General features: G+C 69.2%; 105 protein-coding genes, 1 tRNA gene and 1 pseudogene (1 of these 107 running past the window's edge). 53 read left to right on the top strand and 54 right to left on the bottom strand.

Annotated features, from left to right (window positions below; translation table 11 throughout):
• The 4 genes in view from EPO51_RS15415 to EPO51_RS15400 are tightly spaced (at most 58 nt apart) and all read right to left on the bottom strand, a layout consistent with a single transcriptional unit that may run on beyond the window.
• A protein-coding gene (locus EPO51_RS15415) for an SRPBCC family protein (RefSeq protein ID WP_293352055.1) crosses the window boundary here: on the bottom strand, positions 1–186 show its 5' end (the start). Its footprint begins 318 nt before the window's first position; the window shows 186 of its 504 coding nt (coding positions 1–186); it begins with the start codon at positions 184–186; the stop codon falls past the left edge of the window.
• Positions 183–485, bottom strand: coding sequence for an ArsR/SmtB family transcription factor (locus EPO51_RS15410; protein ID WP_293352054.1), 303 nt, complete (start codon positions 483–485; stop codon positions 183–185). The genes EPO51_RS15415 and EPO51_RS15410 overlap by 4 nt, the downstream gene beginning before the upstream one ends.
• 58 nt (positions 486–543) lie before the next feature.
• Entirely contained in the window at positions 544–777 is a 234-nt protein-coding gene (locus EPO51_RS15405) for a zinc ribbon domain-containing protein (RefSeq protein WP_293352053.1), read from the bottom strand.
• A complete protein-coding gene (locus EPO51_RS15400) occupies positions 774–1,217 on the bottom strand; it encodes a MarR family winged helix-turn-helix transcriptional regulator (protein WP_293352052.1) in 444 nt (147 codons plus the stop codon). Before EPO51_RS15400 ends, EPO51_RS15405 begins: the two co-directional genes overlap by 4 nt.
• Positions 1,218–1,293: 76 nt before the next feature.
• On the opposite strand from EPO51_RS15400, the gene thiD reads away from it, so the two are divergent.
• On the top strand, positions 1,294–2,094 hold the full coding sequence (gene thiD, locus EPO51_RS15395) for a bifunctional hydroxymethylpyrimidine kinase/phosphomethylpyrimidine kinase (protein ID WP_293352050.1): 801 nt from the start codon (positions 1,294–1,296) through the stop codon (positions 2,092–2,094).
• Positions 2,091–2,660 (top strand): nucleotidyltransferase family protein, encoded by a 570-nt coding sequence (locus tag EPO51_RS15390; RefSeq protein ID WP_465246608.1) that lies wholly within the window; start codon positions 2,091–2,093, stop codon positions 2,658–2,660. The genes thiD and EPO51_RS15390 overlap by 4 nt, the downstream gene beginning before the upstream one ends.
• Here EPO51_RS15390 and EPO51_RS15385 read toward each other — a convergent pair.
• On the bottom strand, positions 2,657–3,082 hold the full coding sequence (locus EPO51_RS15385) for a GNAT family N-acetyltransferase (RefSeq protein WP_293352048.1): 426 nt from the start codon (positions 3,080–3,082) through the stop codon (positions 2,657–2,659). The two genes, EPO51_RS15390 and EPO51_RS15385, sit on opposite strands and share 4 nt — an antisense overlap.
• Before the next feature lie 93 nt (positions 3,083–3,175).
• On the opposite strand from EPO51_RS15385, the gene EPO51_RS15380 reads away from it, so the two are divergent.
• Entirely contained in the window at positions 3,176–3,991 is an 816-nt protein-coding gene (locus EPO51_RS15380) for a PhzF family phenazine biosynthesis protein (protein ID WP_293352046.1), read from the top strand.
• An 85-nt stretch (positions 3,992–4,076) separates the two neighbouring features.
• Here EPO51_RS15380 and EPO51_RS15375 read toward each other — a convergent pair whose 3' ends face one another.
• Positions 4,077–4,451: a hypothetical protein gene (locus EPO51_RS15375; protein ID WP_293352044.1), complete on the bottom strand. Its 375-nt coding sequence runs from the start codon at positions 4,449–4,451 to the stop codon at positions 4,077–4,079.
• Positions 4,452–4,590: 139 nt separating this feature from the next.
• Positions 4,591–6,504, bottom strand: coding sequence for an ATP-binding protein (locus EPO51_RS15370; RefSeq protein ID WP_293352042.1), 1,914 nt, complete (start codon positions 6,502–6,504; stop codon positions 4,591–4,593).
• Between the two features lie 205 nt (positions 6,505–6,709).
• On the opposite strand from EPO51_RS15370, the gene EPO51_RS15365 reads away from it, so the two are divergent.
• The 6 genes from EPO51_RS15365 (at position 6,710) to EPO51_RS15340 (ending at position 12,012) form a co-directional block, all read left to right on the top strand.
• Entirely contained in the window at positions 6,710–7,045 is a 336-nt protein-coding gene (locus EPO51_RS15365; protein WP_293352040.1) for a hypothetical protein, read from the top strand.
• Between the two features lie 85 nt (positions 7,046–7,130).
• Positions 7,131–7,604, top strand: a complete 474-nt coding sequence (locus tag EPO51_RS15360) for a hypothetical protein (protein WP_293352038.1) — start codon at positions 7,131–7,133, stop codon at positions 7,602–7,604.
• A 253-nt stretch (positions 7,605–7,857) separates the two neighbouring features.
• Positions 7,858–9,027: a phosphoserine transaminase gene (locus EPO51_RS15355; protein ID WP_293352036.1), complete on the top strand. Its 1,170-nt coding sequence runs from the start codon at positions 7,858–7,860 to the stop codon at positions 9,025–9,027.
• 75 nt (positions 9,028–9,102) lie between these two features.
• Complete coding sequence (gene serA / locus EPO51_RS15350; protein WP_293352034.1) at positions 9,103–10,677, top strand: phosphoglycerate dehydrogenase; 1,575 nt, start codon at positions 9,103–9,105, stop codon at positions 10,675–10,677.
• A gap of 157 nt (positions 10,678–10,834) precedes the next feature.
• Positions 10,835–11,209, top strand: coding sequence for a response regulator (locus EPO51_RS15345; RefSeq protein WP_293352032.1), 375 nt, complete (start codon positions 10,835–10,837; stop codon positions 11,207–11,209).
• A 65-nt stretch (positions 11,210–11,274) separates the two neighbouring features.
• Positions 11,275–12,012 carry a glutathione S-transferase family protein gene (locus tag EPO51_RS15340; RefSeq protein ID WP_293352030.1) on the top strand — a complete coding sequence of 246 codons (738 nt, stop codon included), beginning with the start codon at positions 11,275–11,277 and terminating at the stop codon, positions 12,010–12,012.
• Here the strand turns inward: EPO51_RS15340 and EPO51_RS15335 are convergent.
• On the bottom strand, positions 12,009–12,272 hold the full coding sequence (locus EPO51_RS15335) for a MoaD/ThiS family protein (protein ID WP_293352028.1): 264 nt from the start codon (positions 12,270–12,272) through the stop codon (positions 12,009–12,011). The two genes, EPO51_RS15340 and EPO51_RS15335, sit on opposite strands and share 4 nt — an antisense overlap.
• Positions 12,269–13,390, bottom strand: coding sequence for a WD40/YVTN/BNR-like repeat-containing protein (locus EPO51_RS15330; protein WP_293352026.1), 1,122 nt, complete (start codon positions 13,388–13,390; stop codon positions 12,269–12,271). The genes EPO51_RS15335 and EPO51_RS15330 overlap by 4 nt, the downstream gene beginning before the upstream one ends.
• A 271-nt stretch (positions 13,391–13,661) precedes the next feature.
• Here EPO51_RS15330 and EPO51_RS15325 point away from each other — a divergent pair, with 271 nt between their 5' ends.
• A complete protein-coding gene (locus tag EPO51_RS15325) occupies positions 13,662–14,237 on the top strand; it encodes a response regulator (protein ID WP_293352024.1) in 576 nt (191 codons plus the stop codon).
• Positions 14,238–14,274: 37 nt separating this feature from the next.
• On the opposite strand, the gene EPO51_RS15320 is transcribed toward EPO51_RS15325, so the two are convergent.
• From EPO51_RS15320 to EPO51_RS15305, 4 genes are all read right to left on the bottom strand, one after another.
• Entirely contained in the window at positions 14,275–17,487 is a 3,213-nt protein-coding gene (locus EPO51_RS15320; protein WP_293352022.1) for an error-prone DNA polymerase, read from the bottom strand.
• Positions 17,484–19,079 carry a Y-family DNA polymerase gene (locus tag EPO51_RS15315; RefSeq protein WP_293352020.1) on the bottom strand — a complete coding sequence of 532 codons (1,596 nt, stop codon included), beginning with the start codon at positions 19,077–19,079 and terminating at the stop codon, positions 17,484–17,486. Before EPO51_RS15315 ends, EPO51_RS15320 begins: the two co-directional genes overlap by 4 nt.
• A complete protein-coding gene (locus EPO51_RS15310) occupies positions 18,994–19,785 on the bottom strand; it encodes an ImuA family protein (RefSeq protein WP_293352018.1) in 792 nt (263 codons plus the stop codon). The genes EPO51_RS15315 and EPO51_RS15310 overlap by 86 nt, the downstream gene beginning before the upstream one ends.
• Positions 19,786–19,872: 87 nt before the next feature.
• On the bottom strand, positions 19,873–22,029 hold the full coding sequence (locus EPO51_RS15305; RefSeq protein ID WP_293352016.1) for a TonB-dependent receptor domain-containing protein: 2,157 nt from the start codon (positions 22,027–22,029) through the stop codon (positions 19,873–19,875).
• Positions 22,030–22,273: 244 nt separating this feature from the next.
• Between EPO51_RS15305 and EPO51_RS15300 the strand changes: the two genes are divergently transcribed.
• Genes EPO51_RS15300 through ku form a run of 3 tightly spaced genes read left to right on the top strand, consistent with a single transcriptional unit; the run spans position 22,274 to position 25,243 of the window.
• Positions 22,274–23,791 (top strand): carboxylesterase/lipase family protein, encoded by a 1,518-nt coding sequence (locus EPO51_RS15300; protein ID WP_293352014.1) that lies wholly within the window; start codon positions 22,274–22,276, stop codon positions 23,789–23,791.
• Entirely contained in the window at positions 23,788–24,336 is a 549-nt protein-coding gene (locus EPO51_RS15295; RefSeq protein ID WP_293352013.1) for a hypothetical protein, read from the top strand. The genes EPO51_RS15300 and EPO51_RS15295 overlap by 4 nt, the downstream gene beginning before the upstream one ends.
• Positions 24,337–24,379: 43 nt before the next feature.
• Positions 24,380–25,243: a non-homologous end joining protein Ku gene (gene ku, locus EPO51_RS15290; protein WP_293352011.1), complete on the top strand. Its 864-nt coding sequence runs from the start codon at positions 24,380–24,382 to the stop codon at positions 25,241–25,243.
• 4 nt (positions 25,244–25,247) lie between these two features.
• On the opposite strand, the gene EPO51_RS15285 is transcribed toward ku, so the two are convergent.
• Positions 25,248–26,750 (bottom strand): carboxylesterase/lipase family protein, encoded by a 1,503-nt coding sequence (locus EPO51_RS15285; RefSeq protein ID WP_293352009.1) that lies wholly within the window; start codon positions 26,748–26,750, stop codon positions 25,248–25,250.
• A 111-nt stretch (positions 26,751–26,861) separates the two neighbouring features.
• Here EPO51_RS15285 and EPO51_RS15280 point away from each other — a divergent pair, with 111 nt between their 5' ends.
• Together EPO51_RS15280 and EPO51_RS15275 are read left to right on the top strand one after the other, a co-directional pair.
• Positions 26,862–27,155: a DUF1330 domain-containing protein gene (locus EPO51_RS15280; RefSeq protein WP_293352007.1), complete on the top strand. Its 294-nt coding sequence runs from the start codon at positions 26,862–26,864 to the stop codon at positions 27,153–27,155.
• 60 nt (positions 27,156–27,215) lie between these two features.
• Complete coding sequence (locus tag EPO51_RS15275) at positions 27,216–27,557, top strand: hypothetical protein (RefSeq protein ID WP_293352005.1); 342 nt, start codon at positions 27,216–27,218, stop codon at positions 27,555–27,557.
• 13 nt (positions 27,558–27,570) lie between these two features.
• Here the strand turns inward: EPO51_RS15275 and ligD are convergent, their stop codons facing one another.
• From ligD to otsB, 3 genes are read right to left on the bottom strand one after another with little or no spacing between them, the layout of a single operon-like run.
• The gene (gene ligD / locus EPO51_RS15270; protein WP_293352003.1) at positions 27,571–30,180 is read right to left on the bottom strand and encodes a DNA ligase D; all 2,610 of its coding nucleotides are present in this window, start codon (positions 30,178–30,180) and stop codon (positions 27,571–27,573) included.
• Positions 30,180–31,583: an alpha,alpha-trehalose-phosphate synthase (UDP-forming) gene (locus EPO51_RS15265; protein ID WP_293352001.1), complete on the bottom strand. Its 1,404-nt coding sequence runs from the start codon at positions 31,581–31,583 to the stop codon at positions 30,180–30,182. Before EPO51_RS15265 ends, ligD begins: the two co-directional genes overlap by 1 nt.
• Entirely contained in the window at positions 31,580–32,311 is a 732-nt protein-coding gene (gene otsB, locus EPO51_RS15260) for a trehalose-phosphatase (RefSeq protein ID WP_293351999.1), read from the bottom strand. Before otsB ends, EPO51_RS15265 begins: the two co-directional genes overlap by 4 nt.
• Positions 32,312–32,444: 133 nt before the next feature.
• Between otsB and zwf the strand changes: the two genes are divergently transcribed.
• The gene (zwf, locus tag EPO51_RS15255; RefSeq protein ID WP_293351997.1) at positions 32,445–33,908 is read left to right on the top strand and encodes a glucose-6-phosphate dehydrogenase; all 1,464 of its coding nucleotides are present in this window, start codon (positions 32,445–32,447) and stop codon (positions 33,906–33,908) included.
• Here zwf and EPO51_RS15250 read toward each other — a convergent pair.
• From EPO51_RS15250 to EPO51_RS15240, 3 genes are all read right to left on the bottom strand, one after another.
• Positions 33,905–35,794 carry a glycoside hydrolase family 15 protein gene (locus tag EPO51_RS15250; protein ID WP_293351995.1) on the bottom strand — a complete coding sequence of 630 codons (1,890 nt, stop codon included), beginning with the start codon at positions 35,792–35,794 and terminating at the stop codon, positions 33,905–33,907. The two genes, zwf and EPO51_RS15250, sit on opposite strands and share 4 nt — an antisense overlap.
• A gap of 97 nt (positions 35,795–35,891) precedes the next feature.
• The gene (locus EPO51_RS15245) at positions 35,892–38,045 is read right to left on the bottom strand and encodes an amylo-alpha-1,6-glucosidase (protein WP_293351993.1); all 2,154 of its coding nucleotides are present in this window, start codon (positions 38,043–38,045) and stop codon (positions 35,892–35,894) included.
• A gap of 13 nt (positions 38,046–38,058) precedes the next feature.
• Entirely contained in the window at positions 38,059–39,108 is a 1,050-nt protein-coding gene (locus EPO51_RS15240; protein ID WP_293351991.1) for a glycosyltransferase family 4 protein, read from the bottom strand.
• 149 nt (positions 39,109–39,257) lie between these two features.
• Between EPO51_RS15240 and pgl the strand changes: the two genes are divergently transcribed.
• The 3 genes from pgl to glk are packed head-to-tail and all read left to right on the top strand — an operon-like array spanning position 39,258 to position 42,708.
• Positions 39,258–39,920, top strand: a complete 663-nt coding sequence (pgl, locus tag EPO51_RS15235) for a 6-phosphogluconolactonase (RefSeq protein ID WP_293351989.1) — start codon at positions 39,258–39,260, stop codon at positions 39,918–39,920.
• 5 nt (positions 39,921–39,925) lie between these two features.
• The gene (gene edd, locus EPO51_RS15230) at positions 39,926–41,737 is read left to right on the top strand and encodes a phosphogluconate dehydratase (RefSeq protein WP_293351987.1); all 1,812 of its coding nucleotides are present in this window, start codon (positions 39,926–39,928) and stop codon (positions 41,735–41,737) included.
• A complete protein-coding gene (glk, locus tag EPO51_RS15225; RefSeq protein ID WP_293351985.1) occupies positions 41,737–42,708 on the top strand; it encodes a glucokinase in 972 nt (323 codons plus the stop codon). The genes edd and glk overlap by 1 nt, the downstream gene beginning before the upstream one ends.
• On the opposite strand, the gene EPO51_RS15220 is transcribed toward glk, so the two are convergent.
• From EPO51_RS15220 to EPO51_RS15210, 3 genes are read right to left on the bottom strand one after another with little or no spacing between them, the layout of a single operon-like run.
• Entirely contained in the window at positions 42,705–43,541 is an 837-nt protein-coding gene (locus tag EPO51_RS15220; protein WP_293351983.1) for a hypothetical protein, read from the bottom strand. The genes glk and EPO51_RS15220 overlap by 4 nt on opposite strands.
• Positions 43,538–44,320: an enoyl-CoA hydratase/isomerase family protein gene (locus EPO51_RS15215; RefSeq protein WP_293351981.1), complete on the bottom strand. Its 783-nt coding sequence runs from the start codon at positions 44,318–44,320 to the stop codon at positions 43,538–43,540. Before EPO51_RS15215 ends, EPO51_RS15220 begins: the two co-directional genes overlap by 4 nt.
• Complete coding sequence (locus EPO51_RS15210) at positions 44,317–45,483, bottom strand: acyl-CoA dehydrogenase family protein (protein ID WP_293351979.1); 1,167 nt, start codon at positions 45,481–45,483, stop codon at positions 44,317–44,319. The genes EPO51_RS15215 and EPO51_RS15210 overlap by 4 nt, the downstream gene beginning before the upstream one ends.
• A gap of 153 nt (positions 45,484–45,636) precedes the next feature.
• Between EPO51_RS15210 and EPO51_RS15205 the strand changes: the two genes are divergently transcribed.
• A complete protein-coding gene (locus tag EPO51_RS15205) occupies positions 45,637–46,377 on the top strand; it encodes an IclR family transcriptional regulator (RefSeq protein ID WP_293351977.1) in 741 nt (246 codons plus the stop codon).
• 9 nt (positions 46,378–46,386) lie between these two features.
• The gene (locus EPO51_RS15200) at positions 46,387–47,598 is read left to right on the top strand and encodes a CaiB/BaiF CoA transferase family protein (protein ID WP_293351975.1); all 1,212 of its coding nucleotides are present in this window, start codon (positions 46,387–46,389) and stop codon (positions 47,596–47,598) included.
• 128 nt (positions 47,599–47,726) lie between these two features.
• Here EPO51_RS15200 and EPO51_RS15195 read toward each other — a convergent pair whose 3' ends face one another.
• Positions 47,727–48,326, bottom strand: a complete 600-nt coding sequence (locus EPO51_RS15195; RefSeq protein ID WP_293351973.1) for a hypothetical protein — start codon at positions 48,324–48,326, stop codon at positions 47,727–47,729.
• A gap of 390 nt (positions 48,327–48,716) precedes the next feature.
• Here EPO51_RS15195 and EPO51_RS15190 point away from each other — a divergent pair, with 390 nt between their 5' ends.
• Positions 48,717–50,645, top strand: a complete 1,929-nt coding sequence (locus EPO51_RS15190) for a DUF3857 domain-containing protein (RefSeq protein ID WP_293351971.1) — start codon at positions 48,717–48,719, stop codon at positions 50,643–50,645.
• A 337-nt stretch (positions 50,646–50,982) separates the two neighbouring features.
• Here EPO51_RS15190 and EPO51_RS15185 read toward each other — a convergent pair whose 3' ends face one another.
• The 4 genes from EPO51_RS15185 to EPO51_RS15170 form a co-directional block, all read right to left on the bottom strand.
• Positions 50,983–51,366: an endonuclease domain-containing protein gene (locus EPO51_RS15185; protein ID WP_293351969.1), complete on the bottom strand. Its 384-nt coding sequence runs from the start codon at positions 51,364–51,366 to the stop codon at positions 50,983–50,985.
• Between the two features lie 201 nt (positions 51,367–51,567).
• Positions 51,568–53,196, bottom strand: a complete 1,629-nt coding sequence (locus EPO51_RS15180) for an ABC-F family ATP-binding cassette domain-containing protein (RefSeq protein ID WP_293351967.1) — start codon at positions 53,194–53,196, stop codon at positions 51,568–51,570.
• Between the two features lie 195 nt (positions 53,197–53,391).
• The gene (locus tag EPO51_RS15175; RefSeq protein ID WP_293351965.1) at positions 53,392–53,790 is read right to left on the bottom strand and encodes a Zn-ribbon domain-containing OB-fold protein; all 399 of its coding nucleotides are present in this window, start codon (positions 53,788–53,790) and stop codon (positions 53,392–53,394) included.
• 2 nt (positions 53,791–53,792) lie between these two features.
• Positions 53,793–54,983 carry a thiolase domain-containing protein gene (locus EPO51_RS15170; protein WP_293351963.1) on the bottom strand — a complete coding sequence of 397 codons (1,191 nt, stop codon included), beginning with the start codon at positions 54,981–54,983 and terminating at the stop codon, positions 53,793–53,795.
• Positions 54,984–55,172: 189 nt separating this feature from the next.
• On the opposite strand from EPO51_RS15170, the gene EPO51_RS15165 reads away from it, so the two are divergent.
• The 4 genes and pseudogenes from EPO51_RS15165 to EPO51_RS15150 all read left to right on the top strand — a co-directional run bounded on the left by EPO51_RS15165 (position 55,173) and on the right by EPO51_RS15150 (position 57,250).
• Positions 55,173–55,595: a PaaI family thioesterase gene (locus tag EPO51_RS15165; protein ID WP_293351961.1), complete on the top strand. Its 423-nt coding sequence runs from the start codon at positions 55,173–55,175 to the stop codon at positions 55,593–55,595.
• Positions 55,596–55,692: 97 nt separating this feature from the next.
• A tRNA-Ser gene (locus EPO51_RS15160) sits at positions 55,693–55,782 on the top strand.
• Between the two features lie 618 nt (positions 55,783–56,400).
• Positions 56,401–56,499: pseudogene (locus EPO51_RS28140) on the top strand (PEPxxWA-CTERM sorting domain-containing protein); the annotation flags it as partial.
• Positions 56,500–56,545: 46 nt separating this feature from the next.
• Positions 56,546–57,250 carry a glutathione S-transferase N-terminal domain-containing protein gene (locus tag EPO51_RS15150; protein ID WP_293351957.1) on the top strand — a complete coding sequence of 235 codons (705 nt, stop codon included), beginning with the start codon at positions 56,546–56,548 and terminating at the stop codon, positions 57,248–57,250.
• Here the strand turns inward: EPO51_RS15150 and EPO51_RS15145 are convergent.
• From EPO51_RS15145 to EPO51_RS15135, 3 genes are all read right to left on the bottom strand, one after another.
• Complete coding sequence (locus EPO51_RS15145) at positions 57,247–58,326, bottom strand: PepSY-associated TM helix domain-containing protein (RefSeq protein WP_293351955.1); 1,080 nt, start codon at positions 58,324–58,326, stop codon at positions 57,247–57,249. The genes EPO51_RS15150 and EPO51_RS15145 overlap by 4 nt on opposite strands.
• Entirely contained in the window at positions 58,326–60,452 is a 2,127-nt protein-coding gene (locus tag EPO51_RS15140) for a TonB-dependent receptor (protein WP_293351953.1), read from the bottom strand. The genes EPO51_RS15145 and EPO51_RS15140 overlap by 1 nt, the downstream gene beginning before the upstream one ends.
• A 63-nt stretch (positions 60,453–60,515) precedes the next feature.
• On the bottom strand, positions 60,516–61,712 hold the full coding sequence (locus EPO51_RS15135; protein ID WP_293351951.1) for an MFS transporter: 1,197 nt from the start codon (positions 61,710–61,712) through the stop codon (positions 60,516–60,518).
• Positions 61,713–61,852: 140 nt separating this feature from the next.
• Between EPO51_RS15135 and EPO51_RS15130 the strand changes: the two genes are divergently transcribed.
• Positions 61,853–62,146: a glycine zipper 2TM domain-containing protein gene (locus tag EPO51_RS15130; RefSeq protein WP_293351949.1), complete on the top strand. Its 294-nt coding sequence runs from the start codon at positions 61,853–61,855 to the stop codon at positions 62,144–62,146.
• A gap of 5 nt (positions 62,147–62,151) precedes the next feature.
• Here EPO51_RS15130 and EPO51_RS15125 read toward each other — a convergent pair whose 3' ends face one another.
• The 3 genes from EPO51_RS15125 to EPO51_RS15115 all read right to left on the bottom strand — a co-directional run bounded on the left by EPO51_RS15125 (position 62,152) and on the right by EPO51_RS15115 (position 64,785).
• Complete coding sequence (locus tag EPO51_RS15125) at positions 62,152–63,792, bottom strand: peptide ABC transporter substrate-binding protein (protein ID WP_293351948.1); 1,641 nt, start codon at positions 63,790–63,792, stop codon at positions 62,152–62,154.
• 42 nt (positions 63,793–63,834) lie between these two features.
• The gene (locus tag EPO51_RS15120; RefSeq protein ID WP_293351946.1) at positions 63,835–64,107 is read right to left on the bottom strand and encodes an usg protein; all 273 of its coding nucleotides are present in this window, start codon (positions 64,105–64,107) and stop codon (positions 63,835–63,837) included.
• A gap of 108 nt (positions 64,108–64,215) precedes the next feature.
• Positions 64,216–64,785, bottom strand: a complete 570-nt coding sequence (locus tag EPO51_RS15115) for an NUDIX domain-containing protein (RefSeq protein ID WP_293351944.1) — start codon at positions 64,783–64,785, stop codon at positions 64,216–64,218.
• Positions 64,786–64,866: 81 nt separating this feature from the next.
• On the opposite strand from EPO51_RS15115, the gene EPO51_RS15110 reads away from it, so the two are divergent.
• The gene (locus EPO51_RS15110; RefSeq protein WP_293351942.1) at positions 64,867–66,210 is read left to right on the top strand and encodes an erythromycin esterase family protein; all 1,344 of its coding nucleotides are present in this window, start codon (positions 64,867–64,869) and stop codon (positions 66,208–66,210) included.
• Here EPO51_RS15110 and EPO51_RS15105 read toward each other — a convergent pair.
• Both EPO51_RS15105 and EPO51_RS15100 read right to left on the bottom strand, forming a co-directional pair.
• A complete protein-coding gene (locus EPO51_RS15105) occupies positions 66,207–66,644 on the bottom strand; it encodes a Dps family protein (RefSeq protein WP_293351940.1) in 438 nt (145 codons plus the stop codon). The two genes, EPO51_RS15110 and EPO51_RS15105, sit on opposite strands and share 4 nt — an antisense overlap.
• A gap of 16 nt (positions 66,645–66,660) precedes the next feature.
• Positions 66,661–66,867: a DUF2061 domain-containing protein gene (locus EPO51_RS15100; protein ID WP_293351938.1), complete on the bottom strand. Its 207-nt coding sequence runs from the start codon at positions 66,865–66,867 to the stop codon at positions 66,661–66,663.
• Between the two features lie 187 nt (positions 66,868–67,054).
• Between EPO51_RS15100 and EPO51_RS15095 the strand changes: the two genes are divergently transcribed.
• The 5 genes from EPO51_RS15095 to EPO51_RS15075 all read left to right on the top strand — a co-directional run bounded on the left by EPO51_RS15095 (position 67,055) and on the right by EPO51_RS15075 (position 70,856).
• Positions 67,055–68,332 carry an LLM class flavin-dependent oxidoreductase gene (locus tag EPO51_RS15095; RefSeq protein ID WP_293351936.1) on the top strand — a complete coding sequence of 426 codons (1,278 nt, stop codon included), beginning with the start codon at positions 67,055–67,057 and terminating at the stop codon, positions 68,330–68,332.
• A gap of 1 nt (position 68,333) precedes the next feature.
• Complete coding sequence (locus tag EPO51_RS15090; protein ID WP_293351934.1) at positions 68,334–69,110, top strand: alpha/beta fold hydrolase; 777 nt, start codon at positions 68,334–68,336, stop codon at positions 69,108–69,110.
• 79 nt (positions 69,111–69,189) lie between these two features.
• Positions 69,190–69,768: a hypothetical protein gene (locus tag EPO51_RS15085; RefSeq protein WP_293351932.1), complete on the top strand. Its 579-nt coding sequence runs from the start codon at positions 69,190–69,192 to the stop codon at positions 69,766–69,768.
• A gap of 91 nt (positions 69,769–69,859) precedes the next feature.
• Entirely contained in the window at positions 69,860–70,216 is a 357-nt protein-coding gene (locus EPO51_RS15080; RefSeq protein WP_293351930.1) for a hypothetical protein, read from the top strand.
• A 19-nt stretch (positions 70,217–70,235) separates the two neighbouring features.
• Positions 70,236–70,856: an alpha-ketoglutarate-dependent dioxygenase AlkB gene (locus EPO51_RS15075; protein WP_293351928.1), complete on the top strand. Its 621-nt coding sequence runs from the start codon at positions 70,236–70,238 to the stop codon at positions 70,854–70,856.
• Here the strand turns inward: EPO51_RS15075 and EPO51_RS15070 are convergent.
• Entirely contained in the window at positions 70,853–71,044 is a 192-nt protein-coding gene (locus EPO51_RS15070) for a hypothetical protein (RefSeq protein WP_293351926.1), read from the bottom strand. The genes EPO51_RS15075 and EPO51_RS15070 overlap by 4 nt on opposite strands.
• 170 nt (positions 71,045–71,214) lie before the next feature.
• Here EPO51_RS15070 and EPO51_RS15065 point away from each other — a divergent pair, with 170 nt between their 5' ends.
• Genes EPO51_RS15065 through EPO51_RS15055 form a run of 3 tightly spaced genes read left to right on the top strand, consistent with a single transcriptional unit; the run spans position 71,215 to position 73,643 of the window.
• Positions 71,215–71,631: a rubrerythrin family protein gene (locus EPO51_RS15065; RefSeq protein ID WP_293351924.1), complete on the top strand. Its 417-nt coding sequence runs from the start codon at positions 71,215–71,217 to the stop codon at positions 71,629–71,631.
• A 36-nt stretch (positions 71,632–71,667) separates the two neighbouring features.
• A complete protein-coding gene (locus EPO51_RS15060) occupies positions 71,668–73,050 on the top strand; it encodes a heterodisulfide reductase-related iron-sulfur binding cluster (RefSeq protein WP_293351922.1) in 1,383 nt (460 codons plus the stop codon).
• Positions 73,050–73,643, top strand: coding sequence for a DUF3501 family protein (locus EPO51_RS15055; protein WP_293351920.1), 594 nt, complete (start codon positions 73,050–73,052; stop codon positions 73,641–73,643). The genes EPO51_RS15060 and EPO51_RS15055 overlap by 1 nt, the downstream gene beginning before the upstream one ends.
• A 3-nt stretch (positions 73,644–73,646) precedes the next feature.
• On the opposite strand, the gene EPO51_RS15050 is transcribed toward EPO51_RS15055, so the two are convergent.
• Positions 73,647–75,725 (bottom strand): PQQ-dependent dehydrogenase, methanol/ethanol family, encoded by a 2,079-nt coding sequence (locus EPO51_RS15050; RefSeq protein ID WP_293351918.1) that lies wholly within the window; start codon positions 75,723–75,725, stop codon positions 73,647–73,649.
• A 191-nt stretch (positions 75,726–75,916) separates the two neighbouring features.
• Between EPO51_RS15050 and EPO51_RS15045 the strand changes: the two genes are divergently transcribed.
• Complete coding sequence (locus EPO51_RS15045; protein WP_293351916.1) at positions 75,917–76,531, top strand: YceI family protein; 615 nt, start codon at positions 75,917–75,919, stop codon at positions 76,529–76,531.
• 38 nt (positions 76,532–76,569) lie between these two features.
• Here the strand turns inward: EPO51_RS15045 and EPO51_RS15040 are convergent, their stop codons facing one another.
• On the bottom strand, positions 76,570–77,775 hold the full coding sequence (locus tag EPO51_RS15040; protein WP_293351914.1) for an acetyl-CoA C-acyltransferase: 1,206 nt from the start codon (positions 77,773–77,775) through the stop codon (positions 76,570–76,572).
• 88 nt (positions 77,776–77,863) lie between these two features.
• Positions 77,864–79,951, bottom strand: coding sequence for a 3-hydroxyacyl-CoA dehydrogenase NAD-binding domain-containing protein (locus EPO51_RS15035; RefSeq protein WP_293351912.1), 2,088 nt, complete (start codon positions 79,949–79,951; stop codon positions 77,864–77,866).
• Between the two features lie 162 nt (positions 79,952–80,113).
• Here EPO51_RS15035 and EPO51_RS15030 point away from each other — a divergent pair, with 162 nt between their 5' ends.
• The 4 genes from EPO51_RS15030 (at position 80,114) to EPO51_RS15015 (ending at position 84,696) form a co-directional block, all read left to right on the top strand.
• Positions 80,114–80,890: an SDR family oxidoreductase gene (locus EPO51_RS15030; RefSeq protein ID WP_293351910.1), complete on the top strand. Its 777-nt coding sequence runs from the start codon at positions 80,114–80,116 to the stop codon at positions 80,888–80,890.
• 189 nt (positions 80,891–81,079) lie between these two features.
• The gene (locus EPO51_RS15025; protein ID WP_293351908.1) at positions 81,080–84,097 is read left to right on the top strand and encodes an intermembrane phospholipid transport protein YdbH family protein; all 3,018 of its coding nucleotides are present in this window, start codon (positions 81,080–81,082) and stop codon (positions 84,095–84,097) included.
• Positions 84,098–84,132: 35 nt separating this feature from the next.
• Positions 84,133–84,321, top strand: a complete 189-nt coding sequence (locus tag EPO51_RS15020) for a YnbE family lipoprotein (protein WP_293351906.1) — start codon at positions 84,133–84,135, stop codon at positions 84,319–84,321.
• 15 nt (positions 84,322–84,336) lie between these two features.
• A complete protein-coding gene (locus tag EPO51_RS15015) occupies positions 84,337–84,696 on the top strand; it encodes a DUF1318 domain-containing protein (RefSeq protein WP_293351904.1) in 360 nt (119 codons plus the stop codon).
• A gap of 4 nt (positions 84,697–84,700) precedes the next feature.
• Here EPO51_RS15015 and EPO51_RS15010 read toward each other — a convergent pair whose 3' ends face one another.
• Together EPO51_RS15010 and EPO51_RS15005 are read right to left on the bottom strand one after the other, a co-directional pair.
• Positions 84,701–86,863 carry a malate synthase G gene (locus tag EPO51_RS15010; protein WP_293351902.1) on the bottom strand — a complete coding sequence of 721 codons (2,163 nt, stop codon included), beginning with the start codon at positions 86,861–86,863 and terminating at the stop codon, positions 84,701–84,703.
• Between the two features lie 130 nt (positions 86,864–86,993).
• Positions 86,994–88,586 carry an isocitrate lyase gene (locus EPO51_RS15005; protein WP_293351900.1) on the bottom strand — a complete coding sequence of 531 codons (1,593 nt, stop codon included), beginning with the start codon at positions 88,584–88,586 and terminating at the stop codon, positions 86,994–86,996.
• A 147-nt stretch (positions 88,587–88,733) separates the two neighbouring features.
• On the opposite strand from EPO51_RS15005, the gene EPO51_RS15000 reads away from it, so the two are divergent.
• Together EPO51_RS15000 and EPO51_RS14995 are read left to right on the top strand one after the other, a co-directional pair.
• Positions 88,734–90,146, top strand: a complete 1,413-nt coding sequence (locus EPO51_RS15000) for a helix-turn-helix domain-containing protein (RefSeq protein ID WP_293351898.1) — start codon at positions 88,734–88,736, stop codon at positions 90,144–90,146.
• Positions 90,147–90,245: 99 nt separating this feature from the next.
• The gene (locus EPO51_RS14995; RefSeq protein WP_293351896.1) at positions 90,246–91,478 is read left to right on the top strand and encodes a TetR/AcrR family transcriptional regulator; all 1,233 of its coding nucleotides are present in this window, start codon (positions 90,246–90,248) and stop codon (positions 91,476–91,478) included.
• Here the strand turns inward: EPO51_RS14995 and EPO51_RS14990 are convergent, their stop codons facing one another.
• Both EPO51_RS14990 and EPO51_RS14985 read right to left on the bottom strand, forming a co-directional pair.
• Positions 91,479–91,802, bottom strand: a complete 324-nt coding sequence (locus EPO51_RS14990; RefSeq protein ID WP_293351894.1) for a low affinity iron permease family protein — start codon at positions 91,800–91,802, stop codon at positions 91,479–91,481.
• 35 nt (positions 91,803–91,837) lie between these two features.
• Complete coding sequence (locus tag EPO51_RS14985; RefSeq protein WP_293351892.1) at positions 91,838–92,830, bottom strand: NAD(P)H-quinone oxidoreductase; 993 nt, start codon at positions 92,828–92,830, stop codon at positions 91,838–91,840.
• A gap of 79 nt (positions 92,831–92,909) precedes the next feature.
• Between EPO51_RS14985 and EPO51_RS14980 the strand changes: the two genes are divergently transcribed.
• From EPO51_RS14980 to EPO51_RS14960, 5 genes are all read left to right on the top strand, one after another.
• Positions 92,910–93,116: a DUF1192 domain-containing protein gene (locus EPO51_RS14980; RefSeq protein ID WP_293351890.1), complete on the top strand. Its 207-nt coding sequence runs from the start codon at positions 92,910–92,912 to the stop codon at positions 93,114–93,116.
• A gap of 89 nt (positions 93,117–93,205) precedes the next feature.
• Positions 93,206–93,712, top strand: a complete 507-nt coding sequence (gene rcdA / locus EPO51_RS14975; RefSeq protein WP_293351888.1) for a protease adaptor protein RcdA — start codon at positions 93,206–93,208, stop codon at positions 93,710–93,712.
• A 276-nt stretch (positions 93,713–93,988) separates the two neighbouring features.
• The gene (locus EPO51_RS14970; RefSeq protein WP_293351886.1) at positions 93,989–94,357 is read left to right on the top strand and encodes an endonuclease domain-containing protein; all 369 of its coding nucleotides are present in this window, start codon (positions 93,989–93,991) and stop codon (positions 94,355–94,357) included.
• Positions 94,358–94,605: 248 nt separating this feature from the next.
• Positions 94,606–94,848 (top strand): hypothetical protein, encoded by a 243-nt coding sequence (locus EPO51_RS14965; RefSeq protein ID WP_293351885.1) that lies wholly within the window; start codon positions 94,606–94,608, stop codon positions 94,846–94,848.
• 189 nt (positions 94,849–95,037) lie between these two features.
• Positions 95,038–95,724 carry a hypothetical protein gene (locus EPO51_RS14960; RefSeq protein ID WP_293351883.1) on the top strand — a complete coding sequence of 229 codons (687 nt, stop codon included), beginning with the start codon at positions 95,038–95,040 and terminating at the stop codon, positions 95,722–95,724.
• A 198-nt stretch (positions 95,725–95,922) separates the two neighbouring features.
• Here EPO51_RS14960 and rpmE read toward each other — a convergent pair whose 3' ends face one another.
• Complete coding sequence (gene rpmE / locus EPO51_RS14955; RefSeq protein ID WP_293351881.1) at positions 95,923–96,147, bottom strand: 50S ribosomal protein L31; 225 nt, start codon at positions 96,145–96,147, stop codon at positions 95,923–95,925.
• A 116-nt stretch (positions 96,148–96,263) separates the two neighbouring features.
• Between rpmE and EPO51_RS14950 the strand changes: the two genes are divergently transcribed.
• Positions 96,264–98,123: an ABC transporter transmembrane domain-containing protein gene (locus tag EPO51_RS14950; RefSeq protein WP_293351879.1), complete on the top strand. Its 1,860-nt coding sequence runs from the start codon at positions 96,264–96,266 to the stop codon at positions 98,121–98,123.
• Between the two features lie 155 nt (positions 98,124–98,278).
• Here EPO51_RS14950 and EPO51_RS14945 read toward each other — a convergent pair whose 3' ends face one another.
• On the bottom strand, positions 98,279–99,340 hold the full coding sequence (locus EPO51_RS14945) for a glycerophosphodiester phosphodiesterase (protein ID WP_465246607.1): 1,062 nt from the start codon (positions 99,338–99,340) through the stop codon (positions 98,279–98,281).
• A 23-nt stretch (positions 99,341–99,363) separates the two neighbouring features.
• Positions 99,364–100,161, bottom strand: a complete 798-nt coding sequence (locus EPO51_RS14940) for an inositol monophosphatase family protein (RefSeq protein WP_293351875.1) — start codon at positions 100,159–100,161, stop codon at positions 99,364–99,366.
• A gap of 77 nt (positions 100,162–100,238) precedes the next feature.
• On the opposite strand from EPO51_RS14940, the gene EPO51_RS14935 reads away from it, so the two are divergent.
• Complete coding sequence (locus EPO51_RS14935; RefSeq protein ID WP_293351873.1) at positions 100,239–100,640, top strand: GFA family protein; 402 nt, start codon at positions 100,239–100,241, stop codon at positions 100,638–100,640.
• Positions 100,641–100,682: 42 nt separating this feature from the next.
• Here EPO51_RS14935 and thiE read toward each other — a convergent pair whose 3' ends face one another.
• From thiE to EPO51_RS14915, 4 genes are read right to left on the bottom strand one after another with little or no spacing between them, the layout of a single operon-like run.
• The gene (gene thiE, locus EPO51_RS14930) at positions 100,683–101,333 is read right to left on the bottom strand and encodes a thiamine phosphate synthase (protein ID WP_293351871.1); all 651 of its coding nucleotides are present in this window, start codon (positions 101,331–101,333) and stop codon (positions 100,683–100,685) included.
• Between the two features lie 24 nt (positions 101,334–101,357).
• A complete protein-coding gene (locus EPO51_RS14925) occupies positions 101,358–101,504 on the bottom strand; it encodes a hypothetical protein (RefSeq protein WP_293351869.1) in 147 nt (48 codons plus the stop codon).
• The gene (gene cydB, locus EPO51_RS14920) at positions 101,488–102,513 is read right to left on the bottom strand and encodes a cytochrome d ubiquinol oxidase subunit II (protein ID WP_293351868.1); all 1,026 of its coding nucleotides are present in this window, start codon (positions 102,511–102,513) and stop codon (positions 101,488–101,490) included. Before cydB ends, EPO51_RS14925 begins: the two co-directional genes overlap by 17 nt.
• A complete protein-coding gene (locus EPO51_RS14915) occupies positions 102,510–103,892 on the bottom strand; it encodes a cytochrome ubiquinol oxidase subunit I (RefSeq protein ID WP_293351866.1) in 1,383 nt (460 codons plus the stop codon). The genes cydB and EPO51_RS14915 overlap by 4 nt, the downstream gene beginning before the upstream one ends.
• A 202-nt stretch (positions 103,893–104,094) precedes the next feature.
• On the opposite strand from EPO51_RS14915, the gene EPO51_RS14910 reads away from it, so the two are divergent.
• The 3 genes from EPO51_RS14910 to EPO51_RS14900 all read left to right on the top strand — a co-directional run bounded on the left by EPO51_RS14910 (position 104,095) and on the right by EPO51_RS14900 (position 106,640).
• Positions 104,095–104,280, top strand: a complete 186-nt coding sequence (locus tag EPO51_RS14910; protein WP_293352100.1) for a (2Fe-2S)-binding protein — start codon at positions 104,095–104,097, stop codon at positions 104,278–104,280.
• A 143-nt stretch (positions 104,281–104,423) separates the two neighbouring features.
• Positions 104,424–104,906 (top strand): bacterioferritin, encoded by a 483-nt coding sequence (gene bfr / locus EPO51_RS14905; protein ID WP_293351864.1) that lies wholly within the window; start codon positions 104,424–104,426, stop codon positions 104,904–104,906.
• A 75-nt stretch (positions 104,907–104,981) separates the two neighbouring features.
• Entirely contained in the window at positions 104,982–106,640 is a 1,659-nt protein-coding gene (locus EPO51_RS14900; protein WP_293351862.1) for an MFS transporter, read from the top strand.
• A 16-nt stretch (positions 106,641–106,656) separates the two neighbouring features.
• Here EPO51_RS14900 and EPO51_RS14895 read toward each other — a convergent pair whose 3' ends face one another.
• From EPO51_RS14895 to fba, 3 genes are all read right to left on the bottom strand, one after another.
• Positions 106,657–108,114, bottom strand: coding sequence for a catalase (locus EPO51_RS14895; RefSeq protein WP_293351860.1), 1,458 nt, complete (start codon positions 108,112–108,114; stop codon positions 106,657–106,659).
• Positions 108,115–108,211: 97 nt separating this feature from the next.
• Entirely contained in the window at positions 108,212–108,748 is a 537-nt protein-coding gene (locus EPO51_RS14890; RefSeq protein ID WP_293351858.1) for a 2'-5' RNA ligase family protein, read from the bottom strand.
• Between the two features lie 22 nt (positions 108,749–108,770).
• Positions 108,771–109,742, bottom strand: a 972-nt coding sequence (gene fba / locus EPO51_RS14885) for a class II fructose-bisphosphate aldolase (protein WP_293351856.1), incomplete at its 5' end; no start/stop codon positions are given.

Here is a 109,742-nt window from a genome sequence, read left to right as displayed (position 1 = left end):
GTCGAGTTGCATCACGCCGCCGGCTTCCAGGCGATCGATGATGGTGTTGGCGAACCAGTCCGAGATGCGCTCGGGCACGGTCAGCGCGGCCCACACCTTTTCGACCGGCCGGGCGTAGCGGCGGTGGAAGACCACTTCGATGGTCTCGCCGGTTCGGCGGATTTCCCCCAGGTCACGATGGGTCATTGGTCACGCTCCAGATGATCGCCGAGGGCGGCGAGCCGGTCCGCCCAGAAGTGGCGATAGGGCGCCAGCCACGCCTCCAATTCCTTCAGCCCCTGCGGCTGCAGGCGATAGAGCCGGCGCTGGCCGTCGGCGCGGACGCTGACGAGGCCGGCCTCGCGCAGCAGCTTCAGGTGCTTGGAGACGCCGGGCTGGCTCAGGGCCAGGGCCGCCACGAGGTCGCCGGCCGGCCGCTCGCCAGCGCGCAGGATATCCAGGATCGCCCGGCGGCTGGGCTCGGCCACGGCTTCGAACGGCGTCATGCGCAGACATATACGCAAACAGAAATATAACTAAAAGAGAATATTTATGTGGAAGGGGTCAGACCGCTCCCTTGACCCGCGGGTGGTCCTTCCAGGCCGGGAGGGTGGCCATGTAGGCCAGGGTGTCGCGCTCGGCGGCGGCGCGGTCACCGCCCCGCTCGCGCAGCTGCCAGTCGACCATGCGGCCAAAGCGGGTGTCGAAGTCCTGCAGGGCGCCCGTCTCGTCGACGCAATACTGGCAGTAACGGCCGTTCTCGATGGGCATGCCGCAGCTCTCGCACTTGTGGGTCATAGGTCGGGTTTCTCCGTCTTGAGGGCTTGGACGAGCTCGGCCAGCGCTTCGGCGAGCAGGGCGCGGCGTTTGGGATCGAGCCTTGCGGCGGCGCGGGCCAAGCGCTCGCGGTCGAGCACCCGCAAAGTATCAGCCAGGATGTCGCGGCCGTTGGCCGTGAGCCAGATCAAGGCGCGGCGCGCATCCGCGGGATCGGGCTCGCGGCGCACGAGGTCCTTGCCGGCCAGTTGGTCGACCATCTCGCTGAGAGTCGAGGGCGCGCGGTCCAGGTGACGGGTGAGCTCGGTGAGGGTCATCGGGCCGGCCTCGGCCAGGTGCAGCAGGAAGGCGGTGGTTTCCCGGGTGAGCTGGTCGCGCTTGTCCCGCACGCGGCGCACCCCGTGCAGATAGACGCCCTGGTAGGCGTCAGCGAAGCGTTCGGCGAAGGCGTCGGCGTCCATGGCGGGCAGGCTGGCTGCTTGGGGATAGTTCGTAAATCCCGATGCACTTTGGCCCGTGCCGGGCGTATCTGGGCCGATGCAGTCCCTGGGCCGAGTCCTGATCATCGCCGGATCCGACAGCGGCGGCGGCGCCGGCGTCCAGGCGGACATCAAGACCGTCACCGCGCTCGGCGGCTATGCCGCGACCGCAATCACGGCGGTGACGGTGCAGAACACGCTGGGCGTCACCGGCGTCCATCCGATTCCGCTGGCGGTGATCGAGGCCCAAGCCCGAGCCGTGCTGTCCGACATCGGCGCCGACGCCATCAAGACCGGCATGCTGGGCGACGCGGCCACCGTCGAACTGGTGGCGCGGCTGCTGGACCAGGCCCTGGTCCCCGCGGTGATCGATCCCGTGATGGCCGCCAAGGGCGGCGCCTCGCTGCTGGCCGCGGACGCAGTGGCGGCGTTGCGCGAGCGGCTGATCCCGCGGGCCGCCCTGCTGACCCCCAATGCGCCGGAGGCCGGGGCTCTGACCGGGCTGGCCGTCGAGACGACGGACGACCTGCGCCGGGCGGGCGATGCGCTGCTGGCGGCCGGGGCGCGGGCCGTGCTGATGAAGGGCGGCCACGTGGCGGGCGATCGCGTGGTCGACATCCTGATGACCGCCGACGGCGAGACCGCCTTCGAAGGCGAGCGGATCGACAGCCGCCACACCCACGGCACCGGCTGCACCCTGGCCTCGGCATGCGCGACCGGCCTGGCGCAGGGGCTGCCGCTGACGGTCGCCGTGGCGCGGGCCTGGGACTATGTACATGAGGCGATGCTGCGCGCGCCGGGCTTCGGCGCCGGCCACGGACCGCTGGACCACGGCTGGACGCTGCGAGGCCGCGTTTGAGCCCGGAAGCCCGCCTGGAGGCGATCCTTCGCCGTTCCGATCCGCTGATGCATGTGCTGCGGACCCTGCGCGAGCTGGACCTGCCGGATTGGCTGGTGTTCTCGGGCGCGGTCTACCAGCGGGTGTTCAACGATCTCACCGGCCGCCCGCTGGACTACGGCATCAGGGACTACGACGTCGGCTACTTCGACGCCTCTGACATCTCGTACGAGGCCGAGGACGTGGTGATCAAAAGGGTGGCCGCCGCCTTCGAGCCGCCGCTGCGCGAGATGGTCGAGGTGCGCAACCAGGCCCGGGTCCACGTCTGGTTCGAAGGCCATTTCGGCGAGCCCTATGCGCCGCTGGGAAGCTGCGCCGAGGCCCTGACCCGCTTCGTGAGCCCGGTGTTCGCCGTGGCGGTGCGGTTGGGCGCCGACGACGCCATGACGATCCAGGCGCCTTTCGGCCTGGACGACCTGTTCGCGATGCGGATGCGCTACAATCCGGGCCGCCGCAGCCCGAACTTCGACAGGGTCGCGGAACGCGCGAAGGCCCGCTGGCCCGAGCTCCAGGTGATCCCCGACTAGCGCCGGTAGACGTCGGGGTCGCGGATCTCCATCCAGTTCGCCACGCCCGTCAGCTCGGTGAATCCGAACTGGCGATAGAGTCCATGGGCGTCGCGGGTGGCCAGGTGCAGCCGCCGCAGGTTCTGGAGGTCCGGATGGGCCTTCAGGTAGGCCATGATCCGCTTGCCCAGCCCCGCGCCGCGATGGTCCTCGTCCACGAAGACGTCGCAGATCCAGCCGAACGTCGCGCGGTCGGTGACGACGCGCGCCATGGCGGCCATGGCGCCGTCGGCGGTGTAGGCGCCGACGGTCATGCTGTTGGCGCAGGCTTTCGCGAAGGTCTGGAACGGGATGCCCTCGGCCCAATAGCTCTGGGTGGCGATCCAGCGATGGGCGCGGAGCAGGTCGAACCGCTCTGCGTCGTCGCTTACCTCGTAGCTCATCACGGCCTCCGGCGGTCCATTTCGCGGGAACTGGCCCTTGCCGCCGAGGCCGCCGCGACGCAAGTCCTGGCCTCGATTTCGAGGAGGCCAGTCTTGCGCCAGTGGACCGTTGACGCGTTCGCCCCCCAGCCCTTCCGGGGTAACCCCGCGTGCGTCGCCGAGCCCTTCGACGCCTGGCCGGACGCCACCTGGATGCAGGCGCTGGCGGCGGAGAACAACCAGGCCGAGACGGCCTTCCTGCTGAAGACCGCCGATCCCGCGCGCTTCGGCCTCCGCTGGTTCACGCCGCTCCTGGAGGTTCCGCTGTGCGGCCACGCGACTCTGGCCTCCGGCCACACCCTGTTCAGCGAGATCGGCGTCGCGGCGGACAAGATCACCTTCGACACCCAGTCGGGACCGCTGACGGTGGCGCGGGTGGGCGGCGGCTACGAAATGGACTTTCCGGCCCAGCCGCCCGTGCGGACGACGACGCCCGCGGGGCTGGCCGAGGCCCTGGGCGCCGAGCCTTCCGAAGTCTGGGCTTCGACCTACCTCGTCGCGCTCTTCGACGACGAGGCCACGGTGAGGAACCTCAAGCCCGACATCCCGGCGCTGAACCGCATTTCCGGCGAGGCGACGGGCGGGCGCGGCAACATCGGCGTCGCGGCGCGGGCGAACGACGGCCCCTACGACGTCGTCGACCGGTTCTTCGCTCCGGGCTCGGGCATCCCGGAGGATCCGGCCACCGGTTCGCTGCACTGCATTCTGTCGCCGCTCTATGCGCAGAAGCTGGGTCGCCCGGTGGTGCGCTTCCACCAGGCCTATCCAGGTCGGGGCGGCGACCTCGAATGCGAGCATCGCGGCGACCGCGTCCTGCTGCGCGGCCAGGCCGTGACGATGATGGAAAGCCGGCTGCGCACGGCGCCATAGACGTAGAGACGCCCCCGAAGCGCGAGGCTCCGAGGGCGTCCCTCTCTCCGCCGGGGATCAGCCCGGCGGGATGTCGAAGCCGCGGTTAGCGGCGGTGGCCGTAGCCCTGGCCGTAGTCGCGGTCGTGGGCTTCGCGGACGATCCGCATCTCCAGGCGGTCGAAACGACGGTCGAGGTCGGCGCGTTCGCGGGGGTTCAGGCCGTTGACGCGATAATGGGCTTCAAGCCGGGCGATCTCGTAGGACTGGTTGCGCAGGTCGGCGGCTTCCCGGCGCGAGATGTCGCCGCGGCGGACGCCGATCTCGATCCGGCTGTTCAGCTGCGCCTGGCGCTGGTTCAGGTTGTAGGCGCCTTGCTCCCAGCGGCCCTCGTCGTGGCGGCCGTAGGGCTGCGCGGCGGCAGGGGCGGCGAAGGCCGTCACGGTCGTGACGGCGGCCAGAGCGGCGATCAGGATCTTCATGGTCTGGTCTCCAAGTCCGTGTCGGCCGGGTATCGGCCTTCAGTGACGACAAGAGACCACGCCGGGCATGACCGACGTCTGAGCCTCACCGTTGGGCGAGGTTCACCTACATTGCATGGCGTTCAGGAAGGCTGGCGCCTCAAGCCGCGGCGCCGGCCTGGGCGTTGCTGGCGCTGCCGCCTTGGGCGGCGGCGTTCAGGACAGAGGAGATTGCGTCGTAGAGCTTGGCGATCTCGATCGGCTTGGCCACGTGGGCGTCCATGCCGACCGCCAGATACTCCTCGACCTGGTGGGTCAGGGCGTTGGCGGTCAGGGCCACGATCGGCGTGCGGCGCCGGCCGCTGGCCTTCTCCGCCTCGCGGATCGTGGAGGCGGCCGTGATGCCGTCCATGACCGGCATCTGGATGTCCATCAGGATCAGGTCGTAGGAGCCGGTACGCCAGGCCTCCACGGCTTCCTTGCCGTCGGGCACGATATGCACCTCGATGCCCAGGGAACCCAGCACGGCGGCCAGCACCTGCTGGTTGGTCGGGTTGTCCTCGGCGGCCAGCAGGCGCAGGTCGCCGTCGTCCGAGGCCTGCGACGGCTCGGCCGCCGGCAGCGAGGCCGGGCGGCCGCGCTCGAGCGGCAGCTCGACGGTGAAGGTGGACCCGTGGCCCTCGCGGCTCTCTACGTCGATGGAGCCGCCCATCATCTGGGTCAGCTCGCGGCAGATGGCGAGACCCAGGCCCGTGCCGCCGAAACGGCGGGTGGCCGAGTTGTCGGCCTGGGTGAACTTCTCGAACAGGCTGGGCAGCTTCTCGGGCGAGATGCCGACGCCCGAGTCGCGGACCACGATGCGCAGGCCGCCAGCTGCGCCGACGTCGACCTCGGCGCTCACCGCGCCCTGGGGCGTGAACTTGACGGCGTTGGACAGCAGGTTGCCGACGATCTGGCGCAGGCGGTCCGCGTCGCCGCGCCACCAGCCGCGGGCCTCTTCGGCCACCGTGATCTGGAAGCCCAGGCCCTTGGCCTTGGCCATGACCTCGAAATTCTCGCGCGCCTGGTCGACTGCGGCTTCGACGTCGAAGTCGTCCTCGAACAGGGTCAGCTTGCCAGCCTCGATCTTCGAAAGGTCCAGCACGTCGTTCAGCACGGCCAGCAGCAGGCCGCCCGACCGACGGATCACATCGAGGCGGTCGCGCTGCACGGCGTCGAGCTGGCCCAGGGCCATCACCTCGGCCATGGCCAGGACGCCGTTCAGCGGCGTACGGATCTCGTGGCTCATGTTGGCCAGGAACTGGGTCTTCAGCACGTTGGCGGCGTTGGCGGCGTCGCGCGCCAGCTCCAGCTCGCGCATCGCGGCCTTCAGGTCGTCTTCGCGCTCGGCCAGCTTGGCGAGCAGGTGATTGAAGCTTTCGGTCAGGCTCTGGAACAGCTCGTCGGAGGCGTCGATCTCCACCGGGCTGAAGCTGCCGCCGGCGGCCACCTCGCGCATGGCCTGCGACAGCACCTGGACGGGCTGGATCACCCGGTGCGCCAGGCTGCGGGCCAGGAACAGCGCCACGCCCACGCCGCCGAATAGCAGCACGAAGGTGAGCGCGATGAATTGCGGCAGCATGGGCGTGAGCGACGGCTGCCTGACCGTCATGGTGAACTGGCCGGCGGGCTTCCCGTCCAGCAGGATCGGCTTGCTGATGGTTTCGGTGGCGGTGTCGGGCGCCTCCGGGCTTCGGAAGCTGACGACCTCGCGGCCGGCGATGTCGGTTACGCGCGCGGCGACCACGTCCTTGCTGGCCTGCACCGCGCCCATCGCCTGCCTGAGGCGGACGCGGTCGCCCGGGCCCATGGACGGGCTCGCGACCTGAGCGGCGATCTCCGCCAGGCCGTCATGGAACCGATGCGACTGCGTGCGCGCGACCGCCCACTGCTGGAGCATGAAGGTCAGGCAGGCGGCAAGCAGCACCACGACGGTCGTGATGAGGCCGACCCCAGCCACGCGGGCATGGAACGTCGCCGTAGGCGCAGAGCCTTTCGGCGCCTCTTCGACTGGCGTGTCCGCGTGCGAACTCATCTTTTGAGTGATAGCGAACGAGTCCTAACGCTTCGCTTCCGTCAGAACCTGAGTCCTACCTGAGAATCACTCAAACTGTGCCTTTGGCGCCACGCTACAACTAGCCGCAGAGGAAAACATGGTTAACAACCAATGAGTCCATTGCGTGCAAGGTAACCTTTGCTTTACCTTAACGAGCGTCGGGTAACTTTTGGGGTGTATCGACATGGATAAGATTTTCGTGGCCAAGCGTGTGGCCCAGAAGCTGTTCGAAACCGAAGCGGCCGTTGACGGCGCGCTGGTGGAGGCGGCCGAGCTGATGAGCGAAATGCTCAAGGCCCGCACTGACGTGAGCACCTCGCTGGTGTTCGCTGACGACGTGCAGGTGAAGATGATGGAAGCCATGAAGGCTCTCAGCGAAGCCCGTACCGCTATGGTCGGCGTGCACAACGAGCTGAACGAAGCGAAGCTTCGCCTCGGCATCCGCACGAAGATGAGCGGCCAGGACAAGCCTCAAGAAGGCGCGTCCCGCGAGCAAACGATCATGCGGGAAGCGATCTAACGCTTCTCTCGGTCGGTTCGCCGACGGATCATTGCGATAGATTAACTGGTTGGGCGCCTCTAATTTGCATTAGGGGCGCTTAATCATGCCAGACATATCCGTCCGACTGGTGATCAACATCTTCTCCGTCCTGGGGGCGGCCTTCGCCCTGTGGAGAGGCGGCGTCGCCGAGCGAACGGCCGCGATCATCGTTATCGCCAACGCCTTGGTCGGGGAAGCGAGCCACTGGACGGCGCCTGATAGCGAGGCGCTGGTCCGCCTGGTCAACGACGGGCTCACGGCTCTGGCGCTGCTGGCGGTCACGGTGCGCCACGGGGCGCCCTGGATGGGCGGCGTGATGCTGTTCTATGCCGCGCAGTTCTCCCTGCACTCCTACTACCTTGTGATGGCGCGACCCAGCACCGACTACCTGCATGCCTTGATCAACAACGTAAATTTCAGCGGCATCATCTGGTGCCTGATCATCGGCACGGCCGTCGCGTGGCGACGGCGGGTCCGGACTGCTTCTGCCCGCACAGCGTCGGCGCCACCCCCGCCTGGATCCGCGCGGGCGCCGTAGAAGCGGACCATTCCGGACGTCACCCGCCACAATGCCGACCGCGTGACCCTGAGGTGGAACGCGGCGGGCAAGCCTATCGCCAAGCTTGGATCACATCGCCGCAGGCCGGTCGCGCTCCGCCTGCGCGGGAGCCCGCCTTCACGCATCGTTAGAAAATTTTCGCTTGCGCCGCGCGCCAAACAAATGCCTTTGGCCGGCGGGCCACGCCCTCCCAACGGGGCGCTGCTCATCTGTAAGGATGGGAGACATCGCTATGAATACCCTGCCGAAGCCGGCCATGCGCCCGGCTCGTCCCGAGTTCTCTTCCGGCCCGTGCGCCAAGCGCCCCGGATGGAATCCCGAAAACCTCAGCAACGCCGTCCTGGGCCGTTCGCACCGGTCGAAGATCGGCAAGGCGCGCCTCAAGGAGGCGATCGACCGCACCCGGGAGGTGCTGGGCGTGCCCGACGACTATCTCGTCGGCATCGTTCCCGGCTCCGACACCGGCGCCGTCGAGATGGCCTTGTGGTCGATGCTGGGCCCCAGGCCGGTCCAGCTCCTGGCCTTCGAGAGCTTCGGCAAGGACTGGGTGACCGACGTCACCAAGCAGCTCAAGCTGGACGCGGAAGTCCTGGACGCCCCTTACGGCAAGCTCCCCGACCTGACCAAGGTCCGGAAGGACGCCGACTTGGTGTTCACCTGGAACGGCACCACCTCCGGCGTGCGGGTTCCGAACGCCGACTTCATCGCCGCCGACCGCGAAGGCGTGACGATCTGCGACGCCACCTCGGCCGCCTTCGCGCAGGACCTGGATTGGGCCAAGCTCGATGTGGTCACCTTCTCCTGGCAGAAGGCGCTGGGCGGCGAGGCCGCACACGGCGTGCTGGTCCTGTCGCCGCGCGCCGTCGCCCGCCTCGAGAGCTACACCCCCGCCTGGCCCATGCCGAAGCTGTTCCGCATGACCAAGGGTGGCAAGGTCACCCTCGACCTCTTCGAGGGCGCGACCATCAACACGCCCTCGATGCTCGCCGTCGAGGACGCGGTCGATGCGCTCAAGTGGGCCGCCTCGATCGGCGGCTTCACGGAGATGAAGCGTCGGGCCGACGCCAACCTGGCCGTGCTCGAGGCCTGGGTGGCCAAGACGCCCTGGGTCGCCTTCCTGGCCGAGGACGCCGCCACGCGCTCCAACACCTCGGTGTGCCTGAAGGTGGTCGATCCGCGGATCGCCGGCCTCTCCGCCGACGCCCAGGCCGACTTCGCCAAGAAGCTGGCCTCCGTGCTGGAGAAGGAAGGCGTGGCCCTCGATGTCGGCGGCTATCGGGACGCGCCTCCGGGCTTAAGGATCTGGTGCGGCGCCACGGTTGAGACCTCCGACCTCGACGCCCTGACGCCGTGGCTCGACTGGGCCTTCGCCTCGACACTCGACGCGCTTCAAGCCGCCTAGTCGCGGCTCACCCAACACCCTGACACATGACCCCTCCCGGCCCGGCCGGGAGGGCGCTCCCTGAGGAGATTCACCATGCCCCGCGTTCTCATCGCCGATAGCCTGAGCCCCGCCGCCGTCGACATCTTCCGTCAGCGCGGCATCGACGTCGACATCAAGACCGGCCTCACCAAGGACGAACTGATCGCCGTCATCGGCGACTACGACGGTCTCGTCGTCCGTTCGGACACCAAGCCCAACAAGGACGTCATCGCCGCGGCCAAGAAGCTGAAGGTCATCGGCCGCGCCGGGATCGGCGTCGACAACATCGACATCCCCGCGGCGACCGCCGCCGGCGTCGTCGTGATGAACACCCCCTTCGGCAACTCGATCACCACCGCCGAGCACGCCATCGCCCTGATGTTCGCGCTCGCCCGCCAGCTCCCGGCCGCCGACGCCTCCACCCAGGCCGGCAAGTGGGAGAAGAACCGCTTCATGGGCGTGGAGCTCTACGCCAAGACCCTGGGCCTGATCGGCGCCGGCAACATCGGCGGCATCGTCGCCGACCGCGCCCTGGGCCTGAAGATGAAGGTCGTGGCCTACGACCCGTTCCTGTCGCCGGAGCGCGCCGTCGAGATCGGCGTGGAGAAGGTCGAGCTGGAAGACCTGCTGGCCCGCGCCGACATCATCACCCTGCACACCCCGCTCACGGACAAGACTCGCAACATCCTGTCGGCCGAGAACCTGGCCAAGACCAAGAAGGGCGTGCTGATCATCAACTGCGCCCGCGGCGGCCTGGTCGACGAGGCGGCGCTGCGCGCGGGCCTGGAGAGCGGCCACATCGGCGGCGCGGGCTTCGACGTGTTCACGGCTGAGCCGGCCAAGGAAAACGTGCTGTTCGGCGCGCCGAACCTGGTGGCCACGCCCCACCTCGGCGCGTCCACCAACGAGGCGCAGGAGAACGTCGCGCTGCAGGTGGCCGAACAGATCAGCGACTACCTGCTCACCGGCGCCGTCACCAATGCGCTGAACAGCCCCTCGGTCACCGCCGAGGAAGCCCCGCGCCTGAAGCCCTTCGTCGCCCTGGCCGAGAAGCTGGGCGCGCTGGCCGGCCAGATGCTGGACTTCGGCGTCCTGGCCGTGGACATCGCCTTCGAGGGCGAGGTCTCCAAGCTCAACACCAAGCCGCTGAGCGCGGCGGCCCTGGCCGGTGTCCTGCGGCCGATGCTGGCGGAGATCAACATGGTCTCGGCGCCGGCGGTGGCGAAGGAGCGCGGCATCACCTTCTCGGAGAGCCGCCAGGAAGCCTCGCCGATCTACGAGAGCCTGGTTCGGATCACGGTCACCACCGAAAAGGGCAAGCGCTCGTTCGCGGGCACGGTGCAGGCCGGCGCCCCGCGCGTCGTCGAGGTGAAGGGCATGGACCTGGACGCGCCGTTCGCCGCGCGGATGCTGTACGTCAACAACCTGGACAAGCCGGGCTTCATCGGCGCCCTGGGCGGCCTCCTGGGCGAGGCGGGCGTGAACATCGCCACCTTCAACCTGGGCCGCATCGATGCTGGGGACGACGCCATCGCCCTGGTGGGGGTGGACCAGGAGCCGTCCGAGGCGCTGCTGGCCAAGATCCAGGCCCTGCCGCACGTGAAGGAAGCGCGCGCGCTGCGCTTCTGAGGCCGAGCCGCCGTCCTTGGTTTCGGGGGCGGCGGCTTCCTAGTTCGTTGCGAGGGTTGAGTAGTCCCGCGGCTTTGAGGCAAATCAAGAATAATCCCAGTTGCCAGGGATACAATTACAACCTTGAGAGTTGTTTGGTCCCAAGGGACAAGCTGGCATGCAAGGGCTTCGTGTTCTTCTCGTCGAAGACGATTTCGTCCTCAACCTGACATTGCGAGAATATCTGCAGGAGAATGGCTTCGCCGTGGAGTCCGTTTACTGCGCCGCCGCCGCGTTCGAGGTGATTGATCGCCGCCGCCCCTTGTCCGCCCTCGTGAGCGACGTCGATCTCGGACCGGGCGCCGACGGGCTTGCCGTCGCTCGCCGGGCCCGCGGCGCCTACCCGCAGCTGCCTGTCGTCTTCGTGTCCGCGACGCGGGCGCTGAGCTGCGCATCGGAGGGCGTCGCCGGGTCCCAGTTCATCGCCAAACCGTTCCATCCGCGGCAGGTCGTGCAGGCGCTGGATCGCCAGATCCGGCCGCAGGCCGCCTAGCTGTTACTGGCGCTTGCGCTCGCGGCTCGGCGCGGCAACCCTGCCCGGCGTTCCAGGAGGCAGGCGTGAAGATCATCGGCAGCTACGTATCGCCCTATGTCCGCAAGGTTCTCGCGTGCCTGGCGCTGAAGGGGCTGGACTACGAGATCGATCCGATCACCCCCTTCTTCGGCGACGACGAGTTCGAGCGGCTGAGCCCGCTGCGGCGCATCCCTGTGCTGGTCGACGGCGATCTGTCGCTCTGCGACTCCTCGGTGATCTGCGCCTATCTGGACGAAGCCTATCCGGGCCATCCGCTGCTGCCCGCCGATCCGAAGGACCGCGCGCGGGCGCGCTGGCTGGAGGAGTTCGCCGACAGCCGGATGGGGGACGTCTTCATCTGGGGCCTGTTCTATCCCCTCGTCGTGCATCCGGCGGTCTGGGGGGAGAAGGGCGACATGGCCCGCGCCGAGAACACCTTGGCCGAGGACGCGCCGGCGGTGCTCGACTACTTGGAAGGCCAAGTCCCGGCCGACGGCTTCCTGTTCGGCGACATCGGCCTGGCCGACATCTCCATCGCCACCTTCTTCCGCAACGCCGCCTTGGCTCGGTTCACGATCGACGCGGCTCGCTGGCCGAAGACGGCGGCCTATGTCGCCCGTGCGCTGGCCCATCCTGCCTTCGCCGGCCTGCTGCCGTTCGAGGAGGCCCAGATCCGAACCACGCCTGCCGGCCGCCGCGAGGCGCTGATCGCCGCCGGCGCCCCGCTGAGCGCCGCCACCTGCGGCACGGCGACCCCGAAGAAGGGCGTCATGGCTCTCTAGCCACCCGACAAGGCTCCGAAGATCAGCAGTTCGCCGCCGTCGCGCACGGCGGCGTCCGTTCGCCGGGCCTCGTCCTGGCCCAGGAAGATCCGCACGTGCCGGCGGATGCGGTCCTGTTCGTCGATCACCCGGAACTTCAGTCCCGGATAGCGCCGATCCAGGTCGTCCAGCACCCCGCCCACGGTCGCGCCCTCAGCCTCCACCCGCGTCGCGCCGTCGGTGTAGGCGATGAGCTGCGAGGGGATCGAGACGCGGATCATGCGGCTTCGACCGCCGCCACCGAATAGATTTCGGGCAGGTGGGCGGCGATCTGGCGCCAGCTCGCGCCCTCGTCGCCGCTCATCCAGATCTCGCCGCCGGTCGTGCCGATGTAGAGGCCCAGCGGATCGGCGCGGTCGGCGCAGAACGCCTGGCGCTTGACCGTGAACCAGCCCTGTTCGGCCGGGAAGCCGCGATCCTGTCGCTCCCACGAAGCGCCGGCGTCGCGCGTGCGGTAGGCGGCGGGCCTGCCGCCCGGACTGGTGCGGGGCCAGACCTCGGTCCCGTCCATGGGCCAGACCCAGGCCGTGTCGCGGTCGCGGGCGTGCGGCACGATGGTGAAGCCGATGTCGCCTACGTCCTTGGGCATGGCCTCACCGATCCGCTCCCAGCGCTCGCCGGGGCGGTCGAGGCGGTAGATCCCGCAGTGGTTCTGCTGCCAGAGCCGGTCGGGGTCGCTCGGCGCAAGCGCGACGTAGTGGCTGTCCTGGCCGAACTCCGGATAGGGGTCGGGCAGGAAGTCGCAGCGGACGTTCTGGTTCAGCGGCCGCCAGGTCGCGCCCTGGTCCCTCGTCTCCAGCACGCCGGCCGAGCAGGTGGCCAGATACATGTGCCGGGCGTCGCGCGGGTCGATCAGGATCTGGTTCAGGATCGCCCCGTCCGGCGTGCCCCCCTCGGGCGGAAACCACGCCATCACCTGGGGATGCTGGTTGAGGCCCTCGACCCCGTCCCAGGTCTCGCCCCCGTCGGCGCTGCGGAACAGTCCCGGCGGCGATGAGCCAGCCCACCAGACGCCGGGCTCGTCGGCGTGGCCAGGCTCCAGCCAGAAGGAATGGTCCACCGAGCGGCCATGGGGGTCGCCCTTCGGGAACGCGGGCGGCCGCTTGGCCTCGGCCCAGGTCGCGCCGCCGTCGACCGAGCGCAGGATCGTGGGGCCCAGGTGGCCGGTGGAGGCCGCCATCAGCATGGTCCGCCCGTCGCGCGGGTCGCGAACGAAGTGGTTGACGATCTGGCCCAGGAACATCGGGCCTTCGACCGACCAGGCCTGCCGGTGCTGGTCGCTGCGGTAGATCCAGGCGCCCTTGCGGGTGCCGACGAGCAGTTGGATCGCTTGCGCCATCTGTCACCTCCCACCCCTAGGACGCGCGAGGACAGCCTACTCCGACAACGCGTTCGGCGAAATTGGCGTACCTGGTGAGATCTGCAGCCGGGCCGCAAAGGCCGAGACCACCACCCATGGATCGTGCAATTCGGCTCGCGATCTTAAAGAAGTATTCGATTCTGAGAGTGAGTAAAAATCAGGAACACATTGCGGACATGAATGTTAATTGCATTTAAATTGGATACAACTTTGAGGTGGCGCGTTGTGATGTTGCAGAGGTAGGTCAAAGATGCAACATCTTCGCATTCTACTTGTCGACGACAGTTTCACAATAAATCTCGATATCCGTGAAACACTTGAAGAAAACGGGTTCGAAGTAGAGTCCGTCTATTGTGCGGGCGCTGCATACGAGGCGCTGGATCGGGGACGTCCGCCACTGGCCCTGGTCAGCGACATCGATCTTGGACCGGGCCCAAATGGGTTTGACGTCGCCCGCCGTGCGCGCGCCAACTACCCCGCTCTTCCGGTGGTGTTCATCTCCGGGACGAGGTCGTCCTGCCATCCCAAGCAAGGCGTGGCGGGGTCGGAGTTCCTGGATAAGCCCGTCCGTTCACTGGAGATCATCGAGGCGCTGCGTCGCGTCATATGTCTCGAGGCCGAGCAGCTTGTCGATCAGGGCGACAGTTCAGATCCCGCGCCGAGCAGGGTCTGGCGCAGCCTCGGTGATCCTGCTTTTGGCCGCCGAGGGGCGACCGCCCCGAAGAGCCGGTCCGCCAGGCCGGTGGTCGGCGGATTGGCCTTCCGGAAGCCATGGCTGCCGGTTCGGCCGTTGCGGGCGCCGTTCATCACCCGCCGCCTGGCGTAGACGCAGGGCGATCCCGACGGGCTTGAATGGCGCGGCCTCAATGGAAGTCGCGGCTGCGCACCAGGCGGCCGGTGACCCTGGAATGGACGGCGATCTCGCCCTGGTCCTCGCGCAGCTCCGAAAGACGGCCCGAGAGGTCGGTGAAGCGCTCGGCGACGACGTGGACCACCTCGCCCTCCCTCTGCACCTGGCCGTGGACGATCAGGAAGGCCGAGGTCATCACCAGCCGGCGGTGCGCCTCGAAGGCGTCGCGCCAGACCACGATGTTGGCGATGCCGGTCTCGTCCTCCAGGGTCATGAACACCACGCCCTTGGCGGTGCCGGGCCGCTGGCGCACCAGCACCAACCCGCCGACCGAGAGGCGCCGGCGGTCGCGGATGGTCTTCAGGGCCACGCACGGCACGACCTTCTGGCGGGCCAGCTCCTCGCGGAAGAAGCGGACGGGATGGTCCTTCAGCGAGAGGCTGGTGGTGCGGTAGTCCTCGGCCACGTGCTGCGGCAGGCTCATGAACGGCAGCTCGACCTGGGCCTCCTTCAGGCTCTGGCGCAGGAGCAGGGGCGCATGCTTCTCCGCGCCCCATTCGCCGGAGAGGCCCTTCACCGCCCACAGGGCTTCGCGGCGCGGGAAGCCCAGGCTGCGGAAGGCGTCGGCCTCGGCCAGCAACTCCAGGGCGCGCCTTGAGAGCCGGGCCTGGCGGGCGAAGGCCTCGATGCTCTCGGCTCCGGCCGCCCGCGCCTCGACCAGCGCCCCGGCGTCGTCCTTCTTGAACCCCTTGATCTGCCGCAGGCCCAGGCGGACCGGACGCAGCCGCTCGCGCGGGTCGTCCTTCGCCTCGATGGTGCAGTCCCAGTCGCTGGACATCACGTCCGGCGGCCGCACCTCCACACCATGCTCCTGGGCGTCCCGGACCAATTGCGCCGGCTGGTAGAATCCCATCGGCTGGCTGTTCAGCAGCGAGACCAGGAAGGCGTCGGGGTGGTGGCATTTCACCCAGGCCGACACATAGACCAGGATCGCGAAGCTGATCGCATGGCTCTCCGGGAAACCGTATGAGCCGAAGCCCTCGATCTGCTTGAAGCACCGCTCGGCGAACTCGGGATCGTAGCCGCGATCGACCATGCCTTTCACGAACTTCAGCCCGTGCTCGCCGATCGTGCCGACATTGCGGAACGTCGCCATGGAGCGCCGCAGCCTGTCGGCTTCGTCATCGGTGAACTTCGCGGCCACGATGGCCACCCGCATGGCCTGTTCCTGGAAAAGGGGGACGCCCTTGGTCTTCTCCAGGATGTCCTTGAGCTCGTTGGCGGGGCCGTGGTCGGGGTGCGGAGACGGATAGTCCACCGGCTCGATTCCGTCGCGCCGCTTTAGGTACGGATGCACCATGTCGCCCTGGATCGGGCCGGGCCGAACGATCGCCACCTCGATGACCAGGTCGTAGAACTTCTGCGGTTTCAGCCGGGGCAGCATCGACATCTGCGCCCGGCTCTCCACCTGGAAGACCCCGACGGAGTCGGCGCGGCACAGCATGTCGTAGACCGCCTTGTCCCCCTGGGGGATGTGGGCGACGTCCGTGATGCGCGTGCCGTCGGCCTTTGGCGGCAGAAGGTCGAAGCTCTTCTTCAGCGCCGTCAGCATGCCCAGGGCCAGGACATCGACCTTCATCAGCTTCAGGGCGTCGATGTCGTCCTTGTCCCATTCGATGAAGGTGCGGTCCTCCATGGCCGCGTTGCCGATGGGGACCGTCTCGTCCAGTCGACGCTTGGTCAGGACGTAGCCGCCCACGTGCTGTGACAGGTGGCGGGGGAAGCCCAGCAGCTGCTGGGCCAAGGCGGTGGCGCGGCGGATCTCGGGGGCGTCGGGGTCGAGGCCGGTCTGCCGGATGTGCTCATCCGGGACGTCGTCGCCGTAGCTGCCCCAGACGGTGTTCGCCAGCGCCGCGGTGATGTCCTCGGTCAGGCCCAGGGCCTTGCCGACTTGGCGGATGGCCATGCGGGGCCGATAGTGGATGACGGTGGCGACGATGGCGGCTCGATGGCGGCCATAGCGCTGGTAGACGTACTGCATCACCTCCTCGCGCCGCTCGTGTTCGAAGTCGACGTCGATGTCCGGCGGCTCCCCGCGGTTGCGGGAGATGAAGCGCGAGAAGAGGAGGTCCTGGTCCTCCTTGGTCGGGTCGACCGCGGTTACGCCCAGGCAGAAACAGACGCAGGAATTGGCCGCCGAGCCGCGGCCCTGGCAGAGGATCTTCAGATCCTCCCGCGCATGGCGCACGATGTCGTGCACCGTCAGGAAGTAGTTCGGGTAATCGAGCTCCTCGATCAGGTCGAGCTCGACGTCGACGGTCTTCCGCACCTTCTCCGGTATGCCCTGGGGATAGCGCCAGTTGGCTCCCGCCCAGGTCAGGTCGCGCAGGTGCTGGATCGCGGTCTTGCCGGGAGGCACCGGCTCGTCGGGATATTCGTAGCGCAGATCGCCGAGGTCGAAGCCGACCCGTTCGGCGATTTCGACGCTACGTTCGACGGCGCCCGGGAACTTCGCGAACAGACGCCGCATCTCTCCCGCCGGCTTGAGATGCCGCTCGGCGTTGGCCTGGAGGCGCAGCCCGGCTTCGTGGATCGTGCAGGTCTCGCGGATGCAGGTCAGCACGTCCTGCAGCGGTCGCCGCTCGGGGCCATGGTAGAGGACGTCGTTCGTCGCCACGATCGGGATCGCCGAGCTTTCGGCCAGTGCGCCCAGGTGGGTCAGGCGATGCAGGTCGCGTGCGCCATAGCGCCGGGCGGCGGCCAGCCAGACGTCGGGCAGTTCGCCGCGGATCCGCCGCAGGTCGCCCTCGAATACCTGGTCGAGGCGATCGGGCGGAACCACCAGGACCAGTTGGCCTTTGGCATGGGCGAGGAAGTCCTCCCAGTGCAATTCGCACTCGCCCTTCTCCGACCGGCGCTGGCCCACGGTCAGCAGCCGGGTCAGGCGGCCATAGGCCTCCCGGTCGGATGGATACGCCAGCAGGCTGGGCGTTCCGTCCGCGAAGTCCAGGCGGCAGCCGGTCAGGGCGCGGACCCTGGCGCCCTTTGCCTTCAGGTCCTGCATCTGCCGCCACGCGCGCACCACCCCGGCCAGGCTGTTGCGGTCGCAAACCCCCACGGCCTCCAGGCCCAGGGCGTCGGCGCCCACCACCAGCTCCCACGGATGCGACGCGCCGCGCAGGAAGGAGAAGTTGCTCGTGGCCTGGAGCTCGGCGTAGCGGGTCATGCGAACAGCCCGTGCAGCCACCACTTCGGCCCGGCCTCGCCGCTGTAGAGGCCGGCGCGGAACAGCCAGAAGCGGCCGCCCTCGGCGTCTTCCACCCGATAGTAGTCGCGGACGTGGTCCACGGAGACGTCGCCGATATCGGCCTTCCACCACTCCTCGCCGATCCGCTCGGGCCCTTCGGCGCGCTGCACCCGGTGCAGGCGGCCGCGCCAGCGGAACTGGACGGGCGGGTCGTCGGGCAGCAGCGCCACCACCTGTTCCAGCGGCTCGGGCCGGCGGAACAGGCGGACAGGGCGTGGCGCCTCGCGGTCCCAGGGGCGGGCCTTGGTTTCAGGCGCGCCCCACGCCCCCTCCACCGCGTTCCGCGGTCCCCCTCCCCCGCGCTCTGCGGCGCGATGGAGGATTGCGGGCTCCCGCTCGACGGCCAGCTCGGGCACGTGGCTCTCGGCGGGGACGGCGCGCCAGACCGCGCAGGGACCCAGGCGGTTGGCCAGCCTATCGACCAGCGGGGCCAGGCCATCCTCCACCGCCGCGTCCAACCCGGCGTCGATGCGGGTCTGGCGACCACCGACGGGCTCGACCGCATAGGCGGCGAGGGTCACCGACTCGATGCCGAAGCCGGGGTCCACGGTCTCCAGCTTGGGCTGGAACAGGCGGGCGATGCGCCGCGCGTCGCGGCCGGCCAGGGACAGGCCCACGGCCAGGGTCAGGGCCTTGCCGTCCACCCGGTGGAAGGCGATCTCGAAGCGCCGGCCGCCGTGGCTCTCCGCCTCCAGGCGGGCGCAGAGCTTGGCTGCGACGTCCTGGGTGACCCGCTCCATGTCCTCCGGCGCGCTGATCGGTTCGAAGAAGGCCAGGCGTGCGACCCAGGGGGTCGGCGGGCGGCGGAAGGCCAGCGCCTCGGGGCTGCGGCCCAGGGCCTGGTCCAGCCGTTCCAGGGTGCGGGCCCCGAACCGGCGGCCCAGCGGCGCGCGCGGGATCTCCATGAGCTGGCCCAGGCGGCGCAGGCCCAGGCGCTCGATCTGGGCGGCGGCCTCGGGATCGAGGCGCAGGGCTGCGGGCGGCAGCGACTGGATCAGCTCGGCCTGGCCGTTCGGACGCGCGATGGTCCCGTCGCGGCCGAAGTGGGCCAGCGCCCAGGCCGCGCCCGGCGTGTCGGCGATGGCCAGGCGGAAGGGCAGGCCGGCGCCCGCCAGGCGATCCCGGAAGTCGGCCATCAGCTCGGCCTCGCCGCCCCACAGGTGGGCGACGCCGGAGATGTCGAGGAACAGGCCGTCCGGCCGGTCGGCCGCCACCGCCGGCGAGAAGCGCACGCACCAGTCCACCAGGGCGGTGAGGGCCAGGGCGTCCGCGTCCGGCTCGGCCTCGGCGGTGGTCAGTTCGGGGACCAGGGCCATGGCGTCGGTGGCCTTCTGGCCGACGTAGAGGCCGAGCTTCGCGGCCTCAGGGCTGACCGCGGACAGGCGCCGGACCTGGCGCACGGTCTCGATGAGGGCGAGGGGCCCGTCAGGCGGCGCGTCGGACTGCGGGTTGCGCCGGCGCCAGTTCGCGATCGCCCAGGTCGGCGACCAGGCGCAGAGGATGCGCGACATCGCCTGCCTCCCAGGAATAGGCCCGATCGGCCTCGAGGATCCATTCGCCGGAGCGTCCGCCCCGGCAGCGTTCCAGCGCTACGCGGAAGCGCGGCGCCCCCAGGCCGAACTCGCCGGCCGGCGGCTCGGAGGGGGCGGAGGCGATGCGCCAGCGGGTGGCGGACACCGACCCGGCCGCCTCGGTCTTCGCCGTCCCCCCGAACGGCCGGCGCTTGATGACGAAGCCCGTGGCGCCGCGCTTCTCGCAGGCCAGCTGCAGCCGCCGCCCGGCGGTCAGGCCCACGGCCTCCACCTCGCCGAAGACGGCGGTGACGCCGACGGTGGCCAGGGCGTCCTCCATCACCGAGAGGGTCTCGGCCTCGTCCCGGGCGCAGACCTGGATCAGCCGCTCGGACGGGAAGCCCAGGCCGGCCAGGCCGGGCGCCCAGAGGTCGTCGCGGCGCATCACCCAGACCGCCTCGCCTTTCCGGGCCAGGGGCGCCGCCGCCAGGGCGGCGAAGGCGGCCGGGGCAGCCGAGGTCTCGGCCTCCAGCCCTGCGCCGGTGATCTCATGCCAGCGCCCCAGCGGCAGCCCGCCCCCGGGCAACCGGCCATCCATGCCAAGGTCGCCGAACGGCAGCACGCCCACGTCGGTCCGCCCGCCGCTTTCGATCGCGGCGATCTTCGCCCGCATGGCGGCGAGCCGCATGCCGCGAAAATCGGACATCTCTTCGGGACTCCTTTTGTTCCATCTTTGTTCTGAGACTGTGGAGCGAAGGAGTCAAGGTCGGGCGCGTCCGATTCCGGCGCTCGATCAGCCGCCGGGCGGCCCGCCGCCGAAGTCGAAGCCGGGATCCTTCGGCCGCTTGCCCTCGCCGCCGAACGTCCAGGTCAGGCCGATGAAGACGGCCCGCATGTTGTACTCGGTGCGCCGGCGCATGCGCAGCTCCGGCGTGTCGACCACGATCACATAGGGCGAGGTCTTCAGCACGTCTTGCGCCGTGACCGTCAGCGACAGGTCGTTTGTGAACCTGTGCCGATAGCCCAGGTTCAGGAAGCCGAACGGCTCGACACGGCCCTGGGCCGTGAGCTGTGCTCCCACGGCATTGCCTGTGGCCTGCACGAAGTCCTTCGGCGTGATCTGAAAGTTCAGCGAGCCGCGTCCGCCCAGCGACAGATCCGACCGCTTGCCGGTGAAGCCCAGCTCGCCCGCGTCGATCTCGTTCCAGAAGACATTGCCGCTGACGTTGTAGGTGAGCTTGGGCGTGATCTTCCCGTTGGCCACCAGCTCCAGCCCGCCGGCCTTCCGCTCGCCCAAATTCTCCTTCGTGCGCAGCAGGACTCCCCCGCCGATGTCGGTGAATACGTCGGTCGGGACGTCGCGGCTGTCGCGGTAGTACAGGGTCGCCAGGTAGTAGGTCGGTCCCTTGCGGAACTGCCAGGCGGCCTCGTACGAATTCATCTTCAGCGGCTGCAGGTCCGGGTTGCCCTGCCTGACGTTCGACTGGTCGACGTAGACGCGGAACGGGTTCAGGTCGTCGGGATACGAACGGTTGATCCGCCGGCTGAAGGCCAGGCTCACCTGCTGCTCGTCGTTCAGCCGGTAACCCAGGTGCAGGCTGGGATAGACGTTCAGCCGGTTCTGGCCGAAGCGCTCGCCGGTGGTGACCTGGCGGATGTCGATGTCCACGGCCTGGAGCCGCAGCCCCGTCAGCACCGTGAGCTTGCCGAACCCCTGCTCGTAGGTGGCGTAGGCGCCGGGGCTCACGAAGTCGTAGCGGTATTGGTTGGTGAAGCCCGGCAGGCCGACCAGCGACCCGGGGGCGGGACCGCGCAGGCCCAGGAACGCGGCATCGTAGTTCTGCCGGGCGAGGTCGGCTCCCACCTTGAGCTTGGCGCCGCTCTCGAAGGGCCGGACGTAGTCGGCCTTCAGCTCCAGCTCGTCCAGGCGCGTGGCGGTCTGGATGTTCTCGTAGAAGCCGGCGGGGAGGGGCAGGCGCGTCGCCACGCGGGTGCGGACGCCGTTGTCGAGATCGGTTCGCTCGAGACGCAGGCTGAGGGAGAGGTCGCTGTCGCCGGTGAACTTTCGCCGATAGGTGGCCGTCGCCGCGCCGTTCGACCGGGTCAGATCCGCCTCGCCCAGCCGGTCATACAGGCGCAGGATCGCGCCCGCGGCGTTGCGGCCGACGTCCTGTTCGAAGACGTCACCCTCGATCTCCATTCGGTTCGCCCGCACCTCCAGGCCGATCCGGGTCTTGGCGTCCAGGTCGTAGTCGACGGCGCCGCGCGCCGTGTACATGTGGCCGTCGCCCACGGTGTCGGAGATGTAGTCGCTCCTCCCCGGCAGCCCCACGACGTCCAGGCCCACACGGGACTCCGGCTGGTGGAACTTCTGCGGATCCCGGCGGATGCTGGCGTCGCCGGAGAAACTGAACTTGCCGGAGTTGTAGCCGCCGCTGGCCCCGGCGGTGTACCGCGCCTCGCTGCCATAGGTGCCGCGCACCGTGCCCGAGTAGCCGGGCTTGCGCGCCTTCTTGCTGATCAGGTTGATGATGCCGGAGCCGTCGGGACGGAACTCGGCGGAGGGCGTGGTGATCACCTCGACGCGCTCGAACTGGTCCGCGGGCAGGTTCTGGAGCGCCGAGGCCCGGCCCTCGCCCCTGAACTGCCCGGACGGCTGGCCATCGACCATGATGGTGACGTTGGGGTCGCCGCGCAGGCTGACGTTGCCCTGCACGTCGACGCTGAGCGACGGCACGTTGCGCAGGGCGTCGCCGATCGAGCCGGTTGCGGTCTGCAGGTCGCCGCTGATTCCGTAGCTGCGCCGGTCCGCCTCGACCCGCAGGCCGTCGCGCGACTGGCCGGTGACGGTCACTTCCTGGACCGTCTTTTCCGTCTCGGCCTTCGGCGGGGCGGCCAAGGTGGGCGAGGCGGTCAGGAGGACCGGCGCGGTCAGCCACAGGAAAAGCATGCCCGCCACCCCGATTACGAACGTAAACTGATTCAGAGATTACATAAGTAATTCTTCGGTGCAACCATTCGTGGTCATGGACCGCCGAAACTGCAGGGGAAACCGCGAAGGCGCCGTCCTCGCGTGGCGCAGCTGGGCGGCGTCTGCAATCTGGGAGCGACTTTATGACCGGAGGATTTCACCGCAGTTGTCGCACCGTCGAATATCGAGGCTAAATCCACGCCAAAGGTTCGGGAGGCTGGGAATGCGTTGGGCGGGGGTTCTTTCGGCGGCGTGGTTGACGGCGGCGGGGGTGGCCCACGCCCAGGCGCCCGTGACGGCCAAGGTCGAGGGCGGCGTCCTGGCCGGCGAGGCGACCGACAGGGCCAACGTTTTCCGCAACATCCCCTTCGCCGCCGCGCCGGTGGGCAAGCTGCGCTGGGCGCCGCCGCAGACCCCGGCCAAGTGGACCGGCTCGCGCGACGCCACCCGGAACGGCCCGTCCTGCCCACAGCCGATGAACGCCAACGGCGCGCCCAACGGCGGCGGGGCGAACGGCCCGGTCTCGGAGGACTGCCTGCAGCTCAACGTCTTCGCCCCCAAGGACGCCGCCAAGGGAGCAAGGGGGGCGGCGCCGGTCATGGTCTGGATCCATGGCGGCAGCCACCGGACCGGGGCGGGTTGGGTCTATGACGGCCAGAACTTCGCCCGCGACGGGGTGGTGGTGGTCTCCATCAACTACCGCCTGGGGGCGCTGGGCTATTTCGCGCATCCGGCGCTGACCCGGGCGGCCGGGGCGGAGCCCACCGGCAATTTCGGCCTGATGGACCAGATCGCGGCCCTGGAGTGGGTGAAGCGCAACGCCGCGGCCTTCGGCGGCGATCCGGAGAACGTCACCGTCTTCGGCGAGTCGGCGGGCGGCATGAGCATCCTGGCGCTCCTGGCGACGCCCAAGGCCAGGGGCCTGTACCAGAAGGCCATCGTGCAATCCGGCGGCGGGTGGTTCCCCCCGGTCGACCTGGCGGCCAAGGAACAGCAAGGCGCCGCGGCGCTCGCCAAGGCGGGCGTCGCCGCCACGGCCACGGCGGACGAGCTGCGCGCCATCCCGGTCGAGACCCTGGTCCCTATCGCCGCGAACTATGGCCCGTTCATCGACGGCAAGCTGATGACGGAAAGCGCCTCCCAGGCCCTGGCGCGCGGAACCTTCGACGACGTGCCCCTGATGATCGGGTCCAATTCCGGCGAAGACTCCCTGATGGGGCCGGGACCGCTGACGCCCGCCCAGCTCGCCCTGATCCCGCCCGCCGTCCGCCCGATCTACAAGGATGAAGCGGCCCAGGGCGATGAGGTGCTGGCCCGCGCCGTGTTCACCGACCGCATCATGGGCGGCGCGGCCCGGTGGGTGGCGGCCGAGGCGGCCGGCGGCAAGCCGGCGTGGCTCTATCATTTCTCCTACGTCGGCTCACGCTTCAGGCCGGCCGTGAAGACCGCCGCCCACGCCGCCGAGATCCAGTACGTCTTCGAATACTGGGGCCGCCGCACGGCGGTGAGCCAGATCGGCGAGGACGACAAGGCGATGGCGGCGCTGATGCACGCCTGCTGGGTCAGCTTCGCCAAGACGTCCGCGCCGAAATGCGGCGCCCAGGATTGGCCGGCCTACGACGCCAAGACCGACAAGCTGATGGAGTTCGGGGCGGAAAGCGGCGTGCGAACGAACTTCCGCAAGCCCCAGCTCGACCTGCAGCAGACGGTCGCCCTGCCGACGCTGGGGCTGAAACAGTGAGGAGCGCCGCGCTTGCACTGGCCGCCTTCGCAGCGCTCGCCGCTGGAACTGCCGGCCATAGCGCGGAGGCGACCTACTATCAGTGTAGCGTCGATCTGAACGACATGCCCAAGGGCGCGCCCCGCTTTGCCGACTACGCAGTTCCCGTCGCGAAGATCGATCGACCCGCACCCGTGAAATTGCGCACGGCGTTCGACCGGGCGTTTCGGACGCGCCTGCGCCAGGCGGGAAAGGGACCCCCCAACTTCGCCGGTCACTATACGATCAACGTCTGGGGCTGTGGGACCGGCTGCGCGACATATGCAGGTGTCGACCTGCTCACGGGCGCCGTCGCCATCGTCGGCGGATCGGTCGGCGACACGCCCATGGAGCGTGTCCAGAGCCGGCCGGACAGCCGGCTGCTGATCGTCACCGCCAAACCCAGCGAAGACAGTCCCGAGGTCGAGGCCGTCCGCTACTTCGTGTGGACCGGCAAGGCGCTGAAGCTTGTGAAGACCTACCCGTACAATTCCGTCTGCCGGCCGGATCCGATCGAAGCGAACTGACTCGGCCGTAGCCGCGTTGACTCCGCCGAATCCGGAGTCATCCATGGCCACTCGTCCGACCTGGCAGGGCTACCTGCGCCTCAGCCTCGTAAGCTGCCCCGTCGCGCTCTACACCGCCACCCAGCGGACCAGCGACGTCAGCTTCAACATGCTGCACAAGCAGACCAACAACCGGATCAAGATGATCCCCACCGATCCGGAGACAGGACCGGTGGACCGGGCCGACATCGTCAAGGGCTACGAGGTCGAGAAGGGCCACTACGTCGTGGTCACCGACGAGGAGATCAAGAACGTCCGGCTGGAGACCACGCGGACCCTGGATATCGAGCGCTTCGTCGACGAGGACGACATCGACCGGCTCTACTGGAACGACCCCTATTTCCTGACCCCTGACGGCGACATGGCGGTGGAAGCCTTCACGGTGATCCGCCAGGCCATGGAGAAGGCCGGGAAGATCGCCCTTGGCCGGCTGGTTATGCACCAGCGCGAGCGGTTGATGGCGCTGGAGCCCCGCGGCAAGGGCATCCTAGCTTACTCCCTGCGTTCGAACCGCGAGGTGAAGGACGCCGACGAGGTGTTCGACCGCATCCCCACCCACAAGCCGCCGGCGGCCATGGTGGAGATCGCCGAGAAGATCATCAGCCAACAGGCCGGGCCGTTCGACCCCTCCAAGTTCAACGACCGCTACGAGGACGCGCTCCGGGCCCTGATCAAGGAGAAGGAGAAGGGCCACGGCGTGAAGAAGGTCGAGGAGCCCAAGGAGGCCGAGGTCATCGACCTGATGGAGGCCCTCAAGCGCAGCCTGGGCGGCGAACGGCGAAAGGCGCCGGCCCGCAAGGCCGCACCGGCGAAGGCGACCGCCAAGGCGTCCACGGCGCGAAAGGCCCCCGCGAAGAAGCGGGCCTGAGTCCCTACTTCGCCTGCCCCGCCTCCACCGCGTCGCGCCAGTCCTTCAGGAAGTGCTCGCGGACCTTGACGCCGTCGTCGCCGAACTCGACCTGGCGCTCATGGGCCGCGTCGAACTTCGGCCAGGCGACGCCGCCCGCCGAGCCCGGATCGCCGGTCTTGGCGAAGTTGGCCCAGTAGGTGTTCATCGCGTCGGACAGCGCCTTGTCGTTCGCGTCGAACTTCACCGGAGCGGTCGGCGCCCCGAACACGTAGCGGATCTCGTCGGTATGGCCGGCGCCGTAGGGCCTCCGGTCCTTGTCCGTCGGCGCGACGCGGCTGAAGTAATAGAGGTAGACCGGCTGTCCGGCCTTGGCGTGCAGGCGCGCGGTGTTGCGGTCGGGTTCGGTGATCATCTGGACGGTGACCACGTCGTTGATGATGCGGGCCTTGTCGCCCGCGCCGTTCGGGTCGAACGCCCTGAGGATCGCGGACTTCTGCGGCTCGGGGATGGCGTCCAACTGGGCGGGCTGCGGGCGGAACAGGCTGGCCTCGTTGGAGTTGCCCCCCAGCATCAGTGGGACTTTCGCCTGCTTGCCCGCCGAGAACCCCTGGGCCAGGCCTTCGTTGATCAGCTTGCCGTCCAGGATCGGCCCGGCCCGGCCGACCAGACCGCCGCTGTAGGGCATCGCTGTCAGCGGGACCTTGCGGAGCGCGGCGGCGGCGGCGGCGTCCTCGCCCTGCACGCCCGCGTCATTGGCAGCCTTCAGTCCCGCGGCCTCGGCGGTTTTCAGCGGGGTGGGCACGTGGCGGGCGAAGCTGGACTCCCCGATGACCTTCGAGAACAGCCCCTTCGCCTCCGGCGACAGCATCAGATAAAGCACCGAGATGCCGCCGGCGCTCTCGCCGAAGATGGTCACCTTCTTCGGGTCGCCGCCGAAGCTGGCGATATTGGCCTGCACCCACTTGAGCGCCGCGATCTGGTCCATCATGCCGTAGTTGCCGGTCGGGCCTTCCTTGGTCAGCGCCGGGTGGGCGAACCAGCCGGCGCGGCCCAGGCGGTAGTTCAGGCTGACGTGGACGATCCCCTGCTTGGCGAAATTGGTCCCGTCGGTGTCGCCGCCGAACGCGCCCATGCTGGTCCCGATGACGTAGGCGCCGCCGTGGATCCAGACCATCACCGGCAGCCTGGCGCCCGGCCTGGCGTTGGCGGGGCGCACCACGTTGATCGTCAGGCAGTCCTCCACGTCCTGGCAGCGGGGGCCGGCCTTCGAGGCGTCGCGCTCGCCGGTCCAGGCCGGCGCGGCCGCGGGCGGCTTCCAGCGCAGCTCGCCCACCGGCGGGGCCGCGTAGGGGACGCCCAGCGTATAGGCGACGCCGTCCTTGACCGTGCCCTTCAGCGCGCCCTGCCGGATCTTGACCACCTGGGTCACGTCCGAGGCGAAGGCGTCGGCGGGCGCCTGGGCGGCGGCGGGCACGGCGAAGAGGCTGAGTGCGATCGCGCTGGCGACCAACGAACGACGGATCATGGCTTCCCCCGGAGTTTTTCGAATTTCCGGTCTGCTTAGCCGGCGGCTGTTGCGCGATTGTGTCGGCATCGGGGGGCTGCGATAGGGTTCGCGACCGCGCCGGAGAACCTGATGCCCGCCTATGTGATCAACGAGATTGTCGTCACCGAACCGGATCGGTTCCAGACCTACGCCGACCAGGTGCCGGCGATCATCGCGAAGTATGGCGGCGCGTACGTCGTGCGCGGCGGCGCGCCGGAGCGCGTGGACGGTCCGGAACCGCCGCACCGGCTGGTCGTGCTGCGGTTCGAGAGCCGGGAAGCGGCGCGGGCGTGGCGCGCTTCGCCGGAATACCTGGCGATCCTGCCGATCCGCGAGGCCACCTCCACCAGCCGGGTCTATATCGTGGACGGCTACGAGGGCTGACGCGGAACCTTCGCCGCCTGGCGAGGTTCGGGTTCCCGGGACGCACCGGAGAGACGAACCTTGCGACGCTTCCTGATCCTCGGGGTCACGGCCCTGATCGCCACCGGCTGCGCCACCTCGCCCCGCCAGACGGTGAAGACCCTCGACAAGCGCGACCCGGAATACGCCAGCCGCGACTGCCGCCAGGCGCGCCGCGCGGTCGGGCGCTACGACGACAACAAGGACGGCCGCGCGGTAATCGCTATCGCGGGCAACCTGGTGATCCCGTTCGCCGGCAGCGCCGCGGCGCTGGCCATGAGCAAGATGAAGGACGACGAGCGCGTGGCCCTGAACGAACGCGTCCGTAAGGCCTGCGTGTCGGACCCGCTGGGAAAGCGGCGGTCGCGGGTCGCGAGCCGCTGATGGAGACGGCGCGCTACCTCTTCAGTTTCCTGATCGCATCCGCCAGCGGCCGTTCGGCGTCGCAGTAGTCCGCCCAGGCCTTGGTTTTCTTCAGCAGACCGGGCGCGGTGCGGATGGTCCAGGCCTTGGGGTCGAGCCCCGGCTTCACCTGGCTCCAGTTCATCGGGAAGCTCACCGGCGCCAGCGGCCGGGCGCGCGGCGAGAGCGGGGCCACCGCCGTCGACATGCGGTCGTTGCGCAGATAGTCGAGGAAGATCCGGCCCACCCGCTTGGCCTTGGCCATGTTGACCACATAGCGGTCGGGCGCATCGGCCGCGATCGCCAGGCAGACGTCCTGGGCGAATTTCTTCGCGGTCTTCCAGTCGGTCTTGCCCTTGCCGTCCTTGAGGGGCGTGACGACGTGCAGGCCCTTGCCGCCCGTGGTCTTGCAGAACGCCGCCAGACCCAGGGCCTCCAGGCGCGCCTTCACCTCCCTGGCCGCCTCGATGACCCGATCGAAGGGGATGTCCTCGTCGGGATCCAGGTCGAAGACCAGGCGGCCGGGGACCTCGGGCTGGTCCGGCTGGCAGTTCCAGGGATGGAACTCGACCGCGGAGATCTGGGCCAGCGCGGCCAGGGCTTCGACGCGGTCGATCTGCAGGTACGGCTTGTGGTCGCCGAACACCTTCACCTCGGTTAGCAGGGCCGAGGAGCCCTTGCCCGCGTGTCGCTGGAAGAACCGTTCGCCCCCCAGGCCGTCGGGGGTGCGGATGATCGAGCAGGGGCGGCCCTTGATGTGCTGCATCATCCAGGGGCCGACGGCCTCGAGGTACTGGGCGAGCTCCAGCTTGGTGATCGGCGCGCCCTGACCGTCGTCGGGCCACAGCGCCTTGTCCGGACTGGACAGGGTGACGCCCATGACGACCGGCGGCCCGGCCTTGGCGGCGGGCCTGCGAGCCGGCCTCGGCCCGGCCAGTTCGGCCTTGTCCACGGGCTGGGGCGTCTCGGCCTCCACCTCGCGCGCGGGCTTGTCGTCTCGCAGCCCCTTGAACGCGCCCTGCCGCACCATGCCAGACGTGGTGAAGCCGGCGAACTCGATTTCCGCCACCAGCTCGGGCCTGGCCCAGTGGACGTTCGGCTCCTTGCGCGGCGCGCCGGGGCCGGAGAACGGGCTCCTGTCCGCGGCGAGCTTCTCCAGCCTGGGCAGGACCCGGCCCACCTTGTCGCGGCCGAAGCCCGTGCCGACCCGGCCGACGTAGACCAGCTTGTCGCCGCGATGGACGCCCACCAGCAGCGAGCGGAGCTGGCCCGCCTCGCCGGTCCAGCCGCCGATGACCACCTCGTGGCCGGCGCGGCACTTGGACTTCAGCCACGCCTCGCCGCGGTCCGAGCGATAGGGGCCGTCCAGCCGCTTGGAGACGATGCCCTCCAGCGACATGCGGCAGGCCGACTGCAGGACGGCGTCGCCCGCGGTCTCGAAGTGGTCGACATAGCGGATGCGTTTCTCCAGCGCCTTGCCGGCGGCCTTGAGCACCGCCTGGAGCCGCAGCTTGCGCTCGCGCAGCGGCAGCTCGCGCAGGTCCTCGCCAGCCAGGAACAGGGCGTCGAAGGCGAAGAAGATCAGGTCGTCGGTCTTGCCGTCCGATAGCGCCGCCTGCAGCGCCGGGAAGTCGGGCGAACCGTGGGCGTCCAGGGCGCAGGCTTCGCCGTCGTAGACGCCGTCGGGCAGGGCGGCGGCGTCGCGTGCGATCGCCTTGAACTTCGCGGTCCAGTCCAGCCCCTTGCGGGTCTTCAGCGTCGCCTTGCCCCTTTCGACGCGGAGCTGCAGCCTATAGCCGTCGAACTTGATCTCATGGCCCCAGCCGGCTCCCGGCGGCGGCCGGTCGACGGACTTGGCGAGTTGCGGCGGCACGAACCCAGGCAGGGCGGCCGCCTTCAGCTTGGGCGCCGGGGCGGCCTTCAGCGGCGCGGCCGGCTTCTCGTCCTTCGCGGCCCGGTTGGACTGCCAGACGTCCTTGCCCGCGGCGCGGCCCTTTCCGGTCATGAACCTGGTCGGCCCCTTGCCTTTGCCGGCCGCGATGTCGTCCATGCTCCGGCCGGAGGCGATCGAGGTGGTCTCCTCCTCGACCAGGGCACCGCCGTTCTCCTCCACCGCCCAACCGTCGTGATGCTTGATCAGGAGCCAGTTGTCGCGCTTCTCGCCCTCGCGGCGCTTCATGCGCACCAGGACGTAGGATCCCTTCAGCCGCTCGCCGTCCAGGGTGAACTTGAGGTCCCCCCTCTTCAGCATCGCCTTGGGATCACCCTCCGGCTCCCAGTAGCCGCGGTCCCACAGCATCACCGTGCCGCCGCCGTACTGGCCCTTGGGGATGGTCCCCTCGAAGTCGCCGTAGTCCAGCGGGTGGTCCTCGGTCTGGACCGCCAAGCGCTTGTCGGCCGGGTCCAGCGAGGGGCCGCGGGTCACCGCCCACGATAGGAACACGCCGTCCAGCTCCAGGCGGAAGTCGTAGTGCAGGCGGGTGGCGGCGTGCTTCTGGATCACGAAGCGCCGACGGTTGGAGGGCTTGGTCCGCACGGCGCTGTCGGGCTCGGCGGTCTTCCCGAAATCCCGCATCGAACGGTAGCGCGCCAGCTTGTCGGCCATCAGACCACCAGGGCCGGCCGCATCTTGACGCTCCTACCGGACAAGGCGCCGACGAAGCTGTCGCGCCAGCCGACCACGTCCTCGCGCTCGACGCTATCGAAGAGGGCCTGCCAGCGGCGGATGCGCTCAGGCTTCTCCATGGCCAGAGCCCGTTTCAGCGCGTCGGCCACTTCCTCGGGGCTGTTGGGGTTGACCAGCAGCGCGTCGGGCATCTGTCGTGCGGCGCCGGCGAAGCGCGACAGGATCAGCACGCCGGGATCGTCGGGATTCTGGGCCGCCACATATTCCTTGGCCACCAGGTTCATGCCGTCGCGCAGCGGGGTGACCAGGCCGACCCGCGCCGCGCCATAGATCCCGGCCAGCTCGTCGCGGCGGTAGTTGCGGTTCACCCACCGGAACGGCGCCCAGTCCACATCGGCGAACTCGCCGTTGATGCGGCCCGACAGGGAGTCCAGCCGGGCGCGGATCTCCTGATAGGCCTCGACCGCCTCGCGGCTCACCGGAGCGATCTGTAGCATCAGCACCTCACGGCGCAGGTCCGGGTTGCGGGTCAGGAACTGTTCGAAGCCCAGGAACCGCTCCTCCAGGCCCTTGGAATAGTCCAGGCGATCCACGCCGACGATCAGGTGGCGGAACACCGTGTGGGCGGCCATGAGGTCGCGCATCCGGCGCGCCCGAGAGCTCTTCACCATCCGCGCGAAATCGGCCGCGTCGATGCCGATGGGGAAGGCGCCCACCTCCAGGAGCCGGCCGAAGCCCTTCAGGCAGCCGGGCTTCACGAGCGAACCGTCGGCTTCGGACAGGACGTATTCCTCGAACGCCTGCTGGTACTCGGCGGTCTGGAAGCCCACCAGGTCGTAGTCGAACATCGCCTCGACCAGCTGGCGATGGCGGGGCAGGTTGATCATCACCTGGTGCGCCGGCCAGGGGATGTGCAGGAAGAAGCCGATCCGGTTCTTCACCCCCAGGGCGCGCAGCTCGCGGGCCAGCGGGATCAGGTGATAGTCGTGGACCCAGATCAGGTCGTCGGGCTCGATCAGCGGCGCCAGCGTCTCGGCGAACCGGCGGTTCACCCGCGTGTAGCCCTTGTCGAAGGCGCGGTCGAACGCGGCCAGGTCGTTGCGGTAGTGGAACAGCGGCCACAGCGTCTTGTTGGCGTAGCCATTGTAATATTCGTCGACGTCGACCTCCTCGAGATCGACCGTCGCGGCGGTCACGCCGCCGACTTTCTCGACATTGAGCTGGCCGGTGAACTTGTCGGTGGTCTTGCCGCTCCACCCGAACCAGATGCCGGAATATTCTTTCAGAGACGCCGCCAGGGCCATGGCGAGGCCGCCCACGCTCTCCTCGCCGTCGCCGGAGGGCGGGTTGACGCGGTTGGAGACGACGATCAGCCGGCTCATCGCGCGGCCTCCAGCCAGGCCAGCACATCCTCGACGTTGCGCAGGCCGAACCGGGCGTGGGTCTCGCGCGGATTGCCCACCAGCACGCCGAAGCCGCCCAGGCGCACCACCTCGGCGAAACCATGCTCGTCGGTGGCGTCGTCGCCCACGAACACCGGAACCGAGTCCCGGAACGCCGGCGTCGTCATGAAGGCGCGGACCGAATCGCCCTTCGACGGACCCGGCGTGCGCAGTTCCTCCACCATGTCCCCTTCCTGAAGCGCGAGGCCGGTCTGCTCGGCGACGCGGCGCGCCAGGGCGCGGGCGTCGAGGGCGCGACCTCGCGCCAGCCGGAAGTGCAGGGCCACGCTGGCGCCCTTGTCCTCGACGAGCAGGCCCGCGTCGCGCTTCGCGAAGTCGCGCAGGGCGGCGACGGCGGCCTCCATGCCGGGGTGCGGCTCCGGCGCATGCAGGCTGCCGTCGCAGTCGCGCCGCACCAGGCCGTGGACGGCCGAGACGCAGGTGATCCGGCCCTCCAGGATGCGATCGATGTCGGCCAGCGTCCGGCCGCTGACCACGGCCAGGCGACCGCTGAGGCCCTCCTTCAACTGGTCGAGCAGGCGGGACCGGCGCGCATCGGGCCGCACGTCCTGCGGCCGTGCCGCGATCGGGGCCAGCGTGCCATCCAGATCCAGGAACAGCGCCGCCTCGCCCAGCCGCAGGGGTTTGGGCGCTGGTAGACTGATCAAGACGGACTCAACTGGCATCTCACTCCCACCCGGTCAGGCGGATTAACGCGGCAACGCACCAATTCGATCCCCTTCCGCCCTTGACCGCGGGCCCGGCGCGCGGTGGTCTCCGGCGCTCGACAAGGGAGGCCGCATGCCCGCAACGCCGCAGGCTGACGCGATTGTGTTGTTCGGCGCCACGGGCGACCTGGCGCGCCGGATGCTGCTGGCGTCTCTGTACTTTCTGGACGCCGACGGCTTCCTGCCGAAGGACTTCCGGATCGTCGCGACCGCGCGCGCCGACCTCACCCGCGACGCCTTCCTGGAGCAGACCCAGGCTATGCTCAGCGAGCGGTCCGAGGGAATCGACCCGGCGGTTTGGAAGCGGTTCGCCGCCCGCCTGAACTACGTGGGCGCCGACGCCACCACGGCCGAGGGGGCGGCGAAGCTGAAGCCTGCGCTGGAGGGCTGCAAGGTCCCGTTCTTCTACCTGGCGATCTCGCCAAGCCTCTATGAGAAGGTCTGCGTGTCCCTGGCCGCCGCCGGGATCGCCACCGACGAGACCCGCATCGTGCTGGAGAAGCCGATCGGCCGCGACCTCGAGACGTCGCGCCACATCAACACCTCGCTGGGCGTGGTGTTCGACGAGGCCCAGATCTTCCGGATCGACCACTACCTGGGCAAGGAGACGGTCCAGAACCTCCTGGCCCTGCGCTTCGCCAACACCCTGTTCGAGCCGCTCTGGAACAACCTGACCATCGATCACGTCCAGATCACCGTGGCCGAGACCGAAGGCGTCGGCGCCCGCTGGCCGTACTACGACGAGTACGGGGCGCTCCGGGACATGCTGCAGAACCACATGCTGCAGCTCCTTTGCCTCGTGGCCATGGAGCCGCCGGCCGACATGGAGCCCGACTCCGTGCGCAACGAGAAGGTGAAGGTGCTGCGCTCCCTTCGCCGCTTCACGCGTCAGGACGTGCAGGAGAAGTCCGTGCGCGGCCAGTACACGCCGGGCGTCGTCGGTGGGAAGGCGGTCGAGGGCTATGAGGCCGAGCGTGGCCAGAAGACCGGGACCGAGACCTTCACGGCGCTGCGCGTCGACATCGACAACTGGCGCTGGGCCGGCGTGCCGTTCTTCCTGCGCACCGGCAAGCGGATGCCCGAGAAGCGCACCCAGATCGCCATCCAGTTCAAGCCGGTGCCGCACTCGATCTTCGGCCGCGCCTCGACCCAGGACCTGGCGCCGAACCGGCTGGTCATCGACCTGCAGCCGGACGAGGACATCAAGCTCAGCCTGATGAACAAGGCGCCGGGCCTCAGCCAGGGCGGAATGCGGCTGCAGTCGCTGCCCCTGTCGCTGTCGCTGCTGCGCACGTACGAGGGCGCCGGCGGGCGGCGTCGGATCGCCTACGAGCGCCTGCTGCTGGATGTGATCCACGGCGACGCCACCCTGTTCGTCCGCCGCGACGAGGTGGAGGAGGCCTGGCGCTGGGTCGACGGCGTCGCCGACGCCTGGGCCGAGGCCGGCCAGGCCCCCAAGCCCTACGCGGCCGGAAGCTGGGGCCCCTCGGGCGCCTTCGCGCTCATCGAACGCTTCGGCCGCGACTGGTCGGACTAGCGGATGCTCTGCCAGCTCTTCGAGAGCAGGTGGGCGCAGTTGATCAGGCCGACCAGGGAATAGGTCTGAGGGTAGTTGCCCCACAGCTCCTTGCCGTCGAGGGTAATGTCCTCCGAGAGGAGGCCGGCGGCGGTGCGGCGGCCCAGCATCTCCTCGAACAGCTTGCGCGCCTCGTCGGTGCGGCCCGACAGGTGCAGCGCCTCGATCAGCCAGAAGGTGCAGAAGTTGAACGCCGTCTCCGGCAGGCCGAAGTCGTCGGGGACCGCGTAGCGCAGCATGTAGGGCCCGCGGCGGAGGCCATGCTCCACGGCGGCCATGGTGGCGGCCATCCGCGGGTCGTCGGCGGGCAGGAAGCGCACGTCCACCAGCTGCAGCAGGCTGGCGTCCAGCCCGTCGCCCTCGAAGGTGGCGGCGAAGCGCGCTTCGGTCGGGTTCCAGGCGCGGGTCTCGATGGTCTGGCGCACCTGGGCGGCGCGAGCGTTCCAGTAGGCGGCCCGTTCGGTCAGGCCCAGCTTCGCCGCCGCGTTGCCCAGCCGGTCGCAGGCCGCCCAGCACATCACCGAGGAATAGGTGTGCACCGCCTCGCGGCCGCGGAACTCCCACAGGCTGGCGTCGGGCTTGTCGTGCAGCTCGAAGGCCCGTTCGCCGATCGGCTCGAGGGCGCGGAAGTCGTCGGCGCTGGCCGGGCGCAGCAGGCGCTCGTCGAAGAAGGCCTGCACCGTGGAGAGCACGATCTGGCCGTAGACGTCATGCTGCAGGTGTTCGTGCGCCTGGTTGCCCACCCGAACCGGCCCGATGCCGCGATAGCCCGGCAGGTGCGGCGCGATCCACTCGGTCAGCACCGGCTCCAGGCCCACGCCGTAGACCGGCTGCACGTGGCCGGCCTTGCCGTTGGGCGTATGGCCGTGCGCCAGCCCCGGCAGTTCCCGCTGGGCGTCAGGGATGCCCGTGGGGTTCATGTCGCCGCGGCTGGCCTGATCCACGAGGTTGCGCAGGTAGACGAGGTAGTTCTCCAGCATGTCGGCCGCGCCCAGCCGGTTCAGCGCCTGGACCACGTAATAGGCGTCGCGGAGCCAGCAGTAGCGGTAGTCCCAGTTGCGTCCCGCCCCGGCCGCGGCGGCGTGTTCCGGCAGCGACGTGGTCAGCGCCGCCACGATGGCGCCGGTCTCCTCGTAGGCGCAGAGCTTGAGCGTGATCGCCGCGCGGATCACCGCCTCCTGCCACTCCAGTGGCACCGACAGGGTCCGGACCCAGCCGCGCCAGTAGTCGGTGGTTTCCCGCAGCATCCGGGCGGTGGTGGTGGAGACCTCGGCGTCCATCCCCTCGTCGGGACCCAGGAACATGCCGATGGACTCCTCCAGGCGGAAGGCGCGCTCCTCGACGATGTGGCTGACCGGCGCGTCGGTGGTCAGGCGCAGGGTCTCCTCCTGGCCCACGTAACGGATGTGGTTCGACCCGGTGGTCTGGTAGCAGGGCCGCTCGCCGTAGTTCATCATGGGCCGCAGCCGGATGCGGACGCGCGGGGCGCCGCGGATCGGGCGCACGATGCGCACGAAGGCCAAGGGGCGGTACTGCCGGCCCAGGTGGCGATAGCGGGGCGAGAAATCGATGATCTCGACCGCCGCCCCGTCGGCGTTGCGGATCTCGGTGCGCAGGATCGGCGTGTTGCGCAGATAGGCCTGGGTGGTCTCGACGGCGCCCTCGACCTCGACCGACCAGAGCCCCTGGGCGTCGGCTTCGCCGGGGTCGGCGCCGCCCAGCAGCGCGCAAAAGAACGGGTCGCCATCGACCCGCGGCGTGCAGGCCCAGACGTAGCGTCCTGCCCGGTCGATCAGCGCGCTCGCCGCGCAGTTGCCGATGGGGAACAGGTCCAGGGTTTGACTCAAGACCCTTTTCTCCGAGGGATGACGATCCGCAAGCAGCGCCCCTTTGTCTGCTCCTCGACACAAACGCGGCCGGAGCCGGTTTAGCTCCGCCGGGGGCTCAACCGTACCGCACGCGCAGGCGCGGGCCACGGCTGTTGGAATGGACCGCCACGCGCGAACCCTGGCGTTCGAAGGTCAGGTCGATGGCGCCGTCGCCGATCTGCAGGCCTTCCAGGCTCAGGCGATCGATGCCGATGGGCAGGACCGGGTTGCGGATCTCGACCTCGGCGCCCTCGCCGTTGATGGACAGGCCCAGGCAGGCCTGCAGCAGCATGAACACCGCCCCCGCCGCCCAGGCCTGGGGCAGGCAGGCGACGGGATAGGCCACGGGCGGCTCGCCCGCCGCGCGGGGGAAGCCGCAGAACAGCTCCGGCAGACGCATCTCGAACTGGGTGGCGGCCTCGAACAGGGCCGCGGTCAGCTTCACCACCCCGTCGCGCTCGCCGTAGTAGGAAAGGCCCAGGGCGGCCAGGGCGGTGTCGTGCGGCCACACCGAGCCGTTGTGGTACGACATGGGATTGAACCGCGGCTGGTCGGTGGCCAGCGTCCTCAGGCCCCAGCCCGAGAAAAAGCCGCCCGAGAACAGGTGGAGCGCCACCTTCTCCGCCCGATCCGCCCGCGGCAGGCCGGTGAACAGCAGGTGTCCGGGGTTCGAGCCCGACACCCGGCAGAGCTCGTTGTGGCCATCCAGGGCGATGCCATAGAAGCCGTGCTCCGCCATCCAGAAGCGATCCTCGACCACGGTCCGCAGCGCCGCCGCGCGGCGGCTCCAGCGCTCGGCGGCCTCGGAGTCACCACGGCGCGCGGTCATCGAGGCCATGGTGCGGTAGGCGGCGTAGGCGTAGCCCTGCACCTCCACCAGGGCCACCGGCCCCTGCGGGAAACGCCCGTCGGCATGGAAGATGGAGTCGCCGGAATCCTTCCAGCCCTGGTTGGTGAGCCCGCCATCCATGGCGCGGGCGTAGGAGATCAAGCCCAGGGGATGCTGGTCGGCCTTGGCGGTGATCCAGCTGGCGGCGCGCTCCAGGGCCGGCCACCATGCGTCGAGCTGGGCGTAGTCGCCGGTGCGCTCGGCATAGGCGCCGGCCAGGGCCACGAACAGCGGCGTGGTGTCGACGCCGCCGTAGTAGCGGCCGAACGGCACCTCGCCCAAGGCCGACATCTCGCCGCGCCGGGTCTCGTGCATGATCTTGCCGGGCTCGGAGTCGCGGAACGCCGAGGTCTCGTGCGCCTGCCATTCGGCGAGGTAGGACAGCACGCCCTTGGCCAAGGCCGGCTCGAACCAGAGGATCTGCCAGGCGGTGATGATCCCGTCGCGGCCAAAGCAGGTCGAGAACCAGGGGATCCCGGCGTAGGGGTAGGGCCCGGTCTTCATCGGCGTGGTCAGCAGGGCCAGGTCGGCGCGCGACTTGTCGATCCAGGCGTTGAACAGCCGGCCGTTGGTGGTGATCCGCGCACCCTGGCGGCGGCGCTCGCGCATGGCGTACCGAGCCCGCGCCGCGGCGGCGCGATAACGGTCGCGCGACGGCGCCTGCGCCTCGGCCGCCCCGACCTCGACGTAGAGCTCCTTGCACTGGTCGGTGGCCAGCGAGATGCGGAACTCCGCCTGGCGCTCGGTCAGCGAGGCGGGGGGCTCGGAGAACGCCAGCACGCTGCCGCGAGCGACCCCGTCCAGGCCCTCGTATCCGAAACGGACCGACTGGTCGCCGATCTCGGGCGGGAACACATGGCCGCGTTTGCGGCGCCGCGCGCCGCGGACCTCGAACATGTCGTGGAAGTCCGCCGCGAAGCGGAAGACCACCGGCAGGATGAAGACCTCGGCGTTGTAGTTGGTGAGGCGGATCCGCTCGTACAGCCGTTCGCCCCAGAGGAAGCGCTTGCGCTCGATATGGACGACGCCGGGCGGGCCGGCGGGGCCGGCGGGGGCCGGGATCGCCCGGTTCAGGCCATGGGAGGTGAAGTAGACGTTGTCCTGGCTGATCGCGCCCGACAGCAGCGTCGGCGACCTCTCGCCCAGCGTCAGCTCCCAGCGCGACAGGATTCGGGTGTCGTGATGGAACAGGCCGTCGGCCGCGCCCACGATGTCGCCGTGGCTGTCGGCCACGATGAAGGTGTCGCGGTCCTTCAGCGCATAGAGCCGCTGAGGAACCCGGGGCTCCTCGATGTCCCCCCATTCGACGGGGGTGGTATGGGACGGTGCGAGGTCGTTCATCGGCTGTCGGAGATCAGGCGGCCTCCGTGAAGGCTCGGGCCCGCGAGAGGCGCGCGTAGATCTCCAGGTAGCGCCGCGCCATGGCGGTCGCCGAGAACCGCTCCTCGAAGCGGGCGCGGACGGCGTTGCGGTCAAGTTCGGGCAGCCGGGCTACCGCATCGCGGGCCTCGGCCTCGGAACGGACGATGAATCCGGTCAGGCCGTGCTCGACGACCTCGGGCACCGAGCCGTTCTCCCAGGCGATCACCGGCGTGCCGCAGGCCATGGCCTCGATCATGACCAGGCCAAAGGGTTCCGGCCAGTCGATGGGAAACAGCAGCGCGTCCGCGCCGCCCAGGAACGCGGATTTCGCGCGATCGCCGATCTCGCCGATGAAGTCGACCAGCGGGTTGGCCAGCAGCGGCTCGATCGTGGTCTCGAAATAGGCCCGGTCGGCGTTGTCGACCTTGGCGGCCATGCGAAGGGGCCGGCCGGCGGCGGTCGCGATGGCGATGGCCCGGTCCGGGCGCTTCTCGGGTGAGATCCGACCCAGGAAGGCCAGGTAGCCCTCGCTGCGCGGGCTGAACCGATAGAGGTCCGTGGACATGCCGTGATGCACCGTGGCCGCCCAGTTCGCGAACGGCAGGGGGCGGCGCTGGTCGTCGCTGATCGAGACCAGCGGGAATTGCGGCCAGCGGCGGTACACCTGGACCAGGTCCTTCAGGTCCAGCCGGCCGTGCAGGGTGGTGATGGTCTTGGCGGCGATATCCTCGAACATCGGGAATTGCATCATGTCGGTGTGGAAGTGGATGAGGTCGAACTCGGCCGCGCGCTGGCGCACCTGGGCGAGCTGGTTGAGGTGGGCCGCCAGGTCGGACTTCAGCGGCGCGGGGTCCAGCCGGATGGCCTGATCGCGCACGGGCGCCAGGCGACCCAGGGTCTGGGCGTCCTCGCTCGAGAACAGGGTGACGTCGTGGCCGAGCGTCACGAGAGCGTCTGTCAGATGGGCCACAACCCGCTCGGTCCCGCCGTAGAGGCGGGGCGGCACGGCCTCGTACAGCGGGGCGACCTGGGCGATACGCATGACGGTCTCCTCGGCGCCTACACAACCCTGAAGCGGCGCCTGACATCCGGAGGTAGGACGCAATGCGGGCCGATGAGGTTCCATGTCGATCGTGAAATGCTGGCGCCGACGGGCGCCGCGCAGGCCGCAAGCGCGTTATGGAGACAGGCATGATCGAGACCTTTCCCAACGGCGCCGCCCTGGCGGACGCCGCCGCCCAGGCCGTCTCGGCCCAGTTGGTCGCCGCGTTGCGCACGCACGGGCGGGCGGGGCTTGTCGCCACCGGCGGCCGTTCGCCCGGGCCGATCTACGACCGGTTGTCGGTGACGACGGCGCTGGACTGGACGCGGGTGGTGGTCACCCTTTCCGACGAGCGCTGCGTGACGCCCGACGATCCCGACTCGAACGCCGGCTTGGTGCGCGCGCGGCTGCTGAAGGGCGTGGCGGCGAGAGCCCATATCCTGCCCCTGTGGCCCCCGCCGGAGCCGGCCGCCCTGGCGGCGCTGCTGCCGTTCGACGCGGTGATGCTGGGCATGGGCGAGGACGGCCACGTCGCCTCGCTGATCCCCGGCGACCCGGGGCTGGAGGCGGCGCTGACCACCGCCGACCTGACCCGGCTCGTGCCGGAAGGGCTGGGCAAGCCGCCGGTCGCCCGCATAACGCTCACCCTGCGCGCGCTCCTGAATGCGCGAGCCATCTTCCTCTTGATCGCAGGTGAGGCTAAGCGCGGGGTGATCGAGCGCGCGCTGGCGGGCGAGGACCTGCCGGTGGGCCGGCTGATCTCGCAATCGACGGCGCCCATCCGCATCTTCTGGACCCCGGACGGAGGTTGAAACCCATGCATCCTGTCACCGCCGAGGTCACCCAGCGAATCGTCGAGCGCAGTCGCGAGACCCGAGCCGACTATCTGCAGCGGATGGAGGCGGCCCGGCAGGCCGGCCCCGGCCGCGGCAAGCTCTCGTGCGCCAACTGGGCCCACGCCTTCGCCGCCTCCCCCGACGGCGACAAGCAGCGGATGCGCGACCCGACCGCGCCCAACGTGGCCATCGTCTCGGCCTACAACGACATGCTTTCGGCGCATCAGCCGTACGAGCGGTTCCCCGACATCCTGCGCCAGGCCGCCCACGAGGTCGGCGCCACGGCCCAGTACGCCGGCGGCGTGCCGGCCATGTGCGACGGCGTCACCCAGGGGCGGCCGGGCATGGAGCTGTCGCTGTTCTCGCGCGACGTGATCGCCATGGCGACGGCGGTCGCCCTGACGCACGACGCCTTCGACGCGGCCCTCATGCTGGGCATCTGCGACAAGATCGTGCCGGGGCTGTTCATCGGCGCGGCCGCCTTCGGCCACCTCCCGACCATCTTCGTGCCCAGCGGCCCGATGACCTCGGGAATCTCCAACTCGGAGAAGGCGCGCACCCGGGCCCTCTACGCCGAGGGCAAGGCCACCCGCGACGAGCTGCTCGACTCGGAGATGAAGAGCTACCATGGCCCCGGCACCTGCACCTTCTACGGCACCGCCAACTCCAACCAGATGATGATGGAGATGACCGGCCTGCACCTGCCCGGCGCGGCCTTCGTCAGCCCGAACACGCCGCTGCGCGACGCTCTCACCTCGGCGGCGCCCAAGCGGGCGGTGGAGATCCGCGACGGGGGCAACGACTACACTCCGTTCTCGGCGGTGGTGGACGAGAAGAGCCTTGTGAACGCCATCGCCGGCCTGCTCGCCACGGGCGGTTCGACCAACCACACCCTGCACATCCTGGCCATGGCGCGGGCCGCGGGCGTGCTGGTGACCTGGGAGGACTTCCACGACCTCAGCCGGGTGACGCCGCTGATCGCGCGGGTCTATCCGAACGGCTCAGAGGACGTGAACGCCTTCCATGCGGCCGGCGGGATGAGCTTCGTGACCCGCACGCTGCTGGACCACGGCCTGGTCCACGACGACGTGCGAACCGTGGCCGGCGCCGGCCTGCGCCGCTATACGCACGAGCCCTTCCTGCGCGATGGCAAGCTGATCTGGCGCGAAGGGCCGGCGGCCAGCCTGAACCGCGACATCCTGCGCCCGGCCGACGACCCCTTCGAGGCCGAAGGCGGCCTGCGGGTCCTGACCGGCGGCCTCGGCCGGGGGGTCATCAAGACCTCGGCGGTGAAGCCGCAGCACCGGATCGTCGAGGCGCCGGCGCTGGTGTTCGACGACCAGGACGACCTGCTGGCCGCCCACAAGCGCGGCGAACTGAACAAGGACTTCATCGCCGTCGTCCGCTTCCAGGGACCTCAGGCCAACGGCATGCCCGAACTTCACTCCCTGACCCCGCCGCTGGGCGTCCAGCTCGACAAGGGCTTCCAGGTCGCCCTGGTCACCGACGGGCGGATGTCGGGCGCCAGCGGCAAGGTGCCGGCGGCGATCCATGTGACGCCCGAGGCCGCCGTGGGCGGGCCCCTGGCCTACGTCCGCGACGGCGACATCATCCGCCTGGACGCCGAGGCCGGGACGCTGGAGATCAAGGTGGCCCCTGCCGAGCTGATGCGGCGGGAGCGGGCTGTCCGTCCACCCCCTGGCCATGGGTATGGGCGCGAACTGTTCGGCTGGATGCGCCGCGCGGCGGGTCCGGCGGACGCCGGGGCCTGCGCCCTCTTCGAGGCCGCCTGATGAAGGTGCATTGGGTCGGGCTGGTTGGCGACGTCGGCGGCACCAACGCCCGTTTCGCCTTGGTGGACGCTCAGGGCCACATCCGCAATCCGCGCAGCTTCCCCTGCAAGGACTATGCGAGCCTGGCGGATATCGTCGCCGAATACATCGACACCACCGCCGGCAAGAAGCGGCCGCCTAAGGCGGTGATCGCGGTGGCTGGGCCGGTCGTGGACGGCGAGATCGAGTTCACCAACCTCGATTGGCGGGTGTCCGAGGGCGACCTGCTGGCGCACTTCGAGTTCGAGGCCGTCGAGCTGATCAACGACTTCGCCGCCCAGGCCCTCGCCTGTCCGCTGCTGGAGGGCGCAGACCTGCGGCCGTTGGGCAAGGCGCTGCCGAAGGGGCCGCACGATTGCCCGATCGTGGCCCTGGGCGCGGGCACCGGCTTCGGCGTGGCCGCCCTGGCGCGGAGCGACCGCGGCGACATCGCCCTGGCGACCGAAGGCGGGCACGCCGGATTTGCGCCTTCCGACGAGGTCGAGCTCGAGGTGCTCCGGCGGATGATGGGCAAGTACGACCGCGTCTCCATCGAGCGGCTGCTCTCCGGCCAGGGCCTCTACGACCTCTACGGCGTGCTCTGCGAGATGAAGGGCCAGGCCCCGGCGCTGGCGGACGAAGTGGCGGTGACCACCGAGGGCCTGGTGGGCGATCCCATGGCGGCCGAGGCCCTGGACCGGTTCGGCGGCATCCTGGGCGCCGTGGCCGGGGACCTGGCGCTGACCTTCGGGGCCAGGGGCGGGGTCTATGTCTCGGGGGGCATCGCCCCGCGGATCGCCGAGCGGCTGACCTCGGGCAGCTTCCGCGCCCGTTTCGAGGACAAGGGCCGGCTGGCCGACTACGTGGCGACCATCCCGACCTACCTCGTCGTGCATCCCTATCCGGCGATCGTCGGCGCCGCGCGCCAGCTGGAACAGATGGAGCGGCTCTAGCCGCAGGCCGGCGCGGCGCTCAGCCGGCGGATGGTCACCGTCTCCTCCTGCGAGCCGCCGGGCGCGCGGGTGACGCGACGTTCCTCCAGGGAGAGGATGCGGCCGTCTTGGACCGACAGTTCGGCCTTGCTGACCAGGGCGCGGGCGACGCCCGACAGGCTGCGGCTCGTCTGACGCTCGATCGCGACCAGGCAGTCGGGCTTCACGATGCTGACGTCCAGCGTGGCCTTCGTCGCGTCCGGGTCCGCCAGGTTGGTCACGCCGAGCGGCAGGCCGCCGCGCGGCTCCATCGCCGCCATCATCGCCACGTCGCCCAGCACCATCTCCCGGGCGGCGTCCAGGGGCGCGGCGCCCATCCGCTCGTGGACGATGGCGCGGATCGGGTCGCCGGCGGGCAGGGCGGCGTCGACCCGGGCCAGCAGGCGGGCCTTGTAGTCGGGCCAGTTCTCGACCGCGGCGAGGCGCCCGTCGCGGCCCAGCCGGAAATCCAGGCTGCCGCCCACCGCGGCGTCCATCGCCGCGCTCATCGAGGCGCCGCCGCTGTCCTGGAGCCGGCCCTCGCGCAGGGTGTAACGAAGCCGGGTCCCGTCGGGCCCGGCGCCCAGCACCTCGATGTCGAAGACCAAGGTGTTGGACTGGGTCTGCCCGCCCTGGTCGTCCTTCTGCACGAACCGGGTCTCGCTGCGATAACGGTAGGTGTCGCCCACCGCGTCGGGCCGCGTGCGGACCTGGACCGTCGCGCGGCCTTGGGTGTCCACCAACCCCTGCGCCGCCGCGGGGGCCGCCGCCACCGCCGCGACCGCCAGGGCCATCAGCGTGGCGCGCACCGTCACCGGCCCGTGAAGTTTCCGGGCCGGCGCTCGGCCACCGACCGCACGCCCTCGGCGAAGTCGTCGGTCTCCCGGAGGATCGCCTGCTCCGCGTGCTCGATGGCGGTCTGCGCCCGGACCTCCGCGGCGAGGTTCGCTCGCAGCGTCTTGCGCGTGGCCGCCACCGCCAGTGGGGCGTTCTCGGCGATTTCCTGCGCGAGCTTGAGCGCCGCGCCGCGGAGCTCTTCCATCGGGACCACCTCGTCCACCAAGCCCCAGCCCAGGGCCTCCTCAGCCTTGATCCGGCGGCCGGTGAGGAACATCAGCGCCGCCCGCTGCCGGCCGACCAGGCGTGGCAGGGTGTGGGTGAGGCCGAAGCCCGGATGGAAGGACAGCTTCACGAAGTTGGCGGCGAACCGCGCCTCGGGCGCCGCGACCCGGAAGTCGGCCACCAGCGCCAGCCCCAGGCCGGCGCCCACGGCCGAGCCCTGCACCGCCGCCACGATGGGCGTCGCCACCGAGAACAGCCGCACGGCCTGGTCATACAGGGCGTTCACCCCGGCCATACCGGAGGCCACCTTGTCCGTGGGCGAGGAGAAGTCGGCGCCGCCGCAGAAGGTGCGGCCCTCGCTCTGCAGCACGATGGCGCGCACGTCGTTCGACGCGTCCGCCGCCTCCATGGCGTCGGCCAGGTCGGCCATGAACTCCACCGAGACGAAGTTGTGCGGCGGCCGGTCCAGGGTGACCACCGCCACATGCCCGTCCAGCGCGACCTTCACGTGGTCGCCGTAAGCTTGCTTCATCGTCTCGTCCCCAACAGGTTCCTGGCCACCACCCACTTATGGACTTCCGTGGGGCCGTCATAGATTCGCATGGTGCGCAGCTTCGCCTGCATGAGCTGCAGCGGTAGTTCCTTGGTCATACCCATGGCGCCGAAGGCCTGCATGGCCCGATCGACCGTTTCATAGGCCATCTCGGTCGCGAACCACTTGATCATGCTGATCTCGGAACGGACGTCGCGGCCCTGGTCCAGCTTCCAGGCGCAGTCGTAGGTCATCAGCCGGGTCGCATGGATCTTGGTCGCGGCTTCCGCCACCCAGAACTGGATCGCCTGGCGCTCGGAGAGCGGGACGCCGAAGGTGGTCCGCTGCGGCGCGTACTCGATGACCATGTCCAGCGCCCGCTGGGCCATGCCGATCGACCAGGCGGCCATCTGGATCCGCCGCGTGCCCAGGCGCACCTGCATCGGCGCGAAGCCCGCGCCCTCCTTGCCCAGCAGCTTCCAACCCTCGACCCGGCAGTCCTCGAGCGCGATCTCGTAGGTGTACTGGCCGCCCACCATCGGGATGCGGCGCAGGACGTTGAAGCCGGGCGTGCCCTTGTCGACCAGGAAGGCGGTCATACCGCCCCGCGCGCCCTTCTCCTTGTCGGTCACCGCCATCAGGATGGTGAAGTCGGCGTCCTGGGCCCGCGTGATCCAGATTTTCCGGCCGTTTATGACCCAGTCGTCGCCGTCGCGGACGGCGTGGGTGGTCATGGCGGCGGGGTCGGAGCCGGCGCCGGGCTCTGAGATGCCGATCGCCGAGACGGTCTTACCGGCGACATAGGGGGCCAGGTAGGCCTCGCGCTGGCGTTCGTTCACCGTGGCCATCAGCATGCGCAGGTTCGGGCTGTCCGGCGGCAGGGTGTAGGGCGTCACGCAGCGCCCGATCTCCTCCTCCACGCCGACCATGGCCATCATCGGCAGGTCGGAGCCGCCCACGTCCTCGGGCGCGTCCAGGCCGAACAGGCCCAGCTCGTGGGATTTCCGGTCCAGGCGTTCGTGGTCCGCGTCCGGCAGGTACAGGCCCTTGCCCTCGGCTTCGCGGACCATGACGTCCGCCTCCAGCGGCATCAGCTCGTCGCGCACGAACCTGGCCACCAGGTCCTTGAGCATCCGGTGCTCTTCGGCGAGCTCGAAGTGCATGGCGTTTCCTTTGGGCTCTTGTTGTCGGCCATTGAACAGGGCCGGAGGAACCGATACTAGCTCCACATCGAAACGCCCATATGTGGATTGAATTTCTATATATGTGGAATGTAAGATCCCATACGTGGAGCGGGGGTCGATTTCGGAGGATATGTGGCCGAAGGGGCGGTGAAATCGGCGCAGCGGGCGCTGGAGATCCTCGAGGTCTTCGCGCGCCAGCGCCGGCCTTTGGCCCTGAAGGAGATCCTGGACGAACTGGGCTATCCCACCTCCAGCGGCTCGGCCCTGATGAAGTCGCTCGTGGCCCTCGGCTATCTCGACTACGACCGCGAACGGCGAACCTATTTCCCCACCATGCGCATCGCGGTCCTGGGCAGCTGGGTGCCGGGGGCGCTGTTCGGCGAAGGCCAGCTCCTCCCCGCCCTGGAGGACCTGCACCGCAAGGTCGGCGAGACGGTGGTGCTGGCGGTCCAGAGCGACCTGCACGCCCAGTATGTCCACGTCATACATTCCGCCGAACCGCTGCAGTTCCGCGCCCCGCCCGGCACCCTGCGCCCGCTCGCGCGGTCCGGAATGGGGTTGGTATTGCTTTCGGCCAAGAGCGACGCCGAGATCGAGCGGCTGCGCCGGCGGATCAACGCCTCGGGCGACGGCGCCATGCAGTCGCGGGAGGACCTGATGACCCGGGTGAACGAGGTCCGGGCGCGCGGCTACGCCTTCTCCAAGAACAGCATCTCGCCCGGCCTGGGCATCATCGGCGCGGCCCTGCCCAAGGGCCCGTTCGGCCGGGTGGCCGCGGTGGGCGTGGCGGGCCGCGTGGCGCGCCTGGACGACAAGAAGGACGCGATCGTGGCCGATCTCCAGGCCATGATCGAACGGCTCGAACATTCTTGAGAGGAACGCATGACCGCCAAGACCATGGCCACCAAGCCGACCGGCCCGCTGAGCGGCATCCGCATCCTGGACCTGACCAGCGTGGTCAACGGGGCCTACGGCACCCAGATCCTGGCCGACCAGGGCGCCGACGTGATCAAGCTGGAAGACCCCGGCTCCGGCCGCGGCGAAGGCGGCGACATCATGAGATGGGCTGGCCATCTCCCGGAGGGCTGCCCAAGGGGCATGGGCCCGATCTTCCTGACCATCAACCGCAACAAGCGCTCCATCCTGCTGGACATGAAGTCCGAGCCCGGCAAGCGGGCGCTGCGCAAGCTGATCCGGTCCTGCGACGTGCTGGCCTCCTCGGTCCGTTACGAGGGGATGAAGCGGCTGGGCCTGAGCTACGAGGACGTGGCGGCGATCAAGCCGGACATCGTCTTCGTCCACGCCGCCGGCTACGGCTCGGACGGACCCTATGCCGGCGAGCCCGCCTACGACGACCTGATCCAGTCGGCCTCGGGCTTCGCCAACCTGCTGCCGCGGATCGACGGCGACCCGGCGCCGCGGATCCTGCCGACCCTGGTCGCCGACAAGGTCTCGGGCCTGTTCCTGTCGCAGGCCGTGACCGCCGCCCTGCTGCACAAGGCGCGCACCGGCGAGGGCCAGTTCGTCGAGGTGCCGATGTTCGAGTGCATGACCAGCTTCCTCCTGGTCGAGCACCTGTACGACCAGACCTTCCAGCCCCCCACCGGCCAGTGGGGCTACCAGCGGGTGATCAACCCCAACCGCAAGCCGTACAAGACCAAGGACGGCTACATCGGCCTGCTGCCCTATACCGACAAGCAGTGGGACCAGTTCTTCCAGGCGGCCGGCTACGGCGACCTGATCCAGTCCGACCCGCGCTTCGCCGACTATGGAACCCGCGCCAAGCACATCCAGGAACTCTACGGGATGATCGAACAGGCGGCGGCCACCAAGACCACCCAGGAATGGCTGGATATCCTCAAGCCCCTGTCGATCCCGGTGGTGAAGACCAACACCCTGGAGGAACTGCCGGACGATCCGCACCTGAAGGCCGTGGGCTTCTTCGAGGACTATGTGCATCCGGACCTGGGCGGCTATCGCCTGATGAAGCCGCCGGTGAAGTTCGCCAAGAGCCCGTCCAACATCCGCCGCCACCCGCCCAAGCTGGGCGAGCACACGGACGAGGTGATGGCGGAGCTGGGCGACGAGGCTTAGCGCGCCGCAGGCGCTGTATTTTGACCACGAACCACACGAACCACACGAACGCGCCGCGCCCGGCCTGCACCGTTCGCGTGGTTCGTGTGGTTCGTGGTCGATAGGGCGCTGACGCGCCCGGGCGGCGGTCAGGCGGAGCTCAAGGGTGGCGGCGCCGGCGTCGTAGCGGTTGGGGGAGGCGCATCGGTCCTGGGGTCAGCGTCTTCGTCCTCGTCCGGGTCCGGCAGGTCGCGCCAGTTGAGGGCGGCTTCCTCGGACAGGCCCATTTCCTGGCAGAGGCGGGCGATGTGGTCGTCCAGGGGCTCGGCGCAGAAGTCGTCGCGCTGGAAGCCCTCGGCCATACCGTCCGCCAGCATCTCCTCCAGCCAGGCGGCGGTGTCGTCGTCCTCGGCCTCGTGCCAGATGACCCGGGTCACCGCGTCGCGCACGGCGTTGATCCGGCGCGCCAGGTTCGCGCCGCTGGGCTTGCGGGGCGGCGTGGCCGCCGCGATCCGCTCGGCCTCGCGCAGGTCCTGCGCCTGCTGGCGGGTCAGCTTCGCCTCCAGCGCCACGGTCTGGCGCACCGAGCGCGAGACCGTGTGGAAGGCCTTCACCGCCTCAATCCGCTCGGCCGGGGTCTCAGCGGCCTCCGCGTCCTCGAACGTCCGCTCAGCCAGCGCCAGGCCCAGCTCGGTCAGCCGAGCCAGGACGCGCGCATGCCGTTCGGCCATGTCGGGCGGGATGGACATGAACAAAAAGAGAACATGAAGTGTGCGATAAGGCAAGATTTGATGGGCGGAGGTGCGTCCGGTTTTGACGTGGACCAGGGCGGGCCGCCAACGGGCCGATCAGCGGACGCCTGCCACTTCTGCAAAGGGTGGCTAGCGGACACTAATCGCATCCAGGCCGGTCGTCTGAAACTGGCGCCACAGTCCTGATTGCGAATGTCGCGATCGCCACTTGAAAGCGATCCTTCGACAGCCACAATGGCTCCGCTTGAGGTGGGGGTTGTAGTGCGGATTGCAGTAGGGGTTCTGGCGTCTCTGATCGCCGCAAGTTCGGCTTGCGCTCAGCCGCAAGCACAGCAGGTACGACGGGGGCCTGCTCCTGCCTGGGCGAAGGTCGCGGAGCCGCTGCCGTTGCCTGAAGCGACCAGCGGCCCGATGTTCGTTCGCCGGCAGGACGCGCTGATCCACCTGAGTTCCGAAGGTCAGGCGCAGTACTCCGGCTATCGCGCAAAGATCCTGCATTCCAGCGCCCTACCGATGGGGAACATCTCCATCGCCTGGAATCCGCAGGCCGCAGCGCCGATCGTGCATGGGATCAAGGTGTACCGCGACGGGGAGGTCACGGACGTCCTGAAGGACGCCTCGTTCGAGATCCTCCGTCGCGAGAACCAGCTGGAGGCAGCGAAGCTCGACGGAATCCTCACAGCGATCCTCCGCGTCCCCGACCTGCGGGTGGGCGATGAGCTGGAGGTGGACCTCACGACGTTCACCCGCGACCCAACGCTCGGCGGCAACGAGGCCGGTCTGCTGTTCCTGGGGGCCAGCCCGTCACCTGGCCGCTATCATCTGAGCTTGAGTTGGGAGCCCGGCCAGAAGCCCATCTTCCAGATGACCCCCGATCTCGCGAAAGTGGCCGTGACTAGCGAGCGGGCTGTAGACCTTAGCTTCGACAATCCGGCCACTGTGTCGCCGCCCAAGGACGCACCGGGGCGCTACCAATGGCAACGAATCCTCGAATACACCGACTTCTCCGATTGGGCGGCGCTCTCGCGCCATTTCGCGCCGCTCTACGACAAGGCGGCGACGCTGCCTGCGGGGTCTTCCCTGAAGCGCGAAGCCGCCCGTATCGCCGCGGCGCATGCAGATCCGATGGCCCGGGCGAGCGCGGCGCTGAAGCTCGTCCAGCAGGACGTGCGATACATCTACGTCGGCCTCAATAGCGGCAATCTGACGCCCGCCTCGGCCGAGGAGACCTGGCAGCGGCGCTATGGCGATTGCAAAGGCAAGACTGTGCTCCTGCTGGCGCTGCTCGCTGAACTGGGCATCGAAGCCAAGCCCGTGCTGGTCAACTCAAACGGGGCCGACGATGGCCTCGACGGGCGGTTGCCGGTGCCGAGCTATTTCGACCATGTCCTCGTGCAGGCCCAAATCGGCGGCGCTACGTACTGGCTGGATGGGACACTACCCCCCGTCGCGGCGCCGAGCATTCGGCCGCTGTCGCGCCATAGCTGGGTGCTGCCGGTCACCAAGCAAGGCAGCGGGCTGCAGAAGGTGGAGTGGAAACCTGCAGCGACCCCGGACGAAATCAACCTCATGGAGATCGATGCGCGCGCGGGCTTTGACCAACCGGCGCGCAAGGTCTCGACCAGCATCGTGCGCGGAGTGAAGGGCCTGCAGCAGCAGGTGCAGTTCTCCGCCCTGACGCCCGGGCAGCTGAAAGACGCGTTCCGTCAGCGCGCCATCGGCGATGTGTGGCAGACGATCGACGACGTTCAGTGGCGCTACGATCAGAAAGCCGGTGCTAGCATCCTGATGATCAGCGGCACGGGGACGGTGGATTGGGACGATGATGGCGGCGGCGCGAGGTCGATGTCGTTGCCGGGCGGCGGCTTCAACCCGCCGGAGCGCCGCGTGCGCGCGAAGGAACAGAGTGCGGACGTGCCATTCTACACCAAGCCCGAGTACAACTGCCACGTGACGACCGTAAGGCTTCCCACGTCCACCCAGCCCAAGCAGTGGTCGTCGAAGGCGAGCTTCGACACGCACATCTTCGGAAGGAACTACTATCGCGCGTGGGAGCTGCGCGATGGCGCCATCCGGATGGTTCGCGGCTCGCGCATCGAGCAGCCCGAGATCGACGCAGCGACCGCACAGCGTGACAACGGGCGCATTGCGTCGTTTGACAACAGCATGGGCTGGATTTCCTACAGGCCCTCAGGTCAGCGGACGGCAGTCGGCAACGGCGAGCGGGTGCCAGCCACCTATGACTTCGATTGGACGGCGAGCGACGTCCCATGTGCGTCGCCCGCGAAGGCGACGACAGGCGCATCGCTGAACTAGGGGTGAGCCCGCTGTAGCGTAAGCAGAGGAGATCGAAGCGACGGCTGGAAGCGTTGCTGCAACGTCCGTCGACCCGATCGAGAACATCTCGCAGGGAGGGGGTGTGAACGTCCGCCCGATCTCAAGGTTGGTTGCGCGCGCTCCCCAAACGTCCCCAACGGGTCGCACTACGTCACCGGCCCCGCGCCCCAAACCGGACCTCGGCACTTTGGCAGAGAGCGGACACGATAGATGGCGGGTGGAGGATGGTGAGCGGCGGCCTCCTCTCCCCCCGCGAAGCGAGAGGGGAGAGGGGTTGGAGAGGGGCGACGCAGGCCTCGCCGCCGCCGCTCCGGGTTCAGCCAGGACCCGTGGACGGATGCTCGCCGCCGCACGCGTCGAGGATCGTGGCGCATACCCCGTCGCGGTTCGTGAGCGCCGCGGAGTTCCAGAAGCGGATCACCCGCAGGCCGAGACCTTCCAGATAGGCGGTGCGACGCGCGTCGTAGGCCACCTGGCCCGCATGCTGGCCGCCGTCCAATTCGACGACGAGCCCGGCCTCGACGCAGAGGAAATCCACAATGAACGGCCCTTTCGGGACCTGACGCCGCCATCGCCAGCCGCCAAGGCGCCGGGCCCGTAGCGCGTTCCACAGCTGCGCCTCGGCCTCACTGTCCTCGCGGCGGAGCGCGCGGGCGCGATCTCGCGGCGTGGTGTCCTTGAGGGTCTTGAAGGAGGCCATGGGACCGACGGTGGGTCATGGCTGGGCCGTCGTGCAAGCGGCAAGGCCTGCGTCGCCCCTCTCCCTACCCTCTCCCCACTCTTCGCTGCGCTCGGGGGGAGAGGAGGGGATGCGTCTGGGTCCGCAACGGGTCGACCCCCGTCATTGACTTAGCGCCACCTACCGGGGCGGTGACGGGGCTGCCCGGACCCGACCGCGCCCCTACCCGCCCGGGTGCAGGCCCGGCGCTTCCTGGCCGGTGCGGGCGACGTATTCGGAATAGCCGCCGCCGTACTGGTGGACGCCGTCCGGGGTCAGTTCCAGCACGCGGTTCGAGAGGGCCGCCAGGAAGTGGCGGTCGTGGCTGACGAAGAGCATGGTCCCTTCGAAGTCCGCCAGGGCGGCGACCAGCATCTGTTTCGTCACCATGTCGAGGTGGTTGGTCGGCTCGTCGAGGACCAGCAGGTTCGGCGGATCGAACAGCATCTTGGCCATGACCAGGCGGGCCTTCTCGCCGCCCGAGAGGACGCGGCAGGGCTTCTCGACGTCGTCGCCGGAGAAGCCGAAGCAGCCCGCCAGGGTGCGTAGCGCGCCCTGGCCCGCCTGGGGGAACGAGCCGTCCAGCGACTCGAAGATCGTCTCCTCGCCGTCCAGCAGGTCCATGGAGTGCTGGGCGAAGTAGCCCATCCGGACGCTGGCGCCGATGTTCACCACGCCCTGGTCGGGGGCGGTGGCGCCGGCCACGAGTTTCAGCAGCGTCGACTTGCCGGCGCCGTTGGCGCCCAGCACGCACCAGCGCTCCTTGCGGCGCACCAGGAAATCGAGACCGTCATAGATCGGCTGGGCGCCGTAGCCCTTGTGGACGCCTTTCAGGCTGATCACGTCGTCGCCCGACCGCGGCGGGCTGCGGAACTCGAACTGGACCGACTGGCGGCGGCGCGGCGGCTCGACGCGTTCGATCTTGTCGAGCTTCTTGACCCGGCTCTGGACCTGGGCGGCGTGGCTGGCGCGCGCCTTGAACTTCTCGATGAACTTGATTTCCTTGGCCAGCATCGCCTGCTGGCGCTCGTACTGCGCCTGACGCTGCTGTTCGCCCAGCGCGCGCTGCTGGTCGTAGAAGTCGAGGTCGCCCGAATAGGTGATGAGGTCGCCGCCGTCGATCTCGACCACCTTGCCGATGATGCGGTTCATGAAGGCGCGGTCGTGCGACGTCATCAGCAGGGCGCCGCCGTAATTCTTGAGGAAGGCCTCGAGCCAGATCAGGCTTTCCAGGTCGAGGTGGTTGCTGGGTTCGTCCAGCAACATGCCGTCGGGCCGCTGGAGCAGGATGCGCGCCAGCGCCACGCGCATCTTCCAGCCGCCGGACAAGAGCCCGACGTCGCCGTCCATGCGCTCCTGGCTGAAGCTGAGGCCCGCCAGCACTTCGCGCGCACGGGCTTCCAGGGCGTAGCCGTCCAGTTCCTGGAAGCGCTCCAGAACCTCGCCGTAGCGTTCCATGAGGGCGTCCAGCCGATCGGCCTGGTCCGGATCGACCATGGCCGCCTCGAGCGTGGCCATCTCGGCGGCCAGGGCGCTGACGGGACCGACGCCATCCATGACCGCGGCGACCGCGCTCTGGCCCGACATCTCGCCGACGTCCTGGCTGAAGTAGCCGATGGTCATGCCGGGATCGATCGCGACCAGCCCGTCGTCGGGCTGCTCCTGGCCGGTGATCATGCGGAACAGCGTCGTCTTGCCGGCGCCGTTCGGGCCGACGAGCCCGACCTTCTCGCCCTTCTGGAGGCTCATCGAGGCTTCGATGAACAGGATCTGGTGGCCGTTCTGCTTGGAGATATTGTCGAGGCGGATCATCGGGCGGCCTGCTAACCCGGCGGCGAGGAGAACGCCAGCCTTGGCCCGTCCGCTGGGCCTGGGACACCTACGACGCCCGCAAGGATCAGCGGCGATGAAGCTGGGTCATGGCTGGGCCATCGGCGGATCACGCTTGCACGAGCCGCCCCTCACCCTGCCCTCTCCCCTCGGGCTTCGCCTCGGGGGAGAGGAGGTTTAAGCCGGCACGAACACCGGCACGGGCGGGCCGCCCTCGGTGTCCTGCAGCTTCACCTTCACGCGCATGCCGATCTTCACGTCGTCCGGCGCCACGTCCACGATGTTGGTCAGCACGTTCGGGCCTTCGGCCAGGGTCACATAGGCCAGGGCGTAGGGGCCGCTGGGCGATTTGCGCAGGATCGAGAAGCTGTAGACCACGCCCTCGCCAGGGCTCTCCTCCCAGACGGTCTGGTCCGAGTGGCAGAAAGGGCAGATCGTCCGCGGATACCAGTGGGCCTCGCCGCAGGCGGTGCAGCGCTTGATGAGGAACTTGCCTTCGGCGGCGGCGTCGAAGAACGGCTTGCTCTCGACGGTGACGGCGGGGGCCGCGATCGGCCGGGTCATCAGTTCGGACATGCTCAGGCCTCCCGTTCCAGGACGATGGTCGCCGCGCCGTGGCGCACGCCCAGCGAGCCGCCGGTGCCGTGGGCGACGGCGAGGTCGCAGTTGGGGACCTGCACCTTGGGGTGCGCCTCGCCGCGCAGTTGGCGGACGGCCTCGATCACCTTGGTGATGCCGCCGCGGTTGGTGGGGTGGTTGTTGCAGAGGCCGCCGCCGTCGGTGTTGAACGGCAGCTTGCCGACCCCCGAGATCAGGCCGCCGTCGGCCACGAACCTGCCGCCCTCGCCCTTCCCGCAGAAGCCCAGGTCCTCGATCTGCATCAGGACCGTGATGGTGAAGCTGTCGTAGATCGACGCGTACTTGATGTCGGCCGGCTTGACGCCCGCCTCCTCGAAGGCGCGGGGGCCCGACCAGACCGCGCCCGAATAGGTCAGGTCCAGCTTGCCGCCCTGCTGCACCTTGGGCGCCTCGCCGGCGCCGAGCAGCTTCACCTTCGGCCGCTTCAGGGACCTGGCGATCTCGGGCGAGACGACGACCAGGGCGCCGCCGCCGTCGGTGACCACGCAGCAGTCCAGCAGGTGCAGCGGGTCGGAGATCATGCGGCTGTTCACCACCTCCTCGACCGTGACCACGTTCTTGAGGAAGGCGTGTTCGTTCCACTGGGCGTGATGGCTGGCCGCCACCTTGATCCAGGCGAGCTGCTCGGACGTGGTGCCGTATTCGTACATGTGGCGCATGGCGCACATGCCGTAGGTGTTGTGGGTGGAGCCGCCGTAGATGCTCTCGAACCCGGCCTCCGGCGCGCCGTCGCTCAGGCCCTGCGGCGGACGCCCGCCCCCACCCGCGCCCGGCCGGTTCCCGCCGTTGCGGGGCCGGCCAGCCAGGGTGATCAGCGCCACCTGGCATTTGCCCGCCGCGATCGCCTGGGCGGCATGGGCGACGTGCAGGATGTAGGACGAGCCGCCGGTCTCGGTGGTGTCCATGTGGCGGACGTTCTTCAGGCCCATGTAGTCGATCATCGACAGGGCCCCGAAGCCGGGCGCGTCGCCGGCGCAGAAATAGCCGTCCACGTCGTCGAACCCGAGCCCTGCGTCCTCCAGCGCGCCCCGGGCGCACTCGGCGTGGAGCTGGGCGGTGGTCTTGTCCGGGGCGTCGCGCGTGGGGTGCTCGTAGGCCCCCATCAGGTAGGCCTTGCCTTTGATGCTCATGCAATCTCCCGAAAGGGGCGCTGAAGAATGGGTACGGGCTTAGCCGCTGGGCCGGGCGTCAGCAATTGTACCTAGGGTCAGCTCCGGCGCGGCGCGCCGACTCGGCCAGGGCGGCCGGTTCAGTCTCTGCACTTGGCTGTCGCAACGTCAGCTTCCCATCTGGAGCGCGACGCTCACGAGGAGACCGACATGCTGGAGGGCAACCAGGCCGCCCTGTTCGCCGAGCGCCAGAAGGGTATCCTGCCCGGCGAGCTGGGCATCGAATGGGACGAGGTCGCCAACGGCCGCGCCCGCGGGCGCTTCGTCGTGGCGCGCAAGCACATGGCCCCCAACGGCTATATGCACGCCGCCTCGGCCGTGGCGCTGGTGGACAGCGCCTGCGGCTACGGCTGCGTGGCCTCGCTGCCTGAGGGCGCGACGGGTTTCACCACCATCGAGATCAAGACCAACTATCTGGGCACCGCCAAGGAGGGCGAGGCTGTCGCCTGCGAGGCGCGCCTGCTGCACGGCGGCCGCATGACCCAGGTCTGGGACGCCGAGGCGGTCAACCAGACCACCGGCAAGACCATCGCCGTGTTCCGTTGCACCCAGATGGTCCTGTATCCCCGCTGAACTTGCGGCTTCAGATCGCAGTTGCGTGACAACGGCCAGATGAGTAGAACGCCCGCTCGCTCAGCGGGACCCTTCCGAGGGACCCGCGGCCGGCTCTGGAGAGGTGGCTGAGTGGTTGAAAGTACCGCACTCGAAATGCGGCGTGCCTTTACGGGCATCGTGGGTTCGAATCCCACCCTCTCCGCCAGCCGGCTACGCGCCTAGCGCGTGGCAGCCGTAGCGCCCGCAACCCAGGGCGCCTGCCGCGCGCCGTTCGCCCGCATCTTCGCCAAAGCGACGCCGAAGCGTCACCTTACTGTCGAGCCCCGCGCATACCGCTTCCTGGCATCTGTTCAGGAGAATAACGGCAATGCGCACGCTCATGCTCGGCCTCGCGGCCACGCTCGCCCTGGCCGCCTCGGCCAATGCCACCACCTACGTCGGCGCGCGCACGGTCGGCGCGGCCACGGTCGACTTCACCATCGTCACCGACGACACCCTTGGCGTGCTCGGCGAGGACAACATCGTCGACTGGAAGGTCGTGGTGAAGAACAATGGCGAGACCGCCACGTTCGGCGGCCCGGATTCCGGCGACGACTCGAAGGTGGACATCTTCGGCAGCGCCTTCACGGCGACGACCAGCGGCCTGTACTTCGACTTCAGCGCCCCGGGCGTGAACTACGTCGCCTTCGTCAGCGACTTCCGCCAGAGCTGGTGCCTGCAGACCAACAGCTGCTTCGACCAGAACGGCCCGGAAGAGATCGCCGTCGCCGGCGCGTTCGTCACCAACTTCGACCGCGCGCCGCGCAGCGGGCTGCAGCAACTGGCCGGCGTGCCGGAGCCGGCGACCTGGGCCATGATGCTGATCGGTTTCGCGGGCGTCGGCGGGGCGATGCGCTCGCGCCGGCCGGTGCTGGCGGGCTGAGGCTTCGGCCCCCATCTGGGAGGCTTCCCGCAGCGGAGCCTCCCGGATGACCGACCTCTCGACCTTTCCGATCACCCGGCGCTGGCCGGCCCGGCATCCCGAGCGGCTGCAGCTCTATTCGCTGCCCACGCCCAACGGGGTGAAGGTGTCGATCATGCTGGAGGAGGTCGGGCTGGCCTACGAGGCGCACCTGGTCGATTTCGCGACGGACGACCAGAAGACGCCGGAGTTCCTGTCGCTGAACCCCAACGGCAAGATCCCGGCGATCCTCGATCCCGACGGCCCCGACGGCAAGCCGCTCGCGCTGTTCGAGTCGGGCGCGATCCTCCAGTACCTGGCCGAGAAGACCGGCAAGCTGCTGCCCGGCGATCCGGCGGCGCGCTACGAGACCCTGCAGTGGGTCTATTGGCAGGTGGGCGGGCCGGGGCCGATGTTCGGGCAGGTGGGCTTCTTCCATAAGTTCGCGGGCCGCGAGTACGAGGACAAGCGTCCGCTGCAGCGCTACGTGGCCGAGAGCCGGCGGCTGCTGGAGGTGCTGGACGGCCGCCTCGAGGGGCGGACCTGGATCATGGGCGACGACTTCACCATCGCCGACGTCTCGCTGCTGGGCTGGGTGCGCAACCTGATCGGCTTCTACGAGGCCGGTCCGCTGGTCGAGTTCGACACCCTGAAGAACGTTCCCGCCTGGCTGGAGCGCGGCCTGGCCCGGCCGGCCGTGCAGCGTGGGCTGACGATCCCGGCACGGCCCTAGGTGGCCGGCAACGGATCGCGGCGGCGCCGCCGCGGCTTTCGGCGGAACCAGAAGGTCCAGACCGTGAGGCTGCCCAGCGTCATCAGCGTCAGGCCCGAGAGCGTGATCACCAGCCGGTAGGCCAGGCCGCCCACCTTGCCGGAGTGCAGGGGATAGAGGGCGTTGTAGGCCTGGACCTGGCGGGGCATCGCCAGGGCGTCGCCGGCGCGCACCAGTTCGCCCGTGTCGGCGGCGAAGTAGAGGGTGGTCCGGCCGTTGGGCAGCCACTCCTCCGGCTGGCGCATCCGCAGGCTGATCAGCCCGGTCTCGCCGCGGGGCAGCGACAGGATGCGCACCTCGGCGGTGGGATAGAGCCGCCGCGCCGTCTCGATCATGCCTCGCCAGTCGGGATGGTCCGCCAGCTTCGCCTTGCGGGGCGGCGGCGGTTTGAGCGCGGCGGTCACCTGGGCCGACGTGCCCGGCCCCAGGATGGCGTCCGCCACCGGCCGGAAGACCATGATCGTCCCGGTGATCAGCGACAGGGCCAGGATCGGCGCCATGACGACGCCTAAGTCCCTGTGGTGCCGCAGGATGGCGAACCGCTCGAACTTTCGCGGCCACAGGCGGAACTCGTAGGCCCGCCGCATCCGCCACCACAGGATCGCCCCGGTCACCACGAAGCCCAGGCCGCAGAGGCCGGCGACGCCCGCGACGATCTCGCCCGTGTCGCCGGTGAACAGGTGGTGGTGCAGGTCGAACAGCCAGACCTCGGGCCGCTCCCACTTGCTGGTCCAGCGGGTGATCAGCTCGCCCTGCTGGGTCGTGTAGGCCCCGGCCCCGGCCTGCGGATAGCTGAGCTGGTTCAGGCCGAAGGTCTTGCTGGCGAAGACGATGCTGCGCGGGCGCTCCGGCGCGGCCATGATCGCCTCGGCGGCGGCCGCCAGCGCCGCCGTGTCCTGGACCTGCGCGTCGCCGGCGTGCGGCAGCATCACCCAGGTGTCCTTGTAGGCCAGGATCGTCCCCGACAGGGCCAGCACCGCCAGCAGCAGGCCGATGAGGCCGCCCAGCCAGCGGTGCGCCAGGTCGATCAGGCCCATCAGAAGCGGTAGTCCCAGCCCAGGGTGAAGGTCCGCCCGCGGCCGGAGAAGAATCGGGCGTTGTTGGTCGGCTGCTGCGTGTCGGTGTTGTAGTCGATGTAGTACTCGTCCAGCAGGTTCTGGGCCGACAGCGAGAGCGCGCCCAGCCGGCCGAAGTCGTAGCGGACCGAGCCGTCCACCAGGGTGTAGCCCTCGAAGCTGTTGCGGGGATCGGCGCCGTCGAAGTCGCGCGAGATGTACTTGCCGAGCTGCAGGCGCGAGGACCAGGGGCCGCGGTTGTAGTTCGCCGCCAGCACGATCCGGTCCGGCGAGATGTTGGCGCCGTCCAGGTCGATGTCGACGCGGCCGTCCGCGTTCGAGTCGGCGCGGCCCTTCAGATGGGCGTAGCCGCCCTGGAAGGTCAGCCCCTCGACCGGCGTGCGGACCGTGGCGTTCAGCTCCAGGCCCTCGATCTCGACCCGCTGGCGCTGCACCTCGAACACCGTGCCGACCAGGACCAGGAGCTGGCCCCTGGTGCTGGTGGACCAGAAGTAGCTGGCGCTGGCGTCGATCCAGCCGCGCTTCAGCTCCAGGCCCACCTCGCGGTTGTTGGAGACGATCGGGCTGATGTCGAGGTAGTCGTCGATGTCGACGCCGTTGATGTTGATCGCCCGCGTGATGCGGCCCACGTCCGGCACCGTGTAGCCCTGGGCGTAGCTGACGTAGCCGCGGACGCCCGGCGTGGGCTCGAAGATCACCCCGCCATTGAACAGGGTGTCGTGGAACTCCGGCGACCCGCCCGACACGAAGCGCGAGCCGTAGAAGGCCAGGGTCGTGAAGTCGTCCACCTTGATCTGGACGTTCTCGTTGCGTAGGCCGCCGGCGATGCGGAGCTTCTTGTCGAACAGCGCCAGGTTGGCCTGCACGAAGGGCGCGACGCTGCGGTAGTCGGTGGGGGGCACCCAGACGCGGTCGGTGCGGACCAGGGCCTGTTCGGTGCGGTCCTTCAGCAGGTCCAGGCCGACGATGGCGGTCAGGTTCTCCAGGCCCGGGACGGCGCGCTCGTAGCTGAACTTGGCGCCCAGCTTGCGCGAGCGGTTCTCGGACTGGTCCAGCAGCGTGCCCAGCGGCGCGATCCGGACGTCCTGGAAGGTCGCCGATGAGTCGCCGCCGAACAGGTCGCGGCTGCGGTTCCAGAAGGCCTGGGTGACAAGGTTGCCGCCGAAGAGGTCGGTGTCGGTGTAGGAGACCGCCGCGCTCTCGGTTCGGCCCCGCGCGGGCGTGCCGGGCTGGATCCCGCGGATCGCGGTGGAGGGGACGCCGGTGGTCCGGTTACCGGGGACGTTCAGGTAGTCGCCGTCGCCCTCGAGCTGGAAGCGCGACAGGATCAGGTCCACGCGGGCGGTCTCGCTGACCGCATAGCCGAAGCGGCCGAACAGCGACCAGCCCTTGGAATCCTGGGTCTCGCCCTGGGCGGCGTCGAAGCCCACGCGTTTGCCGTGGCCGTCGTAGTAGGCGCCGCGGGTCTCGTAGGCGGCGCCCAGGGTGGCGTCGAAGGCCCCGTGCTTCCAGGCGCCCAGGCCGGCGGCCTTGTACCCGGCGCCGTCGCCGTGGAAGCCGTTGTCGGCGAGGGTCTGCAGCAGGGTGCGGCCGCTGAAGCCATCGTCCTTGGGCGCGCCGACCGTCACCTGGTTGACGATGCCGCCCGTGCCGCCGATGCCCTGCAGGGCGTTGGAGCCGAAGATCACCTCCACCCGGTCGACGAAGAACGGGTCGATGGTGAAGCCGTCGCGCGAGCCGTCACGCAGCGGGGTCGATTGCGGGATGCCGTTGATGGCGTAGAGCGGGGAGCGGCCGCGCAGGGTCTCGCCGGCGCCCGACAGCTTCTGGCGGGTGGGCGAGAACGAGGGGGTCAGCGCCGCCACAGCGTCGACCACAGAGCCGCCGATGGCGACCTGCTGGTCCAGGGCGCTCTTGTCGATCACGTCCACCGTCAGCGGCAGGGCGTTGGCGGGCAGGATGGTGCGCGCCGCGGTGACGACGACTTCGCCGACCTCGCGGCCCTGATCGGCCTCGTCGGCGTTCGCCGGCGAGGCGGCCAGCGCCGCGCCAAGGATCAAGGCGATGGTGGAAGTCGCAGTCCGCATAGGCCCCCTCGGGTGTTGAGGAGGGGCCTATAGATCAGCCGATCATGCGAGTCATTCGCATTCTCACGCTTGATGCGGTTTTGCCGCCCGGCCCAGCGCCACGAGCAGGACCGCCGCCGTCAGCGCCACCGGCGCCATGGACAGGAACACCTCGCCAGGGCTCGCGCCCGCATTGCGCAGTTCGCCGGCGATCAGCGGCCCGCCGATGGAGCCCAGCCGGCCCACGGCGATGGCCGCGCCCGCGCCTGCCGCCCGCAGATGGATCGGGTACAGCATGGGCGCCACCGCATAGAGCGAGAACTGCGCCCCCATCACCAGGAAGCCCGCGGCTCCGGACAGGACGAAGATCGCCATGGGCGCGTTCGAGGCGGCCAATCCGGCCATGGCGGCGGCCAGGGCCACGTAGACGATCGCCAGCGGCCAGCGCCATCCCAGCTTGTCCGCGACGGCGCCGACGAGGATCGAGCCCGCAGCGCCGGCGACGTTGAACACCATCGCCGCCATGAAGCCCTCGGACGGCGGATGGCCCTTGTCCACCACCAGGGTCGGCAGCCAGTTGAGCGCCAGGTACAGCACCACCAGGGTCATCATGAAGGCAGCCCAGATCAGCACGGTGGGCGCCGCGCGTCGCTCCGCGAACAGGGCCCGGCCCAGATGGCGGTCGGCGGCGGGATCGTGCGGCGGCCTGGTCTCGGGCAGCAGCAGGAAGATCACCGGCAGCAGCAGGAGCGGCACGACCCCGCCGGCGATGAAGATGGTCCGCCACTCGAGGCTGTCGCCGGCCAGGCGGGCGATCAGGGCCGAGGTCGCCCCGCCCGCGGGCATGCCGCAGAACATCGCCGAGACGGTGGCCGCCCGACGCTCCGGCCTGCTGATCTCGACCGCCACCGCGATCAGGTTGGGCATCGCCCCGCCGAACCCCAGGCCGGTGGCCAGCCGCGCCCAGAGCAGGGCCTCGTAGCTATGGGCCGTGGCGGTCAGCAGCGAGAACAGGCCGAAGGCGGCCACCGAGCCCAGCAGCACCGGCTTGCGGCCATACCGGTCGGCCAGCCAGCCGCCGGCGAAGGCGCCCACGACCAGCCCGATCATCGCCGCGCTGCCGGCCCAGCCCTGCTGCGCGGGGTTCAGGCCCAGCTCGGGGATCATCTTCGGCGCGGCCACGCCGAAGGCCTGGATGTCGTAGCCCTCGACGGCGGCGATCAGGAAGCAGACGAAGACCACGAGGCCCGCGCCGGCCGCTCCCAGCGACTTTCCCTGCACCCTCGCCCCCATCGAATCCGCCGACGGCGGGCAACATGCCACACCCCCGCCTGAAACCTAGCGCTGCCTTGGGGGTTACGGGGTGAGGGGACCTGCGTGTCGAACCCATCAACGCGTGTCGAACCAACAAGGAGAAAGCCATGCGCAACAGGCTGATCGCTGCGATCGTGTTCGCCACCGCCAGCACCGCGCTCGTCGCCGTCCCGACGGCGGCCGAGGCGAAGCGGGTCCTGGTCTGCAAGGACGTGAAGAACAAGGCCAACAACGGCACGATCATCGGCGCCGTCGGCGGCGGCGTGCTGGGCAATGTGGTGGCTGGGAGCGGCAACAAGACCGAAGGCACCCTGATCGGCGCCGGCGTCGGCGCGGTCGCGGGCCACCAGATCGCCAAGAGCAACGCCAAGAAGAAGCGCTGCCACTACGAATACCGATAGGCTGACTAGCCTCCCGCCGCCGCTGAAGCGGGGGCGGTGAGGCACATCCACCGTGTCCGATGGAAATTGGGCGCGTTGTGGGCCCAGCCGGTGACGCGTCGGCTGACCAGGTTGCGGTTCACCACGAAGAAGACCGGCGCGACCGCTTCATCGTCGAGGATCAGCTTTTCCGCCTGGGCCAGGACCCGCGCGCGCTTGGCCGCGTCCGGCTCCTGGTCGGCGGCGGCCAGCAGGGCGTCGTAGGCGGGGTTCCTGTAGTCGCCATAGTTCTGCGCCCCGGTGTCCGACTTGAAGAGGCCCAGGAAGGTCACCGGATCGTTGAAGTCGCCGTACCAGCTCAGGTTGCCGACGTCGAAGGCGCGGCTTCGGTAGGCGTTGAACGCCACGCCCGTCTCGTTCTGCTCGATCTTCACTTCGACTCCGATCGCCCGCCAGTCGGCCTGGATCGCCTCCATCAGCAGCATGGTGTCGGTGTTGTTCGGTGTGGTGATGGTGAGCTTCAGCGGCCGCCTGGCCGTGTAGCCCGCCTCGGCCAGCAACCGCTTCGCCTCGGCCTGCCGTGCGGCGAAGGGCATGGCCGCCCAGGCCAGCTTGGGTCCGTCCTTGACGTAGTTGGCCGTGATGCCCGGCACGAAGGCGTAGGCCGGCTGCTGGCCCGCCCGCAGCAGCTTCCTGGTGATGAAGTCGCGGTCGATGGTCATCGACAGCGCCCGCCGCACCCGGATGTCGCGGAACGCCGGAACCGATGCGTTGAACGCCAGGTAGGCCGTGGCCAGCGAGACGTCGGTGCGCGCCACGCCGGGCAACGTCTTCTGCAGCCGCTCGTAGCGGTTGGACTGGAAGCGGGTGTTGAGGTCCAGCTCGCCGCGCGCCACCCGCCGCTCGGCGCTGACCACGTCGGGCGTGGGATAGTAGTTCACCCGGTCCAGGCAGACGTTCTTCGCGTCCCAGAACAACGGGTTCTTCTCCACGGTGATCCGGTCGCCCAGCCGCCAGGCCGTGAGCTTGAACGGCCCATTGGAGACATAGCGGCCCGGCCGGACCCAGCCGTCGCCGTACTTTTCCACCACATGCTTGGGTACGGGATAGAAGCTCTGGTGCTTGAGCAGTTCGGGCAGATAGGGCGCCGGGTGCTCCAGGGTGATCTCGACGGTGCGCGGGTCGATCGCGCGGACGCCCAGGCTCGCCAGCGGCGCCTTGCCCTCGTTCACCGCCTGGCCGCCTTTGATGACGTAGAGCAGGTAGGCGTAGATCGAGGCGGTCTTCGGATCGAGGGTGCGCCGCAAGCCATAGACGAAGTCGTCGGCGGTGACCGCGACGCCGTCGGACCATTTCGCGTCGCGCAGGTGGAAGGTCCAGACCCGGCCGTCGGGGCTGACCTCCCAGTGCGTCGCGGCGCCCGGGATCGGCCTCGCGTCAGCCGCATCGGTGGTCAGGCCCATCATCAGGTCGCTGATGACCGAGGCCTCGTCGATCAGGTTGGCCTTGCCGGGGTCGAGGGTCTGGGGTTCGGAGTTGTTGCCATATTCCAGGCAGACCTTGCCCGCGGGGCAATCGGCGCGCTGCGGCGCGTTGCTGCAGGCGGCAAGCGCCAGGGCGGCGAGGAACGCGGCGGAGAGCTTCAGCACCCCGCCATCAGTCCACATGGATTCGCCGCCTGTCGAGCGGGAGCGTGTCGAGGCGGATCGCTAGTTCAGGCGGAATTCCGCGTCGATCGCCGTGAGCTGGGCCGGCTTGATGAGGCGGCAGTGACCGACAGTGACCTTGAACAACGGCCCGTCCAGGGTCCGGGTCCAGAAGTCGAGGAACTTCCGGAGGGTCGGGAATTCCGGGAACAGGTCGTAGTCCTGCCAGAGATAGCTTTGCAGCAGGCTGGGGTGATCCGGCATCCGGTAAAGGATCTCGGCGGTGGTCAGGCCGTAGCCCTCGAGCTGCTTCCTGAAGGCGGGTGAAGCTTGCATGGCGACCTCGCAGTGGAGCTGAGGTCAGGCTAAACTTGATTCGATGAATTGTTCCTGAAAAACAGTCTGTTAGCACTCACCTTGGGCGCCTGCTGCCAGGCTCTCGCCCTATCCGAACAACTCCGGCCGCCGCACCCGCAGCGCCAGGATCAGCGCCAGCGACTTCAGGTCCTCGATCTTGCGCTGCTCGACCCAGGTCCAGAGCAGGGACAGCGGGACTTCCTCGACGCCGATGTGCTCGTGCTCCCCGTCCACGCCGCCCCCCGAGGCGGTCCGGTCGGCGACGGCATAGGCGGCCAGGAACAGGTCGACCCGCTCGCTGGAGACGCCCGGGCAGGAGAAGGGCGAGCCCACGGGCTCCAGCCGGCTCAAGGCCACGCCGCACTCCTCCATGGCCTCGCGGATGGCGGTCTCCTCCGGATCCTCGTTCTCGACCATCCCGGCCGGCGCCTCCAGCAGTTCGGGCGGCCCGCCCGCCCAGATCACCGGCGCGCGCGGCAGGTTGACCATCAGCGCGGTCTTCCGCTCGGGGTCGTAGGGCAGCACGCAGGCCGCTCGGCCGTGATGCTCGATCTCCCGGTTGAAAGTCTCGCCGTCCGAACCGCTAAAGGTGGCGCTCAGGAGCGTTATGTAGCCCTGGTAGACGGTCTCGACCCTGCGCAGCTCAACGGTCGTCATTTCGCCATCCTCTCGACCGCCTTCCGCCGGGAACGGGAGGGATGGTCGCACAGTTGCGTAGGGTATCCGGAGAGCTTGGCCATGCCCGACATTCGTCCGTACGTCGAGCACGCCCGCGGCTATCCGACGGGCGCGTCCGGCCAGATCGCCGACGCCGCCGAGCCGCTGCCCGCGTTCGACGATCCCGCCTTCGGCCGCCTGTTCGACCGGTTCGCCGACGCCCGCGTCGTGCTGCTGGGCGAGGCCAGCCACGGGACCTCCGAGTTCTACCAGGCGCGGGCCGCCATCACCCGCTGGCTGGTCGAGAAACGCGGCTTCAACATCGTCGCCCTGGAGGCCGACTGGCCCGACGCCCGGGTGCTGGACGCGCGCGTCCGCGGCCGCCGGCCGGCGCCGGGCGAGGCCTTCGCCCGGTTCCCGACCTGGATGTGGAAGAACCGCGAGTTCGACGCCTTCCTGGGCTGGCTGACCGGGCACAACCGGACCCGGTCGCTCGGCGACCGCGCGGGGATCTACGGTCTCGACCTCTACAACCTCGCCGGCTCGATGCGGGCGGTGGTGGACTATCTGGACCGGGTGGATCCCGAAGCGGCCAAGGTGGCGCGGGAGCGCTACGGCTGCCTGAATCCGTGGGCGCAGGATCCGGCGACCTATGGGCGGATGGCGGTCTCGGGCCGCTACGCCGGCTGCGAGGCGGCGGTCACCTCGATGCTGACCGACATGCTGGGCCGGCAGATGCGCGAGATCCCCAGGGGCGACGACGAGGGCCTGCTGGACGCGACCCAGAGCGCGCGGCTGGTCCGCGACGCCGAGGCCTATTATCGGGCCATGTACTATGGGGGCGGCGAGGCCTGGAACCTGCGCGACACCCACATGTTCGAGACGCTCCAGACGCTGCTGGAGGCCAAGGGCCGCCACGGCAAGGCGGTGGTTTGGGCGCACAATTCCCACGTCGGCGACGCCCGGGCGACGGAGATGGGGGTGGTCCGCGACGAGCTGAACCTGGGCCAGCTCTGCCGCCAGGCCTGGGGCGAGCAGGCCCGCCTGATCGGCTTCGGCACGCACACGGGAACGGTGGCCTGCGCGTCGGACTGGGACGCGCCGATGGAGGTGAAGGAGATCCGCCCCTCGCTCGCCGAGAGCCAGGAACGGCAATCCCACAACACCGGCATCGATCGCTATCTCCTCGACCTGCGCGCGGGCCAGACGAACGGCGTCCGCCGCGCGCTCTCCGACCCTCGGCTGGAACGCTTCATCGGGGTGATCTACCGCCCCGAGACCGAGCGCTGGAGCCACTACGCCGAATGCCGGCTCTCAGAGCAGTTCGACGCCTGGGTCTGGTTCGACCAGACCACGGCGGTGACGCCGCTCACGGCGCCGCCCGCCGTTCCCGGCGAAGACGATACCTGGCCGTTCGGCGTCTAGCCGATAGAGACGCGCAGCATCCAGGCGTGCTTCTCGTGGGCCTCGACGCGGGCGTCGATCAGCGAGGCGGTGACGTCGTCGGCGCCTTCGCGGGCGGCCTTGGCGGTGGCCACCAGGGTCGCATGGTCGGCGACCAGCTCCTTCAGCATCGCCTGGGCGTCCTGCTTGGGATCGCCGTCCTTGATGTCGGAGAGCTCGCCGAAGGCGCGGTAGCCCTGCGGCGCGTATTCGCCCAGCGCGCGGATGCGCTCGGCGATCAGGTCGATGGCCGCCCACATCTCGGTGTAGTGGGTCATGAACAGCGCGTGCAGCGAGCCGAAGTTCGGGCCGCGGACGTTCCAGTGGTAGCCGTGGGTCTTCAGATAGACCGCGTAGGTGTCGGCCAGCAGCTTCGAGAGGCCGGCGGCGACCTTCTTCTGGGATTTATCGGCCATGGTGATCTCCCTTGGATCAGTGGTGGGCGTGGACGCGGACCGGGATCGGCTCGCGGTTGGCCCAGGCGCGTTCGTGCAGCGCGAAGGCGATGGTCTGGAAGATCGGCTCGATCAGACCCACGGCCAGCGCCGCGCGCCAGTTCTGGGTGAGAGCATAGGCCACCGCAATGGCGACGGTCATGTGAACCAGCGACCAGCTGGCGGTCTTGGCGGCGAAGCGCATCGCGGCCTCCTGTTGCGAACAATTCTCAACATAGATCAATCCAATCGAAATTCAATGATCCAAAGGTATTATATTTGCGAACCTTGGGCGCGCCGACACAGCACGTTTGGGGGTGACGGCGGGCCTCGGTAGGTTATCGTCGTTCAGCGACCTTCCATCAGAGAAGGCGCGACGGAGGAAACGGACCATGAAGTTCACCTGGTTCAACCTGATGCCGTGGCCCTATCTGCCGGACGATTTCCGGGAGACGCACCGGTCGGTCTGGGTGGACATCGACCAGAAGCTGTTCGACCCCGTGAAGAGCCACGAGGTCTACAACACCTACATGGACCTGCTGGAGTACGCCGACACCCTCGGCTTCGACGGCGTGGGGGTGAACGAGCACCACCAGAACGGCTACGGCATCATGCCCAGCCCGAACATCATCGCCGCCGGCCTTGCCCGCCGCACCAAGGACGCCGCCGTCGTGGTGCTGGGCAACTCCATCGCCCTCTACAACCCGCCGGTGCGGGTGGCCGAGGAGTTCGCGATGCTGGACTGCATCTCGGGCGGGCGGCTGGTGGCGGGGTTCCCGGTCGGGACCTCGATGGACACCAACTACTGCTACGGCCAGATCCCCAGCCTGACGCGGGAGAAATACCAGGAGGCCCACGACCTGATCATCAAGGCGTGGACCACCCGCGAGCCGTTCGCCTTCAACGGCCGCTACAACAAGCTGCGCCACGTCAACATCTGGCCGCGGCCGATCCAGCAGCCGCATCCGCCGGTCCACATCCCCGGCGGCGGGTCTGTCGAGACCTACGACTTCTGCATCGACAACACCTACTCCTACTCCTACCTCAGCTTCTCCGGCTACCTGCGGGCGCAGGCGCTGATGAACGGCTACTGGAAGCGGGTGGAGGAGCGGGGCGTCGACAAAAGCCCCTACCGCGCCGGCTTCGCCCAGACGATCCTGGTGGCCGACACCGACGAGGAGGCCGAGCGGCTCTATTCCGAGCACGTCAGCTATTTCTACAACCGCTGCCTGCACGTCTATCCGGGCTTCGCCGACGCGCCGGGCTACCGGACGATCAAGACCATCCAGACCGGCGCGCTGTCGCAGTACGCCCCGCCCACCGGCGGCTATACGCAGCTCACCTGGAAGGAGCTGACCGAGCAGGGTCACGTGATCGCAGGCAGCCCCGAGACCGTGCGCCAGAGGATGGAGGACCTGATCAAGGGCCTGAACGTCGGCAACATCTTCTGCCTGATGCACGTGGGGAACATGCCGGCCGACAAGTGCATGTATTCTACCAAGCTCTTCGCCGAGAAGGTCATGCCCAAGCTCAGGAACATGTTCCCCGACTGGGCGGACGACAATCGCTTCTGGACCACCCCGCTCAAGGACCGGGTCACCGCCGGCGCCCTGCCGAAACAGGCGCCGACCCGCGAGGAACTGGCCAGGACCTATGCGGTGGAGGCCTGAGATGGAACTCAAGACCGTCCAGACCCATCACGTCCCGGTCCGCTGCCTGGAAGGCGGTTCCGGGCCCGATCTCGTCTTCCTGCACGGCGCGGGCGGCGTCACCGCCGACGACCCGCTGCTGGCGGAACTGGCCAGGACCCACACCGTCCACGCCCCGCTGATCCCCGGCTACGGCGACAGCGACGAAGCGCCCGAGATCCGCGACATGCTGGATTTCACGCTCCACACCTGGGACGTGGTCGCGGCCCTGGGCCTGAAGGACCCGATCCTCGTGGGCCATTCCATGGGCGGGATGATCGCGGCCGAGATGGCGGCCATCGCGCCCAACGACGTCTCGCGCCTGGCGCTGATCGCCCCCGCGGGTCTGTGGGACGACGAACATCCGATCGCCGACCTGTTCGCGACCCTGCCCTACGAGATGCCGGAGCTCCTGTTCCACGACGCTGCGGCGGGCGCAGCGATGATGACCGCGGGCCGTGACGTCACCGACCCCAACTTCCTGCAGACCTATCTGGTGACCAACGCCCGGCAGCTCGGCATGGCCGGCCGCATACTGTTCCCCATCCCGGAGCGGGGGCTCCAGCAGCGGCTCTACCGGATCAAGGCCAGGACCGTGATCGTCTGGGGGGATTCGGACCGCCTGATCCCGCCGGTCTACGCCCATGCCTTCAAGAAGGGGATCGCCGGCGCCGAGCTGGTCTCGATCCCCGAGGCCGGCCACATGATCACCCTGGAGAAGCCGGCGCTGGTCGCTGAGGCGATCGGCAGGCTGGGCTAGAACCAAATCCGCAGGCCGGAGTTTGGCATCCCCATCGGGGGACAAGACGAGCGGAAGACCGCTCGAGGAGTCCGAGACGATGAGGAACAAGAACCTGCTACTCGCCGCCGCCGCCGCCCTGACGCTGGGCGCGAGCGCGGCGTCCGCCCAGGCCTGGATGCCGATCATCGAGCGCCAGGCCGTCCTGAACGACCGTATCGACGCGGGCCTGGCCACCGGGGAGATCACCGGCGCCGAGGCGCGGATGATGCGCGACGACATGGCCTCGCTGGTCGCCCTCGAAGGGACCTATCGCTACGGCGGCCTCAGCGCGCGCGAGCGGCTGGACCTCGACCGGCGCTTCGCCCTGATCGACGACCAGATGCGCCTGGCGGTGCGGACCGGCGGCGCCGACAGCTACGTGGCCATGGAGGATCGCAAGCTGGATCTGGACGCCCGGATCGAACAGGGCCTGCGCAGCGGCCAGCTCACCACCGCCGAGGCCGAGGTCCTACGTGACGATTTCAATGAGATCGCCCGGATCGAAGCCAGCTATCGCGTGGACGGCCTCTCTGCAGAGGAGCGCGCCGACCTGAACCGCCGCTTCGACGAGCTCGGCGCCGCGATCCGCGTGGCCCGCGCCGACCCTGACCGGACCTACGGCTGGAACCGTTACTGAGGCGCCACACCGGTTGAACCATCGGCGCGCTCGGTCGTTCTGACCGCCCATGACGAGGGACACAAACCCACGTTCTGAGGAGAGAACCGTTATGAAGACCATCATCATCGCCCTGGCCGCCGCGACCGCGCTGAGCGCCGGCGCCGCCTCCGCTCAAGGCTATGGCTACGGCCGCGAGTGGATGCCGATCGAGCGACGCCTGGAGCGTCTGGACCACCGCATCGACCAGGGCGTGCGGTCCGGCCAGCTGACCCGTCGCGAGGCCTATCAGCTCCGCGCCCAGTTCAATGGCATCGTTCGCCTCGAGGCCCGCTACAGCCGCAACGGCCTGTCGAACTGGGAACGCGCCGACCTGGATCGCCGCTTCGACACCCTGTCGGCCAGCATCCGCATGGCCCGCAGCGATGACGATCGCCGCTATGGCTACAACGACTATCCCCGCTACTAGGCGCGGATAACGGACGCGAATGACCGGCGGCGGGAAGGGCGACCTTCCCGCCGCCTTCATTTGCACCCATCTGACGCCCGTGAGCGCCCTGTTCGACCTTCCGCCCGTCGCCCCCGACGGCTTCCGCTACCAGCCGGACCTCGTCACGCCGGAGGAAGAAGAGGACCTGGCGCAGCGGCTCGAGACCCTCCCGTTCGAACCGTTCCTGTTCCGCGGCTACGAGGGCCGCCGGCGGGTGATCTCGTTCGGGCTACGCTACGACTTCAACGGCCCCGGCCTCGTGACTGCCCCGCCGATGCCCGACTGGCTGCTGCCGGTCCGGGACCGCGCCGCAGCCCTCGCCGGACTGCCGGGCGAGGCCTTCGCCCACGTCCTGATCAACGAATACCGCGAAGGCGCGCCCATCGGCTGGCATCGCGACCGGCCGGTGTTCGAGAAGGTCGTGGGGGTGTCGCTGCTGGCGCAGACGATCATGCGCTTCCGCAGGCGCGACGGCGCGCGATTCCAGCGGATCAACGTCCCGCTGGAACCGCGCTCGGCCTATCTGCTGGACGGCCCGGCGCGCACCGACTGGGAGCACTCGCTGCCCGAGGCCAAGGCGCGCCGGTTCTCGATCACCTTCCGCAATCTGCGGGGCTAGTGGGTCTTGCCCGCGCCGGTGTCCTTGCGAGCCTTCTCCAGCTCCGCGCCTTCCGGTCCATCGAGGGCCTGCTCGGCCTCGCGGGCCTTCTTCTCGACATCGCCCTTGGCGATGAAGTCGCGCTCGTCCTTGTCGAACTTTCGGGCGGCGTCGTAATTGCCTTCGCCCTGGATCTTGTTGTCGGCCATGACCGTCTCCTTCGTTCGAAGGCAGAACCCGCCACGGCCCGGCAAGGCTCCATAGAGCGGCTCGATCCTGAGCATAGAGCATATCATGTTGATCGATCGGGGCCGGGGTTCATAGTCCGACCCGCATGGCGGTAGGGCCGGGGGGCTCGCCGCCGTCTAGGGAGATCAACATGTCGCTTGCGAGCAGCAAGACTATCGAAAACCTCAAGGCCGCCTTCGCCGGCGAGAGCCAGGCGAACCGCCGCTACCTCTACTTCGCCCAGAAGGCCGACGTGGAAGGCTACAACGACGTCGCTTCCGTGTTCCGCTCGACGGCGGAGGGCGAAACCGGCCACGCCCACGGGCACCTCGAGTTCATGGAGTCGGTCGGAGACCCGGCCACCGGCCTGCCGATCGGCGGCACGTCCGACAATCTCAAGGCCGCCATCGCCGGCGAGACGCACGAGTACACCGACATGTACCCGGGCATGGCGCGCACGGCCCGCGAGGAAGGCTACGACGAGATCGCCGACTGGTTCGAGACCCTGGCCAAGGCCGAGAAGTCCCACGCCGGCCGCTTCCAGCGCGCCCTCGACACGCTCGACTAAGATCAGGCGGCGGGCCCCACGGCCCGCCGATCCGCCATGAGCGAAGAAACCAAGGCTCCGGCCGCCGGGGCTCCGCCGCGCGAGGGCAGCCTCGACGCGCCGTTCCGCCGTCCCATCCTGTGGCAGGACGAGGATTACTACGACCTGGCCAAGGTCGAGGCGGAGCTGCAGCGGCAGTTCGACGTCTGTCACACCTGCCGCCGCTGCTTCAACCTGTGCGACAGCTTCCCGCGGATGTTCGACGCCATCGACGAGAGCCCCTCGGGCGAGATCGACGGCATCGGGCCCAAGGACCACGCCCACGTCGCCGAGGCCTGCACCCTCTGCGACATGTGCTTCCTGACCAAGTGCCCCTACGTCCCGCCACACCCCTTCGACATCGACATCCCGCACCTGATCCTGCGCTACCGGGCCGCCAAGCGCCGGGCCGGTGAGAAGGAGTTCGTGCGGGAGCAATTGGGTCACACCGACCGCAACGGCAAGCTGGCCAAGCCGGTCGCCAGCCTCGCCAACTGGGTGACCGCCCGCAGCAACACGCCGTTGCGCAAGCTCCTGGACGCCATCGCCCAGATCGACGCCGAGGCCGAGCTTCCCAAGTACCATTCCAAGACCGCGACTGACCGGCTGAAGACGCCGCTGGCGCCCAACCCTGAAGGCCCGGCCTTTGGCCTGCGCAAGGTCGCGCTCTATGCGACCTGCTTCGTCGACTACAACCGGCCCGACACCGCCGTGGCCGCCGCCAAGGTGCTGGCGCTGCAGGGCGTCGAGGTGAAGCTGGTCTATCCCGAATGCTGCGGCATGCCCCAGCTGGAGGCCGGCGACCTCAAGGACGTCGCCGGCAAGGCCCGCCGGGTGGCCGCCGCCTTCGCCCCCTACATCGAGCAGGGCTACGACGTGGTGGCCCTGACCGCCTCCTGCGGCCTGATGATGAAGTTCGAATGGCCGCTGATGCTGCCGGAGGACCCCGTGGTCGGGCGGCTCTCGGCGGCGACCAAGGACGTGTCCGAGTACGTCGTCGAGCTGTCGAAGGCCTACGGCCTCGTTCCGGGGCTGAAGGCGGTCGAAGGCGGGGTCACCTTCCACCACGCCTGCCACTCGCGGGCGCAGAACATGGGCGCCAAGTCCCTGGAACTGCTGAGGCTGATCCCCGACACCAAGGTCGACCTGGTCGAGCGATGCTCGGGCCATGGCGGGACCTTCGGGGTGATGAAGGACACCCACCAGGTGGCCAACAAGGTCGGCCGTCCCGCCGCCCGGCAGGTGATGGCCAAGGCCAACGAGACCCTTTGCTCGGACTGCCCTTTGGCCTGCAAGCACCTGGCCCAGCTGGTCGGGGACGACACCGCAGCGACCGCGCCGGCGCGTCCCGCCGAGGCGCACCCGATCGAAGTCTTCGCCCGCGCCTACGGAGTGTTCTGATGCCGCTCGCCCAGCGCCAAATCACGCCTGAAGACCTGCTGCCCGATTCCGAGTTCGCCAAGGTCCGCAAGGAGCGTCGCGCGGAACTGTTGCCCCTGAAGCGCCTGCGCCGGATCGAGCTTGGCCCCTACTGCACCTTCTATTTCGAGAGCTACGAGACCATGCTCTTCCAGGTGCAGGAGATGCTGCTGATCGAGAAGGGCGGCGCGGCCCAGGTTCCGGACGAACTGGCGGCCTATAACCCGCTGATCCCGAACGGGTCGGAGCTGGTGGCCACGGTGATGTTCGAGATCGACGAGCCGGTCCGGCGCGAGGCGGTGCTGGCGCGCCTCGGCGGCGTCGAGGATACGTTCTTCATCCAGATCGATGGCGACCGTGTGCTGGGCGTGCCGGAGGGCGACATCGAGCGCACGCGCGAGGACGGCAAGGCGTCCTCCGTGCATTTCCTTCGCTTTCCGCTGAAGCCGGAGCACATCGCGGTGTTTCGCAAGCCGGGCGCCGAGATCATGATCGGCTGCGGGCACGACCGCTACAGCCACCTGGCGGGCCTGTCGCCGGCGTCACGCGCCGAGCTGGCGAAGGATTTTGCCTAGCAGTCATCCATGGCTGGCCCCGCCAGGCTTCGGCGCTGGCGCCGGCTGCTTCGCCTGCCAGAGCAGGAAGGCGCGGATGTCCTCGGCCCCCGCCTCATCGAAGTAGCGGCGGAAGGGCGCCATGCCGTTCGCCTTCAGCGCCCCATCCAGCACGATGGCCTTGAAGCCCTCGCCATCGAGGATGGCGGGCGAGCGGGGCAGCACGGGCAGCAGGCCGCCGATCCGGTGGCAGGCCCCGCAGAACTGGCCGAACAGCGCCGCGCCCCGATCCGCGTCGCCCTTCGACGGCGTGGCGGCCGCCAGGTCCAGCGGCGGCATCGCCACGGCGGCCGGATAGGGCGGCGGCTTCACGGTTCCGCCCAGCTTGAAGACCAGGAGCCGTCCCGGCCGCCGGGGCTGGTCGCCGCCCATGGGCGCCCCGCCGACACCGACCATCAGCGCGACGTATTGCTCGCCGTCGATCGCATAGGTCGTCGCCGGTGCGATCACATTGGCGCCGGCGTCGTAGCTCCAGAGCGCCTTGCCGTCGTTTGCGTCATAGGCCGTGAACGCGTTCCCGGCGGCGTGGAAGACCAGCCCGCCCTCGGTCGCCAGGACGCCGCTGGTCCAGGCCGCGGGCAGGGCGAGGGTCCAGCGCGCCTTCCGCGCCACGGGATCCCAGGCGATCAGTTCGCCGGTGGCGAGCGGCGGCGTCGCGGGTTTCGGCGAGGGCGTGTTCGGGCCCGCCTGCGCCCGCGTCAGGCCGGTGTTCCAGGCGCCCGGGATGAACTTGAAGCCCAGCGCGTCGGCGTAGAAGCCGCGGTTGCGCATGGCCGGGACGTAGACCAGCCCCTCCCTCGGACTGAACGCCATCGGCTGCCAGTTGTGCCCGCCCAGCGGGCTGGACGCCTGCTGGCTGATCCCGCCGTCCCGGTAGCGGGCGGACGGCGCCTCCACCGGGCGGCCGGTCGACAGGTCGATCCGCTCGGCCCAGTCGACGGGCACGTACTTGTCCGCCGAGATCAGGGCGCCGGTCCTGGCGTCGAGGACGTAGAAGAAGCCGTTCTTCGGCGCCTGCATCACCACGCGGCGTTCGACCCCGCCGATGTTCAGGTCGGCCAGCATGATGTGCTGGGTGGCCGTGTAGTCCCAGCTCTCTCCGGGCGTGGTCTGGTAGTGCCAGACGTACTCCCCGGTCTCGGGCCTCAGCGCCACGATGGACGACAGGAAGAGGTTGTCGCCCTTGCCGCCCGAGCGGAGCTTGTGGTTCCAGGGGGCGCCGTTGCCGACGCCGATGAACACCAGGTCCAGCTTCGGGTCGTAGGTGATCGCATCCCAGACGGTGCCGCCGCCGCCGCTCTCCTTCCAGACCCCGTCGCTCCAGGTGGCGGAGGCCTTGTCCCGGAACACCCTGTCCGAGGCCGCGCCGTCAGGCGCGCCCTTGGGGTTTGGCGTGGTGTAGAAGCGCCAGGCCAGTTTGCCGCTGTCGGCGTCGTAGGCGCTGACGTAGCCGCGCACGCCGTACTCGGCGCCGCCGTTGCCGATCAGCACCTTGCCCTTCACCACCCGCGGCGCGCCGGTGATGGTGTAGGGCTTCGTCCTGTCGGTCGTCTGGACATCCCAGGCCACCGCGCCGGTCCTGGCGTCGAGTGCGATCAGCCGCCCATCGATGGTCCCGACGTAGAGCCGGCCCTTCCAAAGGGCCACACCCCGGTTGACCACGTCGCAGCAGGCGTTGAATCCGGCTTCGCCCGGGACCTTCGGGTCGTACTTCCAGAGCTGCTTTCCGGTCCTGGCGTCGAAGGCGTAGACCTTGGACCAGGCGGTGGTGGTGTAGAGCACGCCATCGGCCACCAGCGGCGTCGCCTCCTGCCCCCGATCGGTGTCGAATTCCGCCCACCAGGCGACGCCCAGCTTTCCGACGGTGTCCTTGTTCACCTGGGCGAGCGGGCTGAAGCGCTGCTCGTCATAGGTCCGGCCGTAGGTCAGCCACTCCGCGCCATCCGCCGCCGCGATCCGCTTCGCATCGACCCCGCCGCGGCCGCACGCCGCCACGGTCAGGGCAAGGCCGACCACGACCGCCCGACGCCACAAACCCTTCACGCACGGCCCCCCGAACCTTTGCCCGTGCCCGGACTGTCGCAGAGGATGTGCGCCGGGGCGAGTATCGCGTTGTTTCCATTCCGGCAGCACTGTGCCTCCGAAAGTCATGATTATCCGCGAGATCGGAAGCGCTACCTACGAGCTGCGCTGTCGTGGGCAGCGTCTCGCCAGTGCCCTTGGAGGCTGCTTCCTTGCGCTACCCTTTCCAGATCGCCGCCTACGGCCTCGCCGCCGCGCTGATGCTCTCGCCCGCCGCCCAGGCCCAGACCACCCAGGTCCCGGCCCAGGCCAAGGCCGGCGCCTACACGCTCGATTCCGGCCATAGCAAGGTGACCTGGTCGGTCACCCACCTGGGCTTCTCGACCTATGTCGGCCAGTTCTCGGGCGTCTCGGGGACGCTGAAGATCGACCCCGCCAACCTGTCGGCGACCGACCTGCAGGTGACCATCGACACCAACATGGTGGGCACGCTCGACGCGGCGCTCGACAAGCACCTGAAGTCCCCGGACTTCCTGGACACGGCCAAGTTCCCGACCGCGACGTTCAAGGCGACCAAGGTCGCCCGCACCGGTGACCGCACGGCCGACATCACCGGCGATCTGACCCTGCACGGGGTGACCAAGCCGGTTGTCGTTCACGCCACCTTCAACCAGGCCGGCGTCAACTTTGTCGACAAGCAGTACTCGCTGGGCTTCGACGGCAAGGCCGTGATCAAGCGCTCGGAGTTCGGGGTGGCGGGCTATGTGCCGGCCGTCAGCGACGAGGTGACGCTGCAGATCGCCGCCGAGTTCAAGGCGGCCCGATAGCGAAAAGGGGGCCGCCCTCGCGGGCGGCCCCTCAAGGGTCAGAAGATCTCGAACAGGCCGGCCGCGCCCATCCCACCGCCGATGCACATGGTGACGACGCCGTACTTGGCCTTGCGGCGCTTGCCTTCGTACATCAGGTGGGCGGTGCAGCGGGCGCCGGTCATGCCGTAGGGGTGGCCGATGGAGATCGAGCCGCCCGAGACGTTGTACTTCGCCGGGTCGATCCCCAGCTTGTCGCGGCAGTACAGCACCTGGGAGGCGAAGGCCTCGTTCAGCTCCCAGATGTCGATGTCGTCGATGGTCAGGCCGTTGCGCTCCAGCAGCTTGGGGATCGCGAAGACCGGGCCGATGCCCATCTCCTCCGGGCCGCAGCCGGCCACGGCCATGCCGCGATAGGCGCCCAGGGCTTCCAGGCCGCGCTTCTCGGCTTCCTTCCGCTCCATCAGGACGACGGCGGCGGCGCCGTCCGACAACTGCGAGGCGTTGCCGGCGGTGACGAACTTGCCTTCCTGGACGTAGCGGCCGCCCTTGAAGACGGGGCTCAGCTTCTGGAGGTCGGCCAGGGTGGTCTGCGGGCGGTTGCCCTCGTCGCCGGAGATGGTGATCTCCTTGTCGGCGGTCTCACCGGTCTCCTTGTTGACCAGCACCTTCATGATGGTGGTGACCGGCACGATCTCCTGGGCGAAGCGGCCTTCCGACTGGGCCTGGGCGGTGCGCTGCTGCGACTGGAAGGCGTACTCGTCCTGGGCCTCGCGCGACACGCCGTAGCGTTCGGCCACGATCTCGGCGGTCTCCAGCATCGAGGTCGCCAGTTCCGGCACGTGCTCCTTCAGCCACGGGTCGGTGGCCATGAAGCGGTTCACCTTGTCGTTCTGCACCAGGCTGATCGACTCGATGCCCGCGCCGATGGCGATCGGGGCGCCGTCGTTGATGATGTACTTGGCCGCCGTGGCCACACCCATCAGGCCCGAGCTGCACTGGCGGTCGATGGTCATGCCCGAGACGGTGTTGGGCAGGCCGGCGCGCAGGGCCGCCTGGCGGGCGATATTGTTGCCGGTGGTGCCCTGCTGCAGCGCGCAGCCCATGGCCACGTCGTCGACTTCGCCGGGGTCGATGCCGGCCTGGGCGACGGCGGCGCGGATCGCCTCGGCCCCCAGGGTCGCGCCGTAGGTGTTGTTGAAGGCGCCGCGGTAGGCCTTGCCGATGGGGGTCCGCTTGGCGGCGACGATGACGGCTTCACGCATATGAGTTCGAGGTCCTGTTGACGTAACGTGATGTTTAGATTGGAAAAGTGGCGGGGCGGCCGCAGCCGCCCCGCCATCGGTCTTCGGATCAGGCGCCCTTGAGGTCGGCCAGCTTCTTGCCGTCGGCGACCAGCTTTTCCAGCGAGGCGGCGGGCTTGAAATCGTCGCCCATGGAGCCTTGGAACTCCTTCATCTTGGCCAGCACCTTGTCGGCGCCGATCTGGTCGCCGTAGTGCATCGGGCCGCCGCGGTAGACGGGCCAGCCGTAGCCGTTCACCCACACCACATCGATGTCCGACGGGCGGATCGCCTTGCCCTCTTCGAGGATCTTCACGCCCTCGTTGATCATCGGATAGATGCAGCGCTCGAGGATCTCCTCGTCGGAGATCTTGCGCGGGTTGCGGCCCGACTTGGCGATGAAGTCGTGGATGATCTTCTCGGTCACCGGGCTCGGCTTGGCGTTGCGGTTCTCGTCGTAGTCGTAATAGCCCGCGCCGGTCTTCTGGCCGCGGCGGTCCATCTCGCAGAGCACGTCGCGGATGGTCTCGCCCTTGGACTTCTCCTTCACCCAGCCGATGTCCAGGCCGGCCAGGTCGCTCATGGCGAACGGGCCCATGGGGAAGCCGAAGTCGTAGAGCACGCGGTCCACGTCCCAGGGCATGGCGCCTTCCAGCACCAGCTTGTTCGCCTCGCGCTGGCGCTGGGCCAGGATGCGGTTGCCGACGAAGCCGGGGGTCACGCCCACCAGCACCGCGATCTTACCGATCTGCTTGGCCAGCTTCATCGAGGTGGCGATCACGTCCTTGGCCGTGTGGTCGGCGCGGACGATCTCCAGCAGCTTCATGACGTTGGCCGGCGAGAAGAAGTGCAGGCCGATCACGTCCTGCGGTCGCTTCGTCACCGAGGCGATCTCGTCGATGTTCAGGCCCGAGGTGTTGGTGGCCAGGATCGCGCCCGGCTTACAGATGGCGTCCAGCCTGGTGAAGATGTCCTTCTTCACGTCCATCCGCTCGAACACCGCCTCGATCACCAGGTCGACGTCCTTGAACGCCTCCTCCATCGACAGCGAGCCGGTGATCAGGCCGACGCGCTTCTCGGTCTCCTCGGGCTTGGCGGTGCGCGAGCGCTCATAGTTCTTGCGGATCGTGGCGAGGCCCCGGTCCAGCGGCTCCTGCTGCTGCTCCACGATCACCACCTGGATGCCGACGTTGGCGAAGTTCATGGCGATGCCGCCGCCCATGGTGCCGGCGCCGATGATGCCGACCTTCTTGATCGGGCGGATCGGGGTGTCGTCCGGCACGTCGGGGATCTTGTTCGCCTGGCGCTCGGCGAAGAAATAGTAGCGCTGGGCGGCCGACTGCTGGCCCATCATCAGCCCGCCGAACAGCCTGCGCTCTTCCGCCAGACCCTCCTCGAAGCTGGCCGAATTCACCGCCGCCTCGATGCACTTGATGTTGGCTTCCGGGGCCTCGAAGCCGCGGAACTTCCGCGCATTGGCCTTGCGGAAATCGGCGAAGATCTCGGGCTTGCCCTTGGCGGCTTCCAGCTTGGCGTTGTTGTCGCGCACCTTCACCAGGGGCTTGTTCTCGGCGACCGCCCTGTTGGCGAAGGCGATGGCGCCTTCCTTCAGCTTGCCCTCCTCGGCCAGCTCGTCGACCAGGCCCATGGCCAGGGCCTGCTTGGCCGGCACGTGGCGGCCCGAGGTGACCATGTCGAGGGCGGCCTCCACGCCGACGATGCGGGGCAGGCGCTGGGTGCCGCCGGCCCCGGGCAGCAGGCCCAGAGCCACTTCCGGCAAGCCGACCTTCGCCGACGGAACCGCGACGCGGTAGTGGGCGCACAGCGCCACTTCCAGGCCGCCGCCCAGGGCCGTGCCATGGATCGCGGCGATCACCGGCTTGGGCGAGTTTTCCATCATGTTCTGCACGTCGAACAGCGACGCCGTCGGCGCGCCGCCGGGGGCGCCGAACTCGCTGATGTCCGCGCCGGCGATGAAGGTGCGGCCCTCGCAGATCAGTACGATGGCCTTGGAGTCGGACGCGCCGGCGGCCTTGAAACCTTCGAACAGGCCCTCGCGGACCTTGGCCGACAGGGCGTTCACGGGCGGCGAATTCAGGGTGATGACATCGACGTCGCCGTCGCGGGTGAGCGTGGTCACCGAATTGATCTCGGTCATGTGGCTTCCTCGAAATGGCTGGCGGACCGCTCGTTCAAATATCTGGCGGCCATGAAATTCAAACGCGTGTTATAGGCCTCGGCGGATGGGGCCAAGTCAATTGCGCCGTAGGGCTTTGCGCAGCGTACCGGTCCTCACGCAACGATAGGAAGGGGAGTTCAAGTGGCGTCCAATCTGTTCTCACTCGACGGCAAGACAGCCCTGGTCACCGGGGGCTCGCGCGGCATCGGCAAGATGATCGCCAAGGGCTTCCTCGAGGCCGGCGCGGCCAAGGTCTACATCTCGTCGCGAAAGGCCCCGGCCTGCATCGAGACGGCGGAAGAGCTGGGCCCGCAGTGCATCCCGCTGCCGCAGGACGTTTCCACGCTGGAAGGCGTCAAGGCGCTGACCGCGGCCTACCTCGCCAAGGAGGACAAGCTCGACATCCTGCTCAACAACGCCGGCGCGGCGTGGGGGGCGGACTTCGACGAGTTCCCCGAGAGCGGCTGGGACAAGGTGATGGACCTGAACCTGAAGTCGCCCTTCTTCCTGACCCAGGCGCTGCATGGGGCCCTGACCAAGGCGGGCACGCATGATCGGCCGGCGAAGGTGATCAACATCGCCTCGATCGACGGCATCCGGTTGAACCCGCAGGAGACCTATTCCTACCACGCCTCCAAGGCCGGACTGATCTACCTGACCCGCCGGATGGCGGCGCGGCTGATCCGCGACAACATCGTTGTCAGCGCCATCGCGCCCGGCGCCTTCGCCTCGGAGATGAACAAGGTGGCGCGCGACCAGAGCGAGGAAGTCGCCAAGCGCATCCCGGGCCGCAGGATCGGCACGGACGAGGACATGCAGGGTGTCGCCATCTACCTGGCCAGCCGCGCCGGCGATTACGTGGTGGGCGAGACCATCGCGGTCGATGGCGGCGTCGCCCTGGCCCAGCTGGGCGTCTGACTGCGTCCAGACCCGTCCATCAGGCGTAATTCCGGACGGAGGGGGATCGATCGCCGCGAGGCGGTCGGTGGAGCGCAACGGGTCTATGCTCCGAGCCTGATCTCACCCCCTCCACCAGGCCCGTTCGGAACGGTCATGGTTCCGGCGCGATTCCCGCTATGAGGGGATGAACCGCCAGAACCGGTGACCGTGACCGACGAAACCCAACCGCCGCGCCCGCAACCGCGCTCCACACGCCGACTGATCCGCATCCTGGCGGTGGTCGGCGTCGCGCTGCTCATCGTGGTGGGCGCCGTCTGGCTGAACCGCAAGGCGCTGGCGCGCGAGGCGCTGACCGGCTGGCTGCGCTCCAAGGGTGTGGCCGCCGACGCCCAGGTCGAGGCCTTCGGCCCCACGGCCTTCACAGCGCGCCTGCGGATCGGCGACCCCGACGATCCCGACTTCAGCGCCGAACGGGTCGACGTCCGCTATCGGGCCCGGATCACCGGCCTCGAGGTGGTGTCGGTGACCCTGCGCAAGCCGGTGCTGCGCGCGCAGTTCCGCCAGGGTCAGCTCAAGGTCGGCGCCCTGGATCCGCTGGTGCAGGAATTCCTGCGTCGCCCGCCGCAGCCGAGCGTGAAGCCGCCACGCATCCGGATCGATGGCGGCGTGCTGGTGCTGGCTACCGACTACGGCCCGATGCGCGTCGCCGCCGATGCGTTGGTGGCGGACGGAAAGCTGCAGGCCCTGGCGGCGACATCGGCGCCCGCGCGACTGCGCGGCGCCGCCTTCGACCTCAGCCTCGGCGCCGGCTCGCTGAAGGCTGTGACCCGCAACGGCCGGATCGATGTCGCGCTCGCCGCGCCGGTCGCCTCGGCCAGGGCCGGCGCCGCCGAACTTGCCGACGGCCGGATCAACCTGGTCGCCCAGCTTCCCTATCCGGATTTCCAGAAACGGCGCGGCGACGGCGCGGTCGTGGCCGCGCTGGGCCTGACCGGCCGGCGCATCGCGGTCGCGGGCCAGGTCCTCGACGGCGCAGAGCTCAAGGCAGGCCTGAGCGGCCAGGCCACGGGCTGGATCCCGGACCTCGCCGTGTCGGGAAAGTCGACGGCCAGCCTCCTGGCCACGGCCGGCCGGTTCAGCGCCACGGAGGCGAAGGCGATCCGCCTGGCCGTGGCCTCCGACGACCTGCGCTGGACCCGCAAGGGCGGCGACCGGGTGGCGGGGACCGTGAGGCTGAACGGCGGGGTCGAGGGCCTCGACGCCGGCGACCTGAGGCTCTCGGCCTTCACGGCCACCGCGGGCGGATCGATCTCGGCCAGTGCGGCCGCCGTGGAGGCCGCGCTCGACGGCGCGGCGATCGGCGAAGGCGGCTGGATGGGGCTGGGCCCGGTCACGGCGCAGGACACCCCTGACATGGCCGCGATCAAGCGGGCCGTCCGCAGCTTCCGCATCGCCGCGCCGGGATTCGCCGTGCGCCTCAAGGACGGCGCCGCCACTGTGAGCCTGCCAAAGCCCGTCCGCATCGCGACCAGCGGCGGTGGGGCCGTCGAGCTTGCGGGGCGCCCCGGCGCGCCGGTCTTCGGCCCCTCCGGCGGAGCCTTCCGGCTGGCGGTGAAGGGCGGTGGCCTGCCGGCGCTGGAGGTGGACATCGCCAAGCTGACCTTGGCGGACGGCGGGGCGGTGGCCTCGGGTCGCGTGCGGGTCCGCGCGTCCGTCGGTTTCGTGCAGGGGGGCGATCTCGACGCCACCGGCCGGCTGCAGGTCGCGAACGGCGGCGTGACCTTCACGGCCGAGCGCTGCGTGGCGATCCGGGCCGAGCGCCTCGACTTCGGCGCCAACGACATCGAGCGTCTCTCCGGCCGACTGTGCCCGGCGGGCGGGCCACTGTTCCGGATGACGGGCGCAGACTGGCGGATCGCCGGCCGCGCCGAAGCGGTCACTGCGACGGCCCCCTTCGTCGAGGGCCGGGTGGTGGGCGGGGCCGGACGGATCGAGGCGCGAAGCCAGGGCGGTCAGGTGACCGCGCGAGCCCACATCGACACCGCCCGCCAGGAGGACACCGCCGCCGAGACCCGGTTCAACCCGTTCCTGATGAGCGGCGAGGCCTCGCTCAGCGAATTCATCTGGCGCGCCGACCTGGACTTCAAGCTCCCGAACGGCGCCCCGCTGGGCAAGGCCCTGGTCACCCAGGACGGGCGCCTCGGCCTGGGCGTGGTGGTCATCGAGACCGGGATGCTCCAGTTCGCGGAGGGCGGCCTGCAACCCGCGCAACTTTCGCCGCTGGCGTCCGCCGTCGGCTCTCCGGTGGTCGGTTCGGCGAAGTTCAAGGGCCGCTTCGACTGGACCCCGGAGGGCTCCACCAGCAACGGGTCGATCTCGATCCCGAGCCTCGATTTCCGCAGCCCCGCCGGGCCGGTCAGCGGGCTGAAGGGCGAGCTGGCCTTCTCCAGCCTGGCGCCGCTGGTCGCCGCGCCGGGGCAGGAGCTGACGGTCGACCGGGTGCAGGGGTTCGTCCTGCTGGAGCATCTGCGGGCCAACTTCGCCGTGTCCGACAACCTGCTGAAAGTCGAGGGCGGCGAGGCCCAGGTCGGCGGCGGAAAGGTCAGCGTCGAGACCCTGGAGATCCCGCTGGTCCCCGGCGCGCCGACCCGAGGGATCATCCGGCTGGAGGGCGTGCAGCTCCACGACCTCGTCGAGGCGTCGCCCTTCGGCGACAAGGTCGATCTGGACGCCAAGGTCAGTGGGACGATCCCCTTCGAAATGACCGGAAACAAGGTGCGCATCTCGGGCGGCGACCTGAAGGCGATCCAGCCCGGCCGCCTCTCCATCGATCGCTCGGCGCTGACGGGCGTGACGGCGGACAGCCCCCTCGCCGAGCCTGCGCCGCCGGCGGCCGCCAACCCCAGCGACACCTTCAGCGACTTCGCCTACCAGGCCATGGAGAACCTGGCCTTTGACACCCTGGACGCCACGATCGCCAGCCAGCCGGACGGCAGGCTGGGCGTGCTTTTCCACATCATCGGCAAACACGATCCGCCGCAGAAGCAGCAGATCCGGCTCAGCCTGATGGACCTGATCCGGCAGAAGTTCCTGGGCAAGCCGTTGCCGTTGCCGTCCGGTACGGGGGTGAACCTGACGCTGGACACGACCCTCAACCTGGACGACCTGTTGGCCGACTACGTGAACTACCAGAACCTGCACCATTCAGCCCCGGTTCAGCCCTAGGGCTGCTAGGATGGGGTCATGACGGAGACGACCGAATGATCGATCGGAGACTATCGCTGGCGGTGTTCAGCGCCTTGGCCTTGACGGCCTTGGGCGCGTGTACGCCGACCGTGAGGGTGGAGGTCGCGCCGATCACCATCTACGCCAAGCTGGACGCCAACGTCCGGCTGCAGCTGGACGAGGACGTGAAGGCCTTGATCCAGAAGAACCCGAACCTCTTCTAGGAGGGGATGAGAGCCATGAACAAACGTGACTTCTTCAACGTCGGCGCCGCCGTGATGGCCGCACTGGCCGTGACCCCCGCCGCCGCCCAGGCGATGGATTCCAAGGCCGCCGTGGACGCCGCCAAGGCCGCCGGCGTGGTGGGCGAACAGGCGGACGGCTTCCTGGGCTTCGTGAAGCCCTCGTCCGATCCCGCCCTGAAAGCCGCCGTGGACGACATCAACTCCGGCCGCGCCGCGCTCTACCGCGAAGCCGCCGCCAAGAACGGCGTCACCCCCGCCGCGGCGGGGGCTTCGGCCTATACGACGGTGGTGCAGGGCCGCATCAAGCCGGGCGAGTTCTTCAAGCCCGCCGGCGGCGGCTGGACCAAGAAGTGATCGATCAGGCCGGGGCGAGAGCCCCGGCCGCCTGCGCCTTCCGCTCGCGGCGGCGGCGGGTCAGGATGTGCTCGGTGTAGCCGTTGGGCTGCTCGCGGCCCTTGAACACCAGGTCCAGCGCCGCCTGGAAGGCGATGCTGTCCGGATTGCCGCTCATGGGCGTGTAGAGCGGATCGTCGGCGTTCTGGCCGTCCACCACCTTGGCCATCCGCGCCATCGTCTCGCGCACCTGCGCCTCGGTGCAAACGCCGTGGTGCAGCCAGTTGGCGATGTGCTGGCTGGAGATGCGCAGGGTCGCGCGGTCTTCCATCAGCCCCACGTCGTGGATGTCGGGCACCTTGGAACAGCCGACGCCCTGGTCGATCCAGCGGACCACATAGCCCAGGATGCCCTGGGCGTTGTTGTCCAGTTCCTGCTGCACGTCGGCCGGGCTCCAGTTGGACTTGGCCAGCGGCGGGGTCAGCAGTTCGGTCAGGCCCGTGGTCTCGCCTGCCGCGGCCATCTGGGCCTGCAGGGCCGGGACCTCGACCTCGTGATAGTGAAGGGCGTGCAGCACGGCGGCGGTCGGCGACGGCACCCAGGCGGTGTTCGCGCCGGCCTTCGGGTGGCCAATCTTGGCGGCCAGCATGTCCTTCATCATGTCGGGCGCGGCCCACATGCCTTTGCCGATCTGCGCGCGGCCCTGGAAGCCGGTGGCCAGCCCGATCTCGACGTTGCGCTTCTCGTAGGCGGGCAGCCAGGGCTCGGCCTTGATCGCGTCCTTGCGGGCCATCGGCCCCAGTTCCATGGCGGTGTGGATCTCGTCGCCGGTGCGGTCGAGGAAGCCGGTGTTGATGAACACCACCCGATCCCGCGCGGCCGCGATGCAGGCCTTGAGGTTGGCGCTGGTGCGGCGCTCCTCGTCCATGATGCCGATCTTGACGGTGTTGCGCTCAAGGCCCAGCGCGTCCTCGACCAGGTCGAACAGGCGCACGGCCAGGGCGACCTCGTCGGGCCCGTGCATCTTGGGCTTCACGATGTAGACCGAGCCGGCCGGGCTGTTCCGGCGCACGCCCTTCAGGTCGTGCAGGGCGGCGGTGACGGTGATGAGGGCGTCCACGGCGGTCTCGAACACCGGCTCGCCGCCGAACCGGACCATGTCGGTGGTCATGTGGTGGCCGACGTTGCGGACCAGCATCAGCGAGCGACCGCGCAGGGTGAGCTGGCCCCCATCGGCGGCGTGGTAGGCGCGGTCCTCGTCCAGCCGGCGGGTCTCGGTCCTGCCGCCCTTCTGGAAGCTGGCGGAGAGGTCGCCCTTCATCAGGCCCAGCCAGTTGCGGTAGACGCCGACCTTGTCCTCGGCGTCCACGGCGGCGACCGAGTCCTCGCAGTCCTGGATGGCGGTCAGGGCCGCCTCGACCAGCACGTCGGCGACGCCGGCGGGATCGTCCTTGCCGATGTTGCTGGTCCGGTCGACCTGGATCTCCAGGTGCAGACCGTTGTGCTGCAGCAGCACCGCGTCAGGCGCCGCGACCGCGCCGCGGTAGCCGGCGAACTGGGCGGGATCGGCGAGGAAGGACTCCTGGCCGCCCTTCAGCCGGACGACGAGGTTCTCGCCGACCACCGCATAGCCTTCGGCGTCGGCGTGCGAGCCGTTGGACAGGGGCGCCACGCGGTCCAGCAGGGCGCGGGCGAAGGCGATCACCTTGGCGCCGCGCGCGGGGTCGTAGCCCTTGGTCCCGGTCGGCGGCTCCAGGGCGTCGGTGCCGTAGAGGGCGTCGTAGAGGCTGCCCCAGCGGGCGTTGGCGGCGTTCAGCGCATAGCGGCCGTTGGACACCGGCACCACGAGCTGCGGGCCGGCCAGCCTGGCGATCTCGGGGTCGACATTCTGCGTGCCGATCCGGAAGGCGGCGGGCTCGGGCTGCAGGTAGCCGATCTCGCGCAGAAAGGCGGTCTCCTCGGCCACGTCCACCGGCTTGCCGCGGCGATCGCGCCAGTAGCCGTCGATCAGGACCTGCAGTTCGTCGCGCTTTCGCAGCAGCTCCAGGTTCCTGGGCGTGAAGTCGGCGAGGATCGCCTCCAGGGCGCCCCAGAAGGCCTGCGGGCCGATGCCCGTCCCCGGCAGGAGCTCGGTCTCGACGAAACCATGCAGGAGATCGTCGACGGAAAGGGTGTTGGAGATATCCATACGCTTGGGCTCTCGAAAGGCTTGGCGGCCAGCATCGCGCAGGTCGCGCGCGACCGAAGCAATACAGGAAAAAAGAGGGCGGCCCGAGACATCCCAGGCCGCCCTTTCGACGCGTGAACCCGAGCGCGGTTTAGGCGAACTGATTCATCGTGTTGTGCACGCCGCCGGCCTTCAGGGCCGCCTCGCCGGCGAAGTATTCCTTGTGGTCGTCGCCGATGTCGGAGCCCGACATGTTCTGGTGGCGGACGCAGGCGATGCCCTGGCGGATCTCCTGGCGCTGCACGCCGGCGACGTAGCCCAGCATGCCCTGCTTGCCGAAGTACTCCTTGGCCAGGTTGTCCGTGGACAGGGCGGCCGTGTGGTAGGTCGGCAGGGTGATCAGGTGGTGGAAGATGCCGGCCCGCTTGGCGCTGTCCGCCTGGAAGGTGCGGATGCGCTCGTCGGCCTCGGCCGCCAGTTCGGTGGTGTCGTAGTCCACGCTCATCAGGCCGGCGCGGTCGTAGGACGAGACGTCCTTCCCGGCCGAGGCCCACGCGTCATAGACCTGCTGGCGGAAGTTGAGGGTCCAGTTGAACGACGGGCTGTTGTTGTAGGCCAGCTTGGCGTTCGGGAAGACCTCGCGGATGCGGTCGACCATCGAGGCGATCTGCTCGATGTGCGGCTTCTCCGTCTCGATCCACAGCAGGTCGGCGCCGTGCTGCAGCGAGGTGATGCAGTCCAGGACGCAGCGGTCGGCGCCGGTGCCCTCGCGGAACTGGAACAGGTTCGACGGCAGGCGCTTGGGCCGCAGCAGCTTGCCGCCGCGGTTCAGGACCACGTCGCCGTTCTTCATGTCGGCGGGGGCGATCTCTTCGCAGTCCAGGAAGCTGTTGTACTTGTCGCCGAGGTCGCCCGGTTCATGGCTGACGGCGATCTGCTTGGTCAGGCCGGCGCCGAGCGAGTCGGTGCGGGTGACGATGACGCCGTTGTCGACGCCCAGTTCGAGGAAGGCGTAGCGGCAGGCGCGGACCTTCGCGAGGAAGTCCTCGTGCGGCACGGTGACCTTGCCGTCCTGGTGGCCGCACTGCTTCTCGTCGGAGACCTGGTTCTCGATCTGCAGGGCGCAGGCGCCCGCCTCGATCATCTTCTTGGCCAGCAGGTAGGTGGCTTCCGCGTTGCCGAAGCCGGCGTCGATGTCGGCGATGATCGGAACGACGTGGGTCTCATAGTTGTCGATCGCGTCGACCAGCTTCTGCTCCTTGGCCTTGTCGCCGGCCGCGCGCGCGGCGTCGAGGTCGCGGAACAGGCCGCCCAGCTCGCGGGCGTCGGCCTGCTTCAGGAAGGTGTAGATCTCTTCGATCAGGGCCGGGACCGAGGTCTTCTCGTGCATGGACTGGTCCGGCAGCGGGCCGAAGTCCGAGCGGAGCGCGGCGACCATCCAGCCCGACAGGTAGATGTAGCGCTGCTTCGTGGTGCCGAAGTGCTTCTTGATCGAGATCAGCTTCTGCTGGGCGATGAAGCCGTGCCAGCAGCCCAGCGACTGGGTGTAGTTGGCCGGGTCGGCGTCATAGGCCGCCATGTCCTCGCGCATGATGCCGGCGGTGTACTTGGCGATCTCGAGACCGGTCTTGAAGCGGTTCTGCAGGCGCATCCGCGCCACGGACTCGGCGCTGATGCCGTCCCACGTGCCGTTCTTGCTCCTGATGAGCTGGCCCATCTCGATGATGTGGTCCTGGTACGCCATAGCTGGAAATCCCTGGTCAGACGGAGTTCGATTGACCATCGGCGTACGGGTCGCGGAGCCCCCTGTGGAGTCGCTGCGCGGTCTAGCTGTCAAACTTTACAAGATTTCCCTGTAATGTTGTAAGGTGTGACAAACCAAGGGCCTGCCATGCCTGCCGACCGTCGTCTCTATGTGGGTCCCAGCCTGCGTCGCCTGCGCCGCGACCGGGGCCTGACCCAGGCCGACATGGCCGCCGACCTGGATGTCTCGGCGTCCTACATCGCGCTCCTGGAGCGCAACCATCGGCCGCTCAGCGCCGAGGTGCTGCTGCGCCTCGCCCAGACCTACAAGCTGGACATGGCGGCCCTGGCGGGGAGCGGGGCCAATGACGATGCGGCGCGGCTGCAGGCCGTGCTGAAGGACCCGATGTTCGCCGACATCGACCTGCCGTCGCTGGAGAGCGCCGACGTCACCACCAACTTCCCCGGCATCACCGAGGCCCTGTTGCGGCTCTACACGGCCTACCGGGAAGAACAGCTCGCGCTGGCCGACCGCGGGGTCCAGGCCGACGCGGCCGGCCGCGGCGCCGACGCCTCCGACCCCGTGGCCGAGTCCCGGCGGTTCCTGGAGGCGCGGCGCAACAGCTTCCCCAGCCTGGACGACGCGGCCGAGCGGCTGGCGCAGCAGGTGGCGTCCCACGAGGGTTTCACCGCCTACTTCAAGGCCCGGCACAACCTGAAGGTCCGCAGGTTGCCGCCCGAGGTGATGGTCGGCTCCACGCGGCGCCTGGATCATCACCGTCGCGAAATCCTGCTCAGCGACGAGCTGGACAACGCCAGCCAGACCTTCCAGCTCGCCCTGCAGCTCGCCTACCTGGAGCTGGGGGGCGACGTGGACGCGGTGGTCTCGATGGGCGGGTTCGCCACCGAGAGCGGCGAGCGGCTGACGCGCCGGGCGTTGGCCAGCTATGCGGCCGCCGCGCTCCTGATGCCCTACACCGCCTTCGCCCGGGCCGTGGAGGCGCGTCGCTACGACCTGGAGGCGCTGGGCCGCCAGTTCGGGGCCAGCTTCGAGCAGATCGCCCACCGGCTCACCACCCTGCAGAAGCCCGGGCAGGAGCGCGTGCCCTTCTTCTTCATCCGGGTGGACGAGGCGGGCAACGTCTCCAAGCGCCTGGACGGCGCCGGCTTCCCGTTCGCGCGCCACGGCGGCGGCTGCCCGCTGTGGACCGTCCACCAGGCCTTCCGCACGCCCCGCCAGATCGTCACCCAGTGGCTGGAGCTGCCCGATGGCCAGCGCTTCTTCTCCATCGCCCGGACGGTCACCGCCGGCGGGGGCGGCTATGGCAAGCCGCGGGTGGAACGGGCCATCGCCCTGGGGTGCGCGGCCGAGCACGCGGGCCGCCTGATCTACACCCAGGACCAGCCGAACGGCGCGGAGGCGGCAACGCCCATCGGGGTCACCTGCCGCCTCTGCCACAGGACCGAATGCACCGCGCGTTCGGCGCCGCCGATCGGCCGCCAGATCCTGCCCGACGACATCCGCCGCACCAGCGCGCCGTTCGGGTTCTCGGACAGCTGAGGGTGGCGCCTGTTCACGCGTCAACTTGGGTGACGTAGAGTCTTGGCGAAGCGGCCCTTTCGGGGTCAAAAGGGTGTCCATTCGGGGAATAGGGCGCCCATGGCTCCACGAAGCGCGGCGGCAAGATCCACAGATCGGTTCGAGCGTAAGCGTGAAGCGATCCTGGATGCGGCGACCCGCATCCTGAACCGCAAGGGAATCAAAGGTTTGACGCTGGGCGACGCCGCCGCGGCCGTCGATCTGTCGACCACCAGCGTCACCTACTATTTCAAGCGCAAGGACGACCTCGCCGCCGCCTGCATCACCCGCGGGATCGAGACCTTGTACGACCTGGCCGAGGAGGCGGTGCGCGCGCCGAGCCCGCCCGAGCGGCTGCACGCGTTCTTCACCCTCTACCTGGACGTGCTGGGCCGGACCATCGCCGGCACGGCCCCGCCGCTGCCGATCATCTCGGAACTGCGGGCGCTGACCTCGCCGCGGCGTGAGGAAGTGGCCACCGCCTACGGCCGGCTGTTCCGCAAGGCGCGGCAGATCTTCGACCATCCCGACCTGATCTGGATGTCCCGCGGCCGGCGCACCGCGCGCACCCGGATGCTGCTGGAGCAGGTGTTCTGGGGCGGGGCCTGGTTGGCGAAGTACGACCCGGTGGACCATCCGCGCGTCCGCGACCGCATGGTCGACATCTTCCTGCACGGCATGGCGCCCGAGGGCGCCGCCTGGGAGCCCGCTCCGATCCCGATGGACCAGCTCGCCGCCCGCGAGGGGCCGGAGCTGGCGCGGGAGACCTTCCTGCTGGCCGCGACGCGGCTGATCAACCTGCGCGGCTACCGCGGCGCTTCGGTGGACAAGATCTCGGCCGAGCTCAACGTCACCAAGGGCAGCTTCTACCACCACAACGAGGCCAAGGACGACCTGGTGGTGACCTGCTTCGAGCGCAGCTTCGAGGTCATGACCCGCGCGCAGCGCCTGGCGATGGAGCTGCCCGGCGACCAGTGGGCCAAGGTGTCGGCCTGCGCTGCGGCGCTCGCCGAGTTCCAGCTCTCCGACCACGGCCCGCTGCTGCGCACCAGCGCGCTCACCGCCCTGCCGGAACAGATGCGCCGGGTGATGGTGGAGCATGCGAACCGCGTCTCGGACCGTTTCGCCTCGATGATCTCGGACGGGATCGCCGAGGGTTCGATCCGGCCGGTGGATCCCTTCATCGCCTCGCAGATGCTGAACGCCACCCTGAACGCCTGCGCCGAGCTGGGCTACCTGGTCCCCGACGTGCGGCCCAAGGCGGCGGCCTCGGTGTTCGTGCGTCCGCTGCTGATGGGCATCTTCGAGAAGTAGCTACGCCCGCTCCCGTTCTCGCCGGCGTTCGATTTCCTCGGGCTCGTCGTCGTCCAGGCTCGCCAGCTCGGTGCGCGCCTCGCCGTGCGCGCGCAACAGTTCGTCCAGCTTGGCCTGGATCGCCTGGGTGTCGCGGTGCGCGGCGCGCTGGATGAACAGCGTCATGAACCACGCCCCCAGCGCCGCGCCGCCGTGCATGTCGAAACTTCCACGGTCGAAGACGAGCCAAGCGACCGCGTAGGCGCCGACCGCCACGAAGGCGATCGGCCGGGCGGTGACGACGCCGAGGTTGGTGAGGCCGCGCTGGATGACGTTCGAGGACATCCGCGCCCAACGCGGCTGTGGCGGCGCCGTTCCGGCTACTGCGTGACCAGGATCACCTTGCCGACGTGGGCGCCGCCCTCCAGGTGGGCATGGGCGGCGGCCGCGTCTTCCAGGGGGAAGGTGGCGTCGATTTGCGGCTTCACCTTGCCCGCCGCGATCCAGGGCCAGACGACGCGCTCGATCTCGGCGGCCAGGCGGGCCTTCTCGTCGGCGCTGCGGGGCCGCAGCGTGGAGCCGGTGATGACGGCGCGCTTCATCATGATCGCGAAGATCGGGATGCCGAGCATGGGGCCGGCCAGCGCCGCGATGAACACGATGCGGCCGTCCGTCTTCAGGGCGTCCAGGTCCTTCGGCACATAGTCGCCGCCGACCATCTCCAGCACCACGTCCACGCCGCCTTCGCGCTTGGCGACCTCGGCGAAGTCCTCGGTCGTGACGTCGACCGCGACGTCGGCGCCGAGCGCCAGCGCGGTCTTGGCCTTGTCGGCGCCGCGGCCCGTGCCGATCACCTTGGCGCCGGCCGCCTTGGCCATCTGGATCGCCGTGACCCCGATGCCGGAGGTTGCGCCATGGATCATCAGCGTCTCGCCGGCCTTCAGGCGACCGTGCTCGAAGACGTTGGCGTAGACCGTGAACACCGTCTCGGGCAGGCCGGCGGCTTCCTCGAAGCTCAGGCCCTCCGGGATCGGCAGGGCGTGGCGCGCGTCGACCGCGGCGTATTCGGCATAGCCGCCGCCGCCCAGCAAGGCGCAGACCTTGTCGCCGACCTTCCAGCGGCCGGCGGCCTTGGCCACCACGCCGGCCACCTCCAGGCCCATGGTGTCCGGGGCGCCGGGCGGCGGCGGATAGCCGCCGTTGCGCTGGACGATGTCGGGCCGGTTGACGCCTGCCGCCTTCACCTTGATCAGGATCTGGCCCGGACCGGGCTCCGGGATCGGCGCCCGGACGGGCTTCAGCGCCGAAGCGGGCCCCTTGCCGCCCTCGATGGCGATGGTGGTCATGGTCTCGGCTTCGATCGGGCTGGTCATGATTGTCCTGAAACTTGCGCAAATCGGGCTTGCGCGTTCAGATAGACCTCCGGTCGGGGGACGCAAAGGAGGGTTCGAAGTGGAAGAACCTGTCGAAGTCCGAGTTGTCCGCGGGCAGCGCCTGCTGGAAGCTGTCCGCGAGGACCTGGAACTCTACGGCGTCTCCGAGCTGGAGGAGCGGCTGGAGGTGCTGGACGCCGAGGCCCGGCGCGTGCGGGCCCAGATCGACAAGAAGCTGTCGGGCCGGGCGGCCGCCGACGCGCTTTTCTCACGCCCCGCCAACTGATTGGCCATGGCACGGCGGTTGCACGGCGACGTCGCGTTGCGACGTTTCGTTCAGCGCGTGGAAACCCTAAACGGTGTAGAGTCCGCTTGATGCAGGATATCCAGAGCCCCGACTGGCGCGATGACGTCATCCAGGACTTCGCTCGCTCCGAGCTGTTCGAGCGGACCTTCCAGGAAGGCATGGAGCTGGTGGAGGAGACCGCCAGCTACCTGGACGGCGAAGGCCGCCAGGAGTCGAAGCTGCTCTCCCGCAACGCCGCGCTCGCCTATGCCGCCGAGAGCATGCGCCTGACCACCCGCCTGATGCAGGTGGCCTCGTGGCTGCTGGTCCAGCGCGCCGTGCGCGAGGGCGACATGGCCCCGGCCTCGGCCAGCGAGGACCGTTACCGCCTGAACGGCGAGGAGGTCTCCCGCGAGACCGACGCGGCCCGCGGCGAACTGCCCCGCGGCCTCACCGGCCTGGCCGACCGCGCCGAGCGCCTCTACGAGCGCGTCCGTCACCTGGACAAGCGCATGTATCTGGAAAGCCAGACCGCCGAGCCGTCCAATCCCGTTCTGGGCCAGATGGACCGCCTGAAGAGCGCCTTCGGGGGCTGATCGCCGGAATTCCTCCCCCACGGCGGAGCTGGGGGCTTCCACTCGGAACACCCAGCCGCACCGGGCCCGGCGCGGCATAGCCTCCACCCTGCGCCGACGTCGGTCAGGTCTGCTTTGCGACCTGGAGCCATCCCGACTGCGACCTGTTGCGGACCTTGCGCCTACCCATATGTTCACTTTATGTTCTTAACCTCCCCCGCGAAGCGGCGGGAGGGGGACCGGTCGCCGAGCGCAGCGAAGAGCGGCTGGTGGAGGGGGCGAGCGGCCGGCACAGCCTTGCGACGCACGGTGATCACCAACCGCGCCCGCGCGATGCGCAAGGCGATGACCGAGCCGGAGGTGATCCTCTGGAGCCGCCTGCGTGGACGCGGCGGCGAGCAACCGACCTTCCGCCGGCAGCACCCCTTCGGCTCGATCATCCTCGACTTCTACTGTCCGGCGCTGAAACTGGCGCTGGAGGTCGATGGCGCTGCGCACTGGGACGATGACGCCCAACTTCGCGACGCCGCGCGGGACCACTGGCTGGCCCGACAGGGCGTGCAGGTGATGCGGATCCCAGCGTCGCGAGTCTACCACGACCTCGACGGGGTCATGGACGAGGTCCTGCTGAAGATCGAAGCGCTGAAACGCAGCCGGACGTCCTGAGCGGTCGCTCGCCCCCTCCACCCCCCGCTCTGCAGCCGGCCAGTGCCGGCTTCGGCGGGCGGTCCCCCTCCCGCCGCTGCGCGGGGGAGGTGAAGTCGCGCCTCGACCCCGCGCGGGCTTCCGATGGGTCTTGTGAGGGGGCGTTCGGCAAGGTCTGCATCCCGGCTACGAGCTAAAGCCCGAGTGCGACCCCTTGCTGACGTTCGCAAATTCGCATGCTATAGTCAGTTATCCGCTGGAGGTAACGCATGACGCGAGCACCGAAACCGTGGTTCGCACCAAAGCGCTTTGGCTACGGAGCAGGCTTGCCGATTTCATGGCAGGGTTGGGTGCTACTCGCCGCCCTCTTCGCCGGGCTGGTCGGCGCAATCACGTTGCTGGACGGGACGATGCGCGCAGTGGTCGTGACGGGCCTCGTGGTGGCGACCGTGATTATCGCGGCCGCCAAGACCGAAGGCGGTTGGCGTTGGCGCTCGGGCAGCAACCCCTAGGTCCCCTTTCCACCCACCTGCGAAGTTCGGAACGTCCGCTCGCGGGCGTGGTGGCGCAAGCGGGCTTGGCGGGGCGGAGTCATCGACTGTCCTCACGGCGAGTCATCCGGCTGGCGGCCAGCTATAAGCCGCGCCCACCACTTCGTCGCTGCGACCGCTTCTGACGCATCGCCATGTTTTGATCCTCGCATGTCCACCGGAAGTGACATGCGCGAGCGGCACGAACGCGTGCTGGCGGAGATGGCCGAGACCGGGATGGTCATGGTGCGCGCGCTGAGCGCGGCCATGGAGGCGGCCGAGGACCTGTCGGTGCGGGTGCAGGTAGGCCTGGCCTATCACCGCGTCTCGCGCGCCGTGCGCCAGACCATCGCCCTGGAATTCCGGCTGGCCCAGGCGGCGGACCGCGCGGCCCGCGAGCCCGCAGCCCCCCGACCGGCGACGACGCCCGCCCCGGCCCCTGAGCCCCGGCCGTCACCCGAACGCGGGGACTGGTACGAATACGAACGCGCCGAGGCCGACGAGGCGTTGGAAGACCTGGACGTCCTGCTGGAGGCCGACGACGCCGACCCCGAGGCCGTCCACGCGGCGGTCGAAAGCTGCATCGTCCGCATCCGCCACAACCTCGACCTGGCGCGCCCGACCCTGCGTTGTTCCATCTCCTCACCCGTAGGAGGACCGCGCGAAGCGGGGTGGAGGGGGGGCCGATCAAGCTCGGCGCGCCCGGCCGACCCCCTCCACCACCTTGCAGGTGGTCCCCCTCCCCCTACGGGTGAGGAGACATGGAGCCGTGGCGTCCAGCCACGATCTCGATCTGGGCTCCTGGGCGGCGCCGCGGCGTTACCGCGCCCGCCGGACCCCCGGCGCAGCTCGGCGTGACTCCCGGCGCGCATGCGCCTCCCAATCCGACCCCACGCGACCGGACGGCCCACGGCCGGCCGCGCCGCGGCCTGCTCGTGGGGTTCGTGGTCCCCGCCACGCCCCCGCCACACCGCCGCCGACAGCAAAACGCCGCGAAGGTGGCCCCTCGCGGCGTTTGCAATGTCTCGCGCCATCCCCGCCTGCGCGGGGACTGGCCTACTTGCGCGTGAAGGCGCCGAACTTGGCGTTGAAGCGCGACACGCGGCCGCCGCGGTCGAGCATCTGGTGGCCGCCGCCGGTCCACGCCGGGTGGGTCTTCGGATCGATGTCCAGGTTCAGCGTGTCGCCGGCCTTCCCGTAGGTGGACCGGGTCTGATAGCTGGTGCCGTCCGTCATCACGACGGTGATGAAGTGGTAGTCGGGGTGAGTGTCTTGTTTCATCGCACGGGCGCCTGACGTAATGGAGCGGCCAACTTGGGCCGGCCGCCGGTGAAGGCGGTCGAAAAGGAAGCCGCGCGTATAGAGAAACGCGCGGGCAAATGCAAGGTGCGAGACCGATGAGCGAGCCGGGGCCAGAGTCTTCCGCGCCCGGATCCCATGTCGAGGGCCGGCCCAGCGCCGGCCAGGCCATGGCCCAGACCCTCGCCGAGAACGCCGCCAAGCGGGGCAGGAGCCGGAACGTGGGGGCGCTCAGCCGCCTGGGCCCCTTCCTCACCGCCCACTGGGGCCGCGCACTGGCCTCGCTGGTGTTCCTGCTGCTGTCCACCAGCGCCACGCTCGGCATGTCCGGCGCGATCCGGCTGGTGGTGGACAACCTGACCAAGCCCGGGCTCGACGCCGCCACCGTCGACCGCAGGTTCCTGATCGTCGGCGCGGTGGCGGGCACGCTGGCGATCGCCACGGCGCTGCGCTTCTACTTCGTCACCAGCCTGGGCGAGCGGGTCGTGGCCGATCTGCGCAAGGCCACCTACGGCCACATCCTGACGCTGGATCCGTCGTTCTTCCTGCAGACCCGGACCGGGGAGGTGCTGTCGCGGCTGACCACCGACATCGCCATCGTCGAGAACCTGCTGGCGACCTCCGTCTCGGTGGCGCTGCGCAACCTGCTGACGCTGATCGGCGCCCTGATCCTGCTGATGTTCGTCAGCCCGCACCTGACCAGCCTGGTGCTGCTGACCTTCCCCTTCGTTCTGGCGCCGCTGTTCCTGTTCGGCCGCCGGGTGCGCAAGCTGACCGCGTCCGCCCAGGACCGCTTCGCCGACGCCGTGGGGTCCGCCGGCGAGAGCCTGGACGCGCTGGAGACCGTGCAGGCCTTCGGGCGCGAGCGGGCCGCCGCCGACCGGTTCGGCGGGGCGGTGGAACAGGCCTTCCGCGCCCAGATGCGGCGGATCACCACCCGGGCCGCCATGACAGCCGCGGTCATCGTCCTGGTGTTCGGCGGCATCGTCGGGGTCTTCTGGCTGGGCGTACATGCCGGCCTGCGGGGCGACATCTCATGGGGCGCGCTGTTCCAGTTCGCCTTCCTGTCGGTGATGGCCGCAGGCTCCGTCAGCGCGCTGGGCGAGACCTGGGGCGACGTGCAGAAGGCGGCCGGGGCCATGGAGCGGGTGGGCGAGCTGCTGGACGCCCGGCCCGGCGTGGCCGCCCCGCCCAATCCGACGCCCCTGCCCAACCCGCCGCGCGGCGAGCTGGCCTTCGAAGGCGTCACCTTCGCCTATCCGGGCCGGCCCGAGCTGCCGGCGCTGAAGGGCTTTTCGCTCAACGTGCGACCCGGCGAGCGGGTGGCGCTGGTAGGGCCGTCCGGGGCCGGCAAGAGCACCGTGTTCCGGCTGCTGCTGCGCTTCTACGACCCGCAGGCCGGCCGGGTGTTGCTGGACGGCGTCGACCTGCGCGACGCCGATCCCACGGAGGTCCGGGCCCGCATGGCCCTGGTCGCCCAGGAGAGCCCGTTGTTCTCGGGCTCGGCCGCCGACAACATCCGCTTCGGCCGCGAAGGGGCGACGGACGAGGACGTCCGCGCCGTGGTCCGCGCGGCCCAGGCCGAGGGGTTCCTGTCGGCCCTGCCCGAGGGGCTCGAGACTCTGGTCGGCGACCGCGCCCGCACGCTGTCCGGCGGCCAGCGCCAGCGCCTCGCCATCGCCCGCGCCCTGATCCGCGAGACCCCGATCCTGCTGCTCGACGAGGCCACCAGCGCCCTGGACGCCGAGAACGAACACCTGGTCCAGCGCGCGCTGGACGAGGCGATGAGGGACCACACGACCCTGGTCATCGCCCACCGCCTGGCCACCGTGCTCAAGGCCGACCGGATCGTGGTCATGGACGACGGCCGTGTCGTCGAGGAGGGGACCCACGCCGCCCTCGTGGCGAAGAACGGGTTGTATGCGCGGCTGGCGGCGCTGCAGTTCGAGGCGGCTTAGGGCCCTCCTCTCCCCCGAGGCGAAGCCCGAGGGGAGAGGGCGGGGTGAGGGGCGGCTGGGCCTCGGCGCTCTTCCGATGGCTCCGCGAGGATCAACGGCTACGAAGCTGGGTCATGGCTGGACCATCGGTGGATCACACTCGCACGAGCCGCCCCTCACCCTACCCTCTCCCCTCCCACTTCGTGTGGGGGGAGAGGAGACTGGCTCCGCGCCTTCACCGCCAGCCCGGGGAAGTCGCTGAACAGGCCGTCGACGCCGGCGGCGTAGATCGTCTTGAAGACCGCATCCACGTCGCCGTGGGCGGCGGGGCCGCCGTCACGTTGCAGGTTCTTGGGCAGGAAGGCGTTCTCCGCCCGGACGGTCCAGGGATGGACCTGCAGGCCGGCGGTGTGGGCCCACGTCACCAGGCCGGTTGGCTCGCCCAGTACGCCGCCCGCCGTCGGGATCACCAGCGGCCACTCCGGCCCCAGGCCCTCGGCGAAGGCCGCGATGGCCTTGATCCCCGCCTCGGACTTCACGTCGACCGGGGCGGGGCCCTGGCCCACCAGCATCACCCGGCGCGCCTTGCCCAGCTTGCCGAAGGTCTTCAGCGGTTCGGCCTCGAAGCACTGGACGAAGACGGGCGCGGTCTTCGAGTCCAGTCCGTTCTTCCTGAGCGCGTCGGCTAGCCGCTGCTCCAGCGGCAGGCCGATCCCGGCGAAATAGGTCGGGTGCTTCATCTCAGGGTAGGTGCCGATGGTGCGGCCCACCCGCGCGCTCTCGGCCTTCGCCAGGTCGACGACCTCCTGGTAGGTGACGATCGGCTCGCGGCCGTCGAACCTGGCGCTCTCCGCCCGAAGCTGCGGCAGGCGCTCGCGGGCCCGCAGCGTCTTCAGCTCGGCGAGCGTGAAGTCCTCGGTGAACCAGCCCGTGATCTTCTGGCCGTCGATGACCTTCTCGGCCTTGCGCCGGGCGAACTCGGGCCGGCTGGCCACGTCCGTCGTGCCGGCGATCTCGTTCTCGTGGCGGACCACCAGGTGGCCGTCCTTGGTGGCGACCAGGTCGGGCTCGATGAAGTCGGCGCCCTCCGAGATGGCCAGGCGGTAGGCCATCAGCGTGTGCTCGGGCCGCTCGCCGCTCGCGCCGCGGTGGGCGATGACGATGGGCGTCTTCGGCTTGGCGGCGGCCGGCATGGCGGTGGCGGCGAGGCCCAGGGCGGTCAGGGTGCGGCGGGTCATGGTCATGACCCCTAGCTTAGCCGCTATTTTGCGGCAGTCAGGCGACTGAGCAGCTGCGGGTGGAGATCGAGGTTCGCGGCCACCACCGAGCCCTTGCCCAGCACCGCGTCCTCGCCGTCGGCGTCCGTCACCTTGCCGCCGGCCTCGGTGACCAGCAGCATCCCGGCCGCCAGGTCCCAGGGCTTCAGGTCGCGCTCCCAGTAACCGTCGAACCGGCCGGCCGCGACCCAGGCCAGGTCCAGCGACGCCGCCCCGAACCGGCGCACACCGGCCACCCGCTGGCTGATCTGATGCAGCTCCTTCAGGAAGGTCGCGTGCTGGCCGTGGCCCAGGAAGGGGATGCCCGTGGCGAACACCGCCTCGTCCATCCGCTGGCGCGCCGCCACCCGAAGGCGGTGGTCGTTCACGAAGGCGCCCTTGCCCTTCTCGGCCCAGAACAGCTCGTTGGTGATGGGGTTGTAGGTCACCGCCGCCACCACGCCCGCGCCCTCGCGCTCCAGCGCGATGTTGATGGCGAAGTGGGGGATGGCGTGGAGGAAGTTGGTCGTGCCGTCCAGGGGGTCCACGATCCAGGTGTGGGTCTTGTCCGTGCCCTCGATCCGGCCACGTTCCTCGCCATGGAAGCTGTAGCCGGGGCGCGCCTTGGACAGCGCCTCGAAGATCACCTGTTCCGCCTTCAGGTCGGCGGCCGACACGAAATCCGCCGGCGCCTTCTTGGCGACCTGCAGCTCGGCGAGTTCGCCGAAATCACGGTTGAGCCCACGCGCGGCCTTGCGCGCAGCGTCGCTCATCACCTTCAGGAGGGCGGATTGGGTGCTCACGGTTTCAAAAGATCTCGGCCGGGGATAGAGGGCGCGGAACCTAGTGTCGGGCCGATGTGAAAGCAAGGAGAGTCCGGATGGAGCGCGAGGCGACCTGTTGGTGTGGCGATCTCGCCGTGACGATGCGCGGCGAGCCGGTGCTGGTGTCGAGTTGCTGCTGCACCCGTTGCCAGCGGCGGACGGGCAGCTTCTTCGGCGTGACGGTCTACTTCCACCCCGACCAGATGGTCGCGCGACGTGGCGAGGCGTCCAATTTCCAGCGGCCGGACGGCGTGACCACCTTCAACTTCTGCCCTCGCTGCGGGTCGAACGTCTGGTGGAGCTCGCCCGAGTGGGATGACGTGCTCGGCGTGGCCGGCGGCGCCTTCGCCGACCCGACCCTGCCCGCGCCGCAGCGGATGGTGTTCACCGCCACGCGGCATCCCTTCGTTTGCACGCCCGCGGGGCTGCCGGAATATGAGGACGGGCCGCCGGAATGACTTCCTCTCCGCTTCGCGGTGGGCGCGGTGGGCGCGGTGGCCCTAGGCCCGCTCGGCCACGCCCGCCGCGATCTCGGCGTTGAGGGCCTTCACCGCCGCGGCGGGGCCGTCGCCGTGGCTCCAGACACCCGCCGAGACGGCCAGGAAGTCCGCACCCGCGGCGGCCAGGCCGCGGGCGTTCTTCACCGTGATGCCACCGATCGCCACGCAGGGGATGACCATGTCCGCCTGCCAGCCGGTCAGCAGCTCCGGATCGGCCCGGGTCGAGGCGTCCTTGGTGGTGGTCGGAAAGAAGGCCCCGAAGGCGACGTAGTCCGCCCCGCCCTCGGCGGCTTCCATGGCCAGGTGCAGGCTGTCGTGACAGGTGACGCCGATCATGGCGTCCGGGCCCATGATCCTGCGCGCCTCGGCCAGCGGCGTGTCGTCCTGGCCGATGTGGACGCCGTCGCAGCCGAGCCGCGCGGCGAGGTCGGGCCGGTCGTTGAGGATCACGGCCACGCCGCGGGCGTGGGCGATCGGCGTCAGCACGTCGACGGCGGCGGTGACGATCTCGTCCGGGACATCCTTCAGCCGGATCTGCAACGCGGCCACGTCGCCGGCGTCCAGGGCGTGGGCGAGGACCTGCCCGAAGGCGGCCAGGTCGTCCAGTCGGGGCGGGGTGATCAGGTAGAGGCGGCAGAGGGGCGGGGCCATGGCCCTACATACACGCCCCTGGGCTCAGCGCAGCAACAGCCTCAAGGCATAGGCGATGGCGGCGCACGAGGCGGCGCCGGTGATCGCCAACCCTGCGAACCAGGCCAGCCGCTCCCAGAGGGGCGGCGGAACCTCGCCGCGCTGTGGCGGCGGCTCAATGATACCCCGCATCGCCCCCGACCTTGCCGCGGAACAGCCAGTAGACCCAGACCGTGTAGCCGATGATCGCCGGCAGCAGGATCGCCACGCCCACCAGCATCAGGCCCAGGGCGTTGTCGGCGTTGGCCGCCTGCCGGAAGCTGAGGTCGTAGGGGACGATGTTCGGGAAGAAGCCCACGGCCAGCCCGACGTAGCCCGACAGGAAGACCAGATAGGCGCCGATCAGCGAAGTGGCCTGGTGCGCGCGGCGCAGGCCCACCGCCACGACCGCCAGGCCCACGAGGCCCAGCAGGGGAATGGGCAGCAAGGGGCCCAGGGTCGCGAGGTTGAACGCGTCGCCGTCGAAGCCCCAGCGGATGGCGATGCGTGGGTGGACGAAAAGGGTGGCCAGGCTGACCACCGCCAGCAGGGCCGCCGTGGCCGCCGCCGCGATCCAGCCCCAGCGGCGCGCGCGCGCCTGCAGGTCGCCCTCGGTGCGCCAGACCAGCCAGGTCGCCCCCAGCAGGCTGTAGCCGGCCAGCAGGCCCACCGAGACCAGCAGGCTGTAGGGCGTCAGCCAGTCGAACGGCCCGCCCGCGAAGCCCCGGCCGTCCAACTTCACGCCCTGGATGAAGCCGCCGAGCACGAGGCCCTGGGCGAGGGTCGCGGCCACCGAGCCCCCGGCGAAGGCGGCGGTCCAGAAGGCCTTGCCCCGGACGCGGCCATGGTGGCGGAACTCGAAGGCGACGCCGCGCAGGATCAGGGCCAGCAGCATCAGGATGATCGGCAGGTACATCGCCGGCATCAGGGCGGCGTAGGCGAAGGGGAAGGCGGCGAAGAGGCCGCCGCCGCCCAGCACCAGCCAGGTCTCGTTGCCGTCCCAGACCGGGGCGATGGACTCCATCATCACGTCGCGCTCGGCCGGCGAGGCGGCGAACGGGAACAGGATGCCGATCCCCAGGTCGAAGCCGTCCAGCAGCACATAGAGCAGCACGGCCGTCGCTATGATCCCGGCCCAGACCAGCGGCAGATCGAGGGTCATCGCGGGGCTCCCCTGGTCCCGGCGGCGAGCGGGGCGCCGGGCGGCTCGTCTATCTCCGCCGGCGGGCTCTCCGGCCCCTCGGCCATTAGCCGCAGGATGTAGAGGACGCCGACGGTGAAGATCACCGCATAGACGAGCATGAAGGCCAGCAGCGAGGCCGAGACCTGGCCCGCGCCAACGGGCGAGACCGCGTCGGCGGTCCGCAGGACGCCGTAGATCACATAGGGCTGGCGGCCCACCTCGGCGACGACCCACCCCGAGATCACCGCCACGAAGCCGGCCGGCCCCATGGCCACAGCGGCCCAGAGGAAGGGGCGGCTGTATTCCGGCCCGCGCGTGCGCCACAGCAGCCAGGCGCCCCAGGCGCCCAGGCCGATCATCAGGAGGCCCAGGCCCACCATCACCCGGAACGCCCAGAACACGATGAAGATCGGCGGCCGGTCCTGCGGCGCGAACGCCTTCAGGCCCTTCACCTCGGCTGAGGCGCTGCCGGCGGTGATCAGGCTGCCGAGCTTGGGGATCGAGATCTCGAACCGATTGCCCTCGGCGTCCCGGTCGGGCCAGGCGGCAATGTGGAACGGCTGCTCGGTGCGGGTCTCCCAGAACGCCTCGATAGCGGCCAGCTTGGCGGGCTGGACGTGCAGCACCTCCTTGCCGGAGAGGTCGCCCACGAAGAGCTGCAGCGGCGCCACGATCGCGAACATGCCGATGGCCATGCGCAGTCCGAGGCGCGATTCCTCGTCGGCGCCGCGCTTCAGGATCCGCCAGGCCGAGGCTGCGCCCACCACCAGGGCGGTGGTCAGGTAGGCGGCCAGGGTCATGTGGGCGAACCGCTCGGGGAAGGTCGGCGAGAAGATCACCCGCCACCAGTCCACCGCCCGCAGCGCGCCATCCGGCAGCACTTCGTATCCGGTCGGGTGCTGCATCCAGCTGTTGGCCGAGACGATCCAGAAGGCCGAGATCAGGGTTCCGACCGCGACCAGCGCCGTCGCGGTGAAGTGCAGGCCCGGGCCCACCTTCTTCCAGCCGAACAGCATCACCCCCAGGAACGAGGCCTCCAGGAAGAAGGCGGCCAGCACCTCGAAGGCGAGCAGCGGTCCGATCACCGGCGAGGCGACCGTCGAGAACACGCTCCAGTTGGTTCCGAGCTGGTAGCTGAGCACTACGCCGGAGACGACGCCCATGCCGAACGAGATCGCGAAGATCTTCACCCAGAACAAGTAGAGCGTCTTGAACGCCTCGTTCTTGGTGACCAGCCACAGGCCTTCGAGCACCGCCAGGTAGCTGGCCAGGCCGATCGTGAAGCTGGGGAAGATGATGTGAAACGCGATCGTGAACGCGAATTGCAGTCGCGACAGTATCAGCGCGTCGAGATCCATCGCTCGTCCCCAAGACAAGCCGCTGGCGCCGTCTCCCGTGGCTCCGAACAGCTCCCAGCTGCAACAACGCCCAAGCTTGGCCGGGGTCTCCGCGACATCCGGTCGCAGGGTGATCGGCGTTCATCATGTGTTGCGAATGACTTGCAAACTTAGTCGCAAGGCGCTAGTTATGAGGCGTCAGTCAGGGACCGCTTGCGCGCTCATGTACGTCTGCAACTGCAATGGCATCCGGGAACGCGACGTCCGCGCGGCTATCGCCGCCGGCGCCGGACGACCCGCCCAGATCTTCAAGGCCTGCGATTCGGCGGTCCAGTGCGCCCGGTGCGTCTGCGACATGCGCAAGATCCTCGACGAGGAGCGCGAGGCGCTGCGTTTCGCGGCCGAATAGGTCGTTCTTCCAGCTAGCGAAAATCATTCGCAGGCGAATTTGCGGGTTTTCCAGCAACCGCAAATCAATCGCAGACATTGTCTTTGACACCGCTGTCCAGCGAGAGGCATTTCCGCCTCTATTGTTTGGATGGAGGCTCTACGGTGCAAGGCGACAAGGCGATCATCAAGCTGTTGAACGCGGTCCTCACCAATGAGTTGACCGCAGTAAATCAGTATTACCTGCACGCCCGCATGTACGAAAACTGGGGTTTCGCCCGGCTGGGCAAGATCACCTATGAAGAGTCGATCGGCGAGATGAAGCACGCCGACAAGCTCATCAAGCGCATCCTGTTCCTCGACGGCCTGCCCAACCTGCAGGACCTGCACAAGCTGTCGATCGGCGAGTCCGTGGTGGAGGGACTGAGGGCCGACCTCGGCGTCGAGACCGGCGGCCGGGTGACCCTGATCGAGGGCATCAAGCTGTGCGAGGCCTCGGCCGACTTCGTCACGCGCGAGCTGCTGCGCGAGATCCTCAGCGATACCGAGGACCACATCGACTATCTCGAGACCCAGCTCAGCCTGGTGAAGAGCCTGGGCGAGCAGAACTACCTGCAAAGCGCCATGGGCGAGCTGCCGGACGCCTGAACACGCCGCGAGGGATTGCCGCGCGACGCCGCATGCCCCTACCGTCCCGCCAAGAGCGTAACGGGGGAGATGGGCATGGCTGCGGCGGAGGCGGAGACGCCGGCGCGCGGATCGAACGTGACGGTGGTCGCGGGCGCCTCCGTGGGCACGGTGTTCGAGTGGTACGACTTCTACCTCTACGGCTCGCTGGCCGGGTTCATCACCCAGCACTTCTTCTCCGGCGTGAACGAGACCACCGGCTATATCTTCGCCCTGCTGGCCTTCGCCGCCGGCTTCGCGGTGCGGCCGTTCGGGGCCATCGTGTTCGGGCGGCTGGGCGACCTCTGGGGGCGCAAGAACACCTTCCTGGTCACCATGCTGCTGATGGGCCTCTCCACCTTCGTGGTGGGCCTGTTGCCCAGCTATGCGACGATCGGGGTCGCCGCGCCGATCCTGCTGATCGTCATGCGCCTGATCCAGGGCCTGGCGCTGGGCGGGGAGTACGGCGGGGCCGCGACCTACGTCGCCGAGCATGCGCCGCCCGGCAAGCGCGGCCTCTACACCAGCTGGATTCAGACCACCGCCACCTTCGGCCTCTTCCTCAGCCTGGTGGTCATCCTCCTGGTCCGCACCAACATCGGCGAGGACGCCTTCAAGGCCTGGGGCTGGCGCATTCCGTTCCTGGTCTCGATCCTGTTGCTGGGCGTCTCGCTCTGGATCCGCCTGCGGCTCAACGAGAGCCCGGTGTTCCAGAAGATGATCGACGAGGGGACCACCTCGAAGAAGCCGCTCACCGAGAGCTTCGGCCAGTGGTCCAACCTCAAGCTAGTGATCCTGGCGCTGGCGGGGCTCACGGCCGGCCAGGCGGTGGTCTGGTACACGGGTCAATTCTACGCCCTGTTCTTCCTGGAAAAGACGCTCAAGGTCGACGGGCCGCTGACCAACACCCTGGTCGCCGTCGCGCTGGTGCTGGGGACGCCCTTCTTCGTCATCTTCGGCTGGCTCTCCGACAAGATCGGACGCAAGCCGGTGATCCTGGCGGGCTGCGTGCTGGCGGCGCTGACCTACTTCCCGGTGTTCAAGGCGTTGACCACAGCGGCGAACCCGCAACTGGCGCAGGCCACCGCCTCGGCCCCGGTGGTCGTGGCGGCGGATCCCGCCACCTGCCACTTCCAGTTCGATCCGGTGGGCAAGCAGGCCTTCACCACCGCCTGCGACGTGGCGAAGGGCGCGCTGGCCAACGCCGGCGTCTCATACGTCAACAAGCCGACGCCCTACGCGGCGGCTGAAACCGCCTACATCATGATCGGCGAGAAGAAGGTCGCGAGCTTCGAGGGCGCGGCAATGCCGGCGGCCGAGTTCAAAGCCGCCAAGGAGGTCTGGACCAAGGGCCTCGCCGCCGAGCTGAAGACCGCCGGCTATCCGGCCAAGGCCGACCCGGCGCTGGTGAACAAGCCGATGGTCGTCTTCCTGCTGTGGCTGCTGGTGATCTACGTGACCATGGTCTACGGGCCGATCGCCGCGGCCCTGGTGGAGATGTTCCCGGCGCGGATCCGCTACACCTCCATGTCGCTGCCCTACCACCTGGGCAACGGCTGGCTGGGAGGATTCCTGCCGACGACGGCCTTCGCCATGGTGGCCGCCACGGGCAACATCTACTACGGGCTCTGGTACCCGATCGTCGTGGCGGCCTTCACCGCGATCGTGGGGTTCTTCTTCCTCAAGGAGATGAAGGGCGCCGACATCGAGGCGTGAGGCTGCCCTTCGCGCCTCACTCCGCCGGTTCGAGCGCAGCCAAGCCGACACGCTGGGCGACGCCCTCGCCGTAGGCTGGGTCGGCCTTGGCGAAGTGGGCGATCTGGCGGCGCAGGATCGCCTCCGGAACGCCGCCCATGGCCGCCGCGATATTGTCCATCAGCTGTCGCTTCTGGTCGTCGCTCATCAGCCGGAACAGATTGCCGGCCTGGGTGTAGTCGTCGTTGCCCACGCGGTGGTCGTAGCGGTCGGCGTCGCCCGAAATCTTCAGCGGCGGCTCGCGGAAGCTGGGATCCTCCTTCGGCCCGCCGAAGCTGTTGGGCTCGTAGTTCACCGATCCGCCGCCATTGGCGTCGAAGCGCATCGCGCCGTCGCGGTGGTAGCTGTTCACTGGGCTTTTGGGCCGATTGACCGGAAGGGCCTCGGCGTTCGTGCCGACCCGGTGGCGATGGGCGTCGGCATAGGAGAACAGCCGGAACTGCAGCATCTTGTCGGGGCTGTAGCCCACGCCGGGGACCACGTTGGCCGGCGAGAACGTCGATTGCTCGACCTCGGCGTGGTAGTTGTCCGGGTTCCGGTTCAGCTCCAGCTCGCCCACTTCGATCAGCGGATAGTCGGCGTGCGGCCAGACCTTGGTCAGGTCGAAGGGGTTGTACGGCGTGGTCTCGGCCTCGGCCTCCGGCATGATCTGGACGTAGACGGTCCACTTGGGGAAATCGCCGCGCTCGATGGCCTCGAACAGGTCGCGCTGGTGGCTCTCACGGTCGTCGGCGACGACCGCCGCGCCCTGGGCGTTGGTCAGGTTCTCGATGCCCTGCTGGGTCTTGAAGTGGAACTTCACCCAGAACCGCTCATTGCCCGAGTTCAGGAAGCTGTAGGTGTGCGACCCGAAGCCATGCATGTGCCGGTAGCTCCTGGGCAGGCCGCGGTCCGAGAACAGGATCGTCACCTGGTGCAGGCTTTCGGGCGACCGGCTCCAGAAATCCCACATGGCGGTGGGATTGCGCAGGTTCGAGCGCGGGTCGCGCTTCTGGGTGCGGATGAAGTCGGGGAACTTCAGCGGGTCGCGGACGAAAAACACCGGCGTGTTGTTGCCCACCAGGTCCCAGTTGCCCTGCTCGGTGTAGAACTTCAGCGCCCAGCCGCGCACGTCGCGCTCGGCGTCCGCCGCGCCGCGCTCGCCGGCCACGGTGGAGAAGCGCAGGAAGATGTCGGTCTGCTTGCCGACCGCCGCGAACAGGTCGGCGCGGGTGTAACGGGTTATGTCCCGGGTGACCGTGAAGGTCCCGTGGGCGGCCGAGCCCTTCGCGTGGACGACGCGCTCGGGAATGCGCTCGCGGTTGAAGTGGGCGTGCTTCTCGAAGAGGTGCAGGTCCTGGACCAGCAGGGGGCCGCGGGGGCCTGCGGTCAGGCTGTTCTGGTTGTCCGAGACCGGGATGCCGGCGGCGGTGGTCAGGGTCTTGGGCTTGTCCATGGGGCGTCTCTCTTCGCGGTGTGGGGAGAGAGTGCGCCCATAGTCGCCAGAAGGAAAATTGATCCTTCCAGTAGATAGCATAGATCTTTTGTATAGTTCAGCCGAACCAGCCGTGCTTCGCCAGCGGGATGTCGGCCACCTTGCGGACCACGTCGCCGGCGCGGCGTTCGACCTCCAGGGCCTCGATGTGGCCGGGGACGTCGATGCCGCCCATGTTCAGCGCCTGGGCCAGCTTGCGGGCGGTGGCGTACTCGGAGGTCGTGGCGACCGTGATGTGGGGCAGGTACGGGGTGTCGGACCGCAGCGCCGTCTCGATCCCGCCCACGTGCAGCGCGTCGTGCAGCTTCAGGATCGCGCCGAACCCCTCGTCGGGGATCAGGAACACGTGGAAGCGGCCCACGGTGGGCTCGGGAACCACCAGGGCCGACCTCAGCCGGAAACGGATCCGCGGCACGTCGGCGGCCAGCTTGCGGACCTGCTCGGCGAAGGCGCTCGGCGTCATCTCGGCGCCGTGGAAGATCAGGGTGAAATAGGGCGGCCCGCGGCTGCCGGCGCGGCGCGAACGGATGTCGGTGAGCCACGCCAGGTCCGCCTTCTCGAAGTGCGGCCTGGCGATGACTTCAAGCGTTTCCATCGGCTCCCTGCAGCCTTTGGGGCTACTCGGCGGCGACCTTGGTCAGGCCGAGCTTCGGGGCCAGTTCGCCCGAGGCGTAGCGCTTGGCCATCTCCGAGAGCGGGATCGCCTTGATCTTCGCGGCGTGGCCGGCCGTGCCGAACTCCTCGAAGCGCTGGATGCACACCTTGCGCATGGCTTCCTTGGCGGGCTTCAGGTAGCCCCGCGGGTCGAACTCGCCCGGCTTCTCGGCGAACACCTTGCGGATCGCGGCGGTGATGGCCATGCGGTTGTCGGTGTCGATGTTGATCTTGCGCACGCCGTGCTTGATGCCGCGCTGGATCTCTTCCACCGGCACGCCCCAGGTCTGGGGCATCTCGCCGCCGTACTTGTTGATCAGGTCCTGCAGGTCCTGCGGCACCGAGCTGGAGCCGTGCATCACCAGGTGGGTGTTGGGCAGGCGGCGGTGGATCTCCTCGATCACGTTCATGGCCAGGACGTCGCCATCCGGCTTGCGCGTGAACTTGTAGGCGCCATGGCTGGTGCCCATGGCGATGGCGAGCGCGTCGACCTCGGTGGCCTTCACGAACTCGACCGCCTGGTCGGGATCGGTCAGCAGCTGGTCGTGGCCGAGCTTGCCCTCGAAGCCGTGGCCGTCTTCCTTCTCGCCCATGCCGGTCTCGAGGCTGCCCAGCACGCCAAGCTCGCCCTCGACCGAGGCGCCGACCCAGTGGGCCATGTCTACGACGTTGCGGGTGACCTTGACGTTGTAGTCGTAGTCGGCGGGCGTCTTGCCGTCGCCCATCAGCGAGCCGTCCATCATCACCGAGGTGAAGCCGTACTGGATCGCGGTGGCGCAGGTGGCCTCGTTGTTGCCGTGGTCCTGGTGCATGCAGATCGGGATGTGCGGGTACATCTCGGCCATGGCGTCGATCAGGTGCTTCAGCACGATGTCGTTCGCATAGGACCGGGCGCCGCGCGACGCCTGCATGATCACCGGCGAGTCGGTGGCCTC

Origin of the sequence: Phenylobacterium sp., assembly GCF_004297125.1 — a bacterium.
Classification (GTDB): domain Bacteria; phylum Pseudomonadota; class Alphaproteobacteria; order Caulobacterales; family Caulobacteraceae; genus Phenylobacterium.
The sequence above is the reverse complement of the archived record's forward strand: the minus strand, read 5'-3'. Positions and strand labels throughout refer to the sequence as shown.

Excerpts from the sequence above, each read along its gene's own strand:
- edd (WP_293351987.1), top strand. The coding sequence starts at position 39,926 with ATGCATCCTGTCACCGCCGAGGTCACCCAGCGAATCGTCGAGCGCAGT.
- serA (WP_293352034.1), top strand. The coding sequence starts at position 9,103 with ATGCCCCGCGTTCTCATCGCCGATAGCCTGAGCCCCGCCGCCGTCGAC.
- EPO51_RS15005 (WP_293351900.1), bottom strand. The coding sequence starts at position 88,586 with ATGGCGTACCAGGACCACATCATCGAGATGGGCCAGCTCATCAGGAGC.
- ku (WP_293352011.1), top strand. The coding sequence starts at position 24,380 with ATGGCCACTCGTCCGACCTGGCAGGGCTACCTGCGCCTCAGCCTCGTA.
- EPO51_RS14895 (WP_293351860.1), bottom strand. The coding sequence starts at position 108,114 with ATGGACAAGCCCAAGACCCTGACCACCGCCGCCGGCATCCCGGTCTCG.
- EPO51_RS15335 (WP_293352028.1), bottom strand. The coding sequence starts at position 12,272 with ATGATCCGCGTCTCGATCCCCTCGCAGCTCATCGCCTACACCGACGGC.
- EPO51_RS15410 (WP_293352054.1), bottom strand. The coding sequence starts at position 485 with ATGACGCCGTTCGAAGCCGTGGCCGAGCCCAGCCGCCGGGCGATCCTG.
- EPO51_RS15090 (WP_293351934.1), top strand. The coding sequence starts at position 68,334 with ATGGAACTCAAGACCGTCCAGACCCATCACGTCCCGGTCCGCTGCCTG.
- EPO51_RS14995 (WP_293351896.1), top strand. The coding sequence starts at position 90,246 with ATGGCTCCACGAAGCGCGGCGGCAAGATCCACAGATCGGTTCGAGCGT.
- EPO51_RS15265 (WP_293352001.1), bottom strand. The coding sequence starts at position 31,583 with ATGAGCCGGCTGATCGTCGTCTCCAACCGCGTCAACCCGCCCTCCGGC.
- EPO51_RS15355 (WP_293352036.1), top strand. The coding sequence starts at position 7,858 with ATGAATACCCTGCCGAAGCCGGCCATGCGCCCGGCTCGTCCCGAGTTC.
- EPO51_RS15200 (WP_293351975.1), top strand. The coding sequence starts at position 46,387 with ATGACCGCCAAGACCATGGCCACCAAGCCGACCGGCCCGCTGAGCGGC.
- thiD (WP_293352050.1), top strand. The coding sequence starts at position 1,294 with ATGCAGTCCCTGGGCCGAGTCCTGATCATCGCCGGATCCGACAGCGGC.
- EPO51_RS15065 (WP_293351924.1), top strand. The coding sequence starts at position 71,215 with ATGTCGCTTGCGAGCAGCAAGACTATCGAAAACCTCAAGGCCGCCTTC.
- EPO51_RS14910 (WP_293352100.1), top strand. The coding sequence starts at position 104,095 with ATGTACGTCTGCAACTGCAATGGCATCCGGGAACGCGACGTCCGCGCG.
- EPO51_RS15040 (WP_293351914.1), bottom strand. The coding sequence starts at position 77,775 with ATGCGTGAAGCCGTCATCGTCGCCGCCAAGCGGACCCCCATCGGCAAG.
- EPO51_RS15375 (WP_293352044.1), bottom strand. The coding sequence starts at position 4,451 with ATGAAGATCCTGATCGCCGCTCTGGCCGCCGTCACGACCGTGACGGCC.
- EPO51_RS15210 (WP_293351979.1), bottom strand. The coding sequence starts at position 45,483 with ATGCACTTCGAGCTCGCCGAAGAGCACCGGATGCTCAAGGACCTGGTG.
- EPO51_RS15240 (WP_293351991.1), bottom strand. The coding sequence starts at position 39,108 with ATGCGTATCGCCCAGGTCGCCCCGCTGTACGAGGCCGTGCCGCCCCGC.
- EPO51_RS15305 (WP_293352016.1), bottom strand. The coding sequence starts at position 22,029 with ATGCTTTTCCTGTGGCTGACCGCGCCGGTCCTCCTGACCGCCTCGCCC.
- EPO51_RS15320 (WP_293352022.1), bottom strand. The coding sequence starts at position 17,487 with ATGACCCGCTACGCCGAGCTCCAGGCCACGAGCAACTTCTCCTTCCTG.
- EPO51_RS14945 (WP_465246607.1), bottom strand. The coding sequence starts at position 99,340 with ATGACCCGCCGCACCCTGACCGCCCTGGGCCTCGCCGCCACCGCCATG.
- EPO51_RS15195 (WP_293351973.1), bottom strand. The coding sequence starts at position 48,326 with ATGTCCATCCCGCCCGACATGGCCGAACGGCATGCGCGCGTCCTGGCT.
- rcdA (WP_293351888.1), top strand. The coding sequence starts at position 93,206 with ATGCAGGATATCCAGAGCCCCGACTGGCGCGATGACGTCATCCAGGAC.
- EPO51_RS15385 (WP_293352048.1), bottom strand. The coding sequence starts at position 3,082 with ATGAGCTACGAGGTAAGCGACGACGCAGAGCGGTTCGACCTGCTCCGC.
- EPO51_RS15120 (WP_293351946.1), bottom strand. The coding sequence starts at position 64,107 with ATGCAAGCTTCACCCGCCTTCAGGAAGCAGCTCGAGGGCTACGGCCTG.
- EPO51_RS15035 (WP_293351912.1), bottom strand. The coding sequence starts at position 79,951 with ATGACCGAGATCAATTCGGTGACCACGCTCACCCGCGACGGCGACGTC.
- EPO51_RS15070 (WP_293351926.1), bottom strand. The coding sequence starts at position 71,044 with ATGGCCGACAACAAGATCCAGGGCGAAGGCAATTACGACGCCGCCCGA.
- EPO51_RS15020 (WP_293351906.1), top strand. The coding sequence starts at position 84,133 with ATGATCGATCGGAGACTATCGCTGGCGGTGTTCAGCGCCTTGGCCTTG.
- EPO51_RS14960 (WP_293351883.1), top strand. The coding sequence starts at position 95,038 with ATGTCCACCGGAAGTGACATGCGCGAGCGGCACGAACGCGTGCTGGCG.
- EPO51_RS15185 (WP_293351969.1), bottom strand. The coding sequence starts at position 51,366 with ATGGCCTCCTTCAAGACCCTCAAGGACACCACGCCGCGAGATCGCGCC.
- pgl (WP_293351989.1), top strand. The coding sequence starts at position 39,258 with ATGATCGAGACCTTTCCCAACGGCGCCGCCCTGGCGGACGCCGCCGCC.
- EPO51_RS14925 (WP_293351869.1), bottom strand. The coding sequence starts at position 101,504 with ATGCGGGGTATCATTGAGCCGCCGCCACAGCGCGGCGAGGTTCCGCCG.
- EPO51_RS15165 (WP_293351961.1), top strand. The coding sequence starts at position 55,173 with ATGCTGGAGGGCAACCAGGCCGCCCTGTTCGCCGAGCGCCAGAAGGGT.
- EPO51_RS14965 (WP_293351885.1), top strand. The coding sequence starts at position 94,606 with ATGACGCGAGCACCGAAACCGTGGTTCGCACCAAAGCGCTTTGGCTAC.
- EPO51_RS15170 (WP_293351963.1), bottom strand. The coding sequence starts at position 54,983 with ATGAGCATCAAAGGCAAGGCCTACCTGATGGGGGCCTACGAGCACCCC.
- EPO51_RS15280 (WP_293352007.1), top strand. The coding sequence starts at position 26,862 with ATGCCCGCCTATGTGATCAACGAGATTGTCGTCACCGAACCGGATCGG.
- EPO51_RS15115 (WP_293351944.1), bottom strand. The coding sequence starts at position 64,785 with ATGACGACCGTTGAGCTGCGCAGGGTCGAGACCGTCTACCAGGGCTAC.
- EPO51_RS14985 (WP_293351892.1), bottom strand. The coding sequence starts at position 92,830 with ATGACCAGCCCGATCGAAGCCGAGACCATGACCACCATCGCCATCGAG.
- EPO51_RS15315 (WP_293352020.1), bottom strand. The coding sequence starts at position 19,079 with ATGTCGCGCATCCTCTGCGCCTGGTCGCCGACCTGGGCGATCGCGAAC.
- EPO51_RS15080 (WP_293351930.1), top strand. The coding sequence starts at position 69,860 with ATGAAGACCATCATCATCGCCCTGGCCGCCGCGACCGCGCTGAGCGCC.
- EPO51_RS15180 (WP_293351967.1), bottom strand. The coding sequence starts at position 53,196 with ATGATCCGCCTCGACAATATCTCCAAGCAGAACGGCCACCAGATCCTG.
- EPO51_RS15360 (WP_293352038.1), top strand. The coding sequence starts at position 7,131 with ATGCCAGACATATCCGTCCGACTGGTGATCAACATCTTCTCCGTCCTG.
- EPO51_RS15365 (WP_293352040.1), top strand. The coding sequence starts at position 6,710 with ATGGATAAGATTTTCGTGGCCAAGCGTGTGGCCCAGAAGCTGTTCGAA.
- EPO51_RS15130 (WP_293351949.1), top strand. The coding sequence starts at position 61,853 with ATGCGCAACAGGCTGATCGCTGCGATCGTGTTCGCCACCGCCAGCACC.
- EPO51_RS15405 (WP_293352053.1), bottom strand. The coding sequence starts at position 777 with ATGACCCACAAGTGCGAGAGCTGCGGCATGCCCATCGAGAACGGCCGT.
- EPO51_RS14915 (WP_293351866.1), bottom strand. The coding sequence starts at position 103,892 with ATGGATCTCGACGCGCTGATACTGTCGCGACTGCAATTCGCGTTCACG.
- EPO51_RS14890 (WP_293351858.1), bottom strand. The coding sequence starts at position 108,748 with ATGGAAACGCTTGAAGTCATCGCCAGGCCGCACTTCGAGAAGGCGGAC.
- glk (WP_293351985.1), top strand. The coding sequence starts at position 41,737 with ATGAAGGTGCATTGGGTCGGGCTGGTTGGCGACGTCGGCGGCACCAAC.
- EPO51_RS15095 (WP_293351936.1), top strand. The coding sequence starts at position 67,055 with ATGAAGTTCACCTGGTTCAACCTGATGCCGTGGCCCTATCTGCCGGAC.
- EPO51_RS15000 (WP_293351898.1), top strand. The coding sequence starts at position 88,734 with ATGCCTGCCGACCGTCGTCTCTATGTGGGTCCCAGCCTGCGTCGCCTG.
- EPO51_RS15085 (WP_293351932.1), top strand. The coding sequence starts at position 69,190 with ATGAGGAACAAGAACCTGCTACTCGCCGCCGCCGCCGCCCTGACGCTG.
- EPO51_RS15060 (WP_293351922.1), top strand. The coding sequence starts at position 71,668 with ATGAGCGAAGAAACCAAGGCTCCGGCCGCCGGGGCTCCGCCGCGCGAG.
- EPO51_RS14900 (WP_293351862.1), top strand. The coding sequence starts at position 104,982 with ATGGCTGCGGCGGAGGCGGAGACGCCGGCGCGCGGATCGAACGTGACG.
- EPO51_RS15370 (WP_293352042.1), bottom strand. The coding sequence starts at position 6,504 with ATGAGTTCGCACGCGGACACGCCAGTCGAAGAGGCGCCGAAAGGCTCT.
- EPO51_RS15145 (WP_293351955.1), bottom strand. The coding sequence starts at position 58,326 with ATGGGCCTGATCGACCTGGCGCACCGCTGGCTGGGCGGCCTCATCGGC.
- EPO51_RS15330 (WP_293352026.1), bottom strand. The coding sequence starts at position 13,390 with ATGGCGCAAGCGATCCAACTGCTCGTCGGCACCCGCAAGGGCGCCTGG.
- cydB (WP_293351868.1), bottom strand. The coding sequence starts at position 102,513 with ATGACCCTCGATCTGCCGCTGGTCTGGGCCGGGATCATAGCGACGGCC.
- EPO51_RS14950 (WP_293351879.1), top strand. The coding sequence starts at position 96,264 with ATGAGCGAGCCGGGGCCAGAGTCTTCCGCGCCCGGATCCCATGTCGAG.
- EPO51_RS15105 (WP_293351940.1), bottom strand. The coding sequence starts at position 66,644 with ATGGCCGATAAATCCCAGAAGAAGGTCGCCGCCGGCCTCTCGAAGCTG.
- thiE (WP_293351871.1), bottom strand. The coding sequence starts at position 101,333 with ATGGCCCCGCCCCTCTGCCGCCTCTACCTGATCACCCCGCCCCGACTG.
- EPO51_RS15100 (WP_293351938.1), bottom strand. The coding sequence starts at position 66,867 with ATGCGCTTCGCCGCCAAGACCGCCAGCTGGTCGCTGGTTCACATGACC.
- EPO51_RS15400 (WP_293352052.1), bottom strand. The coding sequence starts at position 1,217 with ATGGACGCCGACGCCTTCGCCGAACGCTTCGCTGACGCCTACCAGGGC.
- zwf (WP_293351997.1), top strand. The coding sequence starts at position 32,445 with ATGCCCGCAACGCCGCAGGCTGACGCGATTGTGTTGTTCGGCGCCACG.
- EPO51_RS15075 (WP_293351928.1), top strand. The coding sequence starts at position 70,236 with ATGACCGGCGGCGGGAAGGGCGACCTTCCCGCCGCCTTCATTTGCACC.
- EPO51_RS15010 (WP_293351902.1), bottom strand. The coding sequence starts at position 86,863 with ATGGATATCTCCAACACCCTTTCCGTCGACGATCTCCTGCATGGTTTC.
- EPO51_RS15285 (WP_293352009.1), bottom strand. The coding sequence starts at position 26,750 with ATGATCCGTCGTTCGTTGGTCGCCAGCGCGATCGCACTCAGCCTCTTC.
- EPO51_RS15125 (WP_293351948.1), bottom strand. The coding sequence starts at position 63,792 with ATGTGGACTGATGGCGGGGTGCTGAAGCTCTCCGCCGCGTTCCTCGCC.
- EPO51_RS15345 (WP_293352032.1), top strand. The coding sequence starts at position 10,835 with ATGCAAGGGCTTCGTGTTCTTCTCGTCGAAGACGATTTCGTCCTCAAC.
- EPO51_RS15175 (WP_293351965.1), bottom strand. The coding sequence starts at position 53,790 with ATGTCCGAACTGATGACCCGGCCGATCGCGGCCCCCGCCGTCACCGTC.
- EPO51_RS15310 (WP_293352018.1), bottom strand. The coding sequence starts at position 19,785 with ATGTCCGATTTTCGCGGCATGCGGCTCGCCGCCATGCGGGCGAAGATC.
- ligD (WP_293352003.1), bottom strand. The coding sequence starts at position 30,180 with ATGGCCGACAAGCTGGCGCGCTACCGTTCGATGCGGGATTTCGGGAAG.
- EPO51_RS15110 (WP_293351942.1), top strand. The coding sequence starts at position 64,867 with ATGCCCGACATTCGTCCGTACGTCGAGCACGCCCGCGGCTATCCGACG.
- EPO51_RS15215 (WP_293351981.1), bottom strand. The coding sequence starts at position 44,320 with ATGAAGCAAGCTTACGGCGACCACGTGAAGGTCGCGCTGGACGGGCAT.
- rpmE (WP_293351881.1), bottom strand. The coding sequence starts at position 96,147 with ATGAAACAAGACACTCACCCCGACTACCACTTCATCACCGTCGTGATG.
- EPO51_RS15150 (WP_293351957.1), top strand. The coding sequence starts at position 56,546 with ATGACCGACCTCTCGACCTTTCCGATCACCCGGCGCTGGCCGGCCCGG.
- EPO51_RS14990 (WP_293351894.1), bottom strand. The coding sequence starts at position 91,802 with ATGTCCTCGAACGTCATCCAGCGCGGCCTCACCAACCTCGGCGTCGTC.
- EPO51_RS15055 (WP_293351920.1), top strand. The coding sequence starts at position 73,050 with ATGCCGCTCGCCCAGCGCCAAATCACGCCTGAAGACCTGCTGCCCGAT.
- EPO51_RS15325 (WP_293352024.1), top strand. The coding sequence starts at position 13,662 with ATGCAACATCTTCGCATTCTACTTGTCGACGACAGTTTCACAATAAAT.
- EPO51_RS15300 (WP_293352014.1), top strand. The coding sequence starts at position 22,274 with ATGCGTTGGGCGGGGGTTCTTTCGGCGGCGTGGTTGACGGCGGCGGGG.
- EPO51_RS15245 (WP_293351993.1), bottom strand. The coding sequence starts at position 38,045 with ATGAACGACCTCGCACCGTCCCATACCACCCCCGTCGAATGGGGGGAC.
- EPO51_RS15015 (WP_293351904.1), top strand. The coding sequence starts at position 84,337 with ATGAACAAACGTGACTTCTTCAACGTCGGCGCCGCCGTGATGGCCGCA.
- EPO51_RS15140 (WP_293351953.1), bottom strand. The coding sequence starts at position 60,452 with ATGCGGACTGCGACTTCCACCATCGCCTTGATCCTTGGCGCGGCGCTG.
- EPO51_RS14935 (WP_293351873.1), top strand. The coding sequence starts at position 100,239 with ATGGAGCGCGAGGCGACCTGTTGGTGTGGCGATCTCGCCGTGACGATG.